Here is a 115,343-nt window from a genome sequence, read left to right as displayed (position 1 = left end):
GGATAGAGGCCGATTTCAGTCGAAGCGGCCGCGATCGCCGCCCGCGCCTTCGCGCCCGGGCCCAGCGGATTCTCATTCGACGCGAGCTTGATGATGTCGCGAATGCCGTACTCGCGCTCCAGCTCTTCGATCGGCTTGCCCGGAACGTAAGGCGCAAGAGTGCGGACGGAGGCGGCAGCGAGTTGGGAGGGGTCGGGCATATATACGAGCTATGAGCAGCGAGCTGTGAGCGGCGAGCCGGACAATGACCAGACGACAACGATCAACATATGCCGGATTTCAGGTTCTGGCTACTCGCTCGCAGCTCATCGCTACCAGCCTCTTACAGCACCGCACACGGATACGACCCCAGCACCCGAAACAGCGACGCCTGCTTCTTCAGCGCCTCGAGCGCCTCCTTCAGCGGCGATTCGCTCGCGTGGCCCTGCACGTCGATGAAGAACACGTAGTCCCATTTGTGCTTGCGCGATGGACGCGATTCGATCCGCGTCATGCTGATGTTGTTCTGTGCCAGCGGCGTGAGAAGGCGGTGCAACGTGCCGGGCGATTGCGTGTCGCCCGCCGAGAACAGCAGCGTGGTCTTGTCGTTCCCGCTGGCATCGAACGGTTTGCGGCCGATCACGAGGAAGCGGGTCGTGTTGTCCGGCCGATCCTCGATGTCGTGGGCGATCAGGTTGAGTCCGTACACTTCAGCGGCCGTCTGGCCTGCGATTGCAGCGGTGCCGTCTTCGTCACGTGCGCGACGTGCTGCCTCGGCATTGCTGCTCGCTGCGATGCGCTCGACGCCCGGAAGATGCTCATCGAGCCACTGCCTGCATTGTGCAAGCGACTGCTGGTGCGAGCACACACGCGAGATGGCAGGTAAGCCGGACATCTTGCCGAGCAGGTGCTGATGGATCCGCAGCTCGACTTCGCCGCATATCTTGAGCGGCGACATCAGGAACATGTCGAGCGTGTGGTTGACCGTGCCCTCGGTCGAATTCTCGACCGGCACGACGCCGAAATCCGCGTGGCCCGCCTGTACTTCTTCGAAGACTTCGCGGATCTCGCCCATCGGCAGTGCACGCACCGAATGACCGAAATGCTTGAGCACCGCCTGCTGCGAGAACGTGCCTTCCGGGCCCAGGAACGCCACCTTGAGGGGCTCTTCCTGCGCGAGGCAGGCAGACATGATCTCGCGGAAGAGCCGCACGATCTCTTCGTTGCGCAGCGGACCCTCGTTGCGTTCGATCGCTTTGCGCAGCACCTGCGCCTCGCGTTCGGGCCGATAGAAGTCCGCGGTATGCAGCCCCTGCGCGACCTTCGATGCCCCCACCTGCTTTGCGACGCGTGCGCGCTCGTTCAGCAGCTGGTGAATCTGCGTGTCGATACCATCGATGCGTTCGCGAAACGACTGAATGTCAGCGGCCGGCGTTGCCTTGGGCTGCGCGCGCTTAGTCTTCGCGGTCTTCTTCTTCGGTCCGGGCACGACTACACCTTGCGGACGGTCAATACGCCGTCGATGCCGCGCAACTGGCCGATCACCGAATCCGGCACGGCACCGTCGATGTCGATCAACGTGTAGGCGAGATCGCCCCGTGACTTGTTGAGCAGATCGGCGATGTTCAGGTTGGCGGCCGCGAGCGCGGTCGAGATCTGGCCGACCATGTTCGGAACGTTCTCGTTCGCGATCGCAATTCGTGCGGCGCCAGGCGTACGCGGCAGCACAGCCTCGGGGAAATTCACGCTGTTGCGGACGTTGCCGTTCTCCAGGAAATCCCGCAGCGTGTCTGCCACCATGACGGCACAATTCTCTTCGGCTTCGCCCGTCGAGGCGCCGAGATGCGGCAATGCGACGACTCTCGGATGATCTTTCACTCGTGCCGTGGGGAAATCGCAGACGTACGCACTGAGCTTGCCCGCATCCAGCGACTCGATGATTGCAGCCTCGTCGACGATCCCTGCGCGGGCGAAGTTCAGAATGACGCCGCGATCCTTCAGCAGTCGCAGCCGGTTCGCATTGACCAGGTGCTTCGTCGCATCGATGAGCGGCACGTGGACCGTGACCATGTCGCAGCGGGAGAAAAGATCGTCCAGCGACAACGCCTGCTCGACGCCCGATGACAACTGCCAGGCACGCTGCACCGTGATCTGCGGATCGAAGCCGAGCACGTGCATGCCAAGTGCATGCGCGGTATTTGCAACCTCGACGCCGATCGCACCGAGACCAATGACGCCCAGCGTGCGGCCCGGCAGCTCATAGCCGACGAACTTCTTCTTGCCCTTCTCGACCGCCTCATCGAGCTGGTCGTCGTTGCCTTTGAGGCCCCGGACGTACTCCCAGGCCGGGCAGATGTTTCGGGCAGCGAGGAACAAGCCTGCGATGACCAGTTCCTTCACGGCATTCGCGTTGGCGCCCGGCGCATTGAATACGGGCACGCCGAGCTTCGAGAACTTGCCGACAGGGATGTTGTTCGTTCCCGCGCCTGCGCGCGCGATCGCCTTGACGCTCTCGGGTAGCGACATCTCGTGCATGTCAGCCGACCGCACCAGCACAGCATCGGGATGACCGATCTCGGAAGCGACTTCGTAGCGGTCCCGGGGAAAACGGTCGAGCCCGCGGACGGAGATGTTGTTGAGCGTCAGGACGCGGAATGTCATCCGTGCTTCCTTGCGAAGTCGTTCATGAAATCGACCAGCGCCTTGACGCCTTCGACCGGCATCGCGTTATAGATGCTGGCCCGCATGCCGCCGACGGACCGATGCCCTTCGAGCGTCACGAGACCGGCACTCTTTGCTTCCGTCGTGAAGGTCTTGTCGAGCTCCGGCTTGGCGAGCGTGAACGGAACGTTCATCCACGAACGCGCGTCCTTCGCGACCGGGTTGCGGTAGAAACCCGACCCATCGATCGCGTTGTAGAGCAGCTCCGCTTTGGCGCGGTTGCGCTCACCCATCGCCTTGAGCCCGCCGTTCTTCTTCAGCCACTGGAACACGAGTCCGGAGAGATACCACGCGAAGGTCGGCGGCGTGTTCAGCATCGAGCCTTCCTTCGCCATCTGCGCATAGTTCATGAACGACGGTGTTTCGGGCCGCGCCTTGCCGAGCAGGTCGTCGCGCACGATCACGAGCGTGAGCCCGGCCGGGCCGATGTTCTTCTGCGCACCCGCATAGATCAGGCCGAACTTCGACACGTCGATCGGTCGGGAGAGAATCGTCGACGACATGTCCGCGACCAGCGGCACGTTGCCCACGTCCGGCACGTAGTGGAACTCGACACCGCCGATCGTCTCGTTCGGCGTGTAGTGCAGATAGGCCGCATCCGCGCTGCGGTTCCACGAAGCAAATGCGGGAATCGATGCGTACGGCTCGCCGGCGTCGGCGGCCACATTCACTTTTGCGTACTGCTTCGCTTCGCCGATGGCCTTCTTGGACCATGCGCCGGTATTCACGTAGTCGACGACGCTGTCCTTGTTCGACAGGTTCATCGCAACGCCGGCGAACTGCGCCATCGCGCCGCCCTGCAGGAACAGCACTTTGTAGTTCGATGGAATCGCGAGCAGCTCCCGCAGGTCAGCTTCCGCTGCTTCAGCGATCGAGATGAACGCCTTGCCGCGATGGCTCATCTCCATCACCGACATGCCCGTGCCACGCCAGTCGAGCAGCTCTTCGCGAGCCTGTTCGAGAACTTCCTGGGGCAGGACCGCGGGGCCGGGGCTGAAATTGTATACGCGCATTTCGGGACAGATTGATGGTGTGATCGGGTTTTCGGGAGAGGGGATTACTCGGCGGCGGGTTCGCCGCCGTCGTCGCCTTCGCCGGTTTCGGCGATGATCCGTTCGAGACCGACGAGGCGATCGCCTTCGTCGAGACGGATCAGGCGCACGCCCTGCGTATTGCGGCCCTGCTGCGAAACATCGCTGACGGGCGTGCGGACGAGCGTGCCGCTCGAGCTGATGAGCATGATTTCATCGTCGTCACGCACTTGCAGCGCGCCGACCATGCGGCCATTGCGCTCGCTGATCTGCAAGGCGATGACGCCCTGGCCGCCGCGGCCATGGACCGGGAAATCTTCCACGGGCGTGCGCTTGCCGTATCCGTTCTGGGAGGCCGTCAGCACCATGCCCTCGCGCAGCGTGATCAGCGAGATCACTTCCTCGCCTTCCGGCAAGCGGATACCACGCACGCCGGCCGCATTGCGGCCCATCGGGCGGACGTCGTTCTCGTCGAAGCGAATCGCCTTGCCACCGCTCGAACACAGGATGATGTGACGGCTGCCGTCGGTGATATCGACGCCGACGAGCCTGTCGTTCTGATCCAGCTCGATCGCGATGATGCCCGCCTGGCGCGGACGCGAGAATGCTTCGAGCGACGTCTTCTTCACCGTGCCGTTCGCGGTCACCATGAAGACGAACTTGTTCTCTTCGAATTCGTGGATCGGCAGCACCGCGTTGATGCGCTCGCCTTCCTGCAGCGGCAGCAGATTCACGATCGGCTTGCCGCGCGAACCGCGGCTCGCCTGCGGCAGCTGATACACCTTGAGCCAGTACATCTTGCCGCTGCTGGAGAAACACAGCAGCGTGTCGTGCGTGTTGGCGACGAAGAGCTTGTCGATGAAGTCTTCGTCCTTCACCGTCGTCGCAGCCTTGCCGCGACCACCGCGACGCTGCGCCTGATACGCAGTTACGGGCTGTGCCTTCGCATAGCCGCCGTGCGACAGCGTGACGACGACGTCCTGCTGTTCGATCAGGTCTTCGATCGTGAGATCGGAGTGATCCTGGTTGATCTCGGTGCGGCGCTTGTCGCCGTACTTCGCACGGATGTCCTCGAGCTCCGCGCGGATCACCATCAGCAGGCGTTCCGGACGGGCGAGGATGTCTTCGAGGTCGCGGATCTGTTCGAGCAGTTCCTGGAATTCTGCCCAGATCTTGTCCTGCTCCAGCCCCGTGAGGCGATGCAGCCGCAGGTCGAGAATGGCCTGTGCCTGGACGTCCGAGAGGCGATAGCCGCCTTCCACCAGACCGAATTCCTCGGCGAGACCGCGCGGTCGCGTGACGACCTGCCCTGCCCGTTCCAGCATCTGCGGCACGGAGCCCGACGACCACAAACGCTCCATCAGGGCGACCTTCGCCTCCGGAGGCGTCGGCGATGCCTTGATGACCGCGATGACTTCGTCGATGTTCGCCAGTGCAACGGCCTGGCCTTCGAGGATATGAGCGCGATCGCGCGCCTTGCGCAGATCGAAAATCGTCCGGCGGGTGACGACTTCGCGCCGATGCCGCAGGAATGCTTCCAGCATCTCTTTCAGGTTGAACAGCTTCGGCTGTCCGTCCTGCAGAGCCACCATGTTGATGCCGAACACGGACTCGAGCGGCGTGTGCTTGTACAGGTTGTTCAGCAGCACGTCCGCGACTTCACCGCGCTTCAGCTCGATGACGATGCGCATGCCGTCTTTATCGGACTCGTCGCGCAGACCGTCGCCGGCGATGCCGTCGATCACCTTCTCGCGCACTAACTCGGCAATCCGCTCGATCAGGCGCGCCTTGTTCACCTGGTACGGCAGCTCGGTGATGATGATGGCCTGCCGGCCCTTGTCATCTTCTTCGACCGTCGTACGGGCGCGCATGTACATGCGGCCGCGCCCCGTCAGGTAGGCACTGACGATCTCCTTCGTGCCGTTGATGATGCCGGCGGTGGGCAGATCCGGCCCCGGGATGTACTGCATCAATGTGGCGATCGAGAGATTCGGATCGTCGATGAGAGCGATACAGGCGCTGACCACTTCGCCCAGGTTGTGCGGCGGAATGTTGGTCGCCATGCCGACGGCGATACCCGATGAACCGTTGATCAGGAGATTCGGCACACGCGTCGGCAGGACCGTCGGCTCGGACTCCTTGCCGTCGTAGTTCGGCTGGAAGTCGACCGTCTCGCGGTCGATGTCGGCGAGCAGCTCCGACGCGAGCGACGTCATGCGCGATTCGGTGTAACGCTGCGCGGCCGGCGGATCGCCGTCGACTGAACCGAAGTTGCCCTGGCCGTCGACCAGCAGGTACCGCAACGAGAAAGGCTGGGCGAGACGCACGAGCGCGTCGTAGATGGCCGCATCGCCATGCGGGTGGTACTTGCCCATCACGTCGCCGACGACGCGCGCGCATTTCACATAGGGCCGCGAATGCACGTTGTTGCTTTCGTGCATGGCGAACAGGATGCGGCGATGGACCGGTTTCAGGCCGTCACGGACATCGGGGAGCGCGCGCCCGACGATGACGCTCATCGCATAGTCGAGATACGACTTGCGCATCTCGTCTTCGAGGTTGACGTGCAGTATTTCGCGCGCGATTTCGGCCATGCTGTGCGATTCGACTCGTTTGAGACCGCGAGAACCGCCCCAGGTCGCGTCAACAACGCTGTTGCGCAGGAGGCATCCGGCCAGTCTGTTTTCTACCCCGCGCAGTCATCGCTGCCCTGAAGCTTCTCGAGGGCAAATCCGAAGGACAAACCCGGGGTAGTGAAGTGGCAAATGGTACCACAGCGAGCTGCTCATCCGAACTGCCGGAAGCATCTCCAAGCTATACTTCGCGCGTCTTCGCGACCTCGCCGGACGGGGGCGACCTCGCCGGACGGGGCGCCCTTCGAGTGGTTTTTTCAGGACCTGCATGGAACACGTCGACACGCTGATAACGGCGCGCTGGGTGATACCCGTCGAGCCCCGCGACCGCGCGCTCGAAAACCATGCGGTCGCAATCCGTCAGGGCCGGATCGTCGCCATCGAGCCCCGGGAGCAGGCTTTGCAGCGTTTTGCCGCGGATCAGACGATCGATCGCCCCGATCACGTCCTGCTCCCCGGACTCGTCAATGCGCACACTCACGCCGCGATGGTCCTGCTGCGTGGGGCTGCCGAAAGCTCATCGCTCGATCATTGGCTCAAAGCCCAGGTCTGGCCGCTCGAGCGCCAGTGGATCGACGCCGAATACGTTCGTGACGGGACCGAACTGGCGATTGCCGACATGCTCACCAGCGGCACGACGTGCTTTGCCGACATGCACCTCTTCCCTGAAATCGTCGCCCACACGGCGTCCGCGGCGCGCATTCGCGCCTGCATCGGACTGCCCGTGCTCGATGCCGCGACGCTGTGGGCCGAGTCCGCCGATGAATACATGGACAAAGGCTCACGGCTGCACGACGAATATCGTGACGACCCTCTGATCACGACGGCTTTCGCGCCCTACTCCCCCGCGGCGCTGACGGATGAAACGCTGCTGCGCGTGCGGCGCGCAGCCGACGAGCTCGATCTGCCGATGACGATGCACGTGAACGAGAGCCATCTCGACGCGGTCCGGGACGGAGAACGCACGCTGGCCCGGCTCGACCGGCTGGGTCTGCTGTCGCCGCTGCTGGCAGCGGTCCACATGGTGCATCTGGATGACGAGGATCTCGATCGGGCCGCACGCGGCGGCATCCATATCGTTCATTGCCCGCAATCGAATCTGAAGCTGGGCAACGGCGTGTCTCCGATCCGGGCCATCCGCGCACGCGGCGTCAACATCGCGCTGGGCACCGATGGCGCGGCGAGCAACAACGATCTGAGCCTGCTCGACGAGATGCGCACCGCGGCCTTGCTGGAGACCGGCGTCATCGTCTGGCAGATGGACGGGTCTCCGCCCATGACCGCGCACGATTGGCTGCGCGCCGCCACACTGAGCGGAGCGCAGGCACTCGGACTCGGTGACGCAATCGGCTCGATCGAACCCGGCAAATGGGCGGACCTGTGTTGCATCGATCTCGCCCGCCCCCACTCTCAACCCGTCTACGACCCGGCCGTGCAGATCGTGCACTCGATTTCCCGCGACCAGGTCAGCGATGTCTGGGTCGCCGGGCGTCGCCTGGTCGCCGACGGCCGGCTCACGCAGATGGACATCGACGACGTACTTCAACGAGCGCAGCGCTGGCAGGCCCGCATCGCTCCGACCCGATCCTGAGGACCCGGACATCATGGTTCAGGCAGCAAGCAATCACGACCCCGCGGAGATCGCGCGGTTCGACGCCACGGCTCAACGCTGGTGGGATCCGCACGGCGAATTCCGTCCGTTGCATGTTCTGAATCCTGTGCGGCTCGACTACATCGATGCTCGTGTCGGGGGCCTGCGCGGCAAGCGAGTGCTCGATGTCGGCTGCGGCGGCGGACTGCTGAGTGAAGCGATGGCGCGGCGCGGCGCGGAAGTCACCGGTATCGATCTCGGCACGGCAACCATCGAAGTCGCGGAGCTTCACGCTCTGCAGTCGAACCTCACTATCCGCTACATCCGCGAGTCGGCGGAAGTTCATGCCGCCCATTCCCCTGGCGCCTACGACGTCGTCACCTGCCTCGAGATGCTGGAGCACGTGCCCGAACCCGCCAGCGTCCTCGCGGCGCTTCGTACGCTCGTTAAGCCTGGTGGCGAAGTCGTGATCTCGACGCTCAACCGCAACCTGAAATCGTGGCTGCTCGCCATCGTGGGCGCCGAATACGTTCTGGGCCTGCTGGAACGCGGAACGCACACGTATTCCCGATTCATTCGGCCCGCCGAACTCTCTCGCTGGGCTCGGGCGGCTCACCTGGATCTCGTTGACATCACCGGGCTCGACTACGACGCCTTTCGCAACACGGCGACGCTGAGCGGCAACGTCCATGTGAACTACATGATGCATCTACGGAGAGAAGCGGTTAGCGGTTAGCGGTTGGCGGTTAGCTGGAAGAGAACCCGAGGCGGTAACACTTGTCCCTGACTACTTCGAATCTGCTGTTGGCTGCGGTGTGTGTGGCCGCTGGTGCGTTGCTGGGCGCATTGGTTGCCATGCTGCGCGCCCGGCGACGCAGCGAGGCGCTGCACGTCGAGATCGCAGTCCTGCGTTCGCAGGTGAAGACAGAGGAGCAGCTGGAACGCGAACGGCAGGTCGCTGCCGAGCGAACTATGGAACGGCTCCAGAGTGTGTTCAACGATGTGGCGGGTGCCTCGCTGAAATCCAACAGCGAAGTCTTCCTGAAGCTCGCACGCGAACACCTCGGGCAGCACCAGCAAACCGCGGTCGCCGCGCTCGCGCAGCGCGAGAAGGCCATTGAAACGATGCTGACGCCGATTCGCGAAGCGCTCGGCAAGACCGAGCAACAACTGCAGCGCATCGAGAAGGAGCGCGCCGAAAGCTTCGGCAGCCTGCGCACCTCCCTGGAAGCGGTGACGCTGGGCCAGCAGGCCTTGCAGCGCGAGACCCGCACGCTCGTGAATGCGTTGCGGCGGCCGGAAGTCCGCGGCCAATGGGGCGAGATGACTCTGCGCCGGCTGGCCGAGCTCGCGGGCATGGTCGAGCACTGCGACTTCAACGAGCAGGTCCACGTGCGAACGTCGGACGGCGCGTTGCGCCCCGACATGATCGTTCACATGCCCGACGGCCGCGATCTCGTCGTCGATGTGAAGACCCCGCTCGATGCGTATCTCGAAGCGGTGGACGCCGTCACCGACGAGCAGCGCGGCATCGCATTGCGCAGACATTCACAGGCGCTCAGCGAACGCGTCCGGCAACTGGGCTCGAAGAGTTACTGGAGCCAGTTCGAGAACAGCCCGGACTTCGTGATCCTCTTCATTCCCGGCGATCAGTTCCTCTCCGCCGCGCTCGCCGAACTGCCGAACCTGCTCGAGGATGCGATCCGCCAGAACGTGATCATCGCGACGCCGTCGAGCTTCGTCGCGCTGCTCAAGACGGTCGCTTACGGCTGGCGCCAGACGGCGCTCGCGCAGAACGCCGAAACGATCAGGACGCTCGCCGAAGATCTGTACAAGCGCCTCGTCGTGTTCACCGGTCACTTGAGCCGGCTCGGCCGCAACCTCGGTCTCGGCGTAGATGCCTTCAACAGCGCGGTGGGTTCTCTCGAACGCCAGGTGCTGCCGGGCGCTCGGAAATTCACCGAGCTCGGCGTCAGACCCGAGCGCGAGATCGAATCCGTCGAACCCATCGACAAGCTCGCGCGCGATCCGCAATTGCGGGAGCCGGAGAGTCAGCTCGAGCTGAATGGCTTGCCGCAGCCAAGCCGTGACCAAGGCGACGGGGTGACGAAGTGACGACAGCCGGATGGGCGCGGACTGCCTCGCAACTTCGCCGCATCACTTCCGTGTTCCGATGACGTCCGCTCTCGACGACGCGCTCGTCAACAAAGCCGCACCCGCCGGCTCGATGCGCTATTTCTCCCTGCTCTACACGCCGCCAGAGCATAGGGAGATCGTCACCGCGCTGTATGTGATCGATGCGGAGATCCGCGAGTCGGCCCAGAGCCCCAATCACGATGTCGCCCACACGCGGCTGCAATGGTGGCGACAGGAGATCGATCGCCTCGTCAATCGCAACGCCCAGCATCCGGCGACCCGCATCCTTGGTGCCGTCGATCGTGTCGACCGCAAGGCCTTCGCCCGGCTGCACGAGCTGATCGTCGCCGCCGATATGGATCTCGCGCGGATGACGTTTCTGAACCTTCGCGAGCTGCGTGCCTATTCGAGTCGCAGCGGCGGCACGATCCAGGAATTGATCGCGGAGGTTCTGGCTCCCGCGGAATTGAGCAAAGAAGACCGCACGCTGGCAAACCGGCTTGGCGCTGGCATTCGACAGGCAGAGATGCTCAGGGATACCCGTCAGGACGCGTACGACGGACGGCTCTATCTGCCGCTCGATCTGCTGGAGGAAGCCTCCGTGCATATCGAAGATCTACGGGCCCGAGAGGTCAGCCCGGTCGTGCGCGGCGTGCTCGTGAAGTTCCGCGAGGCCATCGCCCCCGATCTCGATGTCCCTGCCGGTGCCGGCAAGGCATACTTGCGCCCGCCGATCGTGCTTGCCGCTCTGCATCGCCGACTACTGGATCGCATCGCCGCGCTCGACTACGACGTTGCGACCCAGCGTGTCGAGCTGGGCGCGATCGAAAAGCCATGGACAGCCTGGCGTGCCGCACGACGCGCACGCTGATCTCCGACTGGCCTCATTCACTCAACTCATCGTTCCGCCATGCTCGATCCCCGTACTTACAAACCAGCCACCGACGCCCTGCGCGATCGTGTCGTTCTGATCACCGGCGCAAGCGACGGCATCGGCCGTTCGGTTGCCAGAGCCGCTGCCGCTCATGGCGCGCAAGTCGTCCTGCACGGGCGCAACGTGAAGCGCCTCGAGGCCGTCTACGACAGTATCGTGGCGGCGAATGGCCCGCGGCCTTCGATTCTGCCGCTCGATCTCGAGAAGGCCGGCCCCGCCGAATACGACGCGCTCGTCGCAGCGATGGAGAAGGAGTTCGGCAGGCTGGATGTCCTGTTGCACAACGCAGGCATGCTCGGCGAGCGGGCGCCCGTCGAGCACTACGAAGTCGCGAAGTGGATGCGGACGATGCACGTCAACGCGAACGTGCCTTTCGTACTCACGCAGAAATGCCTGCCGCTGCTGCGTCGCTCGCCGGACGCATCGATCGTGTTCACATCGAGCGGCGTCGTGCCGCGACCCCGCGCTTTCTGGGGCGCCTACCTTGCGTCCAAGTGGGCGAGCGAAGGCCTCATGCGAATGCTGGCCGATGAGCTCGAGCAGCCTGGTATCCGCGTGAACAGCATCAATCCGGGAAAAGTGCGAACGAACATGCGACTGCAGGCATATCCGGCCGAAGATCGCGCGACGCTCGCCGATCCGGATGCCATCGTGGCGGCCTATCTCTACCTGTTCGGGCCGGATAGTCGCGGTATCAGCGGCCAGAGCTTCGACGCGCAGTAACCTGCTGACCTCAGTCATTCCCGCGAAAGCGGGAATCCATCCGGATGGACTCCCGCCTGCGCGGGAGTGACAAGACTGCTATCGCGCGCGCTTCTTCCGCTGCCGATCCGCTGCTCTTCTCGGCGCACGCCGAGGCGGCGGTGCTGCAACCGGCTGCTCCATCTCCGCGTATTCGTAAAGCCGCGCGACTTGCTGATCGGTCAGCGCCTTGTGCTTGCCACGCGGCAGTTCGCGGGGCAACTCTATGTCGGCGAACTTCACCTGGATCACGCGACTGACTTTGAGCCCGTGGGTTTCGAACAAGGCACGGACCGCGGCACGCCGATGCGAATGTGCCGCTTCGACGCGAAACCATCGATTCGTTCCCTCGCCGCCAGCAGGCTCGATGCTCTCGAAAGCGACGGGCTGATCATTGAACTGCACCATCCGGGGAAGCGTCTCCGGATCGAATTCCGGCTCCGGAACCAGCACGCGCGCGACGTATGCCGAGGGAATCTGTTCCGCGCGCCGACGCAATCCGTCAGCGAGCCTGCCGTCGCTCGTCACCATCAGGAGTCCGCTGTCTCCCGGCTGCATCGTGTTGATCACGAGCCAGCGCGCACCGCGCACCGCCGGGAGTCGTTCCATCACTGACTCTTCCGCGGATGATTCTTCGCCAGCGGATGCCGGCTGAACGGGTTGTCCCTGGGGCTTGTGATAGGCAAGCACGGAGGCTTTGCCCGCCGTGGTCTTCAGGCGGCTGGTGACATCCTGGCCGTCGAGAACGACACGGTCGCCATCGCGATATCGATCGCCCGGCTGCGCCGGCTTGCCGTTCAGCATGACACGGCCGGCCAGCATCCATTTCTCGACTTCGCGGCGCGAACCGAGACCGTGCTGCGCCAGCAGTTTGTGCAGACGCTCGGATTCGCTACTCATTACTCGCTGGGCGGTTCGCGAACGGCCGACTGTTCATCCGCCTCGGCCTCGCCGGAGGCCACGAGCGTCGGAGTCTCGCTGTCGTCGCTGTCTTCTTGCGCGACTTCTTCGCCCTCTTCGGCGTCCGCCGAGAGCTCCGGATCTTCCGCGGTGGCCTCGGATTCACCAGCTTCGTATTGGCCGTCCGCAACTGCTTCCGCCTGCGTCTCGCCTTCTGCTTCGGCTGCTGCTGCAGTGGCCTCGCCCGCCGGCAGTTCGAGCTGCACGCCGATGTTCTCGACGTCGCGCAGATCGGCGAGCGTCGGCAGCTGGTCGAGACTCTTCAGGCCGAAGTAATCGAGGAACTCGCGGGTCGTGCCGAGCAATTCAGGACGGCCCGGCACTTCACGGTGGCCGACGACGCGAATCCAGTTGCGCTCCTGCATCGTCCGCATGATCGTCGAGCTGATCGAGACGCCGCGGATCTCTTCGATCTCGCTGCGAGTGATCGGCTGGCGATACGCCACCAGAGCCAGCGTTTCGAGCAGCGCGCGTGAATAGCGCGCGGGACGCTCCTGCCAAAGCCGCGACACCACATCGATAGCGCGCGGACGCACCTGAATGCGCCAGCCGCTCGCGACCTGCATGACCTCGATGCCACGCGACTCATAGTCCGCGATCAGCAGATCGATCGATGCCTGCAACTGCTCCGGGGTCGGGCGGTCGCGCTCATCGAAGAGATCGAGCAGCTGCTGGGTCGTCACGGGCCGGCCAGCCGCCAGGAGCGTCGCTTCGATGATGTGCTTGAGATCCTGTTCGTTCATTGACTTCTCACCGTCCAGGCCGGCTTCGACCGGCGCTGCTGATTGCCTCGACCGTCGTCGAAAGCCTTACTTCTGTTCCGTCGCGTCGTCGCGCTCTCGATTTTCATCGTCGACCGGTGCCTCGGTCACACTGTCGGTCTCGGGCGACCCGGCGTCGTCGACACCGGGATCGTCGATGATGGGCTCCGACGCAGCCTCGGTTTCGGTTGTCGAAGAATCTTCGACGGCGGCCTCTTCAGTCACGGCCGAATCCTCCTCGGGCAGCTCGGGCTGGGCCAGCGCCTCGAGATTCTCGACGTCCGCGTCACCTTCCGACGCGTCCTCGTCGAGGGCTTCCTCGAAGTCCTCGTCGTCGAGAACATCTTCATCGGGCAACGCCGGCTGCGCGAGCGCCGCTTCGTTCTCGACATCCGCGGCCGCGACTTCATCGCCAACAGCTGCGGAATCGGTCGCGGCGGGATCCTCTTCAGCCAGAAGATCGTCGACTTCCTCGTCTTCGACGACGTTCTCGTCCGGAAGCGCGGGCTGTGCGAGCGCCGCTTCGTTCTCCGCATCTGCCTCAGCGAGCGCTTCAGTTGCGTCGTTGTCGCTCACTACTTTGAGGTGGCGCGAGCCCGACGCCGGCCGCACGTGCAGCGGCGCATACGGCTCGGCCTGGACGATCTCGATCAAACCTTCCTTCATCAGTTCCAGGATCGCGCTGAACGTCACGGTCACGCCCATGCGACCTTCTTCGGGGCGGAACAACCGCGTGAAGTCGACGAACGCGGACTCCCTCAGCGAGCTGAGGATGTCGGACATGCGCTGGCGAACCGACAGCCGATCGCGATGCACGTGATGGTGCGCGAACATTTCGGCGCGGCTCATCACGTCCTTCAGCGCCATCAGCATTTCCTGCAGCGTCACCTGCGGCACGATCTTCACGACCTTGCGCTCGGTGAGCTCCGCCGAAGTCGGCATCGTGTCGCGCTCCATGCGCGGGAGCCGATCGATGTCTTCCGCTGCCTGCTTGAAACGCTCGTATTCCTGCAGACGACGCACGAGCTCGGCGCGTGGATCTTCCTCGTCGCTGCCCTCGACCGACGGCGGCCGCGGCAACAACATGCGCGACTTGATCTCGGCGAGCATCGCAGCCATCAGCAGATACTCGCCGGCGAGCTCCAGCTGCAGCTCCGACATCACGTCGATGTACTTCATGTACTGCCGCGTGATCTCCGCGATCGGAATATCGAGGATGTCGAGATTCTGCCGGCGGATGAGATACAGCAGCAGATCGAGCGGCCCCTCGAACGCTTCGAGGAACACCTGCAATGCATCGGGCGGAATGTACAGATCGCGCGGCAGCTGGGTGACCGGCTCGCCATCGACGACAGCAAAAGGCATCTCCTGCTGCTGCGGCGGCGGATCGAACTCGAACCCATCGGGCTCGAGCTGGGACCCAGTATCTTCTACAAGTTTCAATTCAGGTTTCATTCTAGCGAGAACTTCATCGGTAATTCATGCCCATCGCCTGATGGACTTCTTCCAGGGTCTGTCGCGCGACGTCGCGCGCCTTCTCGCAACCCTCGGCGATGATGCCCCGGACGAGGTCGCGATTCTCCTCATATTCGGCCGCACGTGCACGGATCGCCGTGATCTCGGCGACCAGCACGTCGGCGACGCGCTTCTTGCAATCGAGGCAACCGATCCCGGCGCTGCGGCAGCCCTGCTGGACCCATTCCTTCGTCGGCGCGTCCGAGTAGATCTTGTGCAGATCCCACACGGGACACTTGTCGGGATCGCCCGGATCAGTGCGGCGCACGCGGGCCGGATCCGTCACCATTCCCTTCAGCTTCTTGGCGACCGAGTCCGGATCTTCGCGCAGACCGATCGTGTTGCCGTAGGACTTCGACATCTTGCGACCATCGAGCCCGGGCACTTTCGGCGTTGCCGTCAGCAGCGCTTCGGGTTCGACGAGAATGCTGCGGCCCGTGCCTTCCAGGTAGCCGAGCAGGCGTTCCCGATCCGCGAGGGTCAGGCGCGCATTGCCGGCAAGCAGTGCGTGCGCCTTCTCCAGGGACTTCTCGTCACCTTGCTCCTGGTACAGACGGCGCAGCTCCTTGTACTGGGTGCCGTTGCGGCTGCCGAGGCTCTTGATGGCCTTCTCGACCTTCGCCTCGAAGTCGCGCTCACGACCGTACACGTGATTGAACCGTCGTGCGACCTCGCGAGTGATCTCGACATGCGCGATCTGATCTTCGCCGACAGGCACGTAGGCGGCCTTGTACAGGAGGATGTCCGCGCTCTGCAGCAGCGGGTAGCCCAGAAAGCCGTACGTCGCGAGATCCTTGTCGCGCAGCTGTTCCTGCTGGTCCTTGTATGTCGGTACACGCTCGAGCCAGCTGAGCGGCGTGATCATCGACAGCAGCAGGTGCAGCTCGGAATGCTCCGGCACGCGCGACTGGATGAAGATCGTCGCGTTGGCGGGATTGAGTCCCGCGGCCAGCCAGTCGATCACGATCTCCCAGGTGTTCTGCTCGATGTTCGACGTATCGTCGTAGCCCGTGGTCAGGGCGTGGATGTCGGCGACGAAGAAATAGCACTCGTACTGGTACTGAAGCTCCGTCCAGTTCTTCAGGGCGCCGTGGTAGTTACCCAGGTGCAGAGCACCCGTCGGGCGCATGCCTGAAAGAACACGACGATTGCTGGTACTGGTTGCGCTCAAAGCGGATCCCTTCAATCACCCGCGGCGCGCATCCACGCATCGGGGTGAGTGATGCTCTCAAGTTGTAATTCAGTGTCTTACGCCGTCTTCTTGAACCGGCCACGCATGCAATCCGCAGGCGATTCCGACGGGCGATTTTGACGGCGGGGCATTATACGCAGCTTGACTGCGCCATCGGCGCCCCATGTCAATCGAGATGGCCATTCGAAGGGGGTCATTCGAAGGCGCTGACGTCGCCTTTTCCCCGCCGCACCACGACCGGCGCCGCGCCCGCCAGGTCCACGACGCTCGACGGCTCGTGGCCGCAGTTGCCGCCGTCGATGACGGCATCCACTTGGTGCTGCAGGCGCTCCTGGATTTCCTGAGCGTCCGTCATCGGCAGATCGTCGCCAGGCAGCAGCAGCGTCGAGCTCATGATCGGCTCGCCCAGCTCCGCCAGGAGCAGCCGCGGCACGACATGGTCCGGAACACGGATGCCGATCGTGCTGCGTTTCGGGTTCTGCAGGCGCTTCGGGGTTTCCCGGGTCGCCGGCAGGATGAATGTATACGGGCCCGGCGTGAACGCCTTCAGCGTCCTGTATTGCTGATTGTTCACGCGCGCGTACTTGGCGATCTCCGAGAGATCGCGGCAGACGAGCGTGAACTGGTGATGCTTGTCGGTCTCGCGGATTCGCGAGATACGCTCCATCGCCTCCTTGTCGCCTATATGACAGCCGAGCGCGTAGCACGAGTCTGTCGGGTAAACGACGATTCCGCCCTCACGCATGATCTCAGCCGCCTGCCGGATGAGGCGCGGCTGAGGATCCCTGGGGTGAATTTCGAAGAAACGGCTGGGCATTGGTGAAGTTGACAGTTGACGGGATGGACGCCAACCATCCGGGTATCATACCCGCCCCTCAGACGGCCCCGGCCCATGCAACTGCTGTTCGACTTTTTCCCGCTGATCGCCTTCTTCGTCGCGTACAAGTTCGCCGATATTTTCGTGGCGACCGGTGTCCTCATCGTGGCCGTCCTCGTCCAGACGACGATTCAGTGGATCCGGCATCGCAAAGTCAGCTCGATGGTGCTCATATCGGCCGGGCTCGTGCTCGTTTTCGGCGGGCTCACGCTGTGGATCCATGACGAAGCCTTCATCAAGTGGAAGGTGTCGATCGTGAACTGGCTGTTCGCCGCCGGATTCCTGATCAGCCAGTTCGTCGGTGAGCGCCCGATGATCCAGCGGATGCTCGAGGGCAACGTGACGCTCGATCGCCCTCTGTGGATCCGTCTCAACATGATGTGGGCCGCCTTCTTCCTCGCGCTGGGATTCATCAATCTCTACGTGATGTTCAACTTCAGCACGGACGTGTGGGCGAAGTTCAAGGTCTTCGGCGTCATCGGACTCACCCTCGTATTCGCATTGCTGCAGGGATTCTGGCTCGCCTCGAAGATGCCGCCAGAGGACGCTCCCAAGGCCGACGCTCCCAGAGCTGGCTAGCACCGGAAGCTTCATGACACGCGTCGAACGCATTCGTGCGCAACTGCGCGCCAACCTGAACACGGATGAGATCGAGCTCATCGACGACAGCCATCTGCACGCCGGGCATGCGGGCGCGCGCGATGGCCGGGGGCACTTCCGCGTCCGCGTCGTGTCCGAGGATTTCGAAGGCCTGCGAACCGTGCAGCGCCACCAGCTCGTTTACCGCTCTCTTGGCGATTTGATGCAGACCGACATCCATGCGCTGGGCATCTCCGCGTTGACGCCGGCTGAAGCCCGCTCCAATTCCTGAAATTCCAACCTGAGGACCCTATGAAAAACCGCGTTTCCGCGTTCGCCTTGTTCGTTCCGATGCTGCTGCTTGCCGCGTGCGGCAAAGCCGCCGCCCCGGTAGGCGAATCCGTCGCCACGGTCAACGGCAAGCCCATCACCAAGTCGCAATTCGATCTCTACGTTGCGAAGTTCCAGCGCCAGCCGGGACAGGAGCTCACCGAGGAACAGAAGTCGCAGGTGCTCGACCAGCTCATCAGCATGCAGCTGGCCGCGGAGGCCGCTGAAAAGGCCGGCGTCGCGAAGGACCCTGCCGTTGCCGACAAGCTCGCCCTCGCCCGCATGGACGTCGTCGTCGATGCCGGCCTGAAGAAGTACCTCGAAGAGCATCCGGTGACCGACGCGGAGCTCAAGCCGGAATACGACGCGCAGGTCGCGGCGATGCCGCGCGAGTATCACGCCCGTCACATCCTGGTCGACGACAAGGCGGCCGCCGATGCGATCATCGTGCAGCTCAATGGCGGCGCCGACTTCGCCAAGCTGGCCAAGGAAAAGTCGAAGGACTCTTCCAAGGAAGGCGGTGGCGATCTCGGCTGGTTCACGCTCGACACGATGGTGAAGCCGTTCGCCGACGCAGTCGTGAGCCTGCAGCCCGGCCAGACCACCGCCGCGCCGGTGCAGAGCCAGTTCGGCTGGCACGTCATCCGCCTCGAGGAATCGCGCGCACCGGCACCGCCGGCCTTCGAAGAAGTGAAGGATCGCGTCAAGACGCTCGTCGAACGCAAGCGCCTGCAGACTTACCTGGAAGAACTGAAGAAGACCGCGAAGATCGAAAAGAAGATCTGACGCGGATTGCCGATCGACGCTGGCCGGCTGCAATGCCGGCCAGCATCCCGCGGCTCAGCGCCGCCGGTAGAGAAAAGCCAGGATCTCCGGCTTGTGCTTGTTGTCGGCAAGCCAGTTGCGGAACTCTTCCACCCGCTTCGTTGCCTCCTCGCCGATCATTCGCACCAGGATACTGCGGCGCGTCTCGTCGCTGCTCTCCTGGCGGATTCTGCGCTGCCACGCATCCGAGAAGATCGACGTCACCTTGAGACTGAGCTGCAGCGATTCGAGCAGCTCCCATTCGCCCTTGTCGAGCCACGCTTCGTCGCACGAGGCGCAGACATCGACGCGATTGACGATATCGCCCGCGATCCTGAACTTGGTCATGATGCGGCTGCACTTCGGACAAGTGATTGCGGTCGTGGTGTCCGCGGCGTCCACCGCCGCTGCAGCTCCCGCCGGTGTCGCGACAGGCTTCTGCGTCTCCGCCCAGTGCCTGTAATAGAGCAGCGAAACCAGGCTGCCATGGCAGCTTTCGCAGCCCATCGCCGGCAGATATTCCTCGATCATCGTCGGCAGCAGATTCGCGGTCTTGCAGCTCGGACATTTCATGCTCGGCTTCTCCTCGAACCGGATCAGGTCGATTGCAGCAGCTGGATCAGCCCCGCCTCGTCCAGAACCTCCACACCGAGTTCCTGGGCTTTCGCCAGCTTAGAGCCGGCCTCAGCACCTGCAACGACGTACGTCGTCTTTTTCGACACGCTCCCGGAAACTTTGCCTCCGAGCGCCGTGATGCGATCGGACGCCTGATCGCGACTCATGCTTTCGAGCGTGCCGGTCAGTACGAAGGTCTTGCCGGTCAGCGCACCTTCGGCACTGCCGGATGGGCGCGGCGCGACTGTGGGATCTATCCCGAATTTCGTCCGCAGCTCGTCGATCACTTCGAGGTTGTGAGGCTGCGAGAAGAAGTTGCGCACATGCTTCGCGACGACAGGACCGATGTCAGGCACTTCCTGGATCTTCTCTTCGTCCGCACTCATGAGCGCACTCAACGAACCGAAATGGTTCGCGAGTGCCAGCGCCGTGGATTCGCCGACGTCCCGGATGCCCAGCCCGTACAGCAATCGCGAGAGCGTTGCCTTGGTCTTCGATTGCCCGATCTGCTCGAGCAGCTTCTGAGCGGACTTCTCCCCCATCCGTTCGAGCTCGGTCAACTGCGTTTCGGTCAGTCGATAGATATCCGCCGGCGTCTTCACCATCTCGCTGTCGACCAACTGCTCGATCAGCTTGCTGCCCAGCCCTTCGATATCGAGCGCCCGGCGCGATGCGAAGTGCCGCAGTGCTTCCTTGCGCTGCGCGGGACAGAACAGACCGCCCGTACACCGCGCCACCGCCTCGCCCTCCACCCGTTCGACATCCGAAGCACAGATCGGACATTTCTCGGGCAACTGGACTTCGCTCGCATCCGATGGGCGACGGTCGAGGATCACCTTGACGACTTCCGGGATCACATCGCCGGCGCGCCGGATGACCACGGTATCGCCGATGCGAATGTCCTTGCGCCGCACCTCGTCCATGTTGTGCAACGTTGCGTTGCTGACTGTGACGCCGCCGACGAACACTGGCTCGAGCCGCGCGACCGGAGTCAACGCGCCGGTCCGACCAACCTGGAACTCGACACCGCGAACGATGGTGTTCTCTTCGTGCGCAGGAAATTTATGTGCTATCGCCCACCGCGGGGCGCGCGAAACGAAACCCAGATCGCGTTGCTGCTGCAGGCGATTCACCTTGTAGACGACGCCGTCGATCTCATATGGCAGCGAGCTGCGTCGCTCGCCGATATCCCGGTAGTACTCGAGACAACCCTGCGCGCCCTGCACTACCTTCACCAACGGTGAAATTCGCAATCCCCATTCGCGCAACTGTTCGAGCGATTCGCTGTGCTTCGGCGGCAACTTCCAGCCCCGGGTTTCTCCGACGCTGTAGAAGTACGCGTCCAGGGGCCGACTCGCCGTGAGACGAGGATCCAGCTGGCGAATGCTGCCGGCCGCCGCGTTGCGCGGGTTGACAAAGACCTTCTCCCCTGCCGCCACGGCCTTCTCGTTCATGGCTTTGAAGCCGGCGATCGTCATGAAGACTTCGCCGCGCACTTCCAGCAGCTCCGGATAGTCGCCGCGCAATCGCACCGGTACCGACTTGATGGTACGAACGTTGTGCGTGACATCTTCGCCGCGGGTGCCGTCGCCTCGCGTCGCTGCCTGCACGAGCTGACCGGCTTCATACCGGAAGCTGACCGCGAGACCGTCGAGCTTCGGCTCGGCGCAGTACTCGACGCTCTCTACGTCGTCGAGTCGCTCACGCACGCGACGGTCGAAGTTGACGAGATCCTCTTCAGTGAAGGCATTGTCGAGCGACAACATCGGCGTCGAGTGAACGACTTCATTCAGTTCGCCGACCGGCGTCGCACCGACACGCTGTGTCGGTGAATCCGGGGTCACCAGTTGCGGATGCTCGCTCTCGAGCTGCTGCAATTCGCGCAGGCGCCGGTCGTACTCCGCATCCGACACTTCCGGATCGTCGAGGACGTGATAGCGATAGTTGTAGCGTTCGAGTGCTTCGCGCAGTTCCTGAATGCGCTTCTTCGCCGTCGCGGATGCGGACATGAACGAGGCCTTACCGCCGGAAGTGTCTAAAGAGAGGGACGCTCGGAGAACCGCTGGCCGGCATCGCGCGCCTGCGCACGCTCGAAGTCCACGACTTCCTGCCGCAGCCGGTCGATGCGATGCACCGTCAGCGGAACTCCACGCTCGTCCTGCAACGTCCCGCCGAGGGTCTCCTGCAGGCGCTTGCCGCAGGCGACGAGATCCTGCAACGCATGGACGCCGGGTACCGGACCCGGCAACTGCGCGAACATCGTCACGCCGGAATACTGTTGCGCGGGCATGCGCTCGAGATCGAATGTCCCGGGCTCCATCATGCTTGCTACGCTGAAGATGCTGACGCCATCATCGTGGAGCCTATGAAAGACGTCGTAGCGGCCGAACTGCAGCGACTCTCCTTCGAGCGCCTGGCGCAGCGACGCGCCTACGAAACGCTGTGAAGGTGCCGCCAGGCGCAGCGCGATGATCTTGCGACGTTCGATCCGCTTCGGCTGCGGCGTGCTGCTCATGCCGAGCGTCGGCGCACTGGCGGGCTCGCGGTCCGGCAGTTCGACAGTCAGGCCGGGATCAATCTCATCGGGCTCGGGCATCACCGCGGACACCGGTGACGCATCACCATCGCTGAACGTGGGCTCGACGCGGCCCCGTCGGATTGCTGAATCAGTGACGCGGGGAGTCGCCGGCTGAAACTGCTGCGGCGGCTTCGGAAGTTCCTGGCGCGGGCTGACCTGAACCGGTTCGTCGACTTCGTCGAAGTCCCGTGGCTCGAGGTCCGGCTCCTCGTCGTAGTCGGGCGCCGAGTAGGCACTGAAGTCAGGTGCCGCCGGCGCGGGTTCGAGCGATGGCTCGGGACGCCCACGTGCCGGCGCGACGGGGTTTGCAGGACTGGCCGCCCGCTTGTCGCCGCGCCGTCCCCAGAAGTAGATGCCCACCAGCAGCAGGGCACCGAACGCGATCAGGATCCAGCGAAGGTCGTTCATAGGGAGGCCGTGGGGCTCGTCACATAGCCGCCATCCGCATCGCCTCATCGACGTCGACCGCCACGAGACGCGACACACCCGGCTCGTGCATGGTCACACCGATGAGCTGCGAAGCCAGCTCCATCGTCGTCTTGTTGTGCGTGATGAAGATGAACTGCACCCGGCTCGACATTTCCTTCACCGTGTCGCAGAAGCGGCCGACGTTGTTGTCGTCCAGCGGCGCGTCCACTTCGTCCAGCAGACAGAACGGTGCGGGATTCAGTTCGAAGATCGAGAACACCAGCGCAACGGCCGTCAGCGCCTTCTCGCCGCCGGACAGCTGATTGATCGTGCTGTTCCGCTTGCCCGGGGGCCGCGCCATGATCGACACGCCTGCGCTGAGAATGTCTTCGCCGGCAAGTTCGAGATAGGCGTGACCACCGCCGAAGAGTCGCGGGAAGCGCTCCTTCAGGCCGGCGTTGACGCGATCGAACGTGTCCTGGAAGCGCGACCGCGTTTCGCGATCGATCTTGCGGATCGCGGCTTCGAGCGTCTCGAGCGCCTCGGTGAGATCCTTGAACTGCCGGTCGAGGTACTCCTTGCGCTCCGACTGTTCCTTGAACTCGTCGATCGCCGCGAGGTTCACCTGGCCGAGGCGGTCGATCTTCTGCGTGAGATCCACCAGTGTCTGTTCCCAGGCGCCCACGTCCGCTTCCGGCGCCATCTCCTGGTAGATCGTCTCGAGATCGAATTGCGTGGCCTTGAACTGCTCGTGCAGCGTTTCGCGACGCACCTTGAGTTCCTGAGCCGCCATGCGGACGTCTTCGAGCCTTCCACGGGCTTCGTCGACGCTGGTTTCCGTCTCGACACGCCGCTGATCGAGCGTGCGCATCCGGCCTTCCGCGGTCTCCAGCGCCTCGCGCGCCTGCTTGAGCTCCTCTTCGACGCCGATGCGTTGCTGCAGGAACTCTTCGAGCTTTCCAGCCAGCGCCTCCAGAGGCGCCTCGCCTTCCGACAACTGGCGCGTCAACTCATCGCGGCGTGACTGCAACTGTTCGAGCTGCGTGCGCAGGCGTTCGAGGCCGGCGGAGATGGAGGTCAGGGCGGAACGCTTCGATTCGACTTTGATCGCCACTTCCTGGGCACCATCGCGGTCGGTCTGCGCCTGTGAGCGCTTGTAGCCGAGGTTCTGGCGCAGCTCGTCGCGTTCGCGCTCGAGATCGGTACGAGTCGATTCGAACTCGGCCATCTGTTCGAGGCCTTCCTCGAGGCGTCCGCGAGCCGTCTCGACGGAGGCTTCGGCACGCTCGTGATCGCCCTGGAGCTCGGCCGTTTCGGCTTCGATCTTCCGCGCGCGCTCGGCGGTCTGCTCCGCCTTGCTCTTCAATGCAGTCGCCTGCGAGCTCAGCTCGCTGTGCGATCGATGCAATCGGTTCACGTCGCTCTGCAGGGAATCGCGGCGCGTTTCGAGCGACACGAGGCGCTCGCGGATTTCGGCGCCCTCACCCTGCAGGCTTTCCTGGCGCTCTTCGGCGGAGCTCACTGCGTCACGCAGTTCGCGCATCTCCTTCTCACGCCCGATGACGCCGGCGTGCACATCCTTGTCGCGGCTGACACGCAGCCAGTCCCGGCCGATCCAGATGCCGTCGCGGGTGATGACGGACTCACCGTCGGCCAGCGAATTGCGCAGCGACAGTGCTTCGGACAGTGAATCGACAGCAACGATACCGGTGAGCAGCGCTGAAATCGCGGACGGGCCCTGAACCCTGGCCAGAAGCCGGCTCGGATCGTTGGTTGCGTGCGATGCGCCGCTGCTGGCGAAGAAGCTGACCGAACCGACCTGCAGCGAATCGAGCTGCGTGGCGATCGAGTCGATCGCATCGACCGACACCGATTCCAGATAGGAGCCCAGCACCGTTTCGACGGCGCGTTCCCAACCCGGTTCGACCACGAGCTGCTGGCCGAGGCGCGGACGCGACGCGAGCGAGTTCGCTTCGAGCCACTGCGTCACTTTGCCCTGGGCGAGGCCGAGCGCCGCCTGCTGCAGCGCCTGCAACGACATGAAGCGACCCTGCGCTTCCTGCAGCTGCTTGCGATTGGTATCAGCGGCGGCAACGACCTGGCGTTCGCGCTCCCGCAGCTGCTGGAGCTCTTCGCCGACCGACTGCAGCTGCGCGGCTGCCGTTTCGCCCGAGAGCATTGCCTGCTCTTCCTGGGCCTGCAGGGTCGCGATCTTCATCTCGATGTCCGCAGTACCGAGTGTCTGCAGTTCGGATGCAAGGCGCTCGCGCTGATTGCGCAGGCGTTCGAGCTGGTGCTCGAGCTGTTCGATGCGCGCGCGTTCGACCTGCGTCTTTTCGCTGGCCGTGCGCGACTCGCGATTGAAGTCTTCCCAGCGTTCCTGCCAGTCCTGCATGGACTCTTCGACCGCTGCCAGTGCTTCCGCCGAAGCGCGCTCGCGGTCTCGTGCGGCCCCGAGGCCGGGCTCGAGCTGCTCGAGTTCACGACGCAACTCGTCGATCTGGGTCTGATCGCGCGTCAGGTGCAGTGTCGCCTCGGAGGCGCCCTGCTCTGCCTGTTCGAGATCTGTCTTCTGGCGCTGGCGCAGTTCGCGGCCGTGCTGGATCGACTGTTCCGTCCGCGAGATCTCGGCGCCGATCTGGTAGTACCGGCCCTGCACGCCATTCAGCGCTTCCGACTTCTCGGTGAAGTCCTCACGCGTCGTCTCGATAGCCGACTCGATGGAGCGCAGATCGGCGATCGCAGCCTGCATCTCCGTGTCCCGCTCGCGCAGGATGCCTTCCTTCGTCTGCGAATCCTGGTCGATGACCTTCAGTCGCAGCGCGAGCAGTTCGGCTGTGAGCTTGCGCTCGTCCTGCTTGAGGGTCTGGTAGCGGCGCGCCGTTGCAGCCTGGCGCTGCAAGTGGCGCAACTGCTTGTCGACTTCCTCGCGGACGTCGCTCAGGCGCTCGAGGTTTTCCTTCGTGTGCGAAATGCGGTTCTCGGTCTCGCGGCGGCGCTCCTTGTACTTGGAGATGCCGGCAGCCTCTTCGATGAATCCACGCAGCTCCTCGGGGCGCGCTTCGATGACGCGCGAGATCATGCCCTGCTCGATGATGGCGTAGCTGCGCGAACCGAGGCCCGTGCCCAGGAACAGCTGCGTAATGTCTTTGCGGCGACAGCGGATGCCGTTCAGGAAGTACGCCGACGTACCGTCGCGCGAAACGACGCGCTTCAGCGAGACTTCGCTGTAACCCGCATACTGACCGGCAAGTGTGCCGTCCGAGTTGTCGAACACGAGTTCCACCGAAGCGGTACCCACGGGCTTGCGCGAACTCGATCCGTTGAAGACGACATCGGCCATCGAATCGCCGCGCAGGTGCTTCGCGGAGATCTCACCCATGACCCAGCGCACGGCGTCGATGATGTTGGACTTGCCGCACCCGTTCGGCCCGACGACACCGATGAGGTTGCCGGGAAGGTTGACTGCGGTCGGGTCGACGAATGACTTGAACCCGGCCAGTTTGATCTTGTTAAGTCGCATTGCGCTCCTGAGTCGGCATCGCTTGCATCGGTTTGCGCGGCACGCTCTGCGTCAAGCCGCGCGGCGCGCGGCCACTGGCTCGTTCGAGCCGGGCGGGCGCGCCTGCATCGATGCCGGAACCTTTATCCGCTTGAATGAATTCGCATGAGAGCAGAGTTGGCGCCGTAGTGTACGGAATCGGTTCGACGCACGCAGCCCCAAAAAGTATCCGGGAAACTAGCAGCCTGTCGCTGACGATCGACAGTCCATGCGGCTTGTCAACTGCGTCGTGCAAGGCCTTGCAAATGCAAGGCCCCACGAAGGCGCCACGAAAGCGCGTGGGTTCCGCGACGCGCGCGAGGCGCTGGAAAATCAGGCGTTTTCTTTCGCTGTACGTACTGAGCCGCGTCTGTATAATCGCGGCCCTCGTTTGGAATCGACGTTTGCAACTTGACCGCCCGCAAGCGTCACGGCGATGCGAGCGAGCGGCGGTGGAGGCTTCCTGAGATGGCCGCGAAAAAACCGGCAGCCAAGGCGACCAAGGCCAAGAAGACCGTCGTGAAAAAGGCTCCCGCGGTAAAGAAAGCAGCACCCGCGAAGAAACCCGTCGTTGCTGCGGCCCGCAGCAAGCCTGCTGCCGCCCCCGCGGCGAAACCTGTTGCAAAACCCGCAGCCAAACCAGCAGCGCCCGTGAAAGCACCGACGGCAGCGGCCAAACCCGCCCCCGCGGCGGCTGCCGCACCGGCACCCAAGCCCGAACCGAGACCCAGAGACCCGATGCTCTCAAGACCCGCAGCGACCCGTTTGGCCGAAACCGCCTCGAACAACGACGAGGACGGCGAAGCCCAGGAATCGATGAGCAGCAGCCTGCTTGCCGGACCCCGCAACGTAAAGCCGTACGTCGCTCGCCGTGGCGAGCAGTACATGAACAAGGAGCAGCTGGACCACTTCCGGAACATTCTGGAGACGTGGAAGCGCGACCTGATGCAGGAAGTCGATCGCACCGTGCTGCACATGAAGGACGAGGCGGCGAACTTCCCCGACCCGAACGACCGCGCCACGCAGGAATCCGAGTTCAGTCTCGAGCTCAGAACCCGCGACCGCGAGCGCAAGCTGATCCGCAAGATCGACGAAGCGCTGAAGCGCATCGAGGACGGCAGCTACGGCTATTGCAACGAGACCGGCGAAGAGATCGGCGTGAAGCGGCTCGAAGCCCGCCCGGTCGCCACGCTGTCGATCGAAGCCCAGGAACGCCGCGAGCGCCGTGAAAAGCAGTACGGCGATCGGGACGACCGTTACCGCTAGACCAGATCCGCTACCGGCTGCCGCCCATGGCAGCCGGCCAGCGCCGGAACTCCTTCCACGACTTGCGTTAGTCCCAAGAGCGACTCCCCTCTGAACTCTGGCCCTCTGAACTCCGGCCAGTTGCCAGCAGCCAGTCGCCAGCGGCCAGCCTACCGCGGCCGATTCGCCCCTTCTCCCACTGGCCTTCTGCACTTCGGCTCGCTGGTCGCCGCCGTTGCCAGCTATCTGGACGCGCGGTCCGCGGACGGCGCCTGGATCGTTCGCATGGAAGACATCGATCGGCCGCGGGAAGTGCCGGGCAGCGCCGATGCGATCGTTCACGCGCTCGGGAGACTGGGTTTCGAGTGGAATGAGTCTATCGTGCGTCAGAGCGCGCGCACGGTGCTCTACGAAGCTGCGCTCGAGCAACTATTGGCTCAGGGAATGGCATATCCATGCTCCTGCAGTCGCAGCGAAATCCTTGCCGCCGTGGTTGACTCCGCCACAGGGGATGACTTGCGCTATCCCGGATGGTGTCGCGACGGTGTTCGCGCCCCTGAGCGGCAGCTCGCGTATCGGTTCAGGGCGCCGCCCGGCCCGGTTGCGTTCGACGATGGAATTCAAGGGCTGATCTCAGTCGATGTGAGCGCCGAGATCGGCGACTTCGTCATCCGCCGCCGCGATGAGCTGTTTGCCTACCAGCTGGCAGTCGTGGTCGACGATGCCGACCAGGGCATCACGCACGTCGTTCGCGGGGCCGATCTGCTCGACAGCACGCCGCGTCAGATTCTCCTGCAGCGCTGTCTCGCTCTCCCCACCCCTACGTACGCACATTTGCCGGTAGCAACGGATAGCCATGGGGTCAAACTGTCCAAATCCGCAGGGGCAGCGGCTGTCGATCTCGACCATCCGGGACGAGAATTGTGGCGGGCGCTCCAGTTCCTGCGTCAGGGACCACCGGCTGAGCTGCGTGAAGCAGACCCGGCCACGCTATGGAACTGGGCGATGGGGCAATGGCGACTCGAACCGCTGCGTCGGATCCGGTCGGCAGAAGCTCCGGTCGGCTGAGGTGCGCCGCATTAGGCACGCCGCAGCAGATGGAGTTAGTATGGCTGTGCCTTGAGTTGACCGGTTCCTTGGCTCCTAACGGTTTTCGGGAGCATCCATGATCGAGCCGAGAGTCATCAAGAAATATCCCAACCGTCGTCTCTACGACACGGTGGAGAGCCGGTACATCACGCTGGCCGATATCCGGCGTCTCGTGATGGACAAAGTCGACTTCGTCGTCATCGACAAGAAATCGCAGGAAGACATCACCCGGTCGATCCTGCTGCAGGTCATCGCCGAACAGGAGCATGTCGGCGAGCCGCTCATGAGCCAGGACTTCCTCTCGCAGGTGATCCGTTCCTACGGCGGCGCCATGCAGAGCTTCGTCGGCAGCTACCTCGAACAAAGCCTGAAGCTTCTGGCAACCCAGCAACAGCAGATACGCGAGAACCTGCGCGGCAGCGACGCATTCGATTCGATCGCTGCACTGACGCAGAAGAATCTCGAACGCTGGCGGGCGATCCAGGAAGATATTTTCCGGGCCATGAGCGGCGGCGCGGTGGGCTCACGCGTCAAGGAGCGGGAAGACGACGCGGCGGATGAGGCGCACGAGAAGAGGATGTGACGGGAAGCCGGCTAGCCAGCTAGCCACTAGCTGCCAGCCAGATTCAGGGCAATAAAAAAGGCGCTGTCGGATTCGACAGCGCCTTTTTGTTTCCAGCGACTAGCGACTTACGCCGCGTCGACGTCGCGCATGCTCAGACGCACGCGACCCTGGCGATCGACTTCCAGCACCTTCACGCGGACGACGTCGCCTTCCTTCAGCTTGTCGCTGACGCGCTCGACGCGCTCGTTGGAGATCTGCGAAATGTGCACGAGGCCGTCCTTGCCCGGGAGGATCGTCACGAATGCGCCGAAGTCCATCAGGCGTGCGACGCGACCTTCATAGATGCGACCCACTTCGACTTCAGCCGTGATCAGCTCGATGCGACGCTGGGCTTCGCGACCCGAAGCGCCGTCGACCGATGCGATCTTGACCGTGCCGTCGTTTTCGATGTCGATCGACGTGCCGGTCTCTTCCGTGATGGCGCGGATGACCGCACCGCCCTTGCCGATGACTTCGCGGATCTTCTCGGGGTCGATCTTGATCGTGATGATCGAAGGCGCCCACTCGGACATCTTGGCGCGAGGCGCGGAGAGAACCTTGTCCATCTCGCCGAGGATGTGCAGACGGCCGGCCTTTGCCTGCTCCAGCGCGACCTGCATGATTTCCTTGGTGATGCCGTTGATCTTGATGTCCATCTGCAGCGCGGTCACGCCCGTGCGGCTGCCGGCCACCTTGAAGTCCATGTCGCCGAGGTGATCTTCGTCACCCAGGATGTCGGTGAGGACCTGGAACTTGTCGCCTTCCTTCACGAGGCCCATCGCCACACCGGCAACTGCAGCCTTGATCGGCACGCCCGCATCCATCAGCGCGAGGCTGGTGCCGCAGACGCTGGCCATCGAGCTCGAGCCGTTCGATTCCAGGATTTCCGACACGACGCGGATGACGTACGGGAACGTCGTCATATCCGGCATCACGGCCCAGATGCCGCGACGCGCGAGATTGCCGTGGCCGATTTCGCGACGCTTCGGCGAACCGATCATGCCGGTCTCACCGACGCTGAACGGCGGGAAGTTGTAGTGGAGCATGAACGGTTCTTTGCGCTCGCCGGCGAGCGCATCGATGATCTGCGCATCACGGCCCGTGCCGAGCGTCGTGACGACGAGGGCCTGGGTCTCGCCGCGCGTGAACAGCGCCGATCCGTGCGTACGTGGCAGAACGCCGGTGCGGATCGAGATCGGACGAACCGTCTTCATGTCGCGGCCGTCGATACGCGGGTCGCCCGCGATCACGCGGCGACGCACGATGCGGTATTCGAGGTTGCCGAGTTCCTTGGACACTTCATCCGCGGAATGAACGGGGTTCTCGCCGCTCGTCAGCGCATTCAGCGCTGCGACCTTGGCATCCGACACACGGGCCTGGCGGGCCTGCTTCTCGATGACCTTGTAGGCATCGGAGAGCGCTGCTTCGGCCTGTCCGGCGACCGCGGCTTCGAGCGCGGCATTCGCGTCAGCGGCCTTCCAGTCCCAGGCAGCCTTGCCGGCTTCAGCCTTCAGTTCGTTGATGACCTTGATCGCAGCCTGCTGCTGGTCGTGGCCGAAGACCACGGCGCCGAGCATGACTTCTTCGGAAAGCTGATCGGCTTCCGACTCGACCATCAGCACCGCTTCAGAAGTACCGGCGACGACGAGATCGAGCTTCGAGGTCTTGAGCTGCGTGTTGGTCGGATTCAGCACGTACTGGCCGTCGATGTAACCGACGCGGGCTGCGCCGATCGGACCCTGGAACGGCACGCCCGAGAGCGCGAGCGCCGCGGAGGCACCGATCATCGCGGGAATATCCGGATCGATGTCGGGGTTGACGGAGACGACCGTCGCCACGACCTGCACTTCGTTGAAGAAGCCTTCCGGGAACAGCGGCCGGATCGGACGATCGATCAGGCGCGAGGTCAGCGTTTCCTTTTCGGACGGACGGCCTTCACGCTTGAAGAAACCACCGGGGATACGGCCTGCTGCGTACGTCTTCTCGACGTAGTTGACCGTCAGGGGGAAGAAGTCCTTGTTGGGATCGGCCTTCTTGCGGGCCACTGCCGTGACGAGCACGACGGTATCGCCCATGGAGACGAGTACAGCACCGTCAGCCTGGCGGGCGATTTCACCCGTTTCGACTGTGACTTGATGCTGACCGTAAGAGAAAGTTTTCTTGATGGCGCTCACGATGCTTCCTACGAACGCGGAATATTCAGGACTGGGTTGTCGGGGAGCCGGATGACCGCCAATGACCGAGGCATTGGGACGTCATCCGTGCGGAAGATCAGCGGCGCAGACCGAGGCTGGCGACGATCGTCTGATAGCGATCGGGCGCGCTGTTCTTGAGATAGTCGAGGAGCTTGCGGCGCTGATTGACCATCTTCAGCAGTCCGCGACGCGATGCGTGATCGCGCTTGTGCGAGGTGAAGTGATCACCCAGCTCGTTGATGCGCGCCGACAGCAGCGCAATCTGCACTTCCGGCGAACCGGTGTCGTTCGCGTTGCGGCGATATTGCTGGACGATTCCGCCCTTTTGCTCGGTCGACAATGACATCTTGCTTCAGTCCTAAATTCGTTTCAGTTTGGGGGCCGTTTTAAGAGCCGCGCATTCTACTCGCGCGACCTGATCGATCTCAAGCCAAAAACCCGTGAAATCCGAGGCCTACGCGAAGACCGCGATGCCCGGAACGGCCGGGCAGGCCTCGGGCTGCCGGTCACGCTGGCGGGCTGGGGTCGACAACCGCCACGAACAGCCGGACTGGCCTGACCCGGCCATCAGGTTGTCCCTCAACGAGGCCCAGAAAGCGGCCCTGTGGGTCATAGGCCCGGGCGGTCCCCGGTCCCGCAGGCTCCATTGCCTGAACAGGCTGCCCCAGCAGCAGGACGCGGGTGGCCTCGCCGTCCAGGTGCACCGGGCCGAGCTCGCCAAAGGCAAAGTCGGCTCCGAGCAACAGCCTGTCGAGGTCCGCCTGGCCGTCACGCGACCGGCTCGTCTCGAGCTGTTCGAGGGTGTACATCGTCAAGCCTGCGAAAGGCTCGACCGAAGACCGCCGCAACCCGGCCAGATACCCCAGCGTTCCCAGGCGGCTGGCGATATCCGCCGCAAGCGACCGGATGTAGGTGCCCTTGGAACAGCTCACCTCGAACTCGAGACGGTCGCCTTCGAGGCGGCGTCGCTGGATCGAATGAATCGTGATCCGCCGGGGGGTTCGCTCGATCGATTCGCCACGCCGCGCCAGTTCGTACAGGCGCTGACCCTGGAACTTGAGCGCCGAATGCATCGGCGGCACCTGATCCTGCTCACCGAGAAAACTTTCCAGAACCTTGTCCACGGCCGCGTCGTCCAGCGCGGGCACCGGCGCACGCTCGATGACTTCCGTCTCGCAGTCCAGCGATTCCGTCCGGGCACCGAGCTGAACGTCGACCAGGTAGGTCTTGCTCGCATCCAGCAACCGGCCGCACACCTTCGTGGCCTGGCCGAAACAAATCGGCAGCAAACCGGACGCGAGCGGATCCAGGCTGCCGGCATGTCCCGCCTTGCGCGCACCGAAAAGCACACGCGCCTGTTGCAGAGCAGCGTTCGATGAAAGGCCCAGCGGCTTGTCGAGCAGCAGGATGCCGTCGACGTCGCGATGAAAGCGGCGCGACATGATCAGCGCCGGTCGGACTCTTCGCTGTCGTCCTGCTCGTCGTCGTCGGTGTCGCCCGCCTCGTCGGCTTCGTCGGCCTCGGGTTCATCGACATGACGCGCGACATCATCGTTGACCGCTTTGCTGATGAGCGCGGACAGATGCGCTCCGCTCTCGATGAGCTCATCCGCCACGAAGCGCAGCTCCGGTGCATGGCGCAATCCCAGCGCGCGACCGAGCGGCCCGCGAAGAATGTCGGCCGCTGCAATCAGCACTTCGTGCGCTTCTTCGCGATTCGCGTTGAGAACAGAGTAATAGACCGTCGCGTAGCTGAGATCGCTCGACACCCGGACCTCGGTCAGCGTCAGCATCCCGAGGCGCGGGTCGCGGATCTCGCGCCGGATCAGATCGCTGAGCGCACGCTGGATCTGCTGCGCGACGCGACGGTGGCGTGGAAACGCCTTGCTGCTGCTTTTCGACCGCTTCGGCATCGTTTCAGCGCACTAGACCGTGCGCGCTACCTCGAAACGGGCGAAGCATTCGATCTGGTCGCCGACACGCACGTCGTTGTAGTTCTGAACGGCGATACCGCACTCGGTACCGGCGCGAACTTCGTTGACGTCGTCCTTGAAGCGACGCAGCGATTCGAGCGCACCCTCGAAGATCACGACGTTCTCGCGCAGCACGCGGATCGGATTGTTCCGGCGCACGTAGCCGTCGACCACGATACAGCCGGCGACCGTGCCGAACTTGCTCGAGCGGAAGACATCGCGAACCTCCGCGAGGCCCACGATCTGTTCCTTGACCTCCGGAGCGAGCATGCCCGAGAGGGCGCTGCGCACATCGTCGATCGCTTCGTAGATGACGCTGTAGTAGCGAACGTCGATCCCCGACTCCTTGATCATGTTGCGGGCCGAGCTGTCGGCGCGAACATTGAAACCGATGATGCGGGCGTTCGAAGCCTGCGCCAGCGTGACGTCGGACTCGGTGATACCGCCGACGCCGCTCGACACGACCTTGACCGACACCTCGTCGGTGCTGAGCTTGGTCAGCGCATCGCGCAGCGCTTCCGCGCTGCCCTGCACGTCCGCCTTCAGCACGACCTGGACGCTGGCTGTCTTGCCATCGCCCATCTGCGACATCATGTCCTCGATCTTCGCCGGGCCCTGCTTGGCCAGCTTGGTGTCGCGGAACTTGCCCTGTCGATAGAGGGCGACTTCGCGAGCCTTGCGCTCGCTCTCGACTACCAGCAGATCGTCGCCGGCATTTGGCGCACCGGACAAACCGAGGACGACGACCGGCAGCGAAGGTCCGGCTTCTTCCACGGCCTTGCCCGTCTCGTCGAACATCGCGCGAACGCGACCGAATTCCTGGCCTGCGATGATCGGATCGCCGGGCTTGAGCACGCCGCGCTTCACGAGCACGGTTGCAACGGCGCCGCGACCCTTTTCCATCGTGGACTCGATGACGACACCCGCGGCGAGACCATCGCGCGGAGCCTTGAGCTCCAGCACGTCCGCCTGCAGCAGTACGGCTTCGAGCAGCGCATCGATACCTTCACCGGTCTTGGCGGACACATACGCGAACTGCGTGTCGCCGCCCCACTCTTCCGGAATGACGTTGTGCTTCGCCAGGTCGTTCTTGACCCGGTCGAGATCCTTGTCGTGCTTGTCGATCTTGTTGACCGCGACGACGATCGGCACTTCAGCTGCGCGAGCGTGCTGGATCGCTTCCGCTGTCTGCGGCATGACGCCGTCATCCGCAGCGACGACCAGGATGACGATGTCCGTCACCTGCGCGCCACGTGCACGCATCGCGGTGAACGCGGCGTGGCCCGGCGTATCCAGGAAGGTGATGGTGCCCTTCGGTGTTTCGACGTGATAAGCGCCGATGTGCTGCGTGATGCCACCGGCTTCGCCCGAAGCGACCTTCGTGCGGCGGATGTAGTCGAGCAGCGAGGTCTTGCCGTGGTCGACGTGACCCATGACGGTCACGACCGGCGGGCGCGACGTCAGCTCATGCGACGAATCCGTGACCTGCAGTTCGTCCTCGATCGCATTTTCCTTCACGACGACGGCGCTGTGACCCAGCTCTTCGATCACAAGCACCGCGGTGTCCTGGTCGATGGGCTGATTGATGGTCGCCATCACGCCCATGTTCATCATGACCTTGATGACTTCGTTCGCCTTCACGGCCATGCGCTGTGCCAGCTCGGCGACCGTCACGGTCTCGCCGATCTGAACGTCACGCTTCACCGGTGCGGCAGGACGCTCGAAGCCATGCTGGCTCGCCACGTTGACCTGCACAGGACGACGCGACTTGGACTGCTGCTGGTGCTGCTTCTTCTTCTTGAAGCGTGCACTCGCATCGCTGGACACGTGCAGTTCGGTGCGCTGGAAGCCTTTGGCCTCGCGATTGTCGCGGTTTTCCGGACGCTTCGGCGCTTCGGTCGTGACTTTCGCAGCAGCCTGCTTGCGCTCTTCGGCGATACGCGCCTCGATCTGGCGACGCGTCTCTTCCTCGGCGCGCAGACGGGCTTCTTCTTCGGCGAGATGACGAGCCTCATCTTCCATGCGCTTGCGCATGGAAGCTTCGCGCTGCTCTGCTTCGCGCTGCTGATCTTCTTTCTGCTTCGCTTCGTTTGCGGCGGCCTGCTCCTGGGCCTGCCGTACCTCTTCCTCGGTCTGGACGACCTCAGGCTTGGGAGGCTCGGCTTCCTCGGGCTGAGGGCGGGCCGGCTGCTGCAGGGCGCTGCGATTGAGATACGTCTTCTTGGTGCGCACTTCGACGTTGACCGTGCGTGCACGACCTTGCGCCGAGGCAACCTTGATTTCGCCCTGCGACTTGCGCTGCAGCGTGATCTTGCGCGGCGATGTCGCTTCGGTCGTCCGGCCGTGCGAACGGCGCAGGAACGTCAGCAGCTCCATCTTCGCTTCATCGCTGATGGTCGCATCGGCGCCGGACACATGAATGCCAGCTTCGTCGAGCTGCGTCAGCAGACGCTCGACCGGTACTTTCAGTACCTCGGCAAATTGAGTGACTGTCACATCCGCCATGAACCGCCCTCCCGCTCCTCGCCCTTCGCCACCTGCACGCGAGCACTCAGGATGCATGCAGCGCAAGCGCGCTTGCTGCACGTGAGTTCAGTGCTCAGATCGTTGCTTCGGGGCGAGATCAACATACCCGGTCGTATTCCTTTCTTCAGGCCTGCTGGCCCGCGGTGGAATCGAACCAGTGCTTGCGCGCCGCCATGATCAACGCCCCGGCGCGATCCGAATCGATGCCGTCGATCTCGATCAGGTCGTCGATGGCCTGTTCCGCGAGATCTTCGCGGGTCACGATTCCCTTGCTGGCGAGCACGAGCGCCAGCTCCTTGTCCATTCCATCGACCTCGAGCAGGTCCTGTGCAGGCTCCGCGCCGTCGATCTGTTCCTCGCTCGCGATGGCCTGCGTCAGCAGCACATCGCGAGCACGGTTGCGCAGCTCCTTGATGATCTCTTCGTCGAACTCCTCGATGCCCGCCAGCTCGGAAGCCGGGACATAGGCGATTTCCTCGACCGTCGAGAATCCTTCGCTCACCAGAATCTGTGCAACTTCTTCATCCACGTCGAGCTGCTTCTGGAACAGCTCGACCAGCTTGCGCGACTCGCCTTCGCTCTTCTCGACGGCGGCAGCTTCGGTCATCACGTTGAGTTCCCAGCCCGTCAGCTCGCTCGCAAGACGGATGTTCTGGCCGCCGCGACCGATGGCCTGCGACAGCTTCTCTTCCGTCACCGCGATGTCCATCGAGTGCGAATCTTCGTCGACGACGATCGACACGACTTCGGCGGGCGCCATCGCATTGATGACGAACTGCGCGGGATTCTCGTCGAAAGGAATGATGTCGACGCGCTCGCCGGCGATCTCGTTCGAGACGGCCTGCACACGCGAGCCGCGCATACCGACGCAAGCACCGACCGGATCGATGCGGCTGTCGTTGCTCTTCACGGCGATCTTGGCGCGGACACCCGGATCGCGGGCCGCACCGAGGATATTGATCATGCTCTGGCCGACTTCCGGCACTTCGAGCTTGAAGAGCTCGATCAGGAATTCCGGCGCGGTGCGCGACAGGAACAGCTGCGGGCCACGCGGCTCCGAGCGAACTTCCTTCAGGAAAGCCTTGATGCGGTCCTGCGCACGAATCGGCTCGCGCGGAATCATCTGGTCGCGCGGCACAAAGCCCTCGGCATTCGCGCCGAGGTCAACGAACACGCCATTGCGATCGACGCGCTTCACGATGCCGGACACCAGCGTACCGGCGCGGCTCTGATATTCATCGACGACCTGCGCGCGTTCAGCTTCGCGCACCTTCTGCACGATGACCTGCTTCGCCGTCTGGGCCGCAATGCGTCCGAAGGCCACGGACTCCATCGGGACTTCGACGAAGCCACCGACTTCCGCCTCCTTCGACACATCGATCGCGTCTTCGAGACGCAGTTCGCTCTCGGGGAATTCGAGCTCGGTCGAATCGTCGGCAAAGACCTTCCAGCGACGCCACGTGTCGTAGTCACCGGTCTTGCGATTGATGGACACGCGCACGTCGATGCCTTCGCCATGCCGGCGGCGTGTGGCGGACGCGAGCGCCGCTTCGAGCGCCTCGAATATGATTTCCTTGTCGACGCCCTTCTCGTTCGAAACGGCATCCACGACCATCAGAATTTCTTTGTTCATCGTGCGAACTCCGGCGTTGGTCCCGGTCAGGATTCCGGCGCAACCCGCGCCTTGTGTATTCCGTCAATCGGCAGCCGGATCAGGCCACCTTCGATTTCCAGCGCAATCTGTCCATCGCTGACGCCCGTCAGGCGTCCCGCAAACCGCTTGCGGCCGTTGATGGCATTCGTGGTCTCGACTTTCACCCGCTCACCGCTGAACCGGGCAAAGTGCTCCGCGGTGCGCAGCACCCGATCCAGACCCGGCGACGACACCTCGAGCGTGTACTGGCCGGTGATCGGATCGTCCTCGTCCATGGCCGCGCTGACGGCGCGGCTGACGCGCTCGCAGTCCTCCAGCGTGATCCCCTGGGGCGAATCGATATACAAACGCAGCAAACCGCCGCCCGAACGGGCCGCGTACTCGAGTTCCCACAACTCGTAACCGAGGTTGACCACGACAGGCTGCAGCAGCTCGATCAGCTGGTCTCGCAGCATCCGGTCACCTCCGTCGTTCAAATGGCCCGTTTTCCCAGTCCCAGAAACGAAAAATGGGCCCAAGGCCCATTCTCGCGATCATCCCTTCCTCGCCGGCGTGTCCACCACGGACCCGCCCCGGCGTCCTTTGGCCCTCGTCTGCAGGGCCTCTGTTCAACTCCTTGAAGGACCTGGGTCCTGGAAGGAAGTGGTAGCGGGGGCCCGCTTTGCCCTACACCCCCCGGCTTACCGGTAAGGGTGCGGGTGCGCTAGGCCGGTCCGCTCAGAGGGCGCGCAGTGTAAATGTATGCGCTGCCTAGCACAACCGCCGGTTTTGGGGCTACCCGACGCCTCAGACGGCCCCTGAGCGGCCGGGTAGACCCTTGAGTGGGTGCTGGGAGCCCCGGTTGCAACCCTATGCTGAGCCGGTACCCGCTCAGGGACTGGGGGTTTTCACGGGAGCAGCCTTGCGATCCTGCTCCTTCGCCGCCGCAAGGTCCGTGACCTTCTGGAGTCTGGTCTTTCGTTGTTCGCGGCGCTCATAGGTTTCCTCGATCATTGTCTCGACCAGCTCTATCAACAGCTGCGCCTCACCGGGATCGACGTCCACGATTACATCTATGTCGGCTTCCATGTGGGCTCCTATGTTGCCCACCTTTCGAACCGCATGGATCGCGTCCAATAACTCTGGATCCATCTTCGCTTTGAGTGACTCGATCTCGTCTACGAGTCGACCAGCCTTAACGCCATAGAAGTCGCGCAGTATCCCTTGAAGGGTACGGCGAGCGAGTGTCGCAGCCGCCTTAGGACTCAGAGCGCGTATGAGGCACGCCTCCTCATAGTCAATACGGATTGCCTTGGGCACGTACTCCGGAAACGGTCGCGCGTCGGAAGATGGGACAAGGTCCCAGTGCTTCTGTGCAGGAGTCTGTACCCTGTTCTCGTTGTACTGACGCTCCCAGAGGTACAGAGCCGCCTTAAGCGTTACCTTCCTGCACTCCTGATTAGGGCAGACAAAAAATCTGCTCCTCAGTGCGAGCTGGCCGGAGCTATTAGAGATATGTAAGTAGTGTGTGTCCTCCGAATACAGGTTATCGGAGATGGTCACGTTGTGCTGACAGTGCGGGCACAACCAGTTGAATGGCTTTATTGCCATAGCGTCGCAGCCTCCATTCTTCTTTGTCTACGCAGAGCGAGGCGATATGTTTGCCAGTATCCCTTGATGATCGGCGTGATTCATTAGCAGGTCATACCCGAATTGATACTTCTCGGCATACTTCTCCATCTCATCCGAATCGGACTCGAACAACGTAAACCTGAGCCGCATCGTGTCGGCCACACCCGCGGGCTCTGTCTTCACAACCAAATCCAGATCGTACTCGCCGGGTAGCCAGCAGAACTTGGAATTGAACATTGCAAGCAAGGGCGCCACGACCGCCTGGTCCGCCGCCACTTCTGGAGCATTCTGAGGCAAGCCAGCGCGCTTGCTGACGATATCCGCGCGAATCTGACTCATCGCCAATCTAAGGGATCGATCATCCTGCCGCGAGAGTATGGGAAAGAAGTTCACGATACGTGACCATTCCTCGTCGACCTTCAGTCGAAAAGAACCCAACATTACCGGCCGATCATTCTGCAGCTCCGCCGCATTGATTGCAGGCAGCACGAACACCGAGTCCCCGCGCTTGAACCGAAGCTCCAAGCCGAGAATCCGCACCGTTCTTCGACCAGTGTTTCGTACGCTCAGCTGCAGTTGCGCATTCGGATTGCCGATCTTGTGCGTCACATGAATCATCGTGTACGTGTCGACGACAATCTTCGAACTGCGGAACCAATGATGAATAGGTGGTAGCTGCGAGAGCAGCAGTGCCAATGCAGCGGTGAAGAAAGACCAGAACTTCCAGTCTAGGTAAAAAGGAACTACGGGGTCCGGCATGTATCGTCCTTCGTGCTGAGTGTTGTTCTTTGCGCGGCCTACGCGCGCGTCAGGATTTCCATCGAAGCCACAGTACGTCCCTTATGCTGACAAAGCTGCAACGTCCCTGTTTCCGATCTTGCTCTAGACATGAAAGCGCTGCGCCCCCACCCCGCCACCTGCATTGCAATCTGAAATCCGTAGACGTCATTGGTCAGGGGTAACCGCGGTGTCGGCTCGTGCCGTTCGTCATCGCCGTTGGCCGCTTGGTTGTTGAGTCAACCATTCGCCTTCCCAGTTTCGTTAACCGGGCGTCGAGCTACTCCGAACGAAGCGGGAGCGCAGGTCACCAAAGATACTGAGCGATTCGTCAAATTCAAGTCCAGTTTGCGTAGATGACTCTCTGTCTTCTAGACAGATGCTCTACTGTCAGTGAAGGCGCCTTCATGTGGCTCAATGTTGAGCCATCTATCACAACGCGAACGCACACAAACACACGCATCACCACGCGAACACACACAAACACACGCGTCACAACGCGAACACACACAAACACACGCATCACAACGCAAACACACACAACCCTGCGTACTCCAACGACTCCACGCAATCTAAGGCAGAAACTACGGGGCGTGATCCGTGGAGTAAGACCACGCCCCGAGCTGCCGACCACGACGACACGGATCACAGCAAAAGGAGATTCGTCTGTCGGCGGTCGCGGTTATTTCTATGCACGGGCACTCACGACTGACCCCGCCGCTGCGCGATTGGAAGAACGCAGCGCTTCCAGCAACTAGTTACGTGCGGATCGCACGCACCGCGTCGTTATCCAGGATGCGTCCCAGATGCCGACGGCGCATGTACCACTTCACGAAGCCCGGTTCGGTGATGTTGTCGTCGCGCGTGATGAGCATCGAGCCCACGTCCACACGCTCATAGCCACGCTTGAGGTCACCGACCAGAATCGGGAAGTTGCCCGCACCGGCACCCACGTCCTGCATCTTTTCGCTGGTCACGACACGCTTGCCGAAGATGCGGCCATCCGGGGCAGACGGATCGTTGTTCGGCTCAGTGAAGATGTAGCGTCCTTCCAAGTCCTTCAGCTTGCGGCAGTACGCCAGCGTCACCGAGTTCATGACCCATGCCGCGTTCCGGCGGTATGCGGCCTTGAGATCGAACAACGCGTTGATGAGCACGTCGGCGTCCAACGTGTTCGGGCTTCCGACCGCGGTGACATACCGCAGCACGTTCGCCGCACGCGCATTGCTCGCATCGGTCTGCGTGGTCGGCGTCACGTACAACATGCCTTCCGGCTTGTTGGTGCCGTTGCCGAACAGGATTGAGTCCTCGAGCTTGGAGCCGAACTCCTCACCCGCATCGCCGATGAGCAGTGAGCCGAGATCGAACATGCTGTCCTGCACGCTCCAGCTCGTCGCCTTCGGGTAGGCGTACACCTCGCCGCCCGGAGGAGTCGTGAGACGCAGCGTCGGCGTGCCGGTCTTGGTACGCGTATCCGTCTCACCGACCCAACCAGATTCCATTCCTTTGCGATTCTGGTTGCGCTTGTAGTCGCCGGTGCTCGACGGAGTCACGGTGACCTCGTTGATCAGCGGAGCCTCATCGACCGCACGCTGATACAACATCGAAGCGATAACTTCGGGCACCGTCGCCGATCCGGTGGCGACACCACCGGCGATGCTGAAGTCCTTCGACTCGAACTCCGCCAGCAGACTGGGATCGTTCTTGTGAAGGTACTCGTTGAACGCCTTGCGAGCCTTCGCCTCGGAAGCGCCGCCCGTCAGGAGTGACGGATGCGGCGCGCCTTCCTTCGCTTCCAGCGCCTCCCGTCCGGTCACTCGCTCGTCCAGATCATCGACGCGATCTCCGAGTCGCTTTTCGATGTCCTCGACGCGCTCATCGTACGATTTCTTGAACTTCTGAAAACTCTCAGCGATGTCTTCGACACGGCTGATCATCTGTTGAATTGCACTTGGCATTGCGATTACTCCAAAGAGGTAATGATTCCTCCCGCGCCAGCGTCACGACTGGCATCGCAGTAAGGCTTCGCACGGTGCGGCACATCTCCTCGCCACACTCATGCGGTTCGTCCTCGCGCTCGAAGCACGTCGACACTCCGCTCTCGTTCATCACGAACGACCGGCCGCACAGCGTCACGCTGGCAACCAACGGAATCGACACGCAGCGATTGCGTGGACTGGAAGTCAGTTCAACTGGCTGGCAGGTGCCGCTTTCGTCGTTTCGTATTCGGTGGCCAGCTCACGCAGGTACTTGATGGTCTGTTCCTCACCGAGTTGGCGGGACAGCATGGTTGTACCGATGGCGAGGAAGATGCCGCCGATGTCGAGCGGCTCCAGTACGGCCTTCGATTCGGCGGCCTCTGCCAGTGATTGCAGACGGGCTTTGAACCCATCGCGGAATTGATCTTTGTCGATGCTCATTGAATCACCTTGAGTTGCGGTTTCAGTTCACGTGCGGCCTGCGGAAGCCTTCGCTTCTCGACAGGCGTAAGTAGGTTGTGTCTTGCGAGATACGCGGCTTGCGACTCGCCCTTGGGCAGTGGCTCCGGCGCGTCGTACGTCCACCAGAACTTCGGGCGCGTACCTGGGGCCACCTTGATCCATTCCGCTATCGCAGCTTCGCGATGGCGCTCCCATACACGTCGCGCTCGATCACCGCGCAACGTCATGTCGGCGAGAAGGATCAGCGCGTACCAGTGATCGACACCCTCCGGAATGTGGTTCTCGGCGGTCTGGCCTTCTGGTAGTGAGTGGGCTGGACGACATTCGTGGAGATCGCGTGTCACGTATCTCTCCGTCATAGCTTGAGTGTCGTAGTGACTGCCGCCGTCGTGGCTCATCCATGTGCGATAGAAGCGGCTCACCGTCGTCCGCCGGGCGCGAAGTCGATCTTCAGCATGCGAAAGCAACTGAGCTTCAGCTTCGTCAGCTCGACAATTTGCTTCTCGCTCGGATGGGCTCGACGCACTCCACGCGCATCTTTCTTGCCGCGGCGCCCCGCGCGTTGCAGTACCGCCCGGTGCTCGGCGATGGCGTCGTCGGCACGCAGCGCATCGGCGAGGATGCTCAAGGAGGCCGGGTCATACAGGCCAAAGCCTTTCACCAGTGAGTTCCACAGCGCTTTCGTTTCCTTGCGCAAATCGTCGGGAGGTGGTGGACTCAATCCCGGTTTCGGAGGCGCGGCTGCCAGTGCGAGCTTGCTCAATGGTTTCTCCTCAAAAGCTGATTGGATATTTGACGTCCCAGAGAAAGACCGGCGCGACAAAATTCACCTGACGCGGGCTCCTCGAAACGCGACGCTCTAGCGTCCATCACTCCCCTCCCGAAATCGCGTTGGTGGTGGTGGTGGCGCGGGTGCTTCATTTGCCATTTGCTGCTTAAGAGATCGATATAGAGAGTAAATGCCATCGCAAGCACCCATGCCGCCCACCGCCACCCTTGATTCATTCCGCCACCTTCAGTCGCAGACCGAACCATTTGGTCTGACTGTGCGATTCCTTCCTCACGAAGCCTGATGCTTCGAGTTTCTTGTTTAGCTCTAGTCTCGATACGGGAACGATCACCGATTGCCGCTCCATCGCCTGCCGCTCACACCATCTTTCGTAGCTCGACCGCACGTCGCTACTGAGTGTCTTGGCAGCGGTATCGAGTTGGACGCACTCGTCCATCCACTGCGAAAGCGAATCCATTGCGTAGCGGTAATCGGCTACTTGCTTGCGAACGATTGCGGGCAGCTTCAGTGCTCCCTCGTCGGCGTAGTCTGCGTAACCTCGAACCGCCCAAGCCAGAATGCCGGGCAGTTCGGCACGCAGCTTCTGTCGCAGGCTCTTGTCCTGCTCTGCGTCCGCAATGCGTCGATTGAATGGAATCTCTACAACTCGATCCCATAACGCCTGATCGCCGCCGTCGATAACGACGCGGTTGTTACAGCGCACGACCACTTTACCGAGCACGGTGAACTGAACGGGCAAGGACCGCAGACCGCGACACGTCATCACATCGCCGCCGGTCAGTGTCTTTACAGTGGAAGGATCAAGCGCCATCCCTTCTTTGACTTCCGATGCGGTGATGTAGCGCGTGTCACGCAGACGCAGCATGAAGGGCTGGGCGCTCTCGGAATCGCGCAGCGCTCCGTTCTGCATCAACAGCTCGGACTTGGCTGCGATACCGTAGTCGCCCATCAGTTCGAGCAGCGTTTCGATGAACACGCTCTTACCGTTGCGACCCTCGCCATACAGAAAGAAGATGAGGCGATCCGGATTGCCGCCATACAGGAGATAGCCTGCGAAGCGGCGAATGAAGTTAACTAGACCCCAGTGCGTGCGGTATCTCGTCGTGCGCTTCTTACCTCTGGTCACGGTCTCCGCTGTACAGAGCACGTCCGCTAGGAACCGCTTCCACGTCGGGCACTTTGCATCGGGATCGTAGGGCACGACCACTCTGCGGGTGACATAGTCGTCTCGATTGCTCTCGACGATCTGCCTTGTGCGCAGATCGAGAACTCCATTCGCTGTGCCGAGCAAGTGCGGATCACTATCAAGCTTGGCCCGGTTCAATCGAATCCGCATGTCCGTGCTGGCCAGCGCCATCGCGCCCTTGACGGTGCCGTTGTTGTCGCACTTCGCACCCCATACGAGCATTCGCTTTCGACGCTCCGCATTCGGCACTGCGTTGGCCTCGGTAACGATGCGACGCACCTCCGCCTTCATCGCCTCAACTGCATCGGCCGGTCTCCCTCTCGCCTGCGGTACCCAGAGCTTCCCGTTCCAACAGAACCACTCATCTTCCTTGGGGTCATATCGCACGTCGTCGGCATAGCTCATCACGAAGCGCGCAGCGAGACCGCCTTCCGTCGTCTGCATGACTGACGTGCGCAGCCGTTCCAACTCTTCGCTATCCCAGTCATGCCGGGTGAGCTTCTTGAATGCACCGAGACCCTTAGACGCCAGGAAGTCATCGATGCCGGTGTGTCGTCCCTTGGCGCTCGGGATGCGCAGATGCTTCACACGCGCACCCTGCTTCAGGAGCCAGTCACCCAGAAGCAGATAGGCCAGTAGTACGCTGTTGTTCTCCGTGATGTCGGCATCGAATACCGGTATGACGGATCGGTCGCCGACACGCAGCTTGCGCAGACCAGGTATCGGCCGCCGATGGCGTTGCCAGTTCCAGCATCCACCGATGCCACGCACGTCCAATCCCTGTGCGGCAGCGGCGACGGCCTTGATCGGCCCCTCGATGATGTACAGCGACTTGCTCTTCTTGGCTCGCAGGTTACGCGGCTTGAATAGCTGAATCGCTCCGGTTGTAGATCGGAACTTGTCGTCGCCATTCGGCGGCGATGCGATCCGCGCAGTACCGTAGTCGTCCGAATACGGCACCAAAAGTGATTCGCTCTTGCACGCGGGCCACAGCGCAGCGGTCTGCTCGGCATCTAACGACCTCAGATTGCATTCGCGAGCCTCGGTCAAAGAGATGTCGCGTTCCTCAAGGTAGGCTCGAGCCCACTCAGACAGCTTCGGTGAGCCCAGTTCGTTCCAGTTCAGTGTTCGTCGCGCAAAACCCTTCATTGCTGACCCTTGTTGTTAGTGACTGGCGCGGAAGCGCGGTGAGTCGAGGTCGAGAGGCGACACCGGCAAGCCTTCGTTGCGGAGTTGCATGAGGAGATTGCGAAGCTCCAGACCACGCGGCACGCGGAAGTTAGGCCACTCGGGTGCGACCGGGTCGCAGTAGCCGATGAGGTAGCGCAGCGAATTGCGCTGACACCATTGCGTCTCCACGATGGACCATTCGTGCTCCGGGTCCTGTTCGGCCTTAGCGCGAAATTGATGAGACCAACCGAGCCCGACCCAATGCCGTACCGCGTGCAACGTCATCTTCCGCTTGAGTTCGGATTCCACGAGCGGACCGCCACCGATTACGACGATGCGTTCGAGCGTGTGTCGATTGCGAAGCACGTACGGATGGTCCTTCGCTTCAGTGAAGCCGCTATGTGCGTGCTCGACGCTGGCGCACACGCCCAGCGACCCGTCGAGATCGATGCGGTCGGTGCCGTAGTCCTCCGCCCGATTCTTCAGAAGCCACTGCTGTGTGTTCATCGCGCACCTCCCGCTTTCTTCGAGCGGCGCCGCAACGCTGCACCGTACTCAGCGGATACACGATCACGTTCCTGCAGGTTGTGAGAAGTTATCGCTGCGTGGATTTCATCCAGAAGCGCTTCGGCCACATTCGCAGCGAAGTCCTGTGCATAGAAAGCGATGTGCCGTCGCATCGAGGCGAGCAGTACATCTGAACCAATGATCGGGGTGAGCTCTCTGTAGACCGACTCAGCCAGAACGCTCCATTCCTCAACTTCCTTGTCGTCGAACTTCTTCGCGAGATCGATCAGCGCTTTCTTACGCTCTTCGTTGTAGCGCCGGTCGCTCGCGAAGTAGTCGCGTGTCTGCCACTCTGGGAGCGATTTGGGCGCTGAGGCTTTGCGCTTTGAGCGCTTGGCTTTGGTTGCGGCCATGTGCGGTTCTCCGATTGTTGTTTGATGAGTCGGTCAACGGCGGCGCGTGCGTAGCACCACGCCAGCTCGTCGAGCAGTTGTTCGCGATTCATAGCGAACGCCGCTCATGCGCACTTGTGAGATTCGAGATAGGCGTCTACGTCGGACGCCTCCGCGATTCGCCGTCCGCCGGAATCACGGCGGCACGGAATGACTCCACGATCTAGAAGTTGACGTGTCGTGTTCTCGCTTCTGTTGATCTTTCGAGCGATCGCCGACGTAGTGAGGGGGACTGAGCGGGGCTTGCCCGTTTTGCGTGCCATGTTAGGAGGCTCCAACGCGCAGCAGCTCGCGATAGACGCACCTCACCCGTGCCGCGGAACAGCAGCTGGAATTTGCGGGTGGACGACGGAATCGGCGAGACGCTGTCTTTGAACCTAGCGGCGCGTGCGGCGAGTTCTTCTGACTCAAACTCGGGCGAGGTTCAACCGCCCGGCCGCCTGTTTTAGTTGTTACGGAGCCTCTAGGGCTGGCTCCCGCCTGCCGTCATTGTAGGCCACTAACCACCTACAACGCCATGAAGCTCGTAAGCTATTGTTTTTTAATAGGTAAGATACCTATAATATACCCGGTATTTTACCCGATACGAGGAATGTGCCGTGCCCAAGTATCAACCAAAGAAGTTCACCAAGCTGCTCTCCGTCTACGTACTGCCGGAGATCGGCGATGCATTGCGAAAAGAAGCGGAGAAGGAGGAGCGGACGCAGCAGTACCTGATGCGGCGCGCTCTGCGAGAGTTTCTCGTGTCGCGTGGACACAAGTTCTCCAGCAAGGGGAGCGCGCGCCGATGAGAGCCGCTATCTACGCTCGCTACAGCACCGACAAACAGAGTCCATCAAGCATCACGGATCAGGTTCGGGTTTGTACCGAGTACGCCAAGAAGCAGAAGTGGAGGATCGTCGCGAAGCACATCGACGACGGCATCAGCGGCACGGCCACCGGCAACAGGCCGGGCTATCTGAAGCTAATGGCCGAAGCCAAGGCCGGACATGTGGACGTGATCCTAGTGCAGCACACCGACCGCTTCATGCGCTCGCAAGATTTGGCGCCGACCATCAAGCGCCTCAAGTTCCGCAAGGTGCGTGTCATTGGTATTGCAAACAACTTCGATTCGGACTCTGCAGTTGCCAGCATGCAAGCCGGCGTCGAGGGCATCGTTAGCGAGTCCTTCGTACAAATGGTGCGGGCCAGAACGTTCTCCGCACTGGAGATGCGAGCAAAGGCTAAGCAGCTCACGGGCGGCAAGGCTTATGGTTACAGCACGAAGGATGGCCAGCGCACGGTGAATGGGGCGCAGGCGAAGGTTGTCCGGGAAATTTTCAAGCGACATGCGGAGGGTGCGAGCTGCAAGGACATTGCGTCGCGGCTCAACGAACGGAAGGTGCCCTCGCCCGGTTCTGCCTGGGCCCGAACAAAACGCCGAGCCTCAGGATGGATGGCTTCCGGCGTGCGCGCAATCCTCCTCAATCCGCTCTACCGGGGCGAGATACTGTGGAACATGTCGGAATGGATCAAGGATCCAGACACCGGCAAGCGATTGCGCCGCGAGCGCCCTGAATCTGAATGGATACGGCACCGCGATGAGTCTGCACGCATCGTCACCGATGAGCAGTGGCATAAGGCCCAACGTAAGACCCGCCTAGGCGACGACACGCGTCTGCGCTCCGGAGGCAAGGCCAAGTATCTCTTCAGCGGCCTGCTCTTCTGCGGGCATTGTGGCGCGAGCTATGTGCTGCTCGACAAGCGCGCCTACGGATGCTCCTCGTACCTGTATGGCAACGCATGCAAGAACAAGCTGCGTGTGCAACGGGCGAAGGTAGAGAAGAACCTGATGGACGTGGTCATGGACGATCTACTCGCCCCGGCTCGGATCAAGGAGATGGCCAAGCGCATGGAACGCTACTACGCGGAGCAGCTCGAAGCGGCGACGGCGAATGAAGCCACTCGCCCTGCCGAGCTGGCAGCGCTCGAGGAACGGTTGGCGCGCCTACGGACACGACTGAAGAACGGCGATCCGGATATGACTGCTGAAGATTTGATGGCGGTCATCGAGCGCACGGAAGCAAAGCGGTCGCAGCTAACTGCGCCGCGTGCGCAAGGTAAGCGCACAGCGCAGATTCTGCCCATGCTGGTACGCGGCGCAGAGCTATATCGCGATCAGCTCATCGCAGGTATCGAAGGCAACGCCGAGGCCAGCGGTTCAGCGCGGCTTGTGCTCGCCGAGATTTGGACCGGGAGGATAACGCTGCACGGGAAAGGCAGCGGTAAGGGAGCAGAGGTCTGGGCCACCGGTACCCTTGCCCCCGGAGCGTTGCTCCAGAGGCAAGGGGGTTTAGATGGTAGCGGGGGCAGGATTTGAACCTGCGACCTTCGGGTTATGAGCCCGACGAGCTGCCAGACTGCTCCACCCCGCAACAGAGGGCGCGGATTGTAAGGGCCAAGAATCGGTATTACAAGAAGAAGGACGACCCTGGAACGATTTCAGAGGCGCCTTCCGGGCCGATGAACAGCCCGAGGATCATGCCGCCCGACCGACTTTCCGTTCGATCAGGGCAGTGCCCGCGCACACAGGTCAATGAGGGCGCCCGGGAAGATTCCAAGGACCAGGACGGCCAGGCCGTTGAGCGTCAGCAATGCCCGGACAGTGCCGCCGCCCTCCACCGCCACCGAGTCGGTGGGTTCATCGAAGTACATGACCTTCACCACCCGCAGGTAGTAGAAGGCCGCGACCACGGACAGCACCACCGCGACCGCGGCGAGCCAGACCAGCCCCACATCCACGATGGCGCCGAGCACCGCGATCTTTGCCCAGAAACCGACGAACGGCGGAACGCCGGCAGTGCTGAACATGAGCATCATCATCATGGCCGCGAACCACGGGCTCTTGCGGTTGAGGCCGCGGAAGTCGTCGATCCGGTCAGCCTCGAAGCCGGCACGCGACAGCAGCAGGATCATGCCGAACGAACCGATCGCCATGATCACGTAAGCGAGCGTGTAGAACAGCGACGCGCGATAGCCCTCGGCCGTGCCGGCGAGAATTCCAAGAAGGATGAAACCGACGTGCGAGATCGTCGAGTACGCGAGCATGCGCTTGAGATTGGTCTGCGCGATCGCGACGACGTTGCCGATGATCATCGACAGGACGGCCAGCGCGATGAGCATGCTCTGCCAGGTCGCCACCATCGCATCGAGGCCTTCGGCGAGAACGCGGATCGCCAGGATGTACGAGGCGATCTTCGGTGCGGTGCCGATGAACAGCGTCACCGGCGTCGGCGCGCCGTGATAGACGTCCGGCACCCACATATGGAATGGCACGGCGCCGAACTTGAAGGCCACGCCGGCAATGATGAATGCGAGACCGAAGATCAGGCCCAGCTTGTCGGCACCGACTTCGCGCACCGCTACGGCGAGCTCATCCAGCTGCAGCGTTCCGGTGAGACCGTAGACGATCGAGAATCCATACAGCAGCGTGCCCGACGCGATGGCGCCGAGGACGAAGTACTTCATCGCCGACTCCGCGGCGACGCCCGAGTCTCGATCGAACGCGACCATCGCGTAGAGCGACAGCGAGAGCAGTTCGACACCAAGGTAGACGGTGATCAGGCTGCCCGCCGAGATCATCACCATGATGCCCAGCAATGCCGTCAGCCCGAGAATGAAGTATTCGCCCTTGAACAGGCCGCGCCGACGCAGGTAGTCATGTGAGTACATGAACGCAACGGCCACCGTGCCGTACGCGAACAGTTTGAGCAGGTCGCCCAGCGGATCGGCCACGAACGAGCCGTCGAACGCCGATACCCGGCCATCGACACCGTTGCTCACCGTGACGCAAGCCACTCCCACGAGAGCAAGCAGCGAGAGTGCGTACGTCACCCAGCGCGACCGCTCACTCAGGAACACGTCCACGAGCAGGATCACGCAGATGGCGGAGACCATGAAGATCTCGGCCGATGCGGCTGCAAGATTCAGATTGGCGATGACAGGTTCCGACATGGCAGACGTTCGGCTTTAGAGTTTCGAAACAGTGATCTGCTGAACGAGATGCTCAACAGTCGGACGCATCACATCGAGCAGCGGCGCGGGCCAGATGCCCAGCAGCAGGACCGCGACACCCAGAACGCCGAGCACGAAGAACTCGCGTCCGTTCAGATCCTTCAGCGCGGCCACATCGTCGTTCGCTACCGCACCGAAGATCACTCGCTTCACCAGCCACAACGTGTAAGCGGCGCCGAGGATCAACGTCATGGCCGCAAGGAATGCGTACCAGAAGTCGGCACGGAAGCTGGCGATGATGACCAGGAACTCGCCCACGAAGCCGGATGTTGCCGGCAGACCCGAGTTTGCGAGCGCGAACAGCACGGCGAATGCCGCGAACGTCGGCATCGTGTTGACGACACCGCCGTACGAGCTGATCTCGCGGCTGTGCACGCGGTCGTACAGCACGCCGACGCAGAAGAACATCGCGCCCGAAATCAAGCCGTGAGAAATCATCTGCACCATCGCGCCGTCGATACCCATCGCAGCGCCGCGCGTATCGCCATTGACCTGGAGAAGATCGAATGCGAGGAACGAACCCAGCGTCACGAAGCCCATGTGCGCGATCGATGAGTAAGCGATGAGCTTCTTCATGTCCTGCTGCACGAGCGCCACGAAACCGATGTAGACAACCGCGATCAGCGACAGCGAGATCACGAGCCAGTCGAGCTCGGCACTGGCGTCCGGCGTGATCGGCAGCGAGAAGCGCAGGAAGCCGTAGCCACCCATCTTCAGCATGATCGCCGCCAGGATGACCGAACCGCCGGTCGGCGCTTCGACGTGCGCATCGGGCAACCAGGTGTGCACCGGCCACATCGGCACCTTCACCGCGAACGCCAGCATGAAGGAGATGAAGATCAGGATCTGCGCATTCAGCGCGAGCGGCAGCTCCTGGAAATCGGCGATCGCATAGCTGCACTGCCCTGCGTCGCACGTCTTCATGTACATGTAGATCAACGACACCAGCATCAGCACGGAGCCGAGGAAGGTGTAGAGGAAGAACTTGATCGTTGCGTAGACACGGCGCGCCCCACCCCACACGCCGATGATGATGAACATCGGGATGAGCATGGCTTCCCAGAGTACGTAGAACAGCAGCGCGTCGGTCGCCGCGAACACGCCTACCATCAATCCCTCGAGAATCAGGAACGCGGCGTAGTACTGGGCCGGCCGCTTCTCGATCACTGTCCACGCGGCGATCACCACGAGCGGCGTGATGAACGTCGTCAGGATGATGAGCGGCGTCGCGATGCCGTCGACACCCAGCGCGTACCAGGAGTTGAACGCGGGAATCCAGGCTGCCCGCTCGACGAACTGCATCTCGGCAGTCGCCATGTCGAAATTCGTGTACAGCAGCGTCGAGATCCCGAAAGTCACCGCCGTCGTCGCGAGCGCCACCCAGCGGCCGAGCGCGATTCCGCGATCGCCGAGGACGAGCAGCGCCACGCCGCCGAGGATGGGCAGCCAGATCAGAACGCTCAGAATGGGCCAGGTAAGTTGCATGACGAGCTAGATTCTTGTTGCTTGACGATCAGCGCAGCACATACCACGCGAGCAGAGCCGACAGCCCGATGATCATTGCGAAGGCGTAGTGATACAGGTACCCCGACTGCAGGTGCCGCATCACACCGGACATCCAGCCAACGACGCGCGCCGAGCCGTTCACCGCTGTTCCATCGATGATCGCGACATCGCCGACGCGCCAAAGCGCAGTCCCCAGGTTGCGGCTGCCCTTGGCAAACACTGCCTGGTAGATCTCGTCGAAGTAGAACTTGTTCGCCAGCAGCTTGTAGACCGCCGAGAACTTCTCCGCGATCTTGCCCGGCAGGTCGGGACGCTTGATGTAGAGATACCAGGCCGCCAGCACGCCCAGCAACGCCAGGTAGACCGGCGCCGCCTTCATGGCGTGGACAACGAACCCGGCCGGGCCGTGGAATTCCTCGCCGATGTGGCCGAGCACGTCACGCGACTCGGACACGAAGATCGCCTCGCCGAAGTAATCACCGAACAGCACCGGCCCGATCGTGAACCAGCCGATGAACAGCGAGGGAATCGCCAGCAGGATCAGCGGCACCGTCACGACCCACGGGCTCTCATGCGGCTTGTGATCGCCGTGCCCGTGACCGTGCGAATCATGTCCATGCGAATCATGCGCATGATCGTCGTGATGCGCGTGCCCGAAGCGCTCCTCGCCATGGAACGTCATGAACACGAGGCGGAAGCTGTAGAACGCCGTGATGAACACGCCGAGGAACACGCACCAGTACGCGTAGGTCGCGCCCGGAATGTGCGATGCATGCACCGCTTCGATCAGCGCATCCTTCGAGAAGAAGCCTGAAGTGCCGGGGAAGCCGATCAGCGCCAGCGAACCGATCAGGGACGTCCAGTAAGTGATCGGCAGGTACTTCTTCAGTCCGCCCATCTTCCGCATGTCTTGCTCGTGATGCATCGCGATGATCACCGAGCCCGCCGCGAGGAACAGCAGCGCCTTGAAGAATGCATGCGTCATCAGGTGGAAGATCGCGCCTGCATAGGCCGAAACGCCGAGTGCAACGGTCATGTAGCCGAGCTGCGAGAGCGTCGAGTACGCAACCACCCGCTTGATGTCGTTGTTCACGAGACCCAGCAGGCCCATGAAGAAGGCGGTTGTCGCGCCGATGATCAGAACCGTCGACAGCGCGGTTTCCGACAGTTCGAACAGCGGCGACATGCGCGCCACCATGAAGATGCCGGCGGTGACCATCGTTGCGGCGTGGATGAGCGCGGAGATCGGCGTCGGGCCTTCCATCGAGTCAGGCAGCCACACATGCAGCGGAACCTGTGCGGACTTGCCCATCGCACCGATGAACAGGCAGATGCACACGACAGTGATCGCCTGCCATTCGAGATTGGGAACGATCTCCATCGTGTTCGCGGCGATCGCATCACGCATCCCGAACACCGTCGCGTAATCGAGCGAGCCCGTGTAGTAGACGATGCCTGCGATGCCGAGAATGAACCCGAAGTCGCCGACGCGGTTCACCAGGAACGCCTTCATGTTCGCGAAGATCGCCGACGGACGCGTGTACCAGAACCCGATCAGCAGGTACGACACGACACCCACCGCTTCCCAGCCGAAGAACAGCTGCAGGAAGTTGTTCGACATCACGAGCATGAGCATCGAGAACGTGAACAGCGAGATGTACGAGAAGAAGCGCTGGTAGCCCGGATCGTCGTGCATGTAGCCGATCGTGTAGACGTGCACGCACAGCGACACGAACGTCACGACGACCATCATCAGCGCCGACAGCTTGTCGACCAGGAAGCCGACTTCCATCCGGACGTTGTCGCTGACCAGCCAGGTATAGACGCTCTCGTTGAAGACCGGCGCGCCGTCGATGAGCATCTTCAATACCCAGATCGACAATCCGCAGGAAAGCGCGACGCCCGCGATGGTGACGCTATGCGCACCGATGCGGCCGATGACCCGCCCTGCCAGGCCGGCGACGATCGCCGCCAGGAGCGGCGCGAGAACGATCGTGAGAAGAGTGGATTGCGAAATCATTCTTGGTTCAACCCTTCATCGTGTCGAGCTGTTCGACGTCGATGTTCCGCCGTTCGCGGAACAGCACGACGAGGATCGCCAGGCCAATGGCCGATTCCGCGGCGGCGACCGTCATGATGAAGAACACGAACACCTGGCCGTCGAGATCGCCCAGGTGGCGGGCGAAGGCGACGAAATTGAAGTTCACCGCCAGCAGCATGAGCTCGATGCACATGAGCAGCAGGATCACGTTCTTCCGGTTGATGAAGATGCCTGCCACGCTGAGCGCGAACAGCAGGCCGCCGAGCATCAGGACGCTTTCGAGCGTGATCATGGCTGGCTCCCCGGTGACTGACTCTCCGGTGGGGTCGCCACTTCCTTCTCCGCATCCATCTTCACGATCCGGATCCGGTCACGAGCACGCACCGAGACCTGCGCCGCAACGTCCTGCGCCTTCAGGCCGGTGCGCTGGCGCATCGTCAGCACGATCGCCGCGACGATCGCGAGCAGCAGAAGCACTGCAGCCAGTTCGAACGGATAGAGATACTTGGTGTATAGCAACTCACCGAGCGCGCGAGTGTTGCTGTAACCATCGGGCGTCACGGTGACTGCGGCTTCAGAAATGCCTTCGAGCTGCTTCACCCACACGACACTGCCGATCTCGACGACGACCAGCACCGCGATGATGATTCCGAGCGGCGCGTAGCGAGTGAAGCCTTCCCGCATCTTCGCGACGTCGACGTCGAGCATCATGACGACGAACAGGAACAGCACCATCACCGCGCCGACGTAGACGAGCACCAGCACGATGGCGAGGAACTCCGCCTCGAGCAGCAGCCATATGATTGCGCTGTTGAAGAACGCAAACACGAGGAACAGCGCCGCGTGCACGGGATTACGGGCCGTAATGACACCCAACGCCGCGACCACGAGCACGGCAGAGAAGGCGTAAAAAAGAATCTCTGTAATTGTCATAGCTTCAGAAGTAACCGGCGGATAGCAACACAGCGTCTACCCCGCCGAAAAACCATTCCTGATGACTCCGCTTCTCATCACTCAGTCTAGCCGCTAACCGCCAACCGCTTCGCGCCTTAGCGATAGCGCGCGTCCGCGGCCTTGTCCGCTGCGATCATGGCTTCGTAGCGCTCGCCGACGGCGAGCAGCTTGTCCTTGGTCATGATGTTCTCGCCGCGATTCTCCATGTGGTACTCGTGGATGCGAGTCTCGACGATCGCGTCCACCGGGCAGGCCTCTTCGCAGAACCCGCAGTAGATGCACTTGAAGAGATCGATGTCGTAGCGCGTCGTGCGGCGGGTACCGTCAGCGGCTACATCCGACTCGATCGTGATCGCGAGCGCCGGACACACCGCTTCGCAGAGCTTGCAGGCGATGCAGCGTTCCTGGCCGTTCGGATAGCGGCGCTGCGCGTGCAGGCCACGGAAGCGCGGCGATTGCGGTGTCTTCTCTTCCGGGTACTGCACCGTCACGTTCGGCTTGAACACGAACTGGCGCATGGTCACGGCAAGCCCGACCAGCAACTCGGTCAGGAAGAACGTCTTGAAGAAACTGGCAGGTGTTTTCATGGCGTCGACCTCACGCTGCCCACGGACCGATCTTGTAGTACACGAGGATGGCCTCGACGAAGATCCACACCAGGGTCACCGGGATGAAGATCTTCCAGCCGAGCCGCATGATCTGGTCGTAGCGATAGCGCGGGAACGTGGCGCGGAACCACAGGAAGCAGAACAGGAAGAACGAGATCTTCGCGAAGAACCACAGGAAGTGCGGCGCCTGCAGGAACGCGGGCATGAACGTCCAGCCTTCGAACGGCGACAGCCAGCCGCCGAAGAAGAACACCGACGTCAGCGCCGAGATCAGGATCATGTTCACGTACTCGGCGACGAAGAACACGGCGAACGCCATGCCCGAGTACTCGACGTGGAAGCCGGCGACGATTTCCGATTCGCCTTCGACCACGTCGAACGGCGCGCGGTTGGTCTCCGCGAGGCCCGAGATGAAATAGACGACGAACAGCGGCAGCAGCCACCACACGTAGAAGCTGAAGAATCCGCCCCGCTGAGCCTCGATGATCTCGCCGAGATTGAGCGAGCCCGCGGCCATTACCACGCCGACGAGCGCGAAGCCCATCGCGATCTCGTAGGCAACCATCTGCGCCGCGGCGCGCATGGCGCCAAGAAATGCGTACTTCGAGTTCGTCGCCCAGCCAGCCAGGATGACGCCGTACACACCGGCCGACGTGAGCGCGAGGATGTAGAGCAACCCCGCGTTGATGTCAGCGACGGTGAAGCCCGGCCACAACGGCATTACCGCCCACGTGCACAGCGCCGGAATCAGCGCGAGCAGCGGCGCAAGAATGAACAGGAACTTGTTCGACTTCTCCGGGATGACGATTTCTTTGACCAGCAGCTTCAGCACGTCCGCGAACGGCTGCAGGATGCCGAACGGGCCGACGCGGTTCGGGCCGATGCGCGCCTGGATCGAACCGATCACGCGCCGCTCGGCCAGCGTCAGGAAGGCCATGAGCAGAATCACGCTGATGAACAGCATGACCGCGATGACGCCATAGTAGACGACAGCCTGCATCCACTCGGGCAGGAACGACAGGAGATTGGCGGCGAATTCCGGAATCATGCTTCGCCCTGCCCGCGTTGAGCTTCTTGCGTTTCCTGCAGGGCCGGCGAACGACGGACCACCGCGTCGATCTGGTACAGCGGTACATCATTGCCCGCTGGCGGCGCGGCCAGTGCCAGCTTCGATTGCAGCGTACGGGCCGCCGCCTTCGGCGCTGCACCGCTCCCCTCCGCGACCTGCTTGCGCACTTCATCGGCGATCTGATCGCTGCTGACGTAGTCGAAAGCCGGCAGATTCGAGAGGTTGCCGAGGACGCGCAACACCTTCCAGGCCGGCCGCGACTCGCCCACAGGCTTCGCAGCGCCCGGCACACTCTGCCAGCGCCCTTCGAGGTTCACATACGTGCCCGATGTTTCGGCGAACGTGCCGATCGGCAGCACGACGTGTGCATATTCCTTCGCAGTCGCATACGGCGACAGCGCGACGACGAACTCAGCGGACTTGAAGGCTTCGAGCGCAGCGGGCGACGCGATGTCGTGTTGCGGCTCGATACCGCCCAGCACGATGTATGCCTTCAACCGTGCCGCAAACATGTCCGCGACGTTCAGACCCGCGGCCTGCACAGCCTTGCCGCCGGTCGATCGACCCGGAAGCACGCCGGCCATGTGCGCGCCAACTGCGTTGCCACCTTCCGGCAGATAGCCCAGCGTCGCGCCTGTCAGCTCGGCGATAGCCGCTGCAACGAGACGAAGATCGGCGAACGCGGGATCGCGCTGCGCGATCGCGCCGAGCAGGACGAGCCGCCGCGAGCCATCTGAAAGCTGTGCAGCGATCGCCTTGTGCGCATCGGAAGGCTGAGCGCTCACGACCAGGGCTGCGACCGATTCCGGCGCCGACTTGCCGGTTGCGGCAGCCGCCGCTGCTGCGATTCCAACGAGATGATCGAACATGTGCAGTCCGTTGGACGCGCAGTAGTTCGCCACCGGGAAGAGATACTCATAGCGCTGCGGATTGACGAAGGAAACCTTCGCACCCTTCGCGATCGCAGCCTTGCGGATGCGGTGGGCGATGATCGGCACGTCCTTGCGCAGGTTTGCACCGACGACGAGGACGGCATTCGCCTGCTCGAGCTCGGCGATCGAACAGCCGAGCAACGGTGCGACCGGATCACTCGCTTCATCGCGAAAGTCGCTGCGGCGCAGACGATGATCGATGTTCGCCGTTCCCAGGCCGCGGGCGAGCTTTGCCAGCAGATACAGCTCTTCGAGCGTGGAGCTCGGAGATGCCAGCGCACCGATCTGTGCACCACCGTGCTGCTTCGCGACGCGGCCGAGGCGCTCGGCGGTAATCGCGAGCGCGGTTTCCCAATCCGTTTCCTGCCACACGCCGTTCTCGCGAATCAGCGGCTTCTGCAGACGATCTTCGCTGTAGACGCCCTGGAAGGAGAAACGGTCGCGATCGGCGATCCAGGTTTCGTTCACTTCTTCGTTCGGACGCGGAACGATGCGCATTACCTTGCCGCGCAGGACGTGCGCGTAGATGTTGGTGCCGACGCTGTCGTGCGGAGACACGAGCGGATGCTGCGTCATCTCCCACGCGCGCGCCCGGTAACGGTACGGCTTGTTGTTCAACGCACCCACCGGGCAGAGATCGATGATGTTGGCCGACAGCTCGTGATCGACGCTCTTCTCGATGAACGTGCCGATCTCCGTGCTCTCGCCGCGACCGACAGTGCCGAGTTCCTGGAACCCCTGCACGTCCTGCGTGAACCGCACACAACGCGTGCAGTGAATGCAGCGGGTCATGTCGGTGGACACGAGCGGCCCGAGGTTTTTGTCTTTGACGACGCGCTTGCGCTCGTTGTACCGCGACACGTCGCGGCCGAAGCCCATTGCGAGGTCCTGCAGCTCGCACTCGCCGCCCTGATCGCAGATCGGGCAATCGAGCGGGTGATTGATCAGCAGGAATTCCATCACCGACTTCTGCGCCGCGATGGCCTTCGGTGACTTCGTGAAGATCTTCATGCCCTCAGCGACGGGCGTCGCGCACGCAGGCATCGGCTTCGGCGCTTTCTCGACTTCGACGAGGCACATGCGGCAGTTGGCCGCGATGGGCAGCTTCTCGTGATAGCAGAAGCGCGGAACGTAGATTTCGTTCGCGTCGGTTACCTGGATCAGCATCTGGCCCTTGCGCGCCTTCATCGGCACGCCATTGACCTCGATGTTGACCTCGTCACTCGGTGCTGGAGCAGGAGTACTCATGTCTTGAATGGGCTCGTCACGCTGCGCGGCGCTTGTCGCGCTCGACGATGCTGTGGCCGTGTTCGATCATGTATTCGAACTCGTGCCGGTAATGTTTCATGAAGCTCTGCACCGGCCAGGCCGAAGCATCGCCGAATGCGCAGATCGTGTGGCCTTCGATCTTGTTCGCCACGTCGACCAGCATGTCGAGGTCGGCCTTCTTGCCCTGCCCCGCCAGGATCCGCTTCACGACGCGGTTCATCCAGCCGGTACCTTCGCGGCACGGCGTGCACTGGCCGCAGGACTCCGCGTAGTAGAAGCGCGTGATGCGTTCGAGCGTCTTGACCATGCAGGTCGTCTCGTCCATCACGATCAGCGAACCGGTGCCGAGCGCCGAACCCGCCTTCTTGACCGAGTCGTAGTCCAGATTCGCGGCCATCATCGTGTCGCCGGGCACGACAGGCACGGAGACGCCGCCTGGAATCACAGCCTTCAGCTTGCGACCGCCGCGAACGCCGCCGCAGATCTCGAGCAGGTCCTTGAAAGGAACACCGAGCGGCAGCTCGATGTTCTGCGGCTTGTTGACGTGGCCCGACACGGAAAAAATCATCGTGCCGGCGGAATTCGCGACGCCCAGATCAACGAACCACTTCGCGCCCTTGCGCAGGATGGTCGGCACCGAGGCGTAGCTCTGCGTGTTGTTGATCGTCGTGGGCTTGCCGTAGAGACCGAAGTTCGCGGGGAACGGCGGCTTGAAGCGCGGACGACCCTGCTTGCCTTCGAGCGATTCGAGCAGCGCGGTCTCTTCACCGCAGATGTACGCGCCGGCGCCGATGTAGGTGTACAGATCGAAATCGATACCCGAGCCCTGAACGTTCTTGCCCAGCAGGCCCGCTGCGTACGCTTCCTTCAGCGCTTCTTCGAATCGCGGCACCGGCTCTTCGAGGAACTCACCGCGAATGTAGTTGTAGCCGACGGTCGCGCCCATGCAGTAACCGCCGATCGCCATTCCCTCGATCAGGGAATGCGGGTTGTAACGCAGGATGTCGCGATCGTGGCAGGTACCCGGCTCGCTCTCGTCCGAGTTGCACACGGCGTACTTCTGACCGGGTGCGTTGCGAGGCATGAAGCTCCACTTCATGCCTGTCGGGAAGCCGGCGCCGCCGCGGCCGCGCAGACCGGAAGCTTTCACTTCCTCGATGATCTGCTCGCGCGGGGTCTTTTCGCGCAGGATCTTTTCCCAGGCGTCATAGCCGCCGATGCTGCGATAGGTCGCGAGCTCCCACGACCGCTCGAGGCCCAGCGGTTCAAAGCACACCTGATTGGCTGCGTACTTCGATGTCATACGATTACTTGTGGCGATCAAGAATCTCGTCGACCTTCTCGGTCGTGAGATTCTCGTAGTAGACGTGGTCGACCATCATCATCGGCGCGTTGTTGCACGCGGCGAGACACTCTTCTTCCTTCTTCAGGTAGAAGCGTCCGTCAACCGTGCTCTCTCCCACCTTGATGCCGAGTCTCTTTTCGACGTGCGCGAGGATGTCGTCGCCGCCGCAAAGCATGCAGGAAATGTTCGTGCAGACGGAAATGGCATGACGCCCGACCGGCTTGGTCTCGAACATCGAGTAGAACGTCGCGACCTCGTAGACCTGGATCGGCGGCAGGCCGAGATACTCGGCCACGGCGTCCATCGATTCCTTGGTCAGGTAGCCGTTGTTCTCGTGCTGCACGGTACGCAACGCGGCAAGGACAGCCGAGCGCTTGCGATCCGGCGGAAACTTCGTCAGCCAGTGATCGATCTCATGCCGCGCATGCTCGGAAAGGCCGCCGCCTGCGGGCGGGCTGTGGGTCGGATCACTCACCGGTCGATTTCCCCGAATACGATGTCCTGCGTGCCGATCACGGCGACGACGTCCGCGAGCAGATGGCCCTTGGTCATCTCCTCCAGCGAGGCGAGATGCGGGAAGCCAGGCGCGCGGCACTTGAGTCGATAAGGCTTGTTGGCGCCGTCCGATACCAGATAGATGCCGAACTCACCCTTCGGCGCTTCGACCGCCGCGTACGCTTCACCTTCGGGGACGCAGTAGCCTTCAGTGAACAGCTTGAAGTGGTGAATCAGCGATTCCATGTCGTCCTTCATCTCTTCGCGCTTCGGCGCGGAGATCTTGTGATCGGACGTCATCACCGGGCCGGGATTCTGCTTCAGCCAGTCAACGCACTGACGCACGATGCGATTCGATTGGCGCATCTCCTCGACACGGACGAGATAGCGGTCGTAGCAGTCGCCGTTCACGCCGACCGGAATGTCGAAGTCCATGCGATCGTAGACGTCGTATGGCTGCTTCTTGCGCAGGTCCCATGCGATGCCGGAGCCGCGGATCATCGGACCACTGAAACCCAGTTGCAGGGCACGCTCCGGCGTGACGACGCCGATGTTCACCGTGCGCTGCTTCCAGATGCGGTTGTCGGTCAGCAGCGTTTCATATTCGTCCACGCATGCCGGGAAGCGCTCGGTGAAGTCCTGAATGAAATCCAGCATGGTGCCGCTGCGATTCTCGTTCAGGCGATCCACGTCCTTCTGCGTGCGCCACTTCGACGCCTGGTAGCGCGGCATCGAATCCGGCAGATCGCGATAGACCCCGCCCGGCCGGTAGTAAGTCGCGTGCATGCGCGTGCCCGAAACCGCTTCGTAGCAGTCCATCAGATCTTCGCGCTCGCGGAATGCATAGAGGAAGACCGTCATCGCGCCGATGTCGAGGCCGTGGGCACCGAGCCACATCAGGTGATTCAGGATGCGCGTGATCTCATCGAACATCACCCGGATGTACTGGGCGCGAAGGGGCGGCGTGATGCCGAGCAGCTTCTCGATCGCCATCACGTAAGCGTGCTCGTTGCACATCATCGACACGTAGTCGAGGCGATCCATGTACCCGATCGACTGGTTGAACGGCTTCGACTCGGCGAGCTTCTCGGTTCCCCGATGCAGCAGGCCGACGTGCGGATCCGCCTTCTGGATGACTTCGCCATCCATCTCGAGCACCAGGCGCAGCACGCCGTGCGCCGCCGGATGCTGCGGTCCGAAATTCAGTGTGAAATTGCGAATCTCAGCCACGGGAACCCGACTCCACCTGCGCGCCGACCGGGACGTCCTTCAGTCCCTGGTCGTAGCGGTTGTCTTCACGAATGACACGCGGCACGAGCGTGCGCGGTTCGATGCTCACCGGCTGATAGACGACGCGCCCCTTGGCGGTGTCGTACTTCACTTCCACGTTGCCGATCAGCGGGAAATCCTTGCGGAACGGATGACCGATGAATCCGTAGTCGGTCAGGATGCGGCGCAGATCCGGATGCCCCTGGAACAGGATGCCGTAGAGATCGAACGTCTCGCGCTCATACCAGTTCGCGGAGGCCCAGATGTCGTTGACCGAATCGATCAGAGGCGGCTCGCCGTCGATCGCGAAACAACGCAGACGCAGGCGCCAGTTGTGAGTCACCGACAGCAGCTGATAGCTGACAGCGAAACGACCAGGGCGCGGCTCGGTCACGATCGTGCGTGCGCGATTCACACCGCGGCTGAAACCTGTCGCGGTCGAGCCGTACGTGCTCCATTCCTCGCGGCCATAGTCGAGATAGTCGACGCCGCTGAGATCCATCAGCTGCTCGAACTTGAACTCGGCATCGTCGCGCAGTTCGCGGCAGACGCTCAGGAGTTGATCGCTCTTGACCTCGCACGCGACGTCGCCGGCAACGGCGGGAAGCGAACGCAACCGTTCGCCGAAGCGCGCAGTCAGTTTCGAGGCCAGGGTCTCGCTGCGTGAAGGCATGATGTTCTTAGCGGGCGATCGTGCTGGTGCGGCGGATCTTGTTCTGCAGCTGCAGGATGCCGTACAGCAGGGCTTCTGCGGTCGGCGGGCAACCGGGGACGTACACGTCGACGGGGACGATGCGATCGCAGCCGCGAACGACAGCGTACGAATAGTGGTAGTAGCCACCGCCATTCGCGCACGAACCCATCGAAATCACCCAGCGCGGTTCCGGCATCTGGTCGTAAACCTTGCGCAGCGCCGGAGCCATCTTGTTGACGAGCGTGCCGGCGACGATCATCACGTCGGACTGACGCGGGCTCGGGCGGAACACGACACCGAAGCGGTCGAGGTCATAGCGCGCGGCACCGGCATGCATCATCTCGACGGCGCAGCAGGCGAGACCGAAAGTCATCGGCCACATCGAACCAGTACGCGCCCAGTTGACGAGCTTGTCGACCGAAGTCGTTACGAAGCCACGCTGCGGCGGAACCGCATCGGGCGTTTCGGCGGTAGGAGCGGTCAATCCCATTCGAGTGCGCCCTTCTTCCACTCGTAGACGAAGCCCACGACCAGAATCAGCAGGAAGAATCCCATCGCGATCAGCCCAGCAGTGCCGGTGGTTCCGAGCGAAACGGCCCAGGGAAACAGGAAGGCGATTTCGAGATCGAAAACGATGAAGAGAATGGCGACGAGGTAGTAACGCACGTCGAACTTCATGCGGGCATCGGAGAACGGCTCGAAGCCGCATTCATATGCGGAAAGCTTTTCGCTGTCGGGCCGACGCGGGCCGAACAGGAAGCCCAGTCCTATGAGCACTGAACCGAGCGCGGTGGCAACGCCCAGGAAGATCAGGATGGGTACGTAGTTTTGCAGCATCACACTGAACTCACGGTGCCGGGCCCGGCACCGGGCGCGGATTGTATCAGGGACGTTGCGACGCAGTAACCCTTTGATTGCACCGCGACGGCCTCGTTACAAACACGTACGTCGAGGGCCACCGGAGACTCGGCTCGCGGTGCTGCGATCGACGCGAGTTGAGAACGAAATGCAACGCGGGGCGGAGACAAAAGACCGGCTGCGAGCGGTGAGCGACGAGCTATGAGCCACAAACCAGACGAGTGAGCGCACTCGGCCCTCTGGCTCGCACGCTCATCGCTCACAGCTCGCAGCCAAGACCTGGAAGGTTGAAGAGGAATCGCGCACCGGCAGCATGTACCGGTGCGACTGGAAGAATACCGGCGGTGGACGTGCCGGCCCGACCCGAAGGCATGAAGCGTTCAGGTCGCGAGAGAAGAAATTGGTGCGGATGAGAGGACTCGAACCTCCACGGATTGCTCCACTACCACCTCAAAGTAGCGTGTCTACCAGTTCCACCACATCCGCACCGGAGGTGAAATCGTTCCCGGTGCAAGGCCGCTGCAAGCGGTCTTCTTATTGTTGCGGCTCCTGCTGCGAGGGCGCTGCGGGTGCTTCGACGTCCTGCGTCGAAGCCGGCGGCGTGGCCGGAAGTGCCGGCACATCGCTCGCCGTATCGGTCTGGGACTGCGTCTGCACGCGGTCCATCACGCTGCTCGGCGCATCGGGCTTGCGGTCACCCATGTACGCCAGCGCGAGATTCGTTGCGAAGAACAGTGCTGCGAGCGTCGCAGTCGTCCGCGAAAGGAACGACGCGGCACCGCGAGCGCCGAATACCGTGCCGGACGCGCCAGCCCCGAAGCCCGCACCGGCATCGGCACCCTTGCCGCGCTGGAGCAGCACGAGACCCACGATGCCCGCGGCAATCAGGACGTGCAGCACGATGACTGCTGTATGTACCCAGTTCATATATAAAGTCGCTTTCGCGCCTGTCTCAATGAACCTGCGCGGCTGCGCAGATCTTCAAAAATTCATCCGCCTTGAGGGACGCGCCGCCGATCAGGCCGCCATCCACATCAGGCATCGAAAAAATCTCGCTCGCGTTCCCTGCCTTGACGCTGCCGCCGTACAGGATCCTCAGAGCGCCCGCGATCTTACCATCGTTGGCACCTTCTCGTGCCGCGACGACAGACCGGATGTGCACGTGCACTTCCTGCGCCTGCGCCGGCGAAGCATTCTTTCCCGTGCCGATCGCCCAGACGGGTTCGTACGCAAGCACTGCCTTCTGCATCGCCTGCACACCCGCCAGATCGAGCACCGCACCGAGCTGCCGCGAAACGACCTGGGTCGTTGCACCGCGCTCACGCTCGTCCAGCGTCTCGCCCACGCACAGGATCGGAATCAATCCGTGCGACTGCGCCGCCAGAAACTTCCGGGCGACCAGTGCGTCGTCTTCCTTGTAATGCGCCCGCCGCTCCGAGTGACCAACGATCACATAGCGGCAACCGACATCCTTGAGCATCGCGCCCGACACTTCGCCGGTGAAGGCACCTATCGGCTCCGCGCAGACCGACTGCGCGCCGAGGGCCACGCTCGACTGCTTCAGCAGGCGGCCCGCCTCCCAGAGGTAGACGAACGGCGGACAGACCGCGATCTCAGCCGTCGGCTGTGCAGGCAGTCCTTCCAGCACCGCTTCCAGCAGATCCGCGTTCTCAGCACGCGTTCCGTGCATTTTCCAGTTCCCGGCGACGAAGGGCCGACGCATCGTTAGTCCTTGAGTCCCAGAGAAAAAACTAAAGAAAAAATGTTCAGCGCGTTACCGTCGAACGAACCTGCCCCTCAAAAAGGGCGCGGCAGCTTAACGGTGACCCACAGGGAAATCAAACGACCTTCAGGCGACCTGGGCCGCCGCGGCAACCGACGCAGCCAGGCTCTTCGCCAGGTCGCGAACCAGCTTCTCATCGCTTCCCTCGACCATGACCCGGATCACAGGTTCCGTACCGGAAGCCCTCAGCACGATCCTGCCGTTCTCCCCGAGCTTCCGCTCAGCAAGCGACACCGCCTCCTGGATGGCCGGCGACGCCGAAACATCGAGTTTGCGCGCCATGCGTACGTTCTCGAGGACCTGCGGGTACTTCGGCATCGGCGCGGCCAGTTCCGCGAGACTGCAACCCGTCTGCTTCATGATCGCGAGGACCTGCAGCGCACTGATCAGCGCATCGCCCGTGGTGGTCCGGTCCAGACACAACAGGTGTCCCGACGTTTCTCCGCCCAGAATGCCGCCCGATGCCTTGAGCATCTCCATGACATACCGGTCGCCGACCTTGGCGCGCCGGAAGGCAACGCCGAGTTTGCCGAGCGCATGCTCGAGACCGAGATTGCTCATCACGGTGCCGACCACCGGACCCGTCAACAACTTCTGCTCGTGACGCGCGCGCGCAATGATGTAGAGCAGTTGATCGCCATCGACCAGGCGTCCGAGGTGATCGACCATCACCAGCCGATCGCCGTCGCCGTCGAGCGCGATGCCGACTTGCGACCGCACGCCCGGCACGGTGAGCTGCAGCAGCTCAGGCGAAGTCGAACCACAGTTGAGGTTGATGTTGCGGCCGTTCGGAGAGCATCCAATCGGGACGATCTCCGCGCCGAGGTCCGCGAGAATCCGGGGACCCACTTTGTAGCCGGCGCCATTCGCGCAATCGATGACGATCTTGAAGTCGCTCAGATCCAGGCCGGGCACCGTCGATGCGCAGAATTCCTGGTAACGCACGCGCGACTTGTCCATGCGCGTCGCCTTGCCCAGCTCGCCCGACGTGCGCGTGACCGGCGGCTCCTCGAGGTGTCGTTCGATCTCCGCTTCGATCTCGTCCGACAGCTTGCCGCCGTTCATGTCGAAGAACTTGATGCCGTTGTCTTCGTAGAGATTGTGCGAAGCGCTGATCACGACCCCGAAGTCGCACTCGAAACGCTTCGTGAGATACGCGACGCCCGGCGTCGGCAGCGGGCCCATCAGGATCACATCGACGCCGGCCGCCACGAAGCCGGCTTCGAGCGCCGCTTCGAACATGTACCCCGACAGCCGCGTGTCTTTGCCCACCAGCACTGTTCCGCCGTTTGGCGCGAGCACGCGCGCGGCGGAACTGGCCAGTCGCAACGCGAAGTCGACAGTCATCGGATGGTGACCGACATGTCCACGCACGCCATCGGTGCCGAAATACTTGCGGCTCACAATCGTTCTCCCTCGAGCATTCTGTTCAGATCCGGTAACCCGATTTCTTCAGTTCCGCGGCCATCTTTACCGCGTCCACGGTCTCCGCGACGTCGTGCACTCTCAGCACGCTTGCCCCTGCGAGCACCGAAGACACCGCGAGCGCCAGTCCACCCGCCAGACGCTGCTCGACGGACCGGCCCAATAGTGTCGCAAACATCGACTTTCGCGACACGCCGATCAAGAGCGGCAGTCGCAATTCCAGCAAATCGGGCAGCGCGGCCAGCAACTGCATATTGTGCTCCACACGCTTGCCGAAGCCGATGCCTGGATCGAGCACGATCCGGTCGCGGCCGATGCCGGCGGCCACGCACGCCCCCACCCGGTCGGCCAGAAAGCGCTTCACTTCGGCGACCACATCGATGTATTGCGGATCGGACTGCATGGTGCGCGGCTCGCCCTGCATGTGCATGAGACAGACGCCAGCGTCGCTGGCTGCAACCGCTTCCAGCGCCCCCTCCTCCCTCAACGCGCGAACATCGTTGACCATCGAAGCACCCGCTTGCAGCGCTGCTCGAATGACAGCTGCCTTGCTGGTGTCCACGGAAACGATCGCCTTCGTCTGTGCGGCCAGCGCCTCCATCAGCGGAACGACGCGGCGGATCTCTTCTTGTTCGTCTACCGCCTGAGCTCCGGGTCGGGTGGACTCACCGCCAACGTCGATGATGCGGGCACCGCCATCAATCATCGTCCGCGCATGCTCCAGCGCGCGATCGACGTTCACGTAGCGCCCACCGTCGGAAAACGAATCCGGCGTGACGTTGAGGATGCCCATGACGACGGGCGTCGACAGGTCGAGCGTGTGCTTGCCGCAGCGAAGATACATGGAGCGTGTGGATGGACCAGAAACGACAATGCCGGCTCTGCGCCGGCATTGCGTGGACTGAAGTGGTCCGGACCTCGTTAGTGCTGGCTGGCCGGCTTGCCGATCGGCGATTCGGGCGTTTCGCCGCGATCGCGACTCTTGCCCATCGGTGGCGCATTGTCGTCCCAGCCCGCGGGCGGCTGCGGATCGCGACCCTGCATGATGTCCTTGATCTGATTCTCATCGATGGTCTCGAACTTGATCAGCGCTTCGGCCATCTTGTGCAGCTTGTCGAGGTGCTTCTCGAGAATGCTCTTCGCATGCTTGTAGTTCGAATCGATGAGGCTGCGGACCTCTTCATCGATCGCATGCGCGGTCACATCCGAAACATGCTTGTGCTGGGTCACGGAGCGACCCAGGAACACTTCACCCGATTCTTCGCTGTACGTGAGCGGACCGAGGCGGTCGGACAGACCCCAGCGAGTCACCATGTTGCGGGCGATCTCGGTCGCACGCTCGATGTCGTTCGATGCGCCGGTGGTCACCGACTCCGGCCCGAAGATCATCTCTTCGGCGAGACGGCCGCCGAACAGCGTCGCGATCTTGCTCTCGAGGCGGCGCTTGCTGATGCTGTAGCGGTCCTGCTCGGGCAGGAACATCGTGACACCCAGCGCACGGCCGCGAGGAATGATCGTGACCTTGTAGACCGGATCGTGCTCGGGCACCGACAGACCGACGATGGCGTGACCCGCCTCGTGATACGCGGTGAGCTTCTTCTCCTGGTCGTCCATCACCATGGAGCGGCGCTCGGCGCCCATCATGATCTTGTCCTTGGCGCGCTCGAACTCGTCCATCGAGACGGTGCGGCGGTTGGCGCGGGCAGCGAACAGCGCGGCCTCGTTCACGAGGTTCGCGAGATCAGCGCCCGAGAATCCCGGCGTGCCGCGCGCAATGACCTGCGGGCGAACGTCTTCCGCCAGCGGCAGCTTGCGCATGTGAACCTTGAGGATCTGTTCGCGACCGCGGACATCGGGCAGCGGCACCACGACCTGGCGATCGAAGCGGCCCGGACGCAGCAACGCCGGATCGAGCACGTCGGGGCGATTCGTCGCGGCAATGACGATCACACCTTCCGTGCCTTCGAAGCCGTCCATTTCGACGAGCAGCTGGTTGAGGGTCTGCTCACGCTCATCGTGACCGCCGCCGAGGCCGGCGCCGCGATGACGACCCACGGCATCGATTTCGTCGATGAAGATGATGCACGGAGCATGCTTCTTGGCCTGCTCGAACATGTCGCGGACGCGTGAGGCGCCGACGCCGACGAACATTTCGACGAAGTCGGAGCCCGAGATCGTGAAGAACGGCACCTTCGCTTCACCAGCGATGGCGCGGGCGAGCAGCGTCTTGCCGGTACCGGGCGAGCCCACCATCAGCACGCCGCGCGGAATCTTGCCGCCGAGGCGCTGGAACTTGGCCGGGTCCTTGAGGAACTCGACGATCTCGACCACTTCTTCCTTCGCCTCGTCGACACCAGCGACGTCGGCGAACGTGACCTGCACCTGGTCCTCTCCCAGCAATCGGGCCCGGCTCTTGCCGAAGGACATCGCCCCACGGCCGCCCGCTCCTCCCTGCATCTGGCGCATGAAGTAGACCCAGACTGCGATGAGCAGCAGGATCGGGAACGAGGAAATCAGGAGCTGGGTGAGCAGGGACTGCCGTTCGGCCGGTTCCTTGCTGAAAGTGATGTTCGCCTTCTCGAGCGCACCGATCAGGTCGGTGTAATCGGTCTCGGGATTGTTGACGATGAACTTCTCGCCGTTCTTGCGCGTGCCCTTGAGCTGGTCGCCCTTGAAGGTGACTTCGTCGACGCTTCCGGTCCGGACCTCTTCGAGGAACGCCGAGTACTTGAGCGGCGCATCCGCACCGGCGCGCGTGCTGAAGTTGCTCACGACCGTAGCGACGACCACGGCGATGACGATCCAGAGGACTATGTTCTTGGCAAGGTCGTTCAAGGTCGATTCCTCAGAAACCTTCTCTCGAAATGCTTAAGGAGGCGGTCAGCTCAAACACTCAATACATCTGCGGGGACATTCGCAGCGAGTTCATGCACTCGAACTACTCGCGACGGCGGGCGGGTCGGGCTGACGCAAAAAGCATCCGCAAAAGAATGGCGTATGCGTTTGACACTACTACATTCTCCGCCGCCAAAGCCAGAACCGGTCACAGATCCTGCGAAGTCGCCGTCAAAGCGCCGAACGCCGACTTTCTGCCGGTTGTCCGCGCCTCCGCGACCGGGATGATCAGCAGCCCCGCGTCGGCTGACTGACCTCACGGCGCAGGCTTTCCGGCAGACCCGACGTCCTCTGCCGCCGTAATGCGAAAATCCATTTCCGGTTCAGGCAGATGCAGCAGTCGTGGGGCCAGTCGAACGGTCATGCCCGACAGGGTGGGGACGATCTCCGGCATTGCAAGACAACGCCCCCCTTAACTACAGCACTTGCGCGATCCGCGGGATGAGGCAACGGCTGACTTGGACAGCGGACCATCGATCGATTTGATACGTTACGGCCCCGCTTCGCAGGACCCTGGCAGGAATGACGAAAACGCTCTCGGAAAAGCAGCGCAAGCATCTGCGCGGCCTCGCCCACAGTCGCGACCCGATCGTCCTGATCGGTCAGGGCGGACTGTCAGAGGGCGTGACGAAAGAACTGGATACCGCCCTCTCCGCCCACGAGCTCGTGAAGGTGCGCGCCCGGGTCGGGGATCGCGAGGAACGCGATGCGATCTTCGAACAGCTGACCCGGCAGACGACGAGCACCCTGGTGCAGCGGATCGGGAACGTCGGGGTCTTCTATCGACCCCACAAGGACAAGCCGAAGATCATCCTGCCGGCCGACTGAGCTTCCAGAGCAATACCAGCACGCTCAGGCAGGCGCCAAGGAACAGCACGGCCGAGACGCCGTGCAACATGCCGAACCGCGCCATATCTCCCGCGGCGCGAGCCTGAGACATCAGCGGCCCCAGAATCAGGTAGCTCGCCAGCGGGAAGCCGGCGGCCAGCGCAACCCACAGCCGCGGCACCGTGATCTTTCCGGCAAAGCTCAGCACGAGCAGCAACCCGCCGATCCCGACGCCGATCCAGGTTTCGATGTGGAAGAAACGACCAGCCAGTTGCCCGGCAAGCCGGCGGTCTTCGAGGATGGCGAACAAGGAAGGAGCGACGATGCCGCAGATCGTCCAGAGGCTGCCTGCCCAGAAGGCAACGAGGATAAAGGCCGCGCGGGACAGCATCGTGGACCTTACCGCCGCCGGGATCGCGGTCAGACGTATTTGACCGACATGATCTCGTAGGAACGAGTGCCGTTCGGCGCCACGACGTCGACGATATCTCCCTCGGACTTGCCGACGAGCGCGCGCGCGATGGGGGAGGACACGGAAATCCAGCCGTTCTTGATGTCGGCCTCGGCGTCTCCAACAATCTGGTAGACCACCTTGTTGCCGTCATCCTGGTCTTCCAGGTTGACCGTCGCGCCGAAGACGACCTTGCCGTTCGCGACGACGCGGGTGATGTCGATGATCTCGGAGTTCGACAGGTGGGCCTCGACGTCCTTGATCCGCCCTTCGATGAAGCTCTGCTGTTCGCGTGCGGCGTGGTACTCCGCGTTTTCGCTCAGGTCGCCATGACTGCGCGCTTCCGCGATCGCCTGGATGACGCGCGGACGATCCTCGGTCTTGAGGCGCTTCAACTCGGCCCGCAGGCGCTCCGCGCCCTTCAACGTCAAAGGCATCCGCTTCACGATGCCACCTCTTGATGCAGATCCTGGAGACGGTTCACGTCCGTCTCGTTGATGTGTGCGATGGCGTCGCAGGTGGCGAGACCTGCCGTCACCGTCGTGTAGTAGGTCACTCGCTTGTGGACCGCTTCGCGCCGGATGGAGCGCGATTCGAAGATGGCCTGCTTGCCTTCCGTCGTGTTGACGATCAGCGAAATCTCATCGTTCTTGATCATGTCGACGATGTGCGGCCGACCCTCGCGAACCTTGTTCGCGCGACGGCACGCAATACCGGCATCCGTAATCGCTTTCGCCGTGCCCTCGGTCGCCACGATCTCGAATCCCTGCGCGACGAGTCGGCGGGCAAGCATCACTGCGGACGGCTTGTCGCGCTCACGCACGCTGATCAGGCAGACGCCGCGCGTCGGCAACGTCACGCCCGACGCAAGCTGCGCCTTCGCGTAGGCTTCGCCGAACGAACGACCCGTGCCCATCACTTCGCCCGTCGACTTCATTTCCGGTCCGAGGATCGGATCGGACTCGGGGAATTTCGCGAACGGGAAGACGGCTTCCTTGACCGAGAAGAACTTCGGCACGCGCTCGGTGGTCAGTCCAAGCTCCTTGAGCTTGCTGCCCGACATCACGCGCGCGGCCATTTTTGCGATCGGCACGCCCGTTGCCTTCGACACGAACGGCACCGTGCGGGAGGCACGCGGATTCACTTCCAGGATGTAGACGATCCCGTTCTGGATCGCGAACTGGATGTTCATCAGACCAACGACGTTGAGCCCACGAGCGAGCTTCCGCGTCTGCTCACGCAGTTCGGTCTGCAGCTCCTCACTCAGGCTGTTGGGCGGCAGTGAACATGCCGAGTCGCCGGAATGGACGCCCGCCTGTTCGACGTGCTCCATGATTCCGCCGATGAAAACGTCCTCGCCGTCGCAGATCGCGTCGACGTCCACTTCGATCGCGAGGTCGAGGAACCTGTCGAGCAGCACGGGGCTGTCGTTCGACACCTTCACCGCGTCCGTCATGTATATGCGCAGATCGTCTTCGTTGAAGACGACCTCCATCGCGCGTCCGCCCAGGACGTACGAAGGCCGCACGACGAGCGGGAAGCCGATCGTCTTCGACATCGTGATCGCCTGGTCTTCGGTCCGCGCGGTACAGTTCGGCGGCTGCTTGAGGCCGAGGTTCTGTACGAGCTGCTGGAAACGTTCGCGGTCTTCCGCAACGTCGATGGCATCGGGCGTCGTACCGATGATCGGTGCGCCTGCCGCTTCGAGCGCGCGGCACAGCTTCAGCGGCGTCTGGCCGCCGTACTGCACGATCACGCCGGCCGGCTTCTCCTTCTCTATGATCTCCATCACGTCTTCAAACGTCAGCGGCTCGAAGTACAGGCGATCCGACGTGTCGTAGTCGGTCGACACCGTCTCCGGATTGCAGTTGACCATGATGGTTTCGTAGCCGGCGTCACGAAGCGCGAGCGCGGCGTGGACACAGCAGTAATCGAATTCGATGCCCTGCCCGATCCGGTTGGGCCCGCCGCCCAGGATCATGATCTTCTTGCGGTCGGACGGATTGGACTCGCACTCCTCGTCGTACGTCGAATACATGTACGCGGTGGAAGTTGCGAACTCCGCGGCGCAGGTGTCGACGCGCTTGTAGACGGGCCGCACACCGAACGTCGTGCGGCGCCGGCGAACACTGGCCTCATCGATACCCAGCAGCGTCGCAAGACGGCGATCGGAGAATCCCTTGCGCTTGAGCGTCCGGACGCGGTCGCGATCGAATGCTTCCAACCCTTTGGCCTGCACCGTTTGTTCCTCGCGAATCAGGTCGGCGATCTGCGCGAGGAACCAGCGATCGATCTTCGAAAGCGAGTAGACCTCTTCCAGCGACCAGCCGGCGCGCAGGGCATCGGCGGCGTAGCGGATGCGATGTGGCCCCGGCATGCGCAGTTCTTCGCGAACGCGCTGACGCTCTTCATCGCTGAGCGGGAGCTTGACGATCGGATCGAGGCCGTCCGCGCCGGTCTCGAGGCTGCGCAGCGCCTTCTGCAGCGATTCCTGGAACGTGCGACCGATCGCCATTGCTTCGCCGACCGACTTCATCTGCGTCGTCAGGCGATCGTTGGCGCCGGGGAATTTCTCGAACGTGAAACGCGGGATCTTCGTGACGACGTAGTCGATGGTCGGCTCGAACGACGCCGGCGTGGCACCGCCGGTGATGTCGTTCTTCAGCTCATCTAGCGTGTAGCCCACCGCAAGCTTCGCGGCGACCTTCGCGATCGGGAATCCGGTGGCCTTCGAAGCCAGCGCCGAGGATCGCGACACGCGCGGATTCATCTCGATGACCAGCAGCCGTCCGTCGTCCGGGCTGACCGCGAACTGGACGTTCGAGCCGCCGCATTCGACGCCGATCTTGCGCAGCACCGCGATGGATGCGTTGCGCATGCGCTGATATTCCTTGTCCGTCAGCGTCTGTGCTGGCGCGACGGTGATCGAGTCGCCCGTGTGCACGCCCATCGGATCGAAGTTCTCGATCGAGCAGATGATGATGCAGTTGTCCGCGCGGTCGCGGACCACTTCCATCTCGAATTCCTTCCAGCCGATCACCGACTCTTCGAGCAGCACTTCGCTCGTTGGCGAAGCGTCGAGACCGCGCTCGACGATCTGTTCGAACTCTTCGCGGTTGTAGGCAATGCCGCCGCCCGAGCCGCCCATTGTGAACGACGGACGAATGACGGTCGGAAAGCCGATCTCGGCCTGGGCCGCGAGCGCCTCTTCCATGCTGTGAGCGATCCGGGATCGCGGCGATTCGAGGCCGATCTCGCGCATCGCGTTGCGGAAACGTTCGCGATCCTCAGCCATGTCGATCGCTTCGCGCGAAGCGGCGATCAGCTCGACGCCGTGCTTCTCGAGCACACCTTCGCGCACGAGGTCGAGCGCGCAGTTGAGCGCCGTCTGGCCACCCATCGTGGGCAGCAGCGCGTCGGGCTTCTCTTTCTCGATGATGCGTTCGACGGCGCGCCAGTTGACCGGCTCGATGTAGATGACATCCGCCGTTTCCGGGTCCGTCATGATGGTCGCCGGATTGGAGTTCACCAGGATGACGCGGTAGCCCTCCTCCTTGAGCGCTTTGCAGGCCTGCGCGCCTGAATAATCGAACTCGCACGCCTGGCCGATGACGATCGGGCCGGCGCCAATGATCAGGATGCTCTGGATGTCGGTACGCTTGGGCATCTCAACTCTTGATGTAGTGGCAATCAGCGTTCAGCGACACGACGCGAGGCGTCCTTCGCCGCGGTCTGCGCATTCAGTCGTTCATTGATCATCGAGACGAACTTGCCGAACAGAGCGCGCACTTCGTGCGGGCCCGGGCTCGCTTCCGGATGTCCCTGGAAGCTGAAAGCCGGTCGATCGGTGCGCTCGATGCCTTGCAGGGAGCCGTCGAAGAGCGACTTGTGCGTCACCTTCACGTTCTGACCGAGCGTGGTCTCGTCGACGGCGAAACCATGGTTCTGGCTGGAGATCAGCACGCGGCCGGTCCCGATATCGAGCACCGGATGATTCGCGCCGTGGTGCCCGAACTTCATCTTCACGGTCTTGGCGTCGCTCGCGAGGCCGAGCAGCTGGTGGCCCAGGCAGATACCGAAAACGGGAATGTCCGTTTCCAGGAACTTGCGGATCGCCTCGATCGCGTAGGTGCACGGCTCCGGATCGCCGGGGCCATTCGACAGGAAGATGCCGTCCGGATTCAGAGCCAGCACTTTTTCAGCGGGCGTCTGCGCCGGCACCACAGTGACGCGGCAGCCGTAGTCGGACAGGGAGCGCAGGATGTTGCGCTTGATACCGAAGTCGTAAGCGACGACGTGGACGCGCTGACCCGGGCGAGCCTTGGGCCCCTGCTCCAGCGCCCAGTTCGTGCCCTCGTTCCACTGGTAGGTCTTCTTGGTGGAGACGACCTTCGCGAGGTCCATGCCTTTCAGGCCGGGGAATTTGCGTGCGGCGTGAACCGCCGCGTTCGCGTCCGCTTTCTCGCCCGTCATGATGCAGCCGGCCAGCGCGCCCTTCTCCCGGAGGATTCGCGTGAGCTTGCGAGTGTCGATGTCGGCGATCGCGACGACTTTGCCCTTCTGCAGGAAACTCTCGAGGGACTCCGCCGAACGCCAGTTGGCGTGCACTTCGGGCAGATCGCGAATGATCAACCCCGCGGCATAGATCGACGCGGCTTCCAGATCCTCGGGATTGGCGCCGGTGTTGCCGATGTGCGGGTATGTGAGAGTGACAATCTGTCTGCAATACGAGGGATCGGTCAGGATCTCCTGATAGCCGGTCATGGCGGTATTGAAAACCACCTCGCCCGTCGTATTGCCCTTTGCGCCGATCGAGCGGCCAGAGAAAACCGTACCGTCCTCAAGCGCGAGTACAGCTGGTGTTGTCACATCAGCTCCTAATCAGTGAATTTCAGGCGCGTACGCGAACAGCGGGAAAGGCTTGGCCCATCCCGCTGAACAAAAATATCGCCACGTGCTGAAGGCGGCAGTCTACGCGAGTGAGTCAGGTGAGGGAAGAAGAAAAACCCGCATGCACATAACAGCGGCTTCATCTCACCGGTCATTCAATCCAAGCACGTCCTGCATCGAGTACAGGCCCGGCTTGCGTCCCGCGAGCCAAGCCGCCGCGGCGACTGCGCCCCGCGCGAAAGCCATGCGGTCGCTGGCGCGATGCGTCAATTCAATGCGCTCGCCGATGCCTGCGAACGTCACTGTGTGGTCGCCCACTACGTCCCCGCCGCGAAATACCGAGAATCCGATGGCGCCACGACCGCGGGCGCCTGTATTGCCTTCGCGCGCCATCTCGGCCACGGCATCCAGAGACACCCCGCGTCCCTGCGCCGCCGACCGGCCGAGCGCGAGCGCAGTCCCTGACGGCGCATCCTTCTTGTTGCGATGGTGGGCCTCGAAGATCTCGATGTCGTAGCCGGCGTCCAGCCTGGCTGCAGTCATTTCAACGAGCTTCAGCAACAGGTTCACGCCGAGGCTCATGTTCGGAGCGCTGATGACCGGGATTCTCTCGGCCGCCCGAGCGATTTCCTGGCGAGCCGCTTCGTCATGACCTGTCGTGCCAATGACCACCGGGCGTCCGGCAGCCACGCAAGCGCGCAGGTTGCCGGCCGTCGCTTCCGGCAGCGTGAAGTCGATCGCCACATCAGCGTCGCGAATGGCGAGCGCGACGTCGCCACTGATCGTCACTCCGCGACGCGTGCTGCCGAAAGGTTCGCCGGCATCCTTGCCATTCCACTGGCTGGAAGGCGATGCGCTGGCTCCCGTGAGCTTCGCTTCCGGTCTTTCATCGATTGCAGACAGCAGCGCGCGCCCCATCCGACCGCTGACACCGAGAATCGCAACACGCAGGGCGGGATTCGTCATCGGTCAGCTTCTCATCGTGCCGAAGAAACGCTTCACGCCGTCGAGCCAGGTGCGCTCGCGCGGACTGTGGTTGTGCGAGCTCGTGCGCATCGTCGAGTCGAACTGCCTGAGCATCTCGCGCTGTTCCTCGGTGAGATTCACGGGCGTCTCGACGACGATGCGGCAGAACAGATCGCCGACCGCCCCGCCGCGCACAGGCTTCACGCCCTTCTCGCGCAAGCGGAATACGCGACCTGACTGCGTTTCGTTCGGGACCTTCAGTTCGACGTTGCCGCCGAGCGTCGGGACTTCGACCGTGCCCCCCAGGGCAGCCGTAACGAAACTCACGGGGACTTCGCACGAAAGATGGCTGCCGTCGCGTTCGAAGATCGCATGCTCGCGAACGCGGATCTCGACATACAGATCGCCGGCCGGGCCACCGTTGCGCCCTGCCTCGCCCTCGCCCGCCAGACGAATCCGGTCGCCATTGTCGACACCGGGCGGGACCTTGACCGAGAGAGTCTTGCTGCGCCGGAGGCGACCCTGCCCGAGGCAGCTGTCGCAGGGCTGCGTGATGATCTGGCCACGCCCCTTGCATCGCGGGCACGTCTGCTGAACAGCGAAGAAGCCTTGCTGCATGCGAACCTGGCCAACACCATTGCAAGTCTCGCAGGTTGCGGCCTTGGAACCGGGTGCGGCGCCGCTGCCTTTGCAGGGCTCACACTCACCCAGCGTGGTGAATTCGACGGTGGAGTCGTGGCCGAACACGGCCTGTTCGAGATCGAGTTCGAGGTCGTAGCGAAGGTCGGCTCCGCGAAACACCTGCTGGCGTCCGCCGCGGCGTCCGCCGCCGAAGATGTCGCCGAACACATCACCGAAAATATCGCTGAAGGCATCGCCCGCACCGAACCCGCCGCCGCCACCACGTGCCGCGAGTCCCTCGTGGCCGTGCTGATCGTAGATGGCGCGCTTCTGAGCGTCCGTCAGGACCTCATAGGCTTCTTTCGCTTCCTTGAATTTCTCTTCGGCCTCGTGATCGTCCGGATTGCGGTCCGGGTGATACTTCATCGCCAGGCGACGATAGGCCTTCTTGAGCTCGGCCTCGGTCGCCGTTCGGGAAACCTCGAGGACGAGGTAGTAGTCGCGCTTGGACATCAGACTTCGTGTTGACGACGGACGGTTGATGGTGGACGGCCGGATGCAAACCGCCCGGAGCCAGTCTGTTGTAGTTTCATTTCCGCATCAGCCTTTGCAAAAAATCCCTCTCCCGTCGAAACAGGAGAGGGACTCACGTCTATTCTGGCCATCGACCGTCAACCGTCAACGGCCAACCGGTTTTATCAGTTGCCGGCCTTCTTGTCCTTGACCTCTTCGAACTCGGCGTCCAGGACGTCGTCCTGCTTGCCGCCGGCCTGACCCGCACCGCCGGACGCGGCACCTTCCGCCGAAGCACCGGCGTTTGCCTGTGCGTAGGCCTGCTGTGCAATCGCGCCCGAAGCTTCAGCCAGCGCCGCAGCCTTCTTGTCGATGATGTCCTTGTCGTCGCCGCCGATCGCCTTCTTGAGGTCCGACACCGCCGATTCGATCTTCGCGCGATCGGCCGCCTGCACCTTCTCGCCCAGATCCTTCATCGCCTTCTCGCTCTGATGGATCAGCGCATCGGCCTTGTTGCGCGACTCGACGAGCTCGCGGAACTTGCGATCCTCTTCGGCGTGCGACTCGGCATCCGCGACCATCCGCTTGATGTCGTCGTCGGACAGACCGCTCGACGCCTTGATGACGATCTTCTGTTCCTTGCCGGTGGCCTTGTCCTTCGCCGACACGTTCAGGATGCCGTTCGCATCGATGTCGAACGTGACTTCGATCTGCGGCATGCCGCGGGGAGCCGGCGGAATGCCTTCGAGGTTGAACTGGCCCAGCGACTTGTTGTCGACGGCGCGCTGACGCTCACCCTGGAGCACGTGAATGGTCACGGCGCCCTGGTTGTCGTCGGCCGTCGAGAACGTCTGATTCGCCTTGGTCGGAATCGTGGTGTTCTTCTCGATCAGCTTGGTCAGCACGCCGCCGAGGGTTTCGATACCCAGCGACAGCGGCGTCACGTCGAGGAGCAGCACGTCCTTCACTTCACCGGAGAGCACGCCGCCCTGAATCGCGGCGCCCACGGCGACCGCTTCATCGGGGTTCACGTCCTTGCGCGGCTCCTGGCCGAAGTAATCCTTCACGGCCTTCTGCACGAGCGGCATGCGGGTCTGACCGCCGACCAGGATGACCTCGGAGATATCCTTCAGCGCGAGACCGGCATCCTTCACCGCGATCTTGCACGGCTCGATCGTGCGCTGAACCAGCACCTCGACGAGCGACTCGAGCTTGGCGCGGGTGAGCTTGATGTTGAGGTGCTTCGGACCCGACGCGTCCGCCGTGATGTACGGCAGGTTCACTTCGGTCTGCTGGCTCGACGACAGCTCGATCTTCGCCTTCTCCGCGGCTTCCTTCAGGCGCTGCAGGGCGAGCGGATCACGACGCACGTCGACGCCGCTTTCCTTTTTGAACTCTTCGCCGAGGTAGTCGATGATGATCTTGTCGAAGTCCTCGCCGCCGAGGAACGTGTCGCCGTTGGTCGCGAGCACTTCGAACTGGCGCTCACCGTCGACGTCCGCGACTTCGATGATGGAGATATCGAACGTGCCGCCGCCCAGGTCGTACACCGCGATCTTGCGGTCGCCGCCCTGCTTGTCCATGCCGTACGCGAGCGCAGCCGCCGTCGGCTCGTTGATGATGCGCTTCACGTTCAGGCCAGCGATGCGGCCGGCGTCCTTCGTCGCCTGGCGCTGCGAATCATTGAAGTACGCAGGCACGGTGACGACAGCTTCGGTCACCGGCTCGCCGAGGAAATCCTCGGCCGTCTTCTTCATCTTCATGAGCACGCGCGCCGAGACTTCCGGCGGCGCCATCTTCTTGCCCTGCACTTCGACCCAGGCATCGCCGTTGTCGGCCTTCGCGATCTTGTACGGAACCATGCCGACGTCCTTCTGCACGACGTCGTCTTCGAAGCGACGGCCGATCAGACGCTTGATGGCGAACAGGGTGTTCTGGGGATTGGTGACGGCCTGGCGCTTGGCCGACTGGCCGACCAGCACTTCCTCGTCCTTGGTGAAGGCGACGATCGACGGCGTGGTGCGATCACCTTCGCTGTTCTCGATCACACGCGGCTTGCCGCCTTCCATGATCGCGACGCACGAGTTCGTCGTGCCGAGATCGATGCCGATGACTTTACCCATGGTCCACAACTCCTAAGAAAGCGTTCGAATTCAAAGATACGAAACTGGAATAACTGGCCAACTAGATGCGGATCGGCCGCAGCGTTTCAAGGCACGATCGCAACAAAGTGCGGTGACTTCGGCGCCGGTTTCCTGGAGCTGCAATGCTTCAGGAATGATCCGTAACTCATTGATATTTCATGCCAGAAATCACGGCTCGCGCGCCACGATGACGCGGGCCGGACGCAACAGGCGACCGTTGAGCTGGTAGCCCTTCTGCACGACCTGCAAAACGGAATTCGGCACGTGCTCCGCGGAGGGCTGGGCCACCATGGCCTCGTGCAGCTCCGGGTTGAACATTTCGCCCTGGGGAGAGATCTCGACGACGCCGGCCTTCTCGAAGGCCTTGCTGAGAAGTTTCAGCGTCGCTTCGCTGCCCGCCCGGAGCGTGTCGATCGTGCCCGCGGCATCGACGCCGAGCTCGAGGCTGTCCTTCACGGCGACCAGGTCATTGGCGAAACGGTCGATGGCGAACTTGTGGGCCTGCTCGACCTCTCGGGCAGAACGCTTGCGCACATTTTCCAGCTCGGCGAGCGCGCGCATGTACAGGTCTTTGCTCTCCAGGGCGCGACCCTCGGCCGCTTCGAGGGAAGCCTGCAAGGCCGCGACGTCGACGCCTGCGGGCGCCTGGTCGGAGGGCGGGAACTCAGCGGTCATGTCTGCTCATCTCCTCAAAATCACAAGACAGATCTGGTCACGAAGCAAATCCGACGCCCCCTGCGGGCCCGGGCAATACTCGTTCGCGGCCGTGGCGGCCGGAAGTCTCATTGTTGGGAATCTGCGGCTGGGCGCCGCGAATTCAAGACCGCTGGTTCAGCGCAGAACCCAGCAGTTTCGCGGTGATATCGACGATGGGGATGACCCGTTCGTAAGCCATCCGCGTCGGTCCGATGACCCCCAGCACCCCGACGACTTCCTGGTCCAGCGTGTACGGGGCCGTGACGATACTGCAATCGTCCAGGATGGTGTGGCCGGATTCGTGGCCGATGAAGATCTGCACGCCTTCGGCCCGCAGGCTGTTGTCCAGCAGATTGAGAATGTCCCGCTGCTGGGTGAAGGCATCGAACAGGCGCCGCAGCTTCTCGACGCTGGACAGCTCCGCGAAGTTCATCAGATTGGTCTCGCCCGCCATGACGTATTCCATCCTGCCCGTGGCCGGCGGAACGTCGACGACCTGCTGCGCGAGCAGGATCGCATCGAGCATCAGCTGATTGAGGGTCTCGCGGGTTTCCTTGAGCTGGGCGACCAGGTGATCCCGGATGACGCTCAACTCCTTGCCGGCCAGTTCCTGGTTCAAGTAGTTCGATGCACGGCGCAACTCGTCGGCCGAGTACCGGCGTTCGAGCTGCAGGATCCGGTTCTGGACCTCGCGGCCGTTGACCACGAGGACCGCGAGGACGCGGTTGTCGGAGAGCGGAATGAACTCGATCTGGCTGAGCGCGGCGTGGCTCTGCCTCGGAAGCGTCACCACACCGGCCATCCGCGTCACGCTCGAAAGCATCCGCGATGCGGCAGCGACCAGTGCCTTGGGATTGTCGACGTGCTCACCCAGGTGGCTCTGGATCTGCACGACCTTCGCCTGCTCGAGCGGCTCGTACTTGAGCAGCGTATCGACGAAGAAGCGGTAGCCCTTGTCGGTCGGCACGCGTCCGGCCGAGGTGTGCGGGGATGTCACGAATCCCAGCGCTTCGAGATCCGCCATGACGTTGCGGATCGTCGCGGCGCTCAACGTCAATCCGACGTCGCGCGACAGCGTACGCGACCCCACGGGCTGGCCGTCACGAATGTAATGCTCGACCAGTCGCTTCAGCAGCTGCTGGGCGCGTTCGTTCAGGAGGTCTTCGCCAGTCTCTGGGCTCATCTATCTATCGAAGCACTCTCGAAGCACCGGAACCGTCAAACCCATGTGACAGAAGGTTTTTTGCATCCATTCGCGGGATGCGCGGCGAAACTAGCACGGCCGGTCGCCGTGTCAAGCGACGTCGCTCCCACCTTGCCACGTCCTCTTCTGGCCCACATTGTGAGTGCACGGCGGTTACTGCCGCATGCTAAAAGGAGCGCCATGTCACCCGCTCCGCAGCAATTCAAATCCATCGCTCTCGTCGGCAATCATCAGGATGCGCGGGTGAGCGAATCGATCCTGATCCTTGCGGCTCATCTGCACAGCCGCAAGCGACGCGTCCTGCTCGGTTCGGACACCGAAGTCGATTTCGGATCCCTGCCGATCGAGCGCCATCCGGAACAGACCCTCGGCAGCGAAGTCGAGCTGATCGTCGCGGTCGGCGGCGATGGCACGATGCTGAATGCTGCCCGGCTCGCTGCGCCTTACGGCATTCCGGTGCTGGGTGTGAACCGCGGTCGCCTCGGCTTCCTTGCGGACATCAGCCCGGCGGACATTCGCGAGCGGCTCGACGACGTCCTCGAAGGGCGTTACGTGAAGGACAACCGCGCGATGCTGCAAGCGAAGCTGATCCGCGGAACTGAAGTAGCCGAAAGCCAGGCACTGAACGATGTCGTCGTCCAGAAATGGCAGACCGGGCGAATGCTCGATTTCGAAACCTGGATCGACGGCCGGTATGTCAACAGTCACGGCGGCGACGGCCTCGTCATCGCAACCGCGACCGGATCGACCGCTTACGCACTTTCCTGCGGCGGCCCGATCCTGTACCCGGAACTCGACGCCGTCGTTCTCGCGCCGATCTGTCCACATACGCTGTCAGACCGGCCGATCGTGATCCGCAGTTCCTCGTCGATCGAAGTGCGACTCGTCGAGCGGCCCGATGCGAATGCCCAGGTGATCTGCGACGGCGTCTCGCTCGGCGAACTGCTCGTGGGCGATCGCCTCGTGGTGACACGCGCCAGCTCGAATGTCACGCTCCTGCATCCGCCCGATCACGACTACTACAGAATCCTCCGCTCCAAGCTTCGCTGGGGCCGGGGCGATCGCATGATGCCGGGCAGTGCCACGGACTGACAGGAACGCTGCGTGCTCACTCATATACAGATACGCGATTTCGCGATCATCGATGCTGTCGAACTGGAACTGGGTAATGGCCTGACCGTCCTCACCGGCGAAACCGGCGCCGGCAAGTCCATTCTCGTCGACGCACTGCTCGTCGCGGCCGGCGGCCGCGCCGGCGCTGAAGTCGTCCGGCATGGAACCGAACGCGCGGAGGTTTCCGCGACATTCGGCGTGGAAGGCAACAGCGCGGCCCTCGATTGGCTCAACGAACAAGCGATCGAGCACGACGGCGAATGTGTCCTGAGGCGTGTCGTCGGCAGCGATGGTCGTTCGCGCGGCTACGTGAACGGACAATCGATGTCGGTTCAATCACTGCGGCAGCTCGGCGAAACGCTGCTCGACGTTCATGGCCAGATGGAATACCAGTCGCTCATGCGCCGCGCTGCGCAGCGCGACCTGCTCGATCGGAATGGCGACTACGATCCGCTGGTGCGCGCCGTCACCGAACAGTGGCGCACGATGAATTCGCTGCGCCAGGAACGCGACGAAGCCGCTGCGTCCGCCAAGGATCGCGATGCGCGCCTGGAAATGCTGCGATACCACCTGACCGAGCTGAACGCGCTCGATCTCAAGGCCGGCGAGATCGATGAGCTCGCTGCTGAAAGCGTGCGGCTTTCCCAACGCGGCAAGCTCGCGGAAGGCGCCCGCAACATCGTTCAGTTGCTGCGCGAAACGGAAGACGTCAGTGCCGAGCAGTCCGTCTCGCGTGCACTGACCATTGCACGAACACTGGGCGATCTGGACCCGCAGTTCACCCCCATTGCGCGACTCATCGACGAATCGCTGATTGCGCTGCGTGAAGGCGTCGAGTCCGTCGAACGGTACGAATCCAGCCTCGACGCGGACCCCGGTCGGCAGGAATGGGTCGAGCAGCGACTGGCGGCGATCGAAACCCTGGCACGCAAGCATCGAGTCGAACCGGCGGCGCTCATTGCGACGCAAGCGGAGCTCACCGAAGAGCTCGAGCGCCTGGAGAAGCTGGAGGCGTCGCTCGAGAGCATCGAAGCGCGATTGAAGGAAGCCGCCAGGCGCTTTCAAAGCGCCTGCACGAAACTGAGCACCGCACGCAAGGCCGCCGCGAAAGACTTGAGCGAACGTGTCAGTGCGTTGATGCAGACCCTCGGCATGCCGGGCGGAAAATTCCAGGTGCAGATCACGGCGCTCGCGCCGGAAGACGCAACGCAGTACGGCGCCGACGACATCGAATTCTTAGTCAGCGCCAACCCCGGTCAGCCGCCGCGACCGTTGGCGAAGGTCGCCTCAGGCGGTGAGCTCTCGCGTATCAGCCTGGCGATTCAGGTTGCTGCCGCGCAAACCGAAACCCTGCCCTGCCTGGTCTTCGACGAAGTCGACGCCGGTGTTGGTGGCGGTGTGGCCGAGATCGTCGGACGACAGCTGCGGACTCTGGGAGATCGCACGCAGGTGCTTTGCGTGACGCATCTGCCGCAGGTCGCGAGCCAGGCACATGGCCATGTGCGTGTCAGCAAACTGACGGACGGCAAGACGACGCGAACGTCGCTGCATCCGCTGACGATGAGCGAGCGCGTGGAAGAAATCGCACGCATGCTGGGCGGTGTCGACATCACCGACCGGGCCCGGGCGCACGCAGCGGAAATGCTTCAGGTCACCGCAACGCCGGCCCGTCCGGCCGGACGCGCGAAACGAAAATCCCGCTGATCAGGCCAACTGATCAAGACTTCGTGCGGGGGTTGTCGTGGGACGGACAGCCCGGCCGCTTGCAGCGTCCGTACAGGATCATGGAGTGATCCACGAGCTGGTAGCCGAACTTGCCCGCGATCTCTTTCTGACGCGCCTCGATGCCCGCGTCCATGAACTCTTCGACGCGGCCGCAGTCCAGACAGACGATGTGATCGTGATGCTCGCCCTCGTTCAGCTCGAAGACAGCCGTCGTGCCTTCGAAATGGTGCCGGGTCACGAGGCCCGCCGCCTCGAACTGGGTCAGCACGCGATAGACGGTGGCGAGGCCGATGTCTTCGTGGGATTCGAGGAGATGCTTGTAGATATCTTCAGCACTCATGTGGCGCGGCTGCGCCGTGCCGAGAATCTCCAGAATCTTGATGCGCGGCAGGGTGACTTTGAGTCCGGCCCGGCGCAGATCGTTGCTTTCCACGTGTCTGATCCTCTCGATTCCCGTGTCTTTGCCCTAAGGCAACGCCGCAAATTGCATGTGAGGCGGCGTCTGGGGCTACACCGCAAACGGCCGGCAGCAGCGCGCCAACGCGCTTTTGAGTATCATGCCGGCCGCATTATCACGCACCCGCCGCAGCTGCTCCACCCCGAAAATGGCGCAGGCGGCGATCGAGTTCGAGGTTGATCGAATGACCGCACGCAAGCTGATCGTTGCCGCATTGCTGACGACCGCACTGATTGGCGGCGCGGGATGCGTGCACCGCATCGACATCCAGCAGGGCAACTTCCTCGAACCGAAGGACGTCGATCGCGTTGCGGTCGGAATGACTCGCGTTCAGGTCCGTGCCCTGCTCGGAACGCCGATGGTCGCGGACCCCTTCGAGACGCAGCGCTGGGACTATATCTATTACCTGAAGAGAGGCCGGCTGGCCGACCCCATCCATCGCCAGTTCACGGTCTACTTCGAGGAAGACAAGGTCGTGCGGGTGGATCGCTCCGACAAAGCCTCGGAAAAGGATGGCGCGGCGACAGCTCAGACCGCGGAGAAGGCGAGCTAGGACTTCGGCTTCGTGCGCGCCGCTGCCTGTCGGCGCGCCTGCTTGGGATCGACGATCAGCGGCCGCAGGATCTCGACCCGATCGCCATCGCGCAATCGCTCCTCCACCGCGACGACCCGCCCGAAGATCGCAACATTGAGCGGCACTCGCGCCGCGTCGGGATATCGCTCCAGCAAGCCCGATTTCCGCACAGCGTCGATCACGCTGCTCCCCTCCGCGATTCGAACCGTGACGATCGATTGCCGCTCGGGCAACGCGTACACGACACGCACGGAAATCTGATCAGGCGTTGCTGGTTCCATAGACGGCACGGGCACGCGCGACGAACGAATCAACCAGCTGCGCGCAGCTCTTTTCGAACGTCTTCGACAACATCAGGGAGAGCATCGGATTGGCGAACTCGAACCGGATCGACAGGCCGATGCGCGTACCCCGCTCCCCGATCGGCTCGAAACTCCAGCGACCCTCGAGCAATTTGAACGGACCGTTCACGAGCCGCAGCTCCATGCTGTCCGGGGGACTCAGGATGTTGCGCGTCGTGAACTTCTCTTTGAGCCCCGACCGCTCCATCTCGAGCTCGCCGATGACTTCTTTGTCCGTGCGTTCGATCAACCGGGCCGCGGAAACCCAGGGCACGAAATCCGGATACCGCTCGATGTCCGAGACGAGCGCGAACATCTGGGCGGGTGTGTAAGGAACCAGCGCGCTGCGCTCGACGTGACGCATGGAAGCTGACAATGGCGGATGACGGCGCGATCGTACTTTGCCGCTGCCGCACTGGCACTCCTTTGCGGGCACTATTTTCGTCATGAGTGCGCCCGTGCGGCTACAATCCGCGACCCCTATGAACGCGAAGCAAGGCAAAAAGGCCAAATCGGACGACAATCCGCTCATCGCGGACAATCGCCGTGCGCGATACGACTACTTCATCGAAGAGACGTATGAAGCCGGCCTGTCGCTGATGGGATGGGAGGTCAAGAGCCTGCGTGCCGGCCGGGCGCAGATCAAGGAAGCCTACGTCTTCCTGAAGGATGGCGAGGCGTTCATGTTCGGGGCGCACATATCGGCACTGCCGACCGCGTCCACTCACGTGATCCCGGATCCGATCCGTACTCGCAAGCTCCTGCTCAATCGCGCCGAACTCAGCCGCCTGATCGGTGCGGTCGAGCGTCGCGGCTACACGCTGATTCCGCTCGAGCTGTATTGGAAGAACGGCAAGGTCAAGCTGCGTCTCGGACTCGCCAAGGGCAAGAAGGAACACGACAAGCGCGACACCTCTCGCGAGCGTGACTGGCAGCGCGAGAAGTCGCGGCTGATGAAGCACTCGCGCTGATTCCATTCTCCCCCGTTGCCGGAGTCCCCTGCCGGCGGTATCGTGACCCCGACTAGAAAAACGGGTACGGGCCGGCACGGTCCAAGCCCACATCGGGGGACCGTCGTGACGAAGAGAGCGCTTGCCAGCCTGCTGGCCGTAGTTGTCTGCTCCGCGTGTCAGAACAAAGCACCGGAAACCACCGAAGCCGCGGCGCCTCCATCCGCCGCCAAAGTGGATGCAGTCCGAATCATCCAGGCGGACAACGATCCCGCGAACTGGCTGACCCACGGACGCACTTACTCCGAACAGCGCTTCTCGCCGCTCGACAGGATCAACGCCGGGACCGTGAAGCAACTCGGTCTCGCGTGGTCGCTCGACCTCGACACGCATCGCGGCCAGGAAGCAACGCCGCTGATCATCGATGGCGTCATGTACTCCACGAGCGCCTGGAGCAAGGTGCAGGCCATCGATGCCGCGACCGGCAAACTTCTGTGGCAATACGATCCGAGAGTCCCGGGAGAATTCGGCGTCAAAGCGTGCTGCGACACTGTGAATCGCGGTGTCGCGGCTCACAAAGGCCGACTGTATCTCGGCGCACTCGACGGCCGCCTCATCGCTCTCGATGCGGCGACCGGCAAGGAAGTGTGGTCAGTCGTCACCGTTGATCAATCGCAGCCGTACACGATCACGGGCGCTCCGCGCATCGTCAAAGACAGGGTGATCATCGGCAACGGCGGCGCTGAGCTCGGTGTACGCGGCTACGTCTCTGCTTACGATCCCGCGGACGGCAAATTGCTGTGGCGCTTCTACACAGTACCGGGCGACCCGTCGAAACCATTCGAAGGCGCTCACCTGGAAAAGGCAGCCAAGACCTGGAACGGCGAATGGTGGAAGCTCGGCGGCGGCGGCACGGTGTGGGATTCGATGGCCTACGACCCCGACCTCGATCTCCTTTATATCGGCGTCGGCAACGGCTCGCCCTGGAATCAGCAGTATCGAAGCCCCGGCGGCGGCGACAACCTGTATCTCAGCTCGATCGTTGCGATCAAACCCGAGACCGGCGAATACGCCTGGCACTATCAGTCGACGCCGGGCGAAACGTGGGACTTCACCGCAACCCAGCACATCATCCTCGCGGACATCGAGCTCGAAGGTCAGCCGCGCAAGGTGCTGATGCAGGCACCGAAGAACGGATTCTTCTACGTGATCGATCGCACCAACGGGGCCCTCCTCTCGGCGAAGCCTTTCGTGCAGGTGAACTGGGCGACCGAGATCGACATGAAGACAGGCCGTCCGGTCGAAACGAAGGAAGCGCGATTCACTGATCACAAGATGCCGTTCATCGCGATGCCCGGGCCGTATGGCGCGCACAACTGGCACCCGATGTCGTACAGCCCGCAGACAGGGCTCGTCTACATTCCCGCGCAGGACGTGGGGTTCGTGTACATGCACGACAGCAAGTACAAGCCCGAGTCGATGGGATTCAACATCGGCATCGACAAAGTGGCAGTTCGTATGCCGGATGATCCGCAGGTGAAAGCCGCGGCACTCAGCACGGTTCGCGGCTACTTGAAGGCATGGGATCCCGTGAAACAGGAAGCGCGATGGACCGTCGAACATCCAGGCGCATGGAACGGCGGCATCCTGTCGACCGCGGGCAATCTCGTCTTCCAGGGCAACGTCGGCGGAGAGTTCGTCGCGTACAACGCGGCAGACGGCACGAAGCTGTGGTCCTTCCCGGCGCAAACCGGAATCGTCGCGGCTCCCGCGACATACGCGATCGGCGATGAACAATACGTCGTCGTTGTCGCCGGCTGGGGCGGCACATACGCCATCTCGGGCGGAGACGCATCGCGCAAAGGCGGGCCCGCGATCAATCGCAGCCGTGTCCTTGCTTTCAAATTGGGCGCGACCGGACAACTGCCGGAACCGGTTGCCGCCGCCGCTCCCGTGCAGCCACCCGAAGCATCGAAGGACAAGAAACTCATCGAGCACGGCATTGCGGTGTATCACACGCATTGCTCCGTCTGTCACGGCGACTCCGCCGTCGGCGGCGGCGTGCTGCCCGACCTGCGCTGGTCTGCAATCAATCGCGACGCAGCGGCGTGGAAGGAAGTCGTGATCAACGGCGCGCGCAAAGATCGTGGCATGGTCAGCTTCGCACCTGTCCTGAGCGAAGCCGATGCAGACGCCGCGCGGCAATACGTCATCTGGAAGGCGAATCAGGATTTCGCCTCGGCGAAGTAACTGACTGCTTCATGCGGTCGGCGAAGCGAGCGCGGAAGAAGAAGATCTCCACGGGGGGCACGGGGATCACGGGGGTCAAGCCTGCATGTATCTGCCCCCGGCTCCCCGTGTCCCCCGTGGAAAACTTCTGCGCTTTCCGCCCTTGCGTTTGAGCGTTCCGCCCCTACACTACCCTTGCTCTTGGGGGCGACCGGCTTCGACGTGGGTGGCGAAACTCCAGGTGCATGCCGAGTTGTAAGTAACTCGTAAAACTGCTTACAAACTTTATAGTTGCAAACGAAGACAACTACGCTCTGGCGGCTTAATCCCGCCTAACCCTCGCCTGGTATGTGCTTGTGCATCCAGAATCGGGGGACGCGCTCACAAGCTCGCGATCCAGTGTGCTCCAGGCTGTATCGCTAAACGACACTGAAGCTGGCTGTGCGTCTTCCCTGCCCTTCGGGTAGCGCATGGTGAGAACTAAAGAATGGGCTAAGCATGTAGATCTTGTAGCGTAGTGCTTACGGACGCGGGTTCGATTCCCGCCGCCTCCACCACTTCCCTTGTAGATCAGTTGGTTACGCCCGCTTCGGCGGGCTACCCATCATGCCGACCATCATCCCGTCTGCGCTTGGCGCTGTTGCATTTTTCAGCCCACAAGCGGAGATGACCATGCCCTATCCAGTCGACGATTCCCAGGACCGCGGCGTCCTGACCTTCTTGCTGCTCGCCATCATGGCGATCGGCGCCCTCCTAGTTCGCCGTCGCTATCGGGTGGTGTCCAATGTGTGAAAGACACCCGCCGGCGGTGAAGGCAAGCACCCTCGCAGCAAACTCAAGACGATCGAGGACGGCATCGCCGCCGATAACGCGAACTTCGTGCGGGCCTTCCTAGCCAGCGTCCAACCGCTCAGGGGCTGTACGTTCGGTGATTCCTTCGAACGTGGACGGTCAGCCGAGCGCGCGGGCGCGTCGCGACCCCTTCCGTTCGAAGCCGAGGCGCTGATCGACATCTACGAGGACTGTCTCAAGGGTCGGGGACCGCGAGAGGATCGCGAAGCCCGACCGACCGTGGAGATGCTCGTCGCGCTGGAAGGCCGACAGGGGCGGATCCAGCAGATATTCACGCTATGCCAGATCGGCACCCTTTGCGTCAGCGACTCGAGCAGATTGCTCGCAAAGAGGATTGGCGATCGCTCAACTCAGCCATCGAGCAGGTCTGGGGCACGAAGCACTATCGTGAGCTCGGCGACGCGCAGGAGCGGCTGCGTGATGCCCTGGCGGCCAGCATGGCGGATCCCAGCTGGCCGTGACCGACGGGGGCGACCAGCCCCCCGCTTGAATTCTGCGGAAGCGGAAGAAACGCTGGGCGCGCGTACCAAGGTAGACGCTCGATTCTAGAAGCTGGACAGCGCGACGGATGGAAAAGGCCCTGCTATTGCCGGGCAGGGCCTTCGAATCCTGGCGGGAATCGAACCCGCGTCTCCCCTTTACGAGAAGGGCGCTCTATCCGCTGAGCTACAGGGGCATTGTTACCGATGTAGTCCGACCGCCCAGCATGGGTAGAGTTCACTGGAGAATGTCCGCAGACCCCAGGCAAGTCCCCCCGGCTTCGTGAGACCGAAGCCCCGCCGGGCCGTCAGGCGGGGTTTTTCTATTCGTCGCCATGTCACGTTTTTTCCGCCGCCGTGACGAAGTCGCACTATTAGTCGAGGTGCGATCGACGTTCTACAGGTGCCGCTGTTAGATCCTGCTGGACGGCTGCCCGTTGCTGGCGATTTGGGGGCTTCGCGGACAACTGGTTGCGGTCCCGTCCCGAAAGTGTGCAAATCTAGGAACCGGGCCGCGCTTCACACCCCCTTGCTGGAGCGCCCCGGAACCTCGGTTAAGCCTTGGGATGGCAAACAGAAGTCCTGTCTTGCTCAGGGCGATCTGGCAAAGGTTTCCATGGTGGAGCGCGGCCCGCATCCACGATACGACAATGCAAGGAAGCAGGCCATGGACGACTTCGACCGCCTGGTCGCCGAGTACCAGGAATCATCGACGACCTCGCGAAACCCGGTCCGATGGCGCTGATCAACTCGTTGCCGACGGAATGCGGGGAGACGCTCGATCGGTTGCTGCGCGAACGTCCGATCACTGATCTGAATGACAATTGGATCCTGCGGATGGACAAGCTTCGCGGCCTTGATCGGTTGGCTGCGATCGAGTTGATTGATGCATGGAAACTCGAGCTCGACCGCAGGTCCGTGCAATAAAGGGCACAGGGCGGCAACTGAGTGGGAGGCATGGACATGCAGGACGACCAATCAGACGAACTAGAAGCCAGACGGCAGCACTACGAAAAACTTTTGCGTGCCGAAGTTCGGCTCATGCCCAAGTTTCTCTACAAGTACCGAGCCGGCAACGCCGACGACCTAAGTGCGCTGGAGCAAAGGAAAGTGTGGTTTCCATCGTTTGCTCGATTGGTCGACGAATACGACGGCAAACTGCGCCCCAAGATCGAACTAGCTGTACGGTGGCGCAATCTGGTCCAGTTCCCGATGCACGGGCCGCATGGCGAGGTGCAGTTCATACCGTTCGCATTGGTTATGGAGGGTCCGACTGGTCCAGTCGAGCCCACCCCAGAACAGAAAGCTGAACTGGATGGCTTTGTCGACCAACTCATGACCTTCGCAGCAGCCGTTGGCTGTTACAGCCTGTGCGCCGATGGACAGAGTCATCGCATGTGGAAAGAGTACGGAGCGGATTTTTCCGGCTACTGCATAGAATATGACTGGCGCATGGATCCGGAGACGGTTGAACTGCGTGATTCGCGAACACTTGCCGTAGACACGCAGTATTTCGACGAGCTGCCGCAACACGACTATGGACTGCTGAGGCTTGAATCCCGGGACATCGTTCTGAACAAGCTCTTTCGGCCGAAGCTCAGAAGGTACGAGTTTGAGAAGGAATGGCGAATCCTCACTCGACAGGGTGAGCGCCTGTGCCCTGAACCTGGGCCGATTTCAGCAATCACGTTCGGCGACAAGACTCCCGACGAAGTGAAGCAGCGGATCCGACACGTGTTCCGCGAGCATCCGTCAATTGTCTTCCGCAGAGCGCGGGCTCTCGGAGACGAGACCGTGGAAATCGTAGCAGACTAGGCGGCCTCCGCTCCTGGACGAGGCCCAACGCCAATACCGGCCAGGGACTACGTCGAATTCGTGCGCGAGGAAGATCCGGCGCACTACAGACCCCGTCGTGCGCGAATAGTTGGAGACGGAACTCAAGCGGGCGATTGACCCTAGCGCGCAAGTGCGGCGTGGACTGTCGATCCAGATGAGAAGCGGCACTAGCCCGTGTTGCGTATGGGCGCGCTCAGCCAACGTCACGCTGCCTGCGAATCTCTGCGGGGAGGCAGCGGTGGCGGGATTCGAACCCGCGGCGATCGTCGAACGAATGAACAAGCGCCCTAAGGCCAGCCTGCTAAACTCGGACATTTGAAGCGGGCTCCCCTTCACCGCCTGGCCGCACTATACGTCGCGACCGGTTACCGCAGTTTCACTGGACCGCGCTGGCTTCTGCGCTGTCGCCGCTACGGTCCGCAGTTCTTCGCGAGCAAAGACGAGGCTGCGTGTGTTCGTGAGGATTCGTGCCGTGGACCCGGCACTAAGACTGGGAGATGTATCGGCGGTAGCGAGCCGACACGCTGCTGCGACAAAAGACCCTGCCAAGACAGATAGCGCCGTTGCCTATGTTGCTGACTTGCAGTGAAGGCATTACGTCGGCCGAATTTACACCCCCTCGCGGGGGCGATAGCTACTAGTTGCGTAACCGGCTGATTGTTCGGCTCGTGCTGAAAACAGGCATCGGCGATGCAGCGTCGGAAGCCGCACCGACTAACAACAACACTCAGGGATGTCCAAATGCGCAGAACACAGTTCGCGCTCGGGGCGGCGGCGCTGCTTGCGTCCGCTTCAGCTCTTGCAATTCCGGTGACGTATGAATTCACCGCATTGCTCGAGGTATCGCAAGGCGTTGAGAACCCCGGGCCAGCACACGGCTACATTACGTTCGAGACCAATCCTGTCGTAACCGATAGCACTGACCCTATCGACTACACCAATAAATCTGGCACGGAGTGGAACAGCTACGACGGCGCTTTGCTCTCCGCCTACATGGAGTTCGGATCCGACGAGCTCTACGTCGCTGGCGGAACGTCGAGCACGGGAGCTACCTACAAGAACTTCTGGAACGATCAATCACCAGTCGTCGAATACGCGGCTGGAACCCAAGCACAGTCGATCGACGGAAGGTACTTCTCATTCTCCTATGACCGCCGGTGTATTCCGCCCGATAACTGCCTCGACTCGACTTTTGAATCGTTGCTCGCGAATGCCGATCTCAACGATGTTCACGGAATGTACGCCGGCCTCGGCGTCGTCCTACGCGTGCGTAACGCGCTGCTCGACCCAACAGTGTTGCAGGTCTACACGGCAACCACGTTCCGCAAAGTGCCGGAGCCTTCCACTCTTGGCCTGCTCGTGCTCGGACTGCTCGGAGCCGCCGCGCGGCGTCGACCCAGCAAGAAGTGATTGGACCTGCCCAACCTACAACCGGGGATTCTGACGATGCGCACGAAAGCACTGATGCTCTGTGCCCTTCTATTGCCGGGAGCCGCCGCGGCGGTGCCAATCACTTTCGAGTTCAGCGGCATCTTTGCCGCGCGCATCCCGTACGCAGAGCAGTACATGCCTGGACCGGTGCCGATGAGCGGCACCATCACGATCAACTCGGATGCTGTGCTGACGGATTCTCGCGATGGGTACACGCGGTACGGCCCCGCGATCGAGTCGCTGAGCCTCAACGTCGTTGACGGCCACTTCACCGCCGTACCTGGCACAGGCGCTGCTGGCTTTGAGCAGTACGGGCCGAACAGCCCAGAGTGGCGCGAGATGGACGGTGGCTTCACTGCCGCGCTCAATGACGGACGGCGCTTCGGCTTCTATCTGTGGGGCTCCTGCGCGACGGTTGACTGTCCCGATGCATCGCTAGGCATGTACCTGGCGCAAGACGACTGGTTCAACATCCCCGACATGCTCACCAAGTCGATCACAATCACCGTCAGCGAAGGCGCGGCACCGGATCTAACATGGATCTACGACGTGCATACCTTCCGACAGGTGCCGGAGCCCTCGACTTTTGCATTGCTCGGCATCGGATTGCTTGGCGTCGTGACGCGCCGACGAAAGATGGATCACGCCTGACTACGGGGGGCTCCGCTATGTTCAGGTTTGCGCTTGCGCTTGTTGCTTCACTCCTGCCTGCCATGACGCTCGCGATTCCGATTACGTACGAGTTCAACGCCAAGCTCGTCGACATACTTCACGGCACCGGCGAGCCGCTACCAATCGCGTCAATCCACGGCTATGTCACCTTCGAGAGTGACGCCGAGCTGTCGTACTCCAGCGAGTCAAGCAGCTCGTCGGGAAGCTCGATCCAGAATCGATTCGATGCCGCCGTCCTCTCCGTCGATGCGACGTTCAACGATGGCGACCATTTCACCTCAAATAACATTGGCGGCGCATGGTTGAACGCATACACGCGAATCGATACCAGTACTGCAACCGATTGGTTCCTTGGCGCCAGCACTCAAGCCGACGACGGCCGCCTGTTTTCGATCTACATAGACAAGCGCTGCAGTGTCGCCTGCCCCGACTCGACGCTGTCGTCGCTCATGCTCGTCGATAACCTCACGAACATTCCCGGCATCATCGGTGGGCCGCACTTCAACGTTGCGATCTGGGCAGCTCCAACCGGTGAAGCTCTTCGCTACACCTACGATGTGACGATGTTCAGGAAGGTGCCCGAACCCGGGAGCTTCGCCCTGCTCGGTATTGGCCTACTCGGAATACGTGTGACGCGCCGGCGAAACTCCGAAATGAACTGACGACGGGATGCCCGGGTACTTCTCCACAGACACCTTCGCGCAGATAGAGGCTGACTTGGTCAGCGCATGTGCTTGGCTGGACCGATGCGGAGCGAACGTAAGCGCCGGTCGGTTCGGTCGGTACGTGAGGAGCCTCAGCGAACTGGTCTCTGCGCACTCGGGAGGGGATCTATCTAAATTGGACGGCCGACTCACCGAGATTGCGAATGCACTGTATGAGGCGCGCGAGATCATCGCCATTTCCCAAGGGCTGAGCGGTAAGTTTGACGCTGCCGTTAGCAAGCGCCTGCAATCCGTCGCAGGTGGGCCGCTCTCCTATCTGGCCGAGAATCCTGCCACTTCCTCGAACGCTGCTCGCAACCTTGCATTCGAGTTGCTGATAGCAGAGCGTCTGGCGGCTGGTGGTCAGACGCCAACCTTCCCGTCGAACGCAGATGTTGGAGTTGCGTTTGGCCGGCGGGACGTTGCGATCCAGTGCAAGCGACTGTGGAGTCCGGATGTGCGTGCGATAGAGCGCAACTTCTGCAATGCTCAGAAGGATCTGAAACCCGCCTTGAAGAGCGGCGCCAACGGCATTGTGGCATTCGACCTGAGCCGTCACCTCAATCCCAGGTTTTCAGTGCTGACAGTCCGCACCGAGGGCGAGATCCGAGAAGGCGCGGTGGCGCTATTGCAAGAGTTCCTCAACGAGAACTCTAGGATATGGGACCTCGCCAGACCCGGCATCATAGGAATCATGGCGCGGGCAAGCTTCATGGCCCAGACGTTGGGTCGGTCCAGGTACACCTACTGCCAGCAGTTCGTACTGACGCCGGCTCCGCGAATCAGCCAATCGGAAAGGGAAACTCTCGAGCGTCTCAATGAGACATTCGCTGCGGCCACGCATAGCGATGGTGTAAGAGCTGCAAGCTAGTTTCGCTTTCGTGGTCCCCGCCGCCGGCCACGTGCAATGTGTCGCTTTTCGGAATCAGCTCTGCATCATGTTGTCGTCGCATACCGACGATTTCCAGCGACATCGCAATTAGCGCACGATCCCAACCGCAAGCTGCTCGAGCGGCTTGCCCGGAAGAGGTGCTGGCCCCGTGGTGCCGGAGAGAGAACGGTGCGGGTGTGAAAGCCCGTAAGGAGGTTGAACCGGCGCAACGGTCCAACCTCCGACGCGAACGCAAAACGCCCTCGCGGCTAGCCTCTTCCTGGTCTTGCCCAATTACTTTGTACTGCGCCCCCTGCCCTCGTCCAATGTCGGGATCGAGAGACGGTGCGTGACTCCCGTCCTAGGCCCGGATGTCCGCATTCCGCACCCGCTGCACGAGCCGGTCGTGCTCAACGGAGGTGTTCCCATGCTTCGCTGCAAGCTTCGCGAACGTGGCCTCCACCAGCTTTAGAACCTCGCCCGCCTTCCGCTTCGACACTCCCCTCTGCACGGTCCAGCCTGGCTCTGTGCGTCTCCTGATGACCGCCGTGCGAGTGTGCGGGCAGTAGTTGAATAGATCGTGCAGCCAGTGATCGGGCGTTGAAGCACGGCACAGCGCGCAAATCTCCGGCGGGAGGTCGGGGACTTGCATCAGTTGTTGCGGCGATTCGCCGAAGCCATGCCGCTCGCAAGGTCGGCCATGAGCTGCTGACGAGTCTGCGCGGACATTGATCCGTTTGGCGTGGTGATGGTGAAGTTGTTCGTCACGTTGCCGCCGCCCATGCCACGCATCTTCGAGAGCGGTACGACCTTGCCGTCCGTGTTCGGCTTGAAGAACTCGGGCTCGAGCTCGTTGACGCGATACATCGTGCTTGCACTCACGGGGCCGCCAGTCGCTCGGCCGCCGCCGAAGGCACCAGCGATTGCACCGATCCAGCCTCCGCCGCCTCCACCAACAAAAAAACGGCCGCATCGCGCGGCCGTTTTTCTTTCCCTCTTTTCCGCTCCTTTCCAACGGAAAAGTCAGAACTCGAGACATCCTTGTCTCCGCACCCTGACTCAGGGCCGGGCGCGGAGTACGCGGTCCTTCCTGGTCCGCGATCGAACTGTAGCGGCGAACGGCATCCGCGAACTGCAACGGCGTTCGCAAAAAACCTACTGAAACATCCCTTTCGTCTTGCCCTGGCGCAGGACGCCCACTACGACGCCTTCGATGGTGAGTGACTGCTCCTTCAGATCGACCTTGATCGGCTCGAACTCTTCGTTCTCGGGGAGGAGCCACACGATCTTTCCTTCCTGCTTATAGCGCTTCACGGTGACTTCGTTGTCGAGGCGCGCCACGACGACCTGCCGGCTGCGCACATCGGGCGTGCGATGCACCGCGACGAGGTCGCCGTCGAGGATGCCGATGTCCTTCATACTCATTCCGCGCACCTTCAACAGATAGTGAGCGCGCGGCTGGAAGATCTTCGGATCGATCTGCAGGTGCGTCTCGATATGTTCTTCCGCGAGGATGGGCCTACCCGCTGCAACTCGACCAATCAGAGGCAGGCCCATCTGCTCGCGAAGAGAATCTTTCAACTGGATGCCGCGCGAGGCGCCAGGAATGAGATCGATGACGCCTTTGCGCTGGAGTGCCCGCAGATGTTCTTCAGCGGCATTCGGCGACTTGAACCCGAAGGCTTCGGCAATCTCCGCGCGCGTCGGCGGCATTCCCGAATCCGCGACCGCTTCCTGGATCAGCTTCAGGATTTCTCGTTGGCGTGGTGTCAGTTCGCTCATGGTGCGTCTGGATAGATGGACAGTGGCTGTGAATATATACAGCACTCGCATCGAACGCAAGAAGTGTGTTGCAAATCACACTTTGCAGCGATCCGGATGAGAAAAAAGACTGAAGCGTCTCATCGCGCTCGAAGCGCGTCGCGCCTATGATTTGACAGAAATGTCACTCGCCCGCTCTGCATCTGCCGATCGTCCCAACCTTCCGACCGCCGGTCGGACGGACACCCGACCCCAATCGTCACCCCCTATATTCGCGACGCCATGAACAACATCTCCGTCATTCGAGCGCCAAACGCGGTTCGCGGGTTCACGCTCATCGAACTGATGGTCACTCTTTCGGTGGCGGCCCTCCTCATCGGGCTTGCCGCTCCGTCGTTCCGGGAAATCCGGATCAGGAACGAGCTGTCGACGTACGCGAACGAGCTCATCTCGAGCATCAATCTGGCGCGCAGCGAAGCAGTCCGCCGCGGCAGACCCGTAGTGATCTGTCCGAGCACCAACAGCAGTGCCTGCGGCGGCACCTGGAGCGAGGGCTGGATCACATTCGCCGATCTCGACGGCAATGGCGAAAGAAATGCAGCGGACGAAAACGAACGCGTGCTCAAGGCCCAGGGGCCGGTGAGCGCGAACTACTCGATCGACGGCGAAGCTTTCCCTGACGGCCTCACCTACAAGGCGGACGGCAGCACCGAAAGCACCGGGCTCTTCGTTATCTGCAATCAGGGAAGAATCAACGGCGCCCGTGCCGTTGTGATCACTCCCATGCGGCCGCGTGTCGCAACTGATGCCGACGAAGACGGCGTCCCCAACAACGACGCGAGCGGGAACATCACCACGTGCGAGAGCGGATCATGATCAGCAACGCCACCTCGATGCGGCGGTCGCGTGGCTTCTCGTTGATCGAAGTCATGGTGTCCGTCGGCGTGCTCTCGGTCGCCCTGCTCGGTACCGCCGGGCTGATGGCCTCGAGCCTTCGCAACACGAATACGGCTTATTACCGCAGCCAGGCCACGATCCTCGCGGACGACATACTCGACCGGATGCGCGCCAACATCAACGCGGCACGGACGGGACAGTACGCGATCGACCCCTACGCGCCAGGCACCGAACCGACCTTTGCGCCAAGCGCGACTGGCGTTGCGCTCTACGACTGCACCGAATGGACGATGATGTTGGCGGATGCGCTTCCGGATGGCGTCGGTGTGATCGAAACAGCCCCCGGCGGCGAAGTGACGATCGAAATCCGCTGGGACAACGGCGAGAGCTCCTTTACCACCGTTTCCCATCTGGGAGGCACACCATGACCCCGCGGCTCAAGGTTCGCATGCTCGGCATGAGCCTGGTCGAGCTGATGATCGCGATGGCGCTCGGGCTCGTGACGGTGGCCGCGGTCGGTTGGATCTACATCGGAACGACCAAGACGTACCGGACTCAGGACTCACTCGCCCGGCTGCAGGAGGGCGCGCGGTTTGCTTTCGAGATCATCGGCAACGACCTGCGGATGACCGGGGCAACGGGGTGCGCCTACAAGACTTCGGCGAATACGGTCACCAACTACGCAACCACCTGGTACGCCAATCTCATGGAACGCCCGCTGGTCGGCATCGAGCAGGGCGAAACCGGTTTCGAGGACAGCGATGGCCTGCGCGTACTGCACGCCGACGTCTCGAAGGAATACATGGTGGTTGGTCACGCCGCCGGTTCATTCACTCTCGGCTCATCGGGTCTCGCCACCGGCGGTCTCACGGTCGCCACCGACTGCAGCCACGTCGCGGTGTTTCCCGCGTCGACGGCGACCGGAGCTGTGGTCACACACGCGTCGGCGTTGGGCAGCGGCGGAGCAGCCTTCACCTTCACGACAGCAGCAGGCTCCCGCCTCTATCGGCTGAGCGCCAACACGTACCGGGTCGCCACCAATGTCGCCGGGCAGCCCGCCCTATTTCGCACCTCCCTGACCTCGACCGGCACAACGGTCGACGAAGAACTGGTTGAGGGCGTCGAGGACATGCAGGTCACCTACGCCGTCGACACCAACGGCGACGCAATTCCCGATGATTTCGACCCGAGCCCATACCTCACCGCAGAGGAAGTCGAAAGCGATGCGGCGATTCCGGGCACTGCGGAAGAACGCTGGCGCAGCGTCACCAGCGTGCACATCAGCCTGCTGATGCGCACGGTCGAGGACAACGTCCTCCCAGAACCGCAGACGTACCGGTTCAACCTCCCGTTGGATGCCGATGCCGCCGACGCGACGCTTGCCGGTGATCGACGCCTGCGAAAAGTCTTCACGCACGTGATCAAGTTGAGGAACCGATGATGCGCACCACGCACCTCGCCCGGCGTGAACGCGGCGCCAGCCTCCTCGTCGCCCTGATCTTCCTCGTCATCATGGCGATGCTGGGCGTGACCGTGGCCAATGTGACGAACATGCAGGAACGTATGGCGGGCGGCACACGTGATCGCGACCTCGCTCTGCAGGCCGCGGAGGCAGCTCTGCGGGACGCCGAGAATCGACTGCAGGTCCAGGCCTTTCGTGATGCTGTCCAGGCGTTCGACCCAGCCAACGGCAATGACGTGGCGTTCTGGGATGCATGTTTCGCGGGAACGGCTGCGCCGTGCGAGACAGCATCCAGATACGAACCTGAGACCGAGCTGCCGGGCGCCGGCGCTCCCGGCGCGCTGGCTGAACAGCCTCAGTACGTGATCGAACGCAAAGTGCCTGACGGCACGATCCAGATATTTCGCATAACGGCCCGGGCGGTAGGCGGCACTGAAGATGCAGTCGTCATCCTGCAATCCGAGATCGGATTCTCAACACCTCCTTGAAGCATCGAGAGTGATTCCCATGGGAACAGCACGCTTCGTGAAAACCATCTACGCCGCCTGTGCAGCGACATTCGTGCTAGCTGCAGCACCCTCGCAGGGAGCTGTGCCGCTGGCCGATTCCCCGCTGTTCCTGGCGCAGCAGGTAGCACCCAACCTCATCGTCACGCTCGACGACTCGGGCAGTATGCAGCGCGCCTACGTTCCAGACCTTTGCGACACCACCAACGCGCGTGGAGAGAACGTCGCCGGGTACGACTGCACACTGCTCAACCGCCGAACAGTCCAGTCCGCCAACAGCAATCCGATCTACTACAACCCGGCAAAGCGTTACGTTCCCGCCAAGAACGAGGACGGCACCGATCGCGGAACGTCCTTCGATGCGGCGTGGAGAAACGGCTTCGATCAACGCACCACTGGCGGACTCGGCACCGTTGATCTGAGAACGCAGTATCGGGCGACTTCGATTCTCAACTTTCCGACGAACGCCACGGCCGGCTCGGAAAGCTACATGAGTCCGCACGACAATGATCTGCGATGCTCCGCGGGAAGATGCGAACTGCGACGCAACAGCACGAACTGGTGGACGTCGACCAGAACGTGCACCAACAACAACGGTTGCCGCAACGCGGACTTTGCTGTCCCGGCCTACTACTACGTCTATGTCGGTACTGATGCGGCTTGCACCGGGACCGACGCTCAGAAGAAGGCGGATGACGACTGTTACGAAATCCGTTTTGTCGAGGATACGGTGGCCACCCAGGATTGGGATGGCGACACTGACGTTGACGTCGACGACCAGAAGTACAACTTCGCGAACTGGTTCTCCTTCGCGCGCACACGAAATCTGGCGACCCAGACAGCGACGACTGTCTCCTTTGCAACTTTGAACCCGGATGTACGCGTCGGTTGGCAGGCCCTCAACAGCTGTCGTGGTTCGGCCACGAACTTCGTCATCAACAATTGCGCAGGCTGGGGTGGCGCAGCGGGCGTCAGCAACGCCATCCGCCCGTTCACCGGCACTCACAAGACCAACTTCTTCAACTGGGTCACGCGGCTTCCAACAGCCAACGGAACACCTCTCCCGGCTGCGTTGCAGCGAGCGGGAGAGTACTACGGGGTCTCGGGCGAAAACGGCCCCTATGACAATGATTTCAGCACGTCGAATTCCGGTGAACTGGCGTGCCGCCGCAACTTCCACGTACTCATGACGGACGGTATCTGGAACGCCACCGTGTCAGCCGACAATGAAGACGGCACTGCCCGCGACCTGCCGGACGGCAAGAGATACACCCCTGCAGCGCCTTACCGCGATGGCAACAGCCCCACGCTGTCTGACCTGGCATTCGATTACTGGGCGTCGGACCTGCGCTCGAGTCTCCCCAATCGCATCAAATCGGAGGTCGCAGAAAACGCGCCGAACACCGAGTACTGGGATCCGAGGAAGAATCCGGCAACGTGGCAGCACATGGTGAATTTCACCATTGGCCTCGGACTGACCGGTTACCTCGAAAGAGAGAACCTGACGTGGCAGACAGACATGTACGGCGGCAGCTACTCCTCTCTCGCCAACGGCTCACTGCCATGGCCTGTGCCGGGCAATGACAAGGCGGCGAACGTCGCCGACCTGTGGCACACCGCAATCAACAGTCGCGGTCGCTTCTTCAGCGCTGAAAGCCCGACAGACCTAAGCACAGCTTTCGTAGAGGCGCTGAACGACATCCAGAAGGCCGAGGGTACCTCGGCGGCATTGTCTGCCAACGCCACCAGCCTCAAGACAGGCGCACTGCTCTTCCAGGCCAAGTTCGGCGCCAACTGGAGCGGCACGCTGCTGGCGTTCGAACTGATGGCGCGTGGCAAAGTGGACACAACCGATCCAGCATGGGATGCCGCACAGGAGATCCCGGACGCAGACGAGCGCTCGATCTTTACGCACAACGGCACTCAAGGCATCGCGTTCGAGCAGTGTTCAGACCTGAGCGCTGCCCAGCGGCTTGCCCTCAATACCAACATATCGGGCGGTAACGATGGGCTGTGCGCCGATCGCCTTGCATGGTTGCGCGGTGACATGACGAAGGATCGCAACAGGACCGGTGGCCTGTACCGCGAACGCCCCAAGTTCGTCGGTTCCGAGGAACGCAATGTCATGGGTGACATCGTCAACTCCGACCCTGCGTATGTGAAGGACAAGGATTTCGGATACGGCGCACTCGCGGGTGACGCCGGCACGACATACGCCGCGTACCTCGCCAACAACGGCACACGCCCCGGCATGGTGTACGTCGGATCGAATGACGGTCGCATGTACGGCATCCGGACGGAAGGCGAATTCGGCGGACGGGAACAGTTCTCTTATATTCCCGAAGCCGTCTTCCCGAAGCTCTCCCTGCTGACCGACCCCTCGTACTCCCACAAGTACTTCGCGGACGGCAGTATCCAGTATGGCGATGCCTATCTTAACAACGAGTGGCGGACCGTCGTCGTCGCTGGGTTGAATGCGGGTGGCAAGGCCGTCTATGCGCTCGACGTTACGGACCCGGAAAACTTCGATGAATCGGACGTCCTCTGGGAATTCAACGCATTGGACGACCCGAGAACGGGCGGCCTGCCGTCAAACGATCTTGGCTTCACTTATAGCCGTCCGCAGATCGGCAAGCTCGCCAACGGTACCTGGGTTGCCGTGTTCGGCAACGGCTACAGCAGCACAAATGGCGGCGCATTCCTATACATCGTCAACCTGCAGACCGGTGCGCTGATCAGGAAGATTCAGGCGAGCAACACTTCGGGCGATGAATCGAATGGTCTGTCAACGCCCGCGCTCGTTGACACCAATAACGATCGCATGATCGACACGATCTACGCGGGTGACTTGTTGGGCAACATGTGGCGGTTCAATGTGAGCGGTGCCCTCCCGACCGCGTGGTCCGTCCGTCGCCTCTTCCGTGCGACCGACGGCACCACCGCCAACCTGGCGCAGCCCATTACGGCGCAGCCCAAGGTACTGCCGCATCCAACGCAAGGCGGACAGCTGCTGCTGTTCGGCACTGGACGTTACGTCAATGCCGCCGACGTCACGAACGATGCGAGACAGACCTTCTACGGGATCTGGGACGACGGCACGACGACCGTGCCCACACGCGCCAACCTGCGCGCGCAGACATTTGACTATCAACAGTCGTTGTTCAACGCCGCGGGGATCATCCGCTCCGTCACCAACAACAGCGTGGACTGGGGTCCGGCACCGACCGGTCAGCGAGGCTGGTACCTGGACCTGCTTGATGGCGGCAGCGATCCCACGTTGGGTGAACGCATCGTGCACGCGGCGCAGGTAGTGCAGAGTGCAGTGATTTTCGGCTCGGTCATTCCGACGACCGACCCCTGCGAACCGGGCGGCTACAGCTTCCTCTACGCGCTGTCGTTCGAGAACGGCGGTTCGATGAACCAGGTGGTGTTCGATACCAACGACGACGGCGCCTTCGACGACTCCGACACACCCGTCGTCAACAACCGCGATGCCGAGGATGTCTTCGTGAGCGGCGTCAGTTACTCGGACTTCGGTCTGGCCAACGTCGCTGCCCTGATTCAGGGTACTGAGGAAGGCGGAGATTCGGACGTCACGTACGCCGAACTCGCTGGCACGCGCGACAAGCTCCTTGCGCAGGGCTTGTGCCTTACGGCTGGAGGTTGCGGCGAAGAGGAAGAGGAACCCCCGCCTGCGACGACGGTCATCAAGCGTTCGTGGATCCAGATCCGCTAGGCCGCCGAGCACTCAACGATGAAACAGACACAGCGTGGGTTTACTCTGATCGAACTGATGATCGTGGTGACCATCATCGCGATCATCGCTTCGGTCGGCTATCCGTCCTATCGTCAGTACGTCAAGCGGTCGGCGCGCGCCGAGGCAAAGACGGCGCTGCTGGAGAATGCCCAGTTCCTGGAGCGCAACTACACGGCCGCCAATCGCTACAATCAGGACAGCGCCGGTAACGACATCACCGACGCTGATCTGCCGGTTACGCAGTCACCAAAGGACGGCGGCGGCAAGTACACCATCGTGGTGGTCGACGGTGATGACAGTCCCACGGCGAGCACCTTCGTGTTGCGCGCGATCCCCGTCGCCGGCGGCCCGATGGACAACGATGAGTGCGGAACGCTCACACTCAGCAACGCGGGCGTGAAGGATGTGACCGGCTCGAAGCCGGCGACCGAATGCTGGGGCAAATGAGGCAGCCGCACTGACGGGTTCCTTCGACTGTCCGGGCGGATCGAGCCGCTACGCGGCCTTCTGTCAGCGTGGCGCTGCCGCCTGTCGCTACGATGCGCAAGTCGCGGCTCGTTGACGGTAGAGTGCTCGCTCAGTCCCTCCGCAGACGCCAATGCTTGCCCATGCCAAGGTAACGACGCGACGACGACAGACAGGCGCAACGCTCGTCGAAGTGCTCGTCACGCTCGTCTCGACCGCGGTCGGTCTCCTTGGGATCGCAGCGCTGCAGTTCGTTGGCCTCCGCAGCAACCAGGAGGCTTATCACCGTCTGCAAGCGAGCTCGCTCGCCTCCTCCATGCTCGATTGCATCCGGGCAAATCGCACCGGCTTCCTGAACGACGAGTACAGCGCGATCACCTTCAACGGCACTCAGGCCAACGGAGAGCGCGCGACAGCCGATCTCCTTGCCTGGCAGTCAGAGATCGACCGCATCCTGCCGGGCGGCCCTGATGCCGCCGCCGGCGCTGTCGAGCGCACACAGGGCACCAATGTCATCACCGTGAGCGTTCGATGGGGTCCGCGCACGGGCAATGCAGCCGCGGGGCCCGGAGTCCTGACCCTGAGGGCAGAGCTCTAACGTGCGGCCCGTCCCACCCGATCTCGCTGGGACCGCAGCCGGTTTCAGTCTCATTGAAGTGATCGTTGCGCTCGCGCTCACAGGAATGTTGCTGGTCGGGGTCGGTGCGATCTTCGTGAGCTCACGCTCTACCTCCAACGCCACCGAGAATCTGGCGAGCGTGCAGGAGAATGGCCGCCGCGCGCTCGACGAGGTCGTGCGCGCCATACGCTCCGCCGGATCTGGCGGATGTGCGAAGGAGCCCTCGCATATCGGATCGACGCTCGAAGCAGCCAGTGATCCGCGCTGGGACTTCCTCGACGGCGCGGTTCGTGGCTATCAGGCATCAGCCTCCACCGCATGGACTCCCTCCATCGAACCCGCACTGATTCCAGAGGCGCTCGCTGGCAGCGACGTGCTCTTGCTGCGCGGTGCTCGCACCGGAGCGCAACCGCTCAGACTTCAATCAGCGATGACAGCTACCACGGACTCGCTGGACCTAACAGGCAAGGACACTCTGCGGCCCGGCGACACAGCGCTTGTTTACGACTGCGACGCTGAGGTCTATTTCGCCGTGAGCTCGCACGAAGAGAGTCGCATTGCACATTCGGCGAGCACCAGCGACGGCACGCCAGTCAATCTCAGTGATTCGCTGGGCTACGCATTTCGCGCGGGCGCCGAAGCCGTAGCAGTCGACACAGCGATCTACTACGTCGCCCGATCTGGAGAGGTGACGTCGTTGTGGAAGCGTGTCGGCGCGCGCAAGCCCCAGGAGATCGCGCAGGATATCGAGCAGATGCAGATCCTGTTCGGCGTGGATACAACATCCGATTCCGTCGTCGATGACTACGTCGCAGCCGATGCGGTCCGTGACTGGCGGGAAGTCCTGAGCATCAAGGTCGGACTACTGATCCGATCCGCCGAGCCCGGAACGACACTGATCGAACGCGAGCACCCGCTGCTCGACGTCTCTGTCTCCACAAGCGATCACTACGCTCGCGAGGTACTGACTGCAACTGCATCCATCCGCGCAAGAGAACCGGTGTACTGAGGCGCGTGATGATGAGAACGGCATTCAGCAGCCAATCGAAGCAGCAAGGCGCGGTGCTCGCGGTGAGCATGGTGGTGCTGCTCGCTCTCACCTTGTTCGCGCTGGGCGCGAGCCAGGCGAGCCGTTCGCATGAGCGAATGGCCACAGGCCTGCAGATTCGGGACGTGGCCTTTCAGACCGCCGAGGCGGCACTCCGGGCTGGTGAACGTTCGTTGCAGGCCGCGTCGGCGGCCTGCGCGCAACAGCGCTGCTCCATCTATGCACGCGGGGCACTGCCTCCCTCCCCGCCCTACGAATCCGCGGACTGGTGGAAACGCCACGGTTGGCGCTACACAGCGGACGATACGGAAGCTCCGGTCATGGAAGCGTACTTCGTCGTCGAAGAAATCGACGATGTCGGCGACAGCCTGGCACTCTCTCCCGGCGGGATCGACGCGACGAGCACGTATTACCGCGTTACGGCGATGGCACGCCCGGACGACAGTGCGCCGATCGTCGTGCAGAGCACGTTCGCGCAACGCAGAGAATGACGATGAGCGCCTCCCTGCGTGTCGCTGCTCTCGCTGCCTGCCTGGCGCACTTCGCGCCGGGCCATGCAGCACAAGCACAGCAGGAAGCGATGGAGTGCCTCTCAACCGCTCCGATCACCGCGATGGCGCTCGGGAGCGCGTCAAATGGACGAAGGACCCTCTACACGGCGCAAACCGCCGCAGCTGAATCAGCGCGCGTATCCGCCCTCACCCTTCGCTTCCCCGATTCAACGAACGTCGATTGGGATTCGGCCGCTGCACCATCGACGAAGCGACAAGTCCTCGTCATGAACTCCGACGGCTCACCCATTGCCCTTGATTGGCAGTCGCTGGACGACGAGCGCAAGCGCCAGCTGGGCGACGATGAAGTAACGATGCAGGCGCTCCGGAACGGCGCCGGCATGGAGCAACCCGTGTCGATCACTCTGGTGGGTGCACCCAACGGTCGCAATCGCCAGGGACAGGAAGTGGCCACTTACAGCGCGTTCGCAGAGGCGCAGGCTCGTCGCAAGGCAATGATCTACGCTGCAGCCGCAGACGGCTCGTTGCGCGCCCTCGATGCGAGCAGTGGGGCCGAAGTGTTCACGTACATTCCGAGCGCGTCCTTTCTGGCGCCGGACGCAGTTCAACAGCGGCGACAACAAAAGGCAGCAATCGAGCCGCCCGCCGTAGGCGACGCAATCATCAACAACGCGTGGCGAACCGTGCTGGTCAGCGGTCTCAGCGCGAGCCGCAGCATCGTGGCCCTCGATGTCACCAACCCCGCGACCTTCGCAAGCGCCGAGTCCAATCCATCGAGCGTGGTCCTGTGGGAATTCGCGGATGCAGATCTTGGCGTGAGCCATAGCCGTCCGGTCGTTGCCCAACTGAGGAGCGGCAAATGGGTGGCCATCTTCGGCAATGGACAGGATCGCGCCCGGACCACCGCGAACGGCAAAGCGGTTCTGTTCGTCGTCGACATCGCGACCGGAAGCCTGCTGCGAAAGATCGAAGCGATCCCCGATGATTCCGGTGCGGTTGCCGACAGCCCGAACGGACTCTCCACACCGGCCGCTGTGGATATCGACGGCGACAGGCGCATCGAATACGTCTACGCGGGTGACGCCTTCGGCAATCTCTGGAAATTCGATCTGTCGGAACCGTCGGGCGCGGATTGGAAGATCGCACTCAGCGGCAGGCCGCTCTTCCGCGCCACGGACAGTGCGGAGCGTGCCCAGCCCATCCTTATGCGGCCGGAGGTCGCACGCGGGCCAAGGGGCATGGACACGGTCATTCTCTTCGGTGCGGGCGGCGATGCCACGGCCACTGATATTGGCGCCAGCGTCGATCAAACCTTCTATGGCGTGATAGACGCCGGTACGCCGCTCCACCGCACCGATCTTCGACCACGAAAGATCGCCCGCGAGGCAAAGCCGGCTGCGACCAGCAGCGTTCCGCTTGTCCGGATCATCGACGCAGCGACTGCTCGCGATCTGGGTAATGGCTGGTATCTGGACCTGCTGTCCGGGGCACGCAGGGAGTCATTTGCCAGCGAACCCGCGCTGCGCGATTCGCGAGTCGTATTCCTCACCCAGGTATCTACCCAGAATCGCTGCGGCTCGCCGCTGACCTGGGCGATGGTCCTGGACCCGCTTTCAGGAGATGCGGTGTCGACGCAGGCCCATCCGTCGCTGGACGTGAGCGGCGATGGACTCTTCGACGAGAAGGATCGGATTGCCCTGGATCCTGACGACCCTGTCTCCGCATTCGCTGTTGGAGGGGTTGCGATACCAGCCGCAGCCGCGCTTCACGGCACGATTCCTCTCATAGCGCGCGAGATCACGACCGACGAGCAATGCGCGCAGTACATATATCTTCCAGGGGCAGCGGGCGGTATGACGCGGCTGGCGATGAACTGCCGAAAGCCTGCTGGCAGACAGACGTGGAATCAGCTTCGATAGCTCGACGCCGATCAATGGCCCGAAGCGCTGATCATGGTGCCCTGGTGGGCACTGGTTATCTGTCGCATGCCAACGACGCTTCCGACATAAGCTTTATCGTTGTCCATCAATCTTGTATCCTCCGCGCTCGACTCGGCCTGGCAGCTTTTACAAATAAAAGGCTTCCGAGGCGATACCTGCGGGAACAAGCCATAAGTCTCGCGGATTAAGAGGCGTGAAATTTTCGCTCCGGTCCTTTTTTGTCCGACCCAGAAGAAGGGGAAAGAAATCATGAAGAACGTCATCTCCACCACGCTGAAGGCAGGCGTTGCTGCCCTCGTTCTCGTTTCGGCAAGCGGCTGCGTATCGCAGAAGTATGTCGATGAGATCAAGGCGACGGCTGACAAGGCGGTGCAGGACGCCGCAGCTGCCAAGGCTGCTGCTGATGCCGCTGCCAGCGCCGCTCAGTCCGCAAAGTCGTCGGCTGACAGCGCGCAGAGTGCTGCCAACCAGGCTCTGCAGGCTGCACAGGCCAGCCAGGCCTGCTGTGACGCCACCAACGAAAAGATCGATCGCGCATTCAAGAAGTCCGTGTCGAAGTAATTCGGCAAGAATTTCCGATCGATTCGAGAACGCCGCGCTCTGCGCGGCGTTTTCTTTTTGGGGGAGAGAATCTGGGAAGAGAAGAAGTCGTCCGCACTTTGGGATTTGCGTGCTGGAGCGACGAGACGATCGATCACGAGATCGATCGTTGATGAAAGGCGGACCCCACAGCCTCAGCCATGGACTAACTCGGTGGAAAGGATAGCCTCGAACCGCGGGGCCCGCGCAGCAAGTCTACCAGTCGCGGACGATGGGCCTGGAGAAGAAACTGCCGATGCGTACAAGCCACGTTGCGACCGTGGCCGCTGCAGTCGACCGACTGCGTGTTACGGCGTATCGACGAGCTGCGATGTGGCAGCGCCCAGCATGACGGGCTCGGGAATTCCCGTCGCGCTGTTGAATGCCTGCTCAGCCCGCGCCCAGTCGATGGCGACGGTGCGATCCTGCGTTGCAGACACGAGCAGACGCGTGATCTGCGTGAGGCTGTGCAACTCGCCCACTTCTTCCTGGCCCTGCAGAGGCGCATGCACTTCCATGTAGAGCTCCTGCCCCTTCCAGCCCATCTTGTACGGCTGATGGACGATCCGCACGGGCGTGCTGACGGCGACCATCTTGAAGAACTGTTCGATGTCCTCGGGGTACATGCGGATGCAGCCGTGAGTCACCTGCATGCCCACGCCCGCGGGATTGTTGGTCCCGTGAATCAGATATGCGCCGCCGGGAATCCCGAGGCGCATCGCGTAATTGCCCAGCGGATTGTCCGGACCGGCCGGCACTGCCTTCGGCAGCGGACGCCCATCGGCAGCATGCTCCTTGCGCACTGACTCGGGCGGATACCAGATCGGCTTCGTGCGCTTATCGGTGATGCGCGTCAGTCCCAGAGGCGTCTTCCAGTCCATCTTGCCGACGCTGATCGGATAGGTGATGACGGTAGGCGTCTCATCGCCCTTCACTTTCGGGAAATAGTAGAGGCGATGCTCCGCCAGGCTGACGATGATCCCTTCGCGAGGTGCTTCGGGAAGGATGTAGCGCGACGGAATGACAACCTGCGTCCCCTCGCCCGGCAGCCAGGGATCGACACCGGGATTCGCCGCCACGATCTCCTCGTAACCCACGCCGTAGCGACGGCCCAGTTCGAGGAACGTGTCTTCGTACTTGGCCGTGACCGTCTGGATCTCACCGAGGACCGTGTCGGTGCCCTGGATGGCGTAGGTCGCCGCGGAGGCGGTTCCCGCGAGTGCGAAGCCTGCAAAAAGGCCGATCAGCGCTGAAAATCGATTGGATGACATAAGGTCGAGTCTAGAAAGCTTGGCTCGGGTCTGTCTATGACAACGTCGCGTAAATGCGCGATTCAAGTAGAGACCCATGACATGGCCATCACTGACAGGCAGAAGTTCCCTCTCCCTGTCGGAAATGCGAGCTACTGCAGCTGCGCTTTCAGCAAATCGCTGATCTGGGTCGGGACGCCCTTCTGGGCTTCGATCAGCGCGACACGAATCGCATTGCCGAACGACACGACGTCCGCGCTGCCATGGCTCTTGATGACGACGCCCGTGAGTCCAACCATGCTGGCGCCGTTGTAGTTCCTCGGATCGAACTCGCGGCGCAGCGCCCGGATCACCGGCCACGACGCGAGTGCTCCGAGATAGCGCAGCGGATTGCGCGTGTATTCGGTCTTGAGCGCGCCGACGAGCATATTGACGAGCCCTTCCATCGACTTGAGGGCCACGTTGCCGGTGAAACCGTCGGTGACGACGACGTCGACCTCGCCCGAGAAAATGTCGTTGCCTTCCACGAAGCCGATGTAGTTGAGCTTGCTCGCGCCGAGCAGTCGCGCCGCTTCCTGCACGACGCTGTCACCCTTCGTTTCCTCTTCACCGATGTTGAGGATGCCCACGCGTGGATTCGCGATGCCGTGCATGTCGGATGCGACGACGGATCCCATCACAGCGAACTGGAAAAGATGCTCGGCAGTGCACTCCGAGTTCGCGCCGAGATCGAGCATCTGGGTATGGCCGTGGCGCGAACGGATTCTCGAGATGATCGCCGGGCGATCGATCCCTTCGACGGTCTTCAGAACGAACCTGCCCGTGGCCATGAGAGCGCCGGTGTTGCCCGCGCTCACGCAGGCGTCTGCTTCACCGGCCTTCACCAGGTCGATGGCGACGCGCATCGACGAGTCCTTCTTCTTCCGCAGGGCGTCCTGCGGCTTCTCATCCATGGTGACGACCTGCGAGGCTTCGCGCAGGGTGATTCTGTCGCCGAAGCGGCTGCTGCCATCGCGCAGATGCGCGTTGATGGCATCGATCTTCCCGACCAGGACGATGCGCAGGTCCTGTTCAAGGGCGAGCGCGTCCAGCGACGCAGGGACGGTCACGACAGGGCCGTGATCGCCTCCCATTGCGTCCACTGCGATCGTGATCGGTCGGCGGCTGGCCAAGGGGTGGGAAGGAGTCGTCAGGACAGCGTGCCGCAGGGATTGCGGCACGCTCGAGAATTACTCTTCGGACTTCGTGCGGCTCGCGATGACTTTCTTGCCGCGGTAGAAACCGTCCGGCGTGATGCGGTGGCGCGAATGCGTTTCGCCCGAGGTCTGGTCGACCGACACGGCAGGCTTGCTCAGCTTGTCGTGCGCGCGACGCATGCCGCGGGTAGAGGGGGTTCTTCGGCTCTTCTGGACTGGCATGACTGAATCACTCCGTAAAAATCTTTGTCTGTCGTCGTCGCTGCGATCCGCGCGGCGGGCGCTTCATTGCCCGCGCATCAGATCCCGCAAATTTCCAAAGGGTCGCTGAGTCGTCGGCTTGTCTTCGACCTTCGCGTCTGTCGTCCCTTGCGTCGCTGTCCGCGCATCTTCCGGCGCCGCCGGTGCTTCGGCAACGTCGCAGTCGTCCGCTTCGTGCTTCGGCACTAGCGGCAATGCCAGCAGCGCCTGATCTTCGGTCAGCGTCAGCAGATCGACATGCGCCGGATCCGCTACGATCGCCTCGTAGTTCGCCGACTCCTGTTCCAGATCGGCCTCGGTGCGAACGAGGACCACCTGAAACTGCTCCTGCAACTGCCATTCGAACGGTCTCATGCAGCGCTGACACGTCAGCACCACGACACCCTCGAGCTCGCCATCGATAGCGACGCGACCTTCGAGCTGCGAGAACCCGAAAATAGCGGTGAAGGCCGTGCCGTCCTGCGCACCCGCCTCACGCAGCCGCTGCATTTCGGCTGCGGTGTAACGCCGCTCAATCGTGGTTCCCGCATGCGCGCAGATCGTGGCGTCGACGGTATTGCCGGCCGAGCCGGTTTTGACGCCCTTGTTGACGCCCTGGGGTCGCGACATGGGGCGCGTATACTAGCGGCGACCCCCCGGGCTGTCAAAAGAAAAAGCCTGATAAATGCTTGTTTTTCTAGGAGATCGCCTGTCGATCCCTGGGTAACAAAAAGCTCGAACCGGAGTGTTTACGTCAATGTCCCGCCTCTCCGCCCCGTCCGCCCATCCCCGACTCGTCCTGGCTTCGACCTCCCAGTACCGCCGACAACTGCTGGAACGCTTCGGTATTCGCTTTACGGTGGCGGCTCCGGACGTGGATGAGTCAGCCCTGCCGGGCGAAACCCCGATCGACCTGGTCGCCCGCCTCGCCCGGGCCAAGGCCGAGGCAGTGGCGCACCGCCATCGGGGCAGCGTCGTCCTGGGATCGGATCAGCTCGCCGTTTTCGGCCGGGAAGTCATCGGGAAGCCGGGAAACCCCGAACGGGCCATCGAGCAGCTGCGGGCGTTCAGCGGCCACAGCCTGACTTTCTATACGGCCGTGCACCTGGTCCATTCGGATACAGGCGCCAATGAGGGCCACCTGGACCACACGACCGTTCACTTCCGGAAATTGAGCCACGAGGAAATCGACCGCTACGTCGCGCGCGAACGTCCAGTGAACTCGGCAGGCGCTTTCAAGGTCGAGGCTCTCGGCATCACGCTCTTCGACCGGATCGAAACACAGGATCCGACCGCGCTGATCGGACTGCCGCTCATCTGGGTTTCCGCGGCGTTGCGGCGGGCGGGATTTCAGCTGCCGTAAATCGGCGTCGTCACGCCTTCCCTTTAGCGCCCCGCGAACCAGCGTTCTCAGCGAGTCGATCCAGCACCGACTGAAGCTCCTCGGACAGCGGCGCCGATACCGTGAACGGCTCGCCATTGCGCTCGAACGTGAGCGAATGGGAATGCAGGAACATGCGGTTCAATCCAAAGGGCTTGAGCAAGGCATCCTTCTCGCGATCGCCGTACTTCTCATCGCCCGCAACCGGATGTCCCGCATGCGCGGCGTGGACGCGGATCTGGTGAGTCCGGCCGGTACCCAGATCCACATCGAGCAATGTCGCTAGCTTCGCGAAATGCTGCACGGGCGTGAACGTGGTGATCGCTTCCTGTCCTTCCGCATGCACGCGGACGACGCGTTCGCCGCCTTGCTTCAGGTTCGTCTTCAGCGGCAGATCGATCGTCTTCGCGCCGTACGGCCAGCGGCCGACCACCAGCGCAAAGTAGCGCTTCTCCATGTCCCGCTCGCGCAGTTTGGCGTGCAGATCCCGCAACACGGCTCTGCGCTTGGCGATCAGCAGGCAGCCGCTCGTTTCGCGATCGAGTCGATGCACGAGCTCGAGCTCCTTCAGTTCCGGATGCGCCGCCCGCAGCGCTTCGATCACGCCGAAACTGAGACCGCTGCCTCCGTGCACCGCAACGCCGGCAGGCTTGTTCACCACGATGAGATCGCGATCTTCGTGAATCACCGCGGCGGTAATGAAATCGCGCAGGGATCGCGAAGGCGCATCTGTCTGTTCGCGTGGCTTGATCCGGACCGGCGGCACTCGCACCCGATCGCCGAGCACGAGCCGATACTCGGGGCCGACGCGGGAACTGTTCACCCGCACTTCGCCGCTGCGCAGGATCCGGTAAACGAGGCTTCGCGGCGCGTCCTTCAGAATCCGCAGCAGGAAATTGTCGATCCGCTGCCCCGCGTCTCCCTCCTCGGCCGTCACGTAGGCAACTTTCGGCGCTGCTGGAGTTGCCGGGGGACTGGATCCGCCCTCAGTCGGCGAAGGCGCGCCTGTCTTCTCGCGCGGTTTCGGGGGCATTCGATCTCGGGACGGCAAAGTGGTGTAAGCCATTGATTGAGAAAAGATGGCCTGCTATATTCCACGGCGATTTTTCGCTGTGTCCGCAGGTCACCCCAACAACTGACCTGCCGGACTCAGGCACCAACGCAGCGCTAAGGCCTATGTCCCCTGCGATTCGCAAGGGGGTCAACCGCAAGGGCGCTGCATCTTAGTTGGTCCTGACGGGATCTGCCTCTGTCGAGATCCATGGACGATGTCCGCGCCGATCGTTGAAGACTCTGCTCCGACCGGCGCCTGCAGGTTTGGCGCGATCGAACGAGATCGCACTGCCCCGCTCCTCATCTCCTGGACCGCCGGTTCATCAGGTCCCGTGGATGGACCATCGCTCGGCCGCGCGAACGGCGATGCCGGACCCGCAACTCGGGATCCGGGTCGACGAAAGCGCCCATGAGCGGGCCCTTGAGGCATGAGTGGCAGGATTAAAACAAAGCGCGGTCCCACAACCTGCGCCAGTAACCGTCGGATGACCTCCATTTCCGATCAATCCTTTGCTCCTCCGCTGGCGTCCGCCTGGCGCGATTGCATGGCCCTTGAATATTCAGAAGGGTCTCATGAAGCGAATGCTCGTCAATGCAACTCAGGAAGAAGAGTTGCGTGTTGCACTGGTTGATGGACAGAGAATTTACGACCTCGATATAGAAATCCCCTCCAAAGAACAGAAGAAATCCAACGTCTACAAAGGACGCATCACCCGCGTCGAACCCAGCCTCGAAGCCTGCTTCGTCGACTACGGCGCGGAGCGTCATGGCTTCCTGCCGCTGAAGGAA

106 protein-coding genes, 2 tRNA genes, 1 other RNA gene and 1 pseudogene (2 of these 110 cut by a window edge) are annotated in these 115,343 nt (G+C 62.4%); 39 read left to right on the top strand and 71 right to left on the bottom strand.

All coding sequences use genetic code 11. The features are described 5' to 3' along the window. From hisC to gyrA, 5 genes are all read right to left on the bottom strand, one after another. Nucleotides 1-200, bottom strand: partial view of a histidinol-phosphate transaminase gene (gene hisC, locus HNQ60_RS03985; protein WP_184329701.1) — the 5' end (the start) only. The gene continues 934 nt to the left of window position 1, outside the view; 200 of the gene's 1,134 nt are visible here — the first part of the coding sequence; its start codon is at nucleotides 198-200; its stop codon lies off the left edge, out of view. 122 nt (nucleotides 201-322) lie between these two features. Next, complete coding sequence (pheA, locus tag HNQ60_RS03980; protein ID WP_184330181.1) at nucleotides 323-1,399, bottom strand: prephenate dehydratase; 1,077 nt, start codon at nucleotides 1,397-1,399, stop codon at nucleotides 323-325. 71 nt (nucleotides 1,400-1,470) lie between these two features. Continuing rightward, complete coding sequence (locus tag HNQ60_RS03975; RefSeq protein ID WP_184329700.1) at nucleotides 1,471-2,640, bottom strand: 3-phosphoglycerate dehydrogenase family protein; 1,170 nt, start codon at nucleotides 2,638-2,640, stop codon at nucleotides 1,471-1,473. Next, nucleotides 2,637-3,713, bottom strand: coding sequence for a 3-phosphoserine/phosphohydroxythreonine transaminase (gene serC, locus HNQ60_RS03970; RefSeq protein WP_184329699.1), 1,077 nt, complete (start codon nucleotides 3,711-3,713; stop codon nucleotides 2,637-2,639). Before serC ends, HNQ60_RS03975 begins: the two co-directional genes overlap by 4 nt. A gap of 44 nt (nucleotides 3,714-3,757) precedes the next feature. Beyond that, the gene (gene gyrA / locus HNQ60_RS03965; RefSeq protein WP_184329698.1) at nucleotides 3,758-6,325 is read right to left on the bottom strand and encodes a DNA gyrase subunit A; all 2,568 of its coding nucleotides are present in this window, start codon (nucleotides 6,323-6,325) and stop codon (nucleotides 3,758-3,760) included. Nucleotides 6,326-6,632: 307 nt separating this feature from the next. On the opposite strand from gyrA, the gene HNQ60_RS03960 reads away from it, so the two are divergent. From HNQ60_RS03960 to HNQ60_RS03940, 5 genes are read left to right on the top strand one after another with little or no spacing between them, the layout of a single operon-like run. Next, the gene (locus HNQ60_RS03960; RefSeq protein WP_184329697.1) at nucleotides 6,633-7,955 is read left to right on the top strand and encodes a TRZ/ATZ family hydrolase; all 1,323 of its coding nucleotides are present in this window, start codon (nucleotides 6,633-6,635) and stop codon (nucleotides 7,953-7,955) included. 13 nt (nucleotides 7,956-7,968) lie between these two features. After that, the gene (ubiG, locus tag HNQ60_RS03955) at nucleotides 7,969-8,691 is read left to right on the top strand and encodes a bifunctional 2-polyprenyl-6-hydroxyphenol methylase/3-demethylubiquinol 3-O-methyltransferase UbiG (RefSeq protein WP_184329696.1); all 723 of its coding nucleotides are present in this window, start codon (nucleotides 7,969-7,971) and stop codon (nucleotides 8,689-8,691) included. A 41-nt stretch (nucleotides 8,692-8,732) separates the two neighbouring features. After that, nucleotides 8,733-10,070, top strand: a complete 1,338-nt coding sequence (gene rmuC / locus HNQ60_RS03950) for a DNA recombination protein RmuC (protein ID WP_221304001.1) — start codon at nucleotides 8,733-8,735, stop codon at nucleotides 10,068-10,070. 58 nt (nucleotides 10,071-10,128) lie between these two features. Further along, nucleotides 10,129-10,962, top strand: a complete 834-nt coding sequence (locus HNQ60_RS03945) for a squalene/phytoene synthase family protein (RefSeq protein WP_184329695.1) — start codon at nucleotides 10,129-10,131, stop codon at nucleotides 10,960-10,962. 39 nt (nucleotides 10,963-11,001) lie between these two features. Then, entirely contained in the window at nucleotides 11,002-11,748 is a 747-nt protein-coding gene (locus tag HNQ60_RS03940; RefSeq protein WP_184329694.1) for a YciK family oxidoreductase, read from the top strand. 78 nt (nucleotides 11,749-11,826) lie between these two features. On the opposite strand, the gene HNQ60_RS03935 is transcribed toward HNQ60_RS03940, so the two are convergent. From HNQ60_RS03935 to HNQ60_RS03915, 5 genes and pseudogenes are all read right to left on the bottom strand, one after another. Next, a complete protein-coding gene (locus tag HNQ60_RS03935) occupies nucleotides 11,827-12,666 on the bottom strand; it encodes a S4 domain-containing protein (RefSeq protein ID WP_184329693.1) in 840 nt (279 codons plus the stop codon). Further along, on the bottom strand, nucleotides 12,666-13,469 hold the full coding sequence (scpB, locus tag HNQ60_RS03930; protein ID WP_184329692.1) for an SMC-Scp complex subunit ScpB: 804 nt from the start codon (nucleotides 13,467-13,469) through the stop codon (nucleotides 12,666-12,668). The genes HNQ60_RS03935 and scpB overlap by 1 nt, the downstream gene beginning before the upstream one ends. 552 nt (nucleotides 13,470-14,021) lie before the next feature. Continuing rightward, nucleotides 14,022-14,852, bottom strand: a pseudogene (locus tag HNQ60_RS28250) (segregation and condensation protein A); the annotation flags it as partial. Nucleotides 14,853-14,955: 103 nt separating this feature from the next. Continuing rightward, a complete protein-coding gene (locus HNQ60_RS03920) occupies nucleotides 14,956-16,173 on the bottom strand; it encodes a tryptophan--tRNA ligase (RefSeq protein ID WP_184329690.1) in 1,218 nt (405 codons plus the stop codon). 214 nt (nucleotides 16,174-16,387) lie between these two features. Then, nucleotides 16,388-17,011, bottom strand: coding sequence for an L-threonylcarbamoyladenylate synthase (locus HNQ60_RS03915; RefSeq protein ID WP_184329689.1), 624 nt, complete (start codon nucleotides 17,009-17,011; stop codon nucleotides 16,388-16,390). A 75-nt stretch (nucleotides 17,012-17,086) separates the two neighbouring features. On the opposite strand from HNQ60_RS03915, the gene HNQ60_RS03910 reads away from it, so the two are divergent. Genes HNQ60_RS03910 through HNQ60_RS03900 form a run of 3 tightly spaced genes read left to right on the top strand, consistent with a single transcriptional unit; the run spans nucleotide 17,087 to nucleotide 18,766 of the window. After that, nucleotides 17,087-17,650 carry a septation protein A gene (locus HNQ60_RS03910; RefSeq protein WP_184329688.1) on the top strand — a complete coding sequence of 188 codons (564 nt, stop codon included), beginning with the start codon at nucleotides 17,087-17,089 and terminating at the stop codon, nucleotides 17,648-17,650. A 13-nt stretch (nucleotides 17,651-17,663) separates the two neighbouring features. Beyond that, nucleotides 17,664-17,942, top strand: coding sequence for a BolA family protein (locus HNQ60_RS03905; RefSeq protein WP_184329687.1), 279 nt, complete (start codon nucleotides 17,664-17,666; stop codon nucleotides 17,940-17,942). Between the two features lie 20 nt (nucleotides 17,943-17,962). Beyond that, on the top strand, nucleotides 17,963-18,766 hold the full coding sequence (locus HNQ60_RS03900) for a peptidylprolyl isomerase (RefSeq protein WP_184329686.1): 804 nt from the start codon (nucleotides 17,963-17,965) through the stop codon (nucleotides 18,764-18,766). A gap of 54 nt (nucleotides 18,767-18,820) precedes the next feature. Here HNQ60_RS03900 and HNQ60_RS03895 read toward each other — a convergent pair whose 3' ends face one another. The 4 genes from HNQ60_RS03895 to smc are packed head-to-tail and all read right to left on the bottom strand — an operon-like array spanning nucleotide 18,821 to nucleotide 25,908. Then, entirely contained in the window at nucleotides 18,821-19,357 is a 537-nt protein-coding gene (locus tag HNQ60_RS03895; RefSeq protein ID WP_184329685.1) for a TFIIB-type zinc ribbon-containing protein, read from the bottom strand. A gap of 23 nt (nucleotides 19,358-19,380) precedes the next feature. After that, a complete protein-coding gene (gene ligA / locus HNQ60_RS03890) occupies nucleotides 19,381-21,408 on the bottom strand; it encodes an NAD-dependent DNA ligase LigA (protein ID WP_184329684.1) in 2,028 nt (675 codons plus the stop codon). A 26-nt stretch (nucleotides 21,409-21,434) separates the two neighbouring features. Further along, the gene (locus HNQ60_RS03885; protein WP_184329683.1) at nucleotides 21,435-22,385 is read right to left on the bottom strand and encodes a cell division protein ZipA; all 951 of its coding nucleotides are present in this window, start codon (nucleotides 22,383-22,385) and stop codon (nucleotides 21,435-21,437) included. 19 nt (nucleotides 22,386-22,404) lie between these two features. After that, the gene (smc, locus tag HNQ60_RS03880; RefSeq protein ID WP_184329682.1) at nucleotides 22,405-25,908 is read right to left on the bottom strand and encodes a chromosome segregation protein SMC; all 3,504 of its coding nucleotides are present in this window, start codon (nucleotides 25,906-25,908) and stop codon (nucleotides 22,405-22,407) included. Nucleotides 25,909-26,394: 486 nt separating this feature from the next. On the opposite strand from smc, the gene dksA reads away from it, so the two are divergent. The 3 genes from dksA (at nucleotide 26,395) to phaR (ending at nucleotide 28,843) form a co-directional block, all read left to right on the top strand. Next, the gene (gene dksA / locus HNQ60_RS27250) at nucleotides 26,395-27,192 is read left to right on the top strand and encodes an RNA polymerase-binding protein DksA (RefSeq protein WP_184329681.1); all 798 of its coding nucleotides are present in this window, start codon (nucleotides 26,395-26,397) and stop codon (nucleotides 27,190-27,192) included. Nucleotides 27,193-27,312: 120 nt separating this feature from the next. Continuing rightward, the gene (gene gluQRS, locus HNQ60_RS03870) at nucleotides 27,313-28,239 is read left to right on the top strand and encodes a tRNA glutamyl-Q(34) synthetase GluQRS (protein ID WP_184329680.1); all 927 of its coding nucleotides are present in this window, start codon (nucleotides 27,313-27,315) and stop codon (nucleotides 28,237-28,239) included. Nucleotides 28,240-28,336: 97 nt separating this feature from the next. Further along, nucleotides 28,337-28,843 (top strand): polyhydroxyalkanoate synthesis repressor PhaR, encoded by a 507-nt coding sequence (phaR, locus tag HNQ60_RS03865; protein ID WP_184329679.1) that lies wholly within the window; start codon nucleotides 28,337-28,339, stop codon nucleotides 28,841-28,843. Between the two features lie 107 nt (nucleotides 28,844-28,950). On the opposite strand, the gene pnp is transcribed toward phaR, so the two are convergent. The 17 genes from pnp to HNQ60_RS28245 all read right to left on the bottom strand — a co-directional run bounded on the left by pnp (nucleotide 28,951) and on the right by HNQ60_RS28245 (nucleotide 46,408). Continuing rightward, nucleotides 28,951-31,038, bottom strand: coding sequence for a polyribonucleotide nucleotidyltransferase (gene pnp / locus HNQ60_RS03860; RefSeq protein WP_184329678.1), 2,088 nt, complete (start codon nucleotides 31,036-31,038; stop codon nucleotides 28,951-28,953). A 97-nt stretch (nucleotides 31,039-31,135) separates the two neighbouring features. Next, nucleotides 31,136-31,405 (bottom strand): 30S ribosomal protein S15, encoded by a 270-nt coding sequence (gene rpsO / locus HNQ60_RS03855; protein WP_184329677.1) that lies wholly within the window; start codon nucleotides 31,403-31,405, stop codon nucleotides 31,136-31,138. Between the two features lie 160 nt (nucleotides 31,406-31,565). Beyond that, complete coding sequence (gene truB / locus HNQ60_RS03850; RefSeq protein WP_184329676.1) at nucleotides 31,566-32,501, bottom strand: tRNA pseudouridine(55) synthase TruB; 936 nt, start codon at nucleotides 32,499-32,501, stop codon at nucleotides 31,566-31,568. A 2-nt stretch (nucleotides 32,502-32,503) separates the two neighbouring features. After that, entirely contained in the window at nucleotides 32,504-32,971 is a 468-nt protein-coding gene (rbfA, locus tag HNQ60_RS03845) for a 30S ribosome-binding factor RbfA (RefSeq protein ID WP_184329675.1), read from the bottom strand. A 12-nt stretch (nucleotides 32,972-32,983) separates the two neighbouring features. Further along, nucleotides 32,984-35,536: a translation initiation factor IF-2 gene (gene infB / locus HNQ60_RS03840; protein WP_184329674.1), complete on the bottom strand. Its 2,553-nt coding sequence runs from the start codon at nucleotides 35,534-35,536 to the stop codon at nucleotides 32,984-32,986. Between the two features lie 145 nt (nucleotides 35,537-35,681). Beyond that, nucleotides 35,682-37,190, bottom strand: a complete 1,509-nt coding sequence (gene nusA / locus HNQ60_RS03835) for a transcription termination factor NusA (protein WP_184329673.1) — start codon at nucleotides 37,188-37,190, stop codon at nucleotides 35,682-35,684. 26 nt (nucleotides 37,191-37,216) lie between these two features. Continuing rightward, entirely contained in the window at nucleotides 37,217-37,666 is a 450-nt protein-coding gene (gene rimP / locus HNQ60_RS03830; RefSeq protein WP_184329672.1) for a ribosome maturation factor RimP, read from the bottom strand. A 415-nt stretch (nucleotides 37,667-38,081) separates the two neighbouring features. After that, nucleotides 38,082-38,753 carry a DUF4145 domain-containing protein gene (locus tag HNQ60_RS03825; protein WP_221304000.1) on the bottom strand — a complete coding sequence of 224 codons (672 nt, stop codon included), beginning with the start codon at nucleotides 38,751-38,753 and terminating at the stop codon, nucleotides 38,082-38,084. A gap of 75 nt (nucleotides 38,754-38,828) precedes the next feature. Then, on the bottom strand, nucleotides 38,829-39,581 hold the full coding sequence (locus tag HNQ60_RS03820; RefSeq protein WP_184329671.1) for a hypothetical protein: 753 nt from the start codon (nucleotides 39,579-39,581) through the stop codon (nucleotides 38,829-38,831). A 776-nt stretch (nucleotides 39,582-40,357) separates the two neighbouring features. Continuing rightward, nucleotides 40,358-41,557, bottom strand: coding sequence for a phage major capsid protein (locus HNQ60_RS03815; protein WP_184329670.1), 1,200 nt, complete (start codon nucleotides 41,555-41,557; stop codon nucleotides 40,358-40,360). A gap of 225 nt (nucleotides 41,558-41,782) precedes the next feature. Next, nucleotides 41,783-42,019 (bottom strand): hypothetical protein, encoded by a 237-nt coding sequence (locus tag HNQ60_RS03810; RefSeq protein WP_184329669.1) that lies wholly within the window; start codon nucleotides 42,017-42,019, stop codon nucleotides 41,783-41,785. Beyond that, nucleotides 42,016-42,384 carry a hypothetical protein gene (locus HNQ60_RS03805; RefSeq protein ID WP_221303999.1) on the bottom strand — a complete coding sequence of 123 codons (369 nt, stop codon included), beginning with the start codon at nucleotides 42,382-42,384 and terminating at the stop codon, nucleotides 42,016-42,018. The genes HNQ60_RS03810 and HNQ60_RS03805 overlap by 4 nt, the downstream gene beginning before the upstream one ends. A gap of 74 nt (nucleotides 42,385-42,458) precedes the next feature. Continuing rightward, nucleotides 42,459-42,803, bottom strand: coding sequence for a hypothetical protein (locus HNQ60_RS03800; protein ID WP_184329668.1), 345 nt, complete (start codon nucleotides 42,801-42,803; stop codon nucleotides 42,459-42,461). A gap of 238 nt (nucleotides 42,804-43,041) precedes the next feature. Continuing rightward, complete coding sequence (locus HNQ60_RS03795) at nucleotides 43,042-44,976, bottom strand: phage/plasmid primase, P4 family (RefSeq protein WP_184329667.1); 1,935 nt, start codon at nucleotides 44,974-44,976, stop codon at nucleotides 43,042-43,044. A 204-nt stretch (nucleotides 44,977-45,180) separates the two neighbouring features. Further along, nucleotides 45,181-45,693 (bottom strand): hypothetical protein, encoded by a 513-nt coding sequence (locus HNQ60_RS03790; RefSeq protein ID WP_184329666.1) that lies wholly within the window; start codon nucleotides 45,691-45,693, stop codon nucleotides 45,181-45,183. Further along, a complete protein-coding gene (locus HNQ60_RS03785) occupies nucleotides 45,690-46,106 on the bottom strand; it encodes a hypothetical protein (RefSeq protein WP_184329665.1) in 417 nt (138 codons plus the stop codon). The genes HNQ60_RS03790 and HNQ60_RS03785 overlap by 4 nt, the downstream gene beginning before the upstream one ends. A 104-nt stretch (nucleotides 46,107-46,210) precedes the next feature. Continuing rightward, nucleotides 46,211-46,408, bottom strand: coding sequence for a helix-turn-helix domain-containing protein (locus tag HNQ60_RS28245; protein WP_184329664.1), 198 nt, complete (start codon nucleotides 46,406-46,408; stop codon nucleotides 46,211-46,213). A gap of 336 nt (nucleotides 46,409-46,744) precedes the next feature. On the opposite strand from HNQ60_RS28245, the gene HNQ60_RS27380 reads away from it, so the two are divergent. Both HNQ60_RS27380 and HNQ60_RS03770 read left to right on the top strand, forming a co-directional pair. After that, nucleotides 46,745-46,936: a ribbon-helix-helix protein, CopG family gene (locus tag HNQ60_RS27380; RefSeq protein ID WP_184329663.1), complete on the top strand. Its 192-nt coding sequence runs from the start codon at nucleotides 46,745-46,747 to the stop codon at nucleotides 46,934-46,936. Then, nucleotides 46,933-48,504: a recombinase family protein gene (locus HNQ60_RS03770; RefSeq protein WP_184329662.1), complete on the top strand. Its 1,572-nt coding sequence runs from the start codon at nucleotides 46,933-46,935 to the stop codon at nucleotides 48,502-48,504. Before HNQ60_RS27380 ends, HNQ60_RS03770 begins: the two co-directional genes overlap by 4 nt. On the opposite strand, the gene HNQ60_RS03765 is transcribed toward HNQ60_RS03770, so the two are convergent. The 21 genes from HNQ60_RS03765 to ftsH all read right to left on the bottom strand — a co-directional run bounded on the left by HNQ60_RS03765 (nucleotide 48,483) and on the right by ftsH (nucleotide 69,281). Next, a tRNA-Met gene (locus HNQ60_RS03765) sits at nucleotides 48,483-48,559 on the bottom strand. The genes HNQ60_RS03770 and HNQ60_RS03765 overlap by 22 nt on opposite strands. 133 nt (nucleotides 48,560-48,692) lie before the next feature. Beyond that, a complete protein-coding gene (nuoN, locus tag HNQ60_RS03760; protein ID WP_184329661.1) occupies nucleotides 48,693-50,138 on the bottom strand; it encodes an NADH-quinone oxidoreductase subunit NuoN in 1,446 nt (481 codons plus the stop codon). A gap of 15 nt (nucleotides 50,139-50,153) precedes the next feature. Further along, nucleotides 50,154-51,683, bottom strand: coding sequence for an NADH-quinone oxidoreductase subunit M (locus tag HNQ60_RS03755; protein ID WP_184329660.1), 1,530 nt, complete (start codon nucleotides 51,681-51,683; stop codon nucleotides 50,154-50,156). Nucleotides 51,684-51,711: 28 nt separating this feature from the next. After that, complete coding sequence (gene nuoL / locus HNQ60_RS03750) at nucleotides 51,712-53,724, bottom strand: NADH-quinone oxidoreductase subunit L (RefSeq protein ID WP_184329659.1); 2,013 nt, start codon at nucleotides 53,722-53,724, stop codon at nucleotides 51,712-51,714. Nucleotides 53,725-53,731: 7 nt separating this feature from the next. After that, on the bottom strand, nucleotides 53,732-54,037 hold the full coding sequence (nuoK, locus tag HNQ60_RS03745; protein WP_184329658.1) for an NADH-quinone oxidoreductase subunit NuoK: 306 nt from the start codon (nucleotides 54,035-54,037) through the stop codon (nucleotides 53,732-53,734). Further along, nucleotides 54,034-54,678 carry an NADH-quinone oxidoreductase subunit J gene (locus tag HNQ60_RS03740; RefSeq protein ID WP_184329657.1) on the bottom strand — a complete coding sequence of 215 codons (645 nt, stop codon included), beginning with the start codon at nucleotides 54,676-54,678 and terminating at the stop codon, nucleotides 54,034-54,036. Before HNQ60_RS03740 ends, nuoK begins: the two co-directional genes overlap by 4 nt. Nucleotides 54,679-54,794: 116 nt before the next feature. Continuing rightward, the gene (nuoI, locus tag HNQ60_RS03735) at nucleotides 54,795-55,286 is read right to left on the bottom strand and encodes an NADH-quinone oxidoreductase subunit NuoI (protein ID WP_184329656.1); all 492 of its coding nucleotides are present in this window, start codon (nucleotides 55,284-55,286) and stop codon (nucleotides 54,795-54,797) included. Nucleotides 55,287-55,296: 10 nt separating this feature from the next. Then, nucleotides 55,297-56,352 carry an NADH-quinone oxidoreductase subunit NuoH gene (gene nuoH / locus HNQ60_RS03730; RefSeq protein ID WP_407676432.1) on the bottom strand — a complete coding sequence of 352 codons (1,056 nt, stop codon included), beginning with the start codon at nucleotides 56,350-56,352 and terminating at the stop codon, nucleotides 55,297-55,299. Then, nucleotides 56,352-58,556 (bottom strand): NADH-quinone oxidoreductase subunit NuoG, encoded by a 2,205-nt coding sequence (gene nuoG / locus HNQ60_RS03725; protein ID WP_184329654.1) that lies wholly within the window; start codon nucleotides 58,554-58,556, stop codon nucleotides 56,352-56,354. Before nuoG ends, nuoH begins: the two co-directional genes overlap by 1 nt. A gap of 16 nt (nucleotides 58,557-58,572) precedes the next feature. Further along, nucleotides 58,573-59,880 carry an NADH-quinone oxidoreductase subunit NuoF gene (gene nuoF, locus HNQ60_RS03720; RefSeq protein ID WP_184329653.1) on the bottom strand — a complete coding sequence of 436 codons (1,308 nt, stop codon included), beginning with the start codon at nucleotides 59,878-59,880 and terminating at the stop codon, nucleotides 58,573-58,575. A 4-nt stretch (nucleotides 59,881-59,884) separates the two neighbouring features. Then, complete coding sequence (gene nuoE / locus HNQ60_RS03715; protein WP_221303998.1) at nucleotides 59,885-60,397, bottom strand: NADH-quinone oxidoreductase subunit NuoE; 513 nt, start codon at nucleotides 60,395-60,397, stop codon at nucleotides 59,885-59,887. Next, complete coding sequence (locus tag HNQ60_RS03710) at nucleotides 60,394-61,647, bottom strand: NADH-quinone oxidoreductase subunit D (protein WP_184329652.1); 1,254 nt, start codon at nucleotides 61,645-61,647, stop codon at nucleotides 60,394-60,396. Before HNQ60_RS03710 ends, nuoE begins: the two co-directional genes overlap by 4 nt. After that, nucleotides 61,640-62,359 carry an NADH-quinone oxidoreductase subunit C gene (locus HNQ60_RS03705; protein ID WP_184329651.1) on the bottom strand — a complete coding sequence of 240 codons (720 nt, stop codon included), beginning with the start codon at nucleotides 62,357-62,359 and terminating at the stop codon, nucleotides 61,640-61,642. Before HNQ60_RS03705 ends, HNQ60_RS03710 begins: the two co-directional genes overlap by 8 nt. A gap of 7 nt (nucleotides 62,360-62,366) precedes the next feature. Then, entirely contained in the window at nucleotides 62,367-62,870 is a 504-nt protein-coding gene (locus HNQ60_RS03700; RefSeq protein ID WP_184329650.1) for a NuoB/complex I 20 kDa subunit family protein, read from the bottom strand. After that, entirely contained in the window at nucleotides 62,861-63,217 is a 357-nt protein-coding gene (locus HNQ60_RS03695; RefSeq protein WP_184329649.1) for an NADH-quinone oxidoreductase subunit A, read from the bottom strand. Before HNQ60_RS03695 ends, HNQ60_RS03700 begins: the two co-directional genes overlap by 10 nt. A gap of 422 nt (nucleotides 63,218-63,639) precedes the next feature. After that, nucleotides 63,640-63,724, bottom strand: a tRNA-Leu gene (locus tag HNQ60_RS03690). A gap of 48 nt (nucleotides 63,725-63,772) precedes the next feature. Next, nucleotides 63,773-64,165, bottom strand: coding sequence for a preprotein translocase subunit SecG (gene secG / locus HNQ60_RS03685; RefSeq protein ID WP_184329648.1), 393 nt, complete (start codon nucleotides 64,163-64,165; stop codon nucleotides 63,773-63,775). Nucleotides 64,166-64,190: 25 nt separating this feature from the next. Next, on the bottom strand, nucleotides 64,191-64,961 hold the full coding sequence (gene tpiA, locus HNQ60_RS03680) for a triose-phosphate isomerase (RefSeq protein ID WP_184329647.1): 771 nt from the start codon (nucleotides 64,959-64,961) through the stop codon (nucleotides 64,191-64,193). A gap of 126 nt (nucleotides 64,962-65,087) precedes the next feature. Further along, nucleotides 65,088-66,425, bottom strand: coding sequence for a phosphoglucosamine mutase (gene glmM, locus HNQ60_RS03675; RefSeq protein WP_184329646.1), 1,338 nt, complete (start codon nucleotides 66,423-66,425; stop codon nucleotides 65,088-65,090). A gap of 25 nt (nucleotides 66,426-66,450) precedes the next feature. Beyond that, a complete protein-coding gene (folP, locus tag HNQ60_RS03670) occupies nucleotides 66,451-67,239 on the bottom strand; it encodes a dihydropteroate synthase (protein WP_246433366.1) in 789 nt (262 codons plus the stop codon). A gap of 128 nt (nucleotides 67,240-67,367) precedes the next feature. After that, complete coding sequence (gene ftsH / locus HNQ60_RS03665; protein ID WP_184329644.1) at nucleotides 67,368-69,281, bottom strand: ATP-dependent zinc metalloprotease FtsH; 1,914 nt, start codon at nucleotides 69,279-69,281, stop codon at nucleotides 67,368-67,370. A gap of 582 nt (nucleotides 69,282-69,863) precedes the next feature. On the opposite strand from ftsH, the gene yhbY reads away from it, so the two are divergent. Continuing rightward, nucleotides 69,864-70,169, top strand: coding sequence for a ribosome assembly RNA-binding protein YhbY (gene yhbY, locus HNQ60_RS03660; protein WP_184329643.1), 306 nt, complete (start codon nucleotides 69,864-69,866; stop codon nucleotides 70,167-70,169). Here yhbY and HNQ60_RS03655 read toward each other — a convergent pair. The 9 genes from HNQ60_RS03655 to hrcA all read right to left on the bottom strand — a co-directional run bounded on the left by HNQ60_RS03655 (nucleotide 70,150) and on the right by hrcA (nucleotide 81,633). Next, nucleotides 70,150-70,560, bottom strand: a complete 411-nt coding sequence (locus HNQ60_RS03655) for a DUF4149 domain-containing protein (RefSeq protein ID WP_184329642.1) — start codon at nucleotides 70,558-70,560, stop codon at nucleotides 70,150-70,152. The genes yhbY and HNQ60_RS03655 overlap by 20 nt on opposite strands. 29 nt (nucleotides 70,561-70,589) lie before the next feature. After that, a complete protein-coding gene (gene greA / locus HNQ60_RS03650) occupies nucleotides 70,590-71,066 on the bottom strand; it encodes a transcription elongation factor GreA (protein WP_184329641.1) in 477 nt (158 codons plus the stop codon). Then, nucleotides 71,063-74,287, bottom strand: a complete 3,225-nt coding sequence (gene carB / locus HNQ60_RS03645) for a carbamoyl-phosphate synthase large subunit (protein WP_184329640.1) — start codon at nucleotides 74,285-74,287, stop codon at nucleotides 71,063-71,065. Before carB ends, greA begins: the two co-directional genes overlap by 4 nt. Before the next feature lie 23 nt (nucleotides 74,288-74,310). Then, nucleotides 74,311-75,489 (bottom strand): glutamine-hydrolyzing carbamoyl-phosphate synthase small subunit, encoded by a 1,179-nt coding sequence (gene carA, locus HNQ60_RS03640; RefSeq protein ID WP_184329639.1) that lies wholly within the window; start codon nucleotides 75,487-75,489, stop codon nucleotides 74,311-74,313. A gap of 165 nt (nucleotides 75,490-75,654) precedes the next feature. Further along, complete coding sequence (dapB, locus tag HNQ60_RS03635; RefSeq protein WP_184329638.1) at nucleotides 75,655-76,476, bottom strand: 4-hydroxy-tetrahydrodipicolinate reductase; 822 nt, start codon at nucleotides 76,474-76,476, stop codon at nucleotides 75,655-75,657. Between the two features lie 3 nt (nucleotides 76,477-76,479). After that, entirely contained in the window at nucleotides 76,480-77,610 is a 1,131-nt protein-coding gene (gene dnaJ / locus HNQ60_RS03630) for a molecular chaperone DnaJ (RefSeq protein WP_184329637.1), read from the bottom strand. A gap of 185 nt (nucleotides 77,611-77,795) precedes the next feature. Then, nucleotides 77,796-79,733, bottom strand: coding sequence for a molecular chaperone DnaK (gene dnaK / locus HNQ60_RS03625; protein WP_184329636.1), 1,938 nt, complete (start codon nucleotides 79,731-79,733; stop codon nucleotides 77,796-77,798). Nucleotides 79,734-79,922: 189 nt separating this feature from the next. Further along, complete coding sequence (grpE, locus tag HNQ60_RS03620; protein ID WP_184329635.1) at nucleotides 79,923-80,429, bottom strand: nucleotide exchange factor GrpE; 507 nt, start codon at nucleotides 80,427-80,429, stop codon at nucleotides 79,923-79,925. A 142-nt stretch (nucleotides 80,430-80,571) separates the two neighbouring features. Next, nucleotides 80,572-81,633 (bottom strand): heat-inducible transcriptional repressor HrcA, encoded by a 1,062-nt coding sequence (hrcA, locus tag HNQ60_RS03615; RefSeq protein WP_184329634.1) that lies wholly within the window; start codon nucleotides 81,631-81,633, stop codon nucleotides 80,572-80,574. Nucleotides 81,634-81,834: 201 nt separating this feature from the next. Here hrcA and HNQ60_RS03610 point away from each other — a divergent pair, with 201 nt between their 5' ends. Then, complete coding sequence (locus HNQ60_RS03610; RefSeq protein ID WP_184329633.1) at nucleotides 81,835-82,746, top strand: NAD(+) kinase; 912 nt, start codon at nucleotides 81,835-81,837, stop codon at nucleotides 82,744-82,746. 12 nt (nucleotides 82,747-82,758) lie between these two features. After that, the gene (recN, locus tag HNQ60_RS03605) at nucleotides 82,759-84,471 is read left to right on the top strand and encodes a DNA repair protein RecN (protein WP_184329632.1); all 1,713 of its coding nucleotides are present in this window, start codon (nucleotides 82,759-82,761) and stop codon (nucleotides 84,469-84,471) included. A 13-nt stretch (nucleotides 84,472-84,484) separates the two neighbouring features. Here recN and fur read toward each other — a convergent pair whose 3' ends face one another. Next, nucleotides 84,485-84,925, bottom strand: coding sequence for a ferric iron uptake transcriptional regulator (gene fur, locus HNQ60_RS03600; RefSeq protein ID WP_184329631.1), 441 nt, complete (start codon nucleotides 84,923-84,925; stop codon nucleotides 84,485-84,487). A 208-nt stretch (nucleotides 84,926-85,133) separates the two neighbouring features. Here fur and HNQ60_RS03595 point away from each other — a divergent pair, with 208 nt between their 5' ends. After that, nucleotides 85,134-85,502, top strand: coding sequence for an outer membrane protein assembly factor BamE (locus HNQ60_RS03595; RefSeq protein WP_184329630.1), 369 nt, complete (start codon nucleotides 85,134-85,136; stop codon nucleotides 85,500-85,502). On the opposite strand, the gene HNQ60_RS03590 is transcribed toward HNQ60_RS03595, so the two are convergent. Beyond that, complete coding sequence (locus HNQ60_RS03590) at nucleotides 85,499-85,804, bottom strand: RnfH family protein (protein ID WP_184329629.1); 306 nt, start codon at nucleotides 85,802-85,804, stop codon at nucleotides 85,499-85,501. The genes HNQ60_RS03595 and HNQ60_RS03590 overlap by 4 nt on opposite strands. Next, complete coding sequence (locus HNQ60_RS03585) at nucleotides 85,785-86,312, bottom strand: type II toxin-antitoxin system RatA family toxin (RefSeq protein ID WP_221303996.1); 528 nt, start codon at nucleotides 86,310-86,312, stop codon at nucleotides 85,785-85,787. Before HNQ60_RS03585 ends, HNQ60_RS03590 begins: the two co-directional genes overlap by 20 nt. A gap of 34 nt (nucleotides 86,313-86,346) precedes the next feature. Here HNQ60_RS03585 and smpB point away from each other — a divergent pair, with 34 nt between their 5' ends. From smpB to HNQ60_RS03540, 9 genes are all read left to right on the top strand, one after another. Continuing rightward, nucleotides 86,347-86,835, top strand: a complete 489-nt coding sequence (gene smpB / locus HNQ60_RS03580) for an SsrA-binding protein SmpB (protein ID WP_184329628.1) — start codon at nucleotides 86,347-86,349, stop codon at nucleotides 86,833-86,835. Nucleotides 86,836-86,940: 105 nt separating this feature from the next. Beyond that, nucleotides 86,941-89,064 carry a PQQ-dependent dehydrogenase, methanol/ethanol family gene (locus tag HNQ60_RS03575; RefSeq protein ID WP_221303995.1) on the top strand — a complete coding sequence of 708 codons (2,124 nt, stop codon included), beginning with the start codon at nucleotides 86,941-86,943 and terminating at the stop codon, nucleotides 89,062-89,064. Nucleotides 89,065-89,246: 182 nt separating this feature from the next. After that, nucleotides 89,247-89,600: a transfer-messenger RNA gene (gene ssrA, locus HNQ60_RS03570) on the top strand. A 573-nt stretch (nucleotides 89,601-90,173) separates the two neighbouring features. Further along, nucleotides 90,174-90,356 (top strand): hypothetical protein, encoded by a 183-nt coding sequence (locus HNQ60_RS03565; RefSeq protein WP_184329627.1) that lies wholly within the window; start codon nucleotides 90,174-90,176, stop codon nucleotides 90,354-90,356. A 981-nt stretch (nucleotides 90,357-91,337) separates the two neighbouring features. Then, on the top strand, nucleotides 91,338-92,189 hold the full coding sequence (locus tag HNQ60_RS03560) for a DUF2971 domain-containing protein (RefSeq protein WP_184329626.1): 852 nt from the start codon (nucleotides 91,338-91,340) through the stop codon (nucleotides 92,187-92,189). A gap of 762 nt (nucleotides 92,190-92,951) precedes the next feature. Then, nucleotides 92,952-93,620 (top strand): PEP-CTERM sorting domain-containing protein, encoded by a 669-nt coding sequence (locus HNQ60_RS03555; RefSeq protein WP_184329625.1) that lies wholly within the window; start codon nucleotides 92,952-92,954, stop codon nucleotides 93,618-93,620. Between the two features lie 36 nt (nucleotides 93,621-93,656). Further along, the gene (locus HNQ60_RS03550) at nucleotides 93,657-94,292 is read left to right on the top strand and encodes a PEP-CTERM sorting domain-containing protein (RefSeq protein WP_184329624.1); all 636 of its coding nucleotides are present in this window, start codon (nucleotides 93,657-93,659) and stop codon (nucleotides 94,290-94,292) included. 17 nt (nucleotides 94,293-94,309) lie between these two features. Then, nucleotides 94,310-94,975, top strand: a complete 666-nt coding sequence (locus HNQ60_RS03545; protein ID WP_184329623.1) for a PEP-CTERM sorting domain-containing protein — start codon at nucleotides 94,310-94,312, stop codon at nucleotides 94,973-94,975. 178 nt (nucleotides 94,976-95,153) lie between these two features. Next, complete coding sequence (locus tag HNQ60_RS03540) at nucleotides 95,154-95,888, top strand: hypothetical protein (RefSeq protein WP_184329622.1); 735 nt, start codon at nucleotides 95,154-95,156, stop codon at nucleotides 95,886-95,888. Nucleotides 95,889-96,539: 651 nt separating this feature from the next. Here the strand turns inward: HNQ60_RS03540 and HNQ60_RS03535 are convergent. Both HNQ60_RS03535 and lexA read right to left on the bottom strand, forming a co-directional pair. Further along, complete coding sequence (locus tag HNQ60_RS03535; protein WP_184329621.1) at nucleotides 96,540-96,770, bottom strand: hypothetical protein; 231 nt, start codon at nucleotides 96,768-96,770, stop codon at nucleotides 96,540-96,542. 273 nt (nucleotides 96,771-97,043) lie between these two features. Next, nucleotides 97,044-97,670: a transcriptional repressor LexA gene (gene lexA, locus HNQ60_RS03530; RefSeq protein ID WP_184329620.1), complete on the bottom strand. Its 627-nt coding sequence runs from the start codon at nucleotides 97,668-97,670 to the stop codon at nucleotides 97,044-97,046. 261 nt (nucleotides 97,671-97,931) lie between these two features. On the opposite strand from lexA, the gene HNQ60_RS03525 reads away from it, so the two are divergent. From HNQ60_RS03525 to HNQ60_RS03475, 11 genes are all read left to right on the top strand, one after another. Beyond that, nucleotides 97,932-98,525 carry a GspH/FimT family pseudopilin gene (locus tag HNQ60_RS03525; RefSeq protein ID WP_184330174.1) on the top strand — a complete coding sequence of 198 codons (594 nt, stop codon included), beginning with the start codon at nucleotides 97,932-97,934 and terminating at the stop codon, nucleotides 98,523-98,525. Then, nucleotides 98,522-98,974 carry a type IV pilus modification protein PilV gene (pilV, locus tag HNQ60_RS03520; RefSeq protein WP_221303994.1) on the top strand — a complete coding sequence of 151 codons (453 nt, stop codon included), beginning with the start codon at nucleotides 98,522-98,524 and terminating at the stop codon, nucleotides 98,972-98,974. The genes HNQ60_RS03525 and pilV (HNQ60_RS03520) overlap by 4 nt, the downstream gene beginning before the upstream one ends. Then, the gene (locus HNQ60_RS03515; RefSeq protein WP_184329619.1) at nucleotides 98,971-99,987 is read left to right on the top strand and encodes a PilW family protein; all 1,017 of its coding nucleotides are present in this window, start codon (nucleotides 98,971-98,973) and stop codon (nucleotides 99,985-99,987) included. Before pilV (HNQ60_RS03520) ends, HNQ60_RS03515 begins: the two co-directional genes overlap by 4 nt. Beyond that, nucleotides 99,987-100,496, top strand: coding sequence for a pilus assembly PilX family protein (locus HNQ60_RS03510; RefSeq protein ID WP_184329618.1), 510 nt, complete (start codon nucleotides 99,987-99,989; stop codon nucleotides 100,494-100,496). Before HNQ60_RS03515 ends, HNQ60_RS03510 begins: the two co-directional genes overlap by 1 nt. A 19-nt stretch (nucleotides 100,497-100,515) precedes the next feature. Next, nucleotides 100,516-104,250 carry a pilus assembly protein gene (locus HNQ60_RS03505; protein ID WP_184329617.1) on the top strand — a complete coding sequence of 1,245 codons (3,735 nt, stop codon included), beginning with the start codon at nucleotides 100,516-100,518 and terminating at the stop codon, nucleotides 104,248-104,250. Between the two features lie 18 nt (nucleotides 104,251-104,268). Next, a complete protein-coding gene (locus HNQ60_RS03500) occupies nucleotides 104,269-104,718 on the top strand; it encodes a type IV pilin protein (RefSeq protein WP_184329616.1) in 450 nt (149 codons plus the stop codon). Nucleotides 104,719-104,869: 151 nt separating this feature from the next. Next, nucleotides 104,870-105,334 carry a type IV pilus modification protein PilV gene (gene pilV / locus HNQ60_RS03495; RefSeq protein WP_184329615.1) on the top strand — a complete coding sequence of 155 codons (465 nt, stop codon included), beginning with the start codon at nucleotides 104,870-104,872 and terminating at the stop codon, nucleotides 105,332-105,334. A 1-nt stretch (nucleotide 105,335) separates the two neighbouring features. Beyond that, nucleotides 105,336-106,364 (top strand): PilW family protein, encoded by a 1,029-nt coding sequence (locus tag HNQ60_RS28030; protein WP_184329614.1) that lies wholly within the window; start codon nucleotides 105,336-105,338, stop codon nucleotides 106,362-106,364. An 11-nt stretch (nucleotides 106,365-106,375) separates the two neighbouring features. Next, complete coding sequence (locus tag HNQ60_RS03485) at nucleotides 106,376-106,894, top strand: pilus assembly PilX family protein (protein WP_184329613.1); 519 nt, start codon at nucleotides 106,376-106,378, stop codon at nucleotides 106,892-106,894. 2 nt (nucleotides 106,895-106,896) lie between these two features. Further along, nucleotides 106,897-108,834 (top strand): pilus assembly protein, encoded by a 1,938-nt coding sequence (locus HNQ60_RS03480; protein WP_184329612.1) that lies wholly within the window; start codon nucleotides 106,897-106,899, stop codon nucleotides 108,832-108,834. 270 nt (nucleotides 108,835-109,104) lie between these two features. Beyond that, on the top strand, nucleotides 109,105-109,416 hold the full coding sequence (locus HNQ60_RS03475; protein ID WP_184329611.1) for an alanine-zipper protein: 312 nt from the start codon (nucleotides 109,105-109,107) through the stop codon (nucleotides 109,414-109,416). A 326-nt stretch (nucleotides 109,417-109,742) separates the two neighbouring features. Here HNQ60_RS03475 and HNQ60_RS03470 read toward each other — a convergent pair whose 3' ends face one another. The 4 genes from HNQ60_RS03470 to HNQ60_RS03455 all read right to left on the bottom strand — a co-directional run bounded on the left by HNQ60_RS03470 (nucleotide 109,743) and on the right by HNQ60_RS03455 (nucleotide 112,750). Further along, nucleotides 109,743-110,705, bottom strand: coding sequence for a L,D-transpeptidase family protein (locus HNQ60_RS03470; RefSeq protein ID WP_184329610.1), 963 nt, complete (start codon nucleotides 110,703-110,705; stop codon nucleotides 109,743-109,745). Between the two features lie 131 nt (nucleotides 110,706-110,836). Beyond that, nucleotides 110,837-111,856: a phosphate acyltransferase PlsX gene (gene plsX / locus HNQ60_RS03465; RefSeq protein ID WP_246433364.1), complete on the bottom strand. Its 1,020-nt coding sequence runs from the start codon at nucleotides 111,854-111,856 to the stop codon at nucleotides 110,837-110,839. A 57-nt stretch (nucleotides 111,857-111,913) separates the two neighbouring features. Next, a complete protein-coding gene (rpmF, locus tag HNQ60_RS03460; protein ID WP_184329608.1) occupies nucleotides 111,914-112,102 on the bottom strand; it encodes a 50S ribosomal protein L32 in 189 nt (62 codons plus the stop codon). 63 nt (nucleotides 112,103-112,165) lie between these two features. Next, a complete protein-coding gene (locus HNQ60_RS03455) occupies nucleotides 112,166-112,750 on the bottom strand; it encodes a YceD family protein (protein ID WP_184329607.1) in 585 nt (194 codons plus the stop codon). A 127-nt stretch (nucleotides 112,751-112,877) separates the two neighbouring features. On the opposite strand from HNQ60_RS03455, the gene HNQ60_RS03450 reads away from it, so the two are divergent. Beyond that, nucleotides 112,878-113,483 (top strand): Maf family protein, encoded by a 606-nt coding sequence (locus HNQ60_RS03450; RefSeq protein ID WP_184329606.1) that lies wholly within the window; start codon nucleotides 112,878-112,880, stop codon nucleotides 113,481-113,483. 10 nt (nucleotides 113,484-113,493) lie between these two features. On the opposite strand, the gene HNQ60_RS03445 is transcribed toward HNQ60_RS03450, so the two are convergent. Further along, nucleotides 113,494-114,534, bottom strand: coding sequence for an RluA family pseudouridine synthase (locus tag HNQ60_RS03445; RefSeq protein ID WP_184329605.1), 1,041 nt, complete (start codon nucleotides 114,532-114,534; stop codon nucleotides 113,494-113,496). Between the two features lie 593 nt (nucleotides 114,535-115,127). Between HNQ60_RS03445 and HNQ60_RS03440 the strand changes: the two genes are divergently transcribed. After that, nucleotides 115,128-115,343: the 5' portion of an Rne/Rng family ribonuclease gene (locus HNQ60_RS03440; protein WP_184329604.1), read on the top strand. The gene runs 2,334 nt beyond the window's last position; only the first 216 of its 2,550 coding nucleotides appear in the window; its start codon is at nucleotides 115,128-115,130; the stop codon falls past the right edge of the window.

It is taken from the genome of Povalibacter uvarum, from assembly GCF_014202975.1.
Classification (GTDB): domain Bacteria; phylum Pseudomonadota; class Gammaproteobacteria; order Steroidobacterales; family Steroidobacteraceae; genus Steroidobacter; species Steroidobacter uvarum.
Note: the sequence above shows the minus strand (reverse complement) of the source record. Positions and strands in the feature narration are given on the sequence as shown.

Coding starts and splice junctions, on each gene's coding strand:
- HNQ60_RS03975 (WP_184329700.1), bottom strand. CDS start 2,640: ATGACATTCCGCGTCCTGACGCTCAACAACATCTCCGTCCGCGGGCTC.
- serC (WP_184329699.1), bottom strand. CDS start 3,713: ATGCGCGTATACAATTTCAGCCCCGGCCCCGCGGTCCTGCCCCAGGAA.
- gyrA (WP_184329698.1), bottom strand. CDS start 6,325: ATGGCCGAAATCGCGCGCGAAATACTGCACGTCAACCTCGAAGACGAG.
- HNQ60_RS03960 (WP_184329697.1), top strand. CDS start 6,633: ATGGAACACGTCGACACGCTGATAACGGCGCGCTGGGTGATACCCGTC.
- ubiG (WP_184329696.1), top strand. CDS start 7,969: ATGGTTCAGGCAGCAAGCAATCACGACCCCGCGGAGATCGCGCGGTTC.
- HNQ60_RS03945 (WP_184329695.1), top strand. CDS start 10,129: ATGACGTCCGCTCTCGACGACGCGCTCGTCAACAAAGCCGCACCCGCC.
- HNQ60_RS03940 (WP_184329694.1), top strand. CDS start 11,002: ATGCTCGATCCCCGTACTTACAAACCAGCCACCGACGCCCTGCGCGAT.
- HNQ60_RS03935 (WP_184329693.1), bottom strand. CDS start 12,666: ATGAGTAGCGAATCCGAGCGTCTGCACAAACTGCTGGCGCAGCACGGT.
- scpB (WP_184329692.1), bottom strand. CDS start 13,469: ATGAACGAACAGGATCTCAAGCACATCATCGAAGCGACGCTCCTGGCG.
- HNQ60_RS03915 (WP_184329689.1), bottom strand. CDS start 17,011: ATGCCCAGCCGTTTCTTCGAAATTCACCCCAGGGATCCTCAGCCGCGC.
- HNQ60_RS03910 (WP_184329688.1), top strand. CDS start 17,087: ATGCAACTGCTGTTCGACTTTTTCCCGCTGATCGCCTTCTTCGTCGCG.
- HNQ60_RS03905 (WP_184329687.1), top strand. CDS start 17,664: ATGACACGCGTCGAACGCATTCGTGCGCAACTGCGCGCCAACCTGAAC.
- HNQ60_RS03900 (WP_184329686.1), top strand. CDS start 17,963: ATGAAAAACCGCGTTTCCGCGTTCGCCTTGTTCGTTCCGATGCTGCTG.
- HNQ60_RS03895 (WP_184329685.1), bottom strand. CDS start 19,357: ATGAAATGTCCGAGCTGCAAGACCGCGAATCTGCTGCCGACGATGATC.
- ligA (WP_184329684.1), bottom strand. CDS start 21,408: ATGTCCGCATCCGCGACGGCGAAGAAGCGCATTCAGGAACTGCGCGAA.
- HNQ60_RS03885 (WP_184329683.1), bottom strand. CDS start 22,385: ATGAACGACCTTCGCTGGATCCTGATCGCGTTCGGTGCCCTGCTGCTG.
- smc (WP_184329682.1), bottom strand. CDS start 25,908: ATGCGACTTAACAAGATCAAACTGGCCGGGTTCAAGTCATTCGTCGAC.
- dksA (WP_184329681.1), top strand. CDS start 26,395: ATGGCCGCGAAAAAACCGGCAGCCAAGGCGACCAAGGCCAAGAAGACC.
- phaR (WP_184329679.1), top strand. CDS start 28,337: ATGATCGAGCCGAGAGTCATCAAGAAATATCCCAACCGTCGTCTCTAC.
- rpsO (WP_184329677.1), bottom strand. CDS start 31,405: ATGTCATTGTCGACCGAGCAAAAGGGCGGAATCGTCCAGCAATATCGC.
- truB (WP_184329676.1), bottom strand. CDS start 32,501: ATGTCGCGCCGCTTTCATCGCGACGTCGACGGCATCCTGCTGCTCGAC.
- rbfA (WP_184329675.1), bottom strand. CDS start 32,971: ATGCCGAAGCGGTCGAAAAGCAGCAGCAAGGCGTTTCCACGCCACCGT.
- infB (WP_184329674.1), bottom strand. CDS start 35,536: ATGGCGGATGTGACAGTCACTCAATTTGCCGAGGTACTGAAAGTACCG.
- nusA (WP_184329673.1), bottom strand. CDS start 37,190: ATGAACAAAGAAATTCTGATGGTCGTGGATGCCGTTTCGAACGAGAAG.
- rimP (WP_184329672.1), bottom strand. CDS start 37,666: ATGCTGCGAGACCAGCTGATCGAGCTGCTGCAGCCTGTCGTGGTCAAC.
- HNQ60_RS03820 (WP_184329671.1), bottom strand. CDS start 39,581: ATGCCGGACCCCGTAGTTCCTTTTTACCTAGACTGGAAGTTCTGGTCT.
- HNQ60_RS03815 (WP_184329670.1), bottom strand. CDS start 41,557: ATGCCAAGTGCAATTCAACAGATGATCAGCCGTGTCGAAGACATCGCT.
- HNQ60_RS03810 (WP_184329669.1), bottom strand. CDS start 42,019: ATGAGCATCGACAAAGATCAATTCCGCGATGGGTTCAAAGCCCGTCTG.
- HNQ60_RS03790 (WP_184329666.1), bottom strand. CDS start 45,693: ATGAACACACAGCAGTGGCTTCTGAAGAATCGGGCGGAGGACTACGGC.
- HNQ60_RS03785 (WP_184329665.1), bottom strand. CDS start 46,106: ATGGCCGCAACCAAAGCCAAGCGCTCAAAGCGCAAAGCCTCAGCGCCC.
- HNQ60_RS28245 (WP_184329664.1), bottom strand. CDS start 46,408: ATGGCACGCAAAACGGGCAAGCCCCGCTCAGTCCCCCTCACTACGTCG.
- HNQ60_RS03770 (WP_184329662.1), top strand. CDS start 46,933: ATGAGAGCCGCTATCTACGCTCGCTACAGCACCGACAAACAGAGTCCA.
- nuoN (WP_184329661.1), bottom strand. CDS start 50,138: ATGTCGGAACCTGTCATCGCCAATCTGAATCTTGCAGCCGCATCGGCC.
- HNQ60_RS03755 (WP_184329660.1), bottom strand. CDS start 51,683: ATGCAACTTACCTGGCCCATTCTGAGCGTTCTGATCTGGCTGCCCATC.
- nuoL (WP_184329659.1), bottom strand. CDS start 53,724: ATGATTTCGCAATCCACTCTTCTCACGATCGTTCTCGCGCCGCTCCTG.
- nuoK (WP_184329658.1), bottom strand. CDS start 54,037: ATGATCACGCTCGAAAGCGTCCTGATGCTCGGCGGCCTGCTGTTCGCG.
- HNQ60_RS03740 (WP_184329657.1), bottom strand. CDS start 54,678: ATGACAATTACAGAGATTCTTTTTTACGCCTTCTCTGCCGTGCTCGTG.
- nuoI (WP_184329656.1), bottom strand. CDS start 55,286: ATGAAAACACCTGCCAGTTTCTTCAAGACGTTCTTCCTGACCGAGTTG.
- nuoG (WP_184329654.1), bottom strand. CDS start 58,556: ATGAGTACTCCTGCTCCAGCACCGAGTGACGAGGTCAACATCGAGGTC.
- nuoF (WP_184329653.1), bottom strand. CDS start 59,880: ATGACATCGAAGTACGCAGCCAATCAGGTGTGCTTTGAACCGCTGGGC.
- HNQ60_RS03705 (WP_184329651.1), bottom strand. CDS start 62,359: ATGCCTTCACGCAGCGAGACCCTGGCCTCGAAACTGACTGCGCGCTTC.
- HNQ60_RS03700 (WP_184329650.1), bottom strand. CDS start 62,870: ATGGGATTGACCGCTCCTACCGCCGAAACGCCCGATGCGGTTCCGCCG.
- HNQ60_RS03695 (WP_184329649.1), bottom strand. CDS start 63,217: ATGCTGCAAAACTACGTACCCATCCTGATCTTCCTGGGCGTTGCCACC.
- secG (WP_184329648.1), bottom strand. CDS start 64,165: ATGAACTGGGTACATACAGCAGTCATCGTGCTGCACGTCCTGATTGCC.
- tpiA (WP_184329647.1), bottom strand. CDS start 64,961: ATGCGTCGGCCCTTCGTCGCCGGGAACTGGAAAATGCACGGAACGCGT.
- folP (WP_246433366.1), bottom strand. CDS start 67,239: ATGGGCATCCTCAACGTCACGCCGGATTCGTTTTCCGACGGTGGGCGC.
- yhbY (WP_184329643.1), top strand. CDS start 69,864: ATGACGAAAACGCTCTCGGAAAAGCAGCGCAAGCATCTGCGCGGCCTC.
- HNQ60_RS03655 (WP_184329642.1), bottom strand. CDS start 70,560: ATGCTGTCCCGCGCGGCCTTTATCCTCGTTGCCTTCTGGGCAGGCAGC.
- carB (WP_184329640.1), bottom strand. CDS start 74,287: ATGCCCAAGCGTACCGACATCCAGAGCATCCTGATCATTGGCGCCGGC.
- dapB (WP_184329638.1), bottom strand. CDS start 76,476: ATGACGAATCCCGCCCTGCGTGTTGCGATTCTCGGTGTCAGCGGTCGG.
- dnaJ (WP_184329637.1), bottom strand. CDS start 77,610: ATGTCCAAGCGCGACTACTACCTCGTCCTCGAGGTTTCCCGAACGGCG.
- dnaK (WP_184329636.1), bottom strand. CDS start 79,733: ATGGGTAAAGTCATCGGCATCGATCTCGGCACGACGAACTCGTGCGTC.
- grpE (WP_184329635.1), bottom strand. CDS start 80,429: ATGACCGCTGAGTTCCCGCCCTCCGACCAGGCGCCCGCAGGCGTCGAC.
- hrcA (WP_184329634.1), bottom strand. CDS start 81,633: ATGAGCCCAGAGACTGGCGAAGACCTCCTGAACGAACGCGCCCAGCAG.
- HNQ60_RS03610 (WP_184329633.1), top strand. CDS start 81,835: ATGTCACCCGCTCCGCAGCAATTCAAATCCATCGCTCTCGTCGGCAAT.
- HNQ60_RS03595 (WP_184329630.1), top strand. CDS start 85,134: ATGACCGCACGCAAGCTGATCGTTGCCGCATTGCTGACGACCGCACTG.
- HNQ60_RS03590 (WP_184329629.1), bottom strand. CDS start 85,804: ATGGAACCAGCAACGCCTGATCAGATTTCCGTGCGTGTCGTGTACGCG.
- HNQ60_RS03585 (WP_221303996.1), bottom strand. CDS start 86,312: ATGACGAAAATAGTGCCCGCAAAGGAGTGCCAGTGCGGCAGCGGCAAA.
- smpB (WP_184329628.1), top strand. CDS start 86,347: ATGAACGCGAAGCAAGGCAAAAAGGCCAAATCGGACGACAATCCGCTC.
- HNQ60_RS03565 (WP_184329627.1), top strand. CDS start 90,174: ATGCCAGATCGGCACCCTTTGCGTCAGCGACTCGAGCAGATTGCTCGC.
- HNQ60_RS03560 (WP_184329626.1), top strand. CDS start 91,338: ATGCAGGACGACCAATCAGACGAACTAGAAGCCAGACGGCAGCACTAC.
- HNQ60_RS03555 (WP_184329625.1), top strand. CDS start 92,952: ATGCGCAGAACACAGTTCGCGCTCGGGGCGGCGGCGCTGCTTGCGTCC.
- HNQ60_RS03550 (WP_184329624.1), top strand. CDS start 93,657: ATGCGCACGAAAGCACTGATGCTCTGTGCCCTTCTATTGCCGGGAGCC.
- HNQ60_RS03545 (WP_184329623.1), top strand. CDS start 94,310: ATGTTCAGGTTTGCGCTTGCGCTTGTTGCTTCACTCCTGCCTGCCATG.
- lexA (WP_184329620.1), bottom strand. CDS start 97,670: ATGAGCGAACTGACACCACGCCAACGAGAAATCCTGAAGCTGATCCAG.
- HNQ60_RS03525 (WP_184330174.1), top strand. CDS start 97,932: ATGAACAACATCTCCGTCATTCGAGCGCCAAACGCGGTTCGCGGGTTC.
- pilV (WP_221303994.1), top strand. CDS start 98,522: ATGATCAGCAACGCCACCTCGATGCGGCGGTCGCGTGGCTTCTCGTTG.
- HNQ60_RS03515 (WP_184329619.1), top strand. CDS start 98,971: ATGACCCCGCGGCTCAAGGTTCGCATGCTCGGCATGAGCCTGGTCGAG.
- HNQ60_RS03510 (WP_184329618.1), top strand. CDS start 99,987: ATGCGCACCACGCACCTCGCCCGGCGTGAACGCGGCGCCAGCCTCCTC.
- HNQ60_RS03505 (WP_184329617.1), top strand. CDS start 100,516: ATGGGAACAGCACGCTTCGTGAAAACCATCTACGCCGCCTGTGCAGCG.
- HNQ60_RS03500 (WP_184329616.1), top strand. CDS start 104,269: ATGAAACAGACACAGCGTGGGTTTACTCTGATCGAACTGATGATCGTG.
- pilV (WP_184329615.1), top strand. CDS start 104,870: ATGCTTGCCCATGCCAAGGTAACGACGCGACGACGACAGACAGGCGCA.
- HNQ60_RS03485 (WP_184329613.1), top strand. CDS start 106,376: ATGAGAACGGCATTCAGCAGCCAATCGAAGCAGCAAGGCGCGGTGCTC.
- HNQ60_RS03480 (WP_184329612.1), top strand. CDS start 106,897: ATGAGCGCCTCCCTGCGTGTCGCTGCTCTCGCTGCCTGCCTGGCGCAC.
- HNQ60_RS03475 (WP_184329611.1), top strand. CDS start 109,105: ATGAAGAACGTCATCTCCACCACGCTGAAGGCAGGCGTTGCTGCCCTC.
- HNQ60_RS03470 (WP_184329610.1), bottom strand. CDS start 110,705: ATGTCATCCAATCGATTTTCAGCGCTGATCGGCCTTTTTGCAGGCTTC.
- rpmF (WP_184329608.1), bottom strand. CDS start 112,102: ATGCCAGTCCAGAAGAGCCGAAGAACCCCCTCTACCCGCGGCATGCGT.
- HNQ60_RS03455 (WP_184329607.1), bottom strand. CDS start 112,750: ATGTCGCGACCCCAGGGCGTCAACAAGGGCGTCAAAACCGGCTCGGCC.
- HNQ60_RS03450 (WP_184329606.1), top strand. CDS start 112,878: ATGTCCCGCCTCTCCGCCCCGTCCGCCCATCCCCGACTCGTCCTGGCT.
- HNQ60_RS03445 (WP_184329605.1), bottom strand. CDS start 114,534: ATGCCCCCGAAACCGCGCGAGAAGACAGGCGCGCCTTCGCCGACTGAG.